General features: G+C 59.7%; 80 protein-coding genes and 1 pseudogene. 60 read left to right on the top strand and 21 right to left on the bottom strand.

Going from position 1 to position 81412, the window contains the following annotated elements:
- A partial coding sequence (locus tag VNZ65_RS13510; protein WP_325669798.1) for a helix-turn-helix domain-containing protein occupies positions 1-291 on the top strand: 291 nt, incomplete at its 5' end.
- Positions 292-915: 624 nt separating this feature from the next.
- On the opposite strand, the gene VNZ65_RS13505 is transcribed toward VNZ65_RS13510, so the two are convergent.
- Both VNZ65_RS13505 and VNZ65_RS13500 read right to left on the bottom strand, forming a co-directional pair.
- A complete protein-coding gene (locus VNZ65_RS13505) occupies positions 916-1581 on the bottom strand; it encodes a glutathione S-transferase family protein (protein ID WP_325669796.1) in 666 nt (221 codons plus the stop codon).
- A gap of 343 nt (positions 1582-1924) precedes the next feature.
- A complete protein-coding gene (locus VNZ65_RS13500) occupies positions 1925-2968 on the bottom strand; it encodes an AraC family transcriptional regulator (protein ID WP_325669794.1) in 1044 nt (347 codons plus the stop codon).
- Positions 2969-3177: 209 nt separating this feature from the next.
- Between VNZ65_RS13500 and VNZ65_RS13495 the strand changes: the two genes are divergently transcribed.
- From VNZ65_RS13495 to VNZ65_RS13440, 12 genes are all read left to right on the top strand, one after another.
- Positions 3178-4158, top strand: a complete 981-nt coding sequence (locus VNZ65_RS13495) for a quinone oxidoreductase (protein WP_325669792.1) — start codon at positions 3178-3180, stop codon at positions 4156-4158.
- Positions 4159-4168: 10 nt separating this feature from the next.
- The gene (locus VNZ65_RS13490) at positions 4169-5017 is read left to right on the top strand and encodes a TauD/TfdA dioxygenase family protein (protein WP_325669809.1); all 849 of its coding nucleotides are present in this window, start codon (positions 4169-4171) and stop codon (positions 5015-5017) included.
- A 47-nt stretch (positions 5018-5064) separates the two neighbouring features.
- Positions 5065-6129 (top strand): 3-keto-5-aminohexanoate cleavage protein, encoded by a 1065-nt coding sequence (locus VNZ65_RS13485; RefSeq protein ID WP_325669790.1) that lies wholly within the window; start codon positions 5065-5067, stop codon positions 6127-6129.
- A gap of 216 nt (positions 6130-6345) precedes the next feature.
- Positions 6346-7557, top strand: a complete 1212-nt coding sequence (locus tag VNZ65_RS13480) for an MFS transporter (protein WP_325669807.1) — start codon at positions 6346-6348, stop codon at positions 7555-7557.
- A 52-nt stretch (positions 7558-7609) separates the two neighbouring features.
- The gene (locus VNZ65_RS13475; protein ID WP_325669789.1) at positions 7610-7936 is read left to right on the top strand and encodes a Rieske (2Fe-2S) protein; all 327 of its coding nucleotides are present in this window, start codon (positions 7610-7612) and stop codon (positions 7934-7936) included.
- A 205-nt stretch (positions 7937-8141) separates the two neighbouring features.
- Entirely contained in the window at positions 8142-8714 is a 573-nt protein-coding gene (locus tag VNZ65_RS13470; protein WP_325669787.1) for an RBBP9/YdeN family alpha/beta hydrolase, read from the top strand.
- 196 nt (positions 8715-8910) lie between these two features.
- A complete protein-coding gene (locus VNZ65_RS13465) occupies positions 8911-10089 on the top strand; it encodes a porin (RefSeq protein ID WP_325669785.1) in 1179 nt (392 codons plus the stop codon).
- 165 nt (positions 10090-10254) lie between these two features.
- A complete protein-coding gene (locus VNZ65_RS13460) occupies positions 10255-10929 on the top strand; it encodes a TetR/AcrR family transcriptional regulator (protein ID WP_325669783.1) in 675 nt (224 codons plus the stop codon).
- Between the two features lie 12 nt (positions 10930-10941).
- The gene (locus tag VNZ65_RS13455; RefSeq protein ID WP_325669781.1) at positions 10942-11931 is read left to right on the top strand and encodes an HlyD family secretion protein; all 990 of its coding nucleotides are present in this window, start codon (positions 10942-10944) and stop codon (positions 11929-11931) included.
- Positions 11928-12935, top strand: coding sequence for an ABC transporter ATP-binding protein (locus VNZ65_RS13450; protein ID WP_325669779.1), 1008 nt, complete (start codon positions 11928-11930; stop codon positions 12933-12935). The genes VNZ65_RS13455 and VNZ65_RS13450 overlap by 4 nt, the downstream gene beginning before the upstream one ends.
- A 2-nt stretch (positions 12936-12937) precedes the next feature.
- The gene (locus VNZ65_RS13445) at positions 12938-14089 is read left to right on the top strand and encodes an ABC transporter permease (protein WP_325669777.1); all 1152 of its coding nucleotides are present in this window, start codon (positions 12938-12940) and stop codon (positions 14087-14089) included.
- Between the two features lie 37 nt (positions 14090-14126).
- Complete coding sequence (locus VNZ65_RS13440) at positions 14127-15608, top strand: efflux transporter outer membrane subunit (RefSeq protein WP_325669775.1); 1482 nt, start codon at positions 14127-14129, stop codon at positions 15606-15608.
- On the opposite strand, the gene VNZ65_RS13435 is transcribed toward VNZ65_RS13440, so the two are convergent.
- A complete protein-coding gene (locus tag VNZ65_RS13435) occupies positions 15605-16144 on the bottom strand; it encodes a hypothetical protein (RefSeq protein WP_325669773.1) in 540 nt (179 codons plus the stop codon). The genes VNZ65_RS13440 and VNZ65_RS13435 overlap by 4 nt on opposite strands.
- Positions 16145-16242: 98 nt before the next feature.
- Positions 16243-17163 (bottom strand): LysR substrate-binding domain-containing protein, encoded by a 921-nt coding sequence (locus tag VNZ65_RS13430; RefSeq protein WP_325669771.1) that lies wholly within the window; start codon positions 17161-17163, stop codon positions 16243-16245.
- A 154-nt stretch (positions 17164-17317) separates the two neighbouring features.
- On the opposite strand from VNZ65_RS13430, the gene VNZ65_RS13425 reads away from it, so the two are divergent.
- Complete coding sequence (locus VNZ65_RS13425) at positions 17318-18052, top strand: isochorismatase family protein (protein ID WP_325669769.1); 735 nt, start codon at positions 17318-17320, stop codon at positions 18050-18052.
- Positions 18053-18087: 35 nt separating this feature from the next.
- Positions 18088-18984 (top strand): pirin family protein, encoded by an 897-nt coding sequence (locus VNZ65_RS13420; protein ID WP_325669767.1) that lies wholly within the window; start codon positions 18088-18090, stop codon positions 18982-18984.
- Here the strand turns inward: VNZ65_RS13420 and VNZ65_RS13415 are convergent.
- Positions 18938-19861, bottom strand: coding sequence for a LysR family transcriptional regulator (locus VNZ65_RS13415; protein ID WP_325669765.1), 924 nt, complete (start codon positions 19859-19861; stop codon positions 18938-18940). The genes VNZ65_RS13420 and VNZ65_RS13415 overlap by 47 nt on opposite strands.
- A gap of 92 nt (positions 19862-19953) precedes the next feature.
- Between VNZ65_RS13415 and VNZ65_RS13410 the strand changes: the two genes are divergently transcribed.
- Genes VNZ65_RS13410 through VNZ65_RS13395 form a run of 4 tightly spaced genes read left to right on the top strand, consistent with a single transcriptional unit; the run spans position 19954 to position 23493 of the window.
- Positions 19954-20844: an alpha/beta hydrolase gene (locus VNZ65_RS13410; RefSeq protein ID WP_325669763.1), complete on the top strand. Its 891-nt coding sequence runs from the start codon at positions 19954-19956 to the stop codon at positions 20842-20844.
- Between the two features lie 17 nt (positions 20845-20861).
- Positions 20862-22286: a 3-isopropylmalate dehydratase large subunit gene (gene leuC, locus VNZ65_RS13405; protein ID WP_325669761.1), complete on the top strand. Its 1425-nt coding sequence runs from the start codon at positions 20862-20864 to the stop codon at positions 22284-22286.
- The gene (gene leuD, locus VNZ65_RS13400) at positions 22279-22920 is read left to right on the top strand and encodes a 3-isopropylmalate dehydratase small subunit (protein WP_325669759.1); all 642 of its coding nucleotides are present in this window, start codon (positions 22279-22281) and stop codon (positions 22918-22920) included. The genes leuC and leuD overlap by 8 nt, the downstream gene beginning before the upstream one ends.
- Positions 22921-22980: 60 nt before the next feature.
- Positions 22981-23493, top strand: coding sequence for a GNAT family N-acetyltransferase (locus VNZ65_RS13395; RefSeq protein WP_325669757.1), 513 nt, complete (start codon positions 22981-22983; stop codon positions 23491-23493).
- Positions 23494-23786: 293 nt separating this feature from the next.
- On the opposite strand, the gene VNZ65_RS13390 is transcribed toward VNZ65_RS13395, so the two are convergent.
- Positions 23787-24116 carry a hypothetical protein gene (locus VNZ65_RS13390; protein ID WP_325669755.1) on the bottom strand — a complete coding sequence of 110 codons (330 nt, stop codon included), beginning with the start codon at positions 24114-24116 and terminating at the stop codon, positions 23787-23789.
- A gap of 83 nt (positions 24117-24199) precedes the next feature.
- Positions 24200-25180 carry a hypothetical protein gene (locus VNZ65_RS13385; protein WP_325669753.1) on the bottom strand — a complete coding sequence of 327 codons (981 nt, stop codon included), beginning with the start codon at positions 25178-25180 and terminating at the stop codon, positions 24200-24202.
- Between the two features lie 394 nt (positions 25181-25574).
- On the opposite strand from VNZ65_RS13385, the gene VNZ65_RS13380 reads away from it, so the two are divergent.
- The 9 genes from VNZ65_RS13380 to VNZ65_RS13340 all read left to right on the top strand — a co-directional run bounded on the left by VNZ65_RS13380 (position 25575) and on the right by VNZ65_RS13340 (position 34352).
- Positions 25575-26600 carry an NADP-dependent oxidoreductase gene (locus VNZ65_RS13380; RefSeq protein ID WP_325669751.1) on the top strand — a complete coding sequence of 342 codons (1026 nt, stop codon included), beginning with the start codon at positions 25575-25577 and terminating at the stop codon, positions 26598-26600.
- 85 nt (positions 26601-26685) lie between these two features.
- Positions 26686-26979, top strand: coding sequence for an antibiotic biosynthesis monooxygenase (locus tag VNZ65_RS13375; RefSeq protein ID WP_325669749.1), 294 nt, complete (start codon positions 26686-26688; stop codon positions 26977-26979).
- Between the two features lie 406 nt (positions 26980-27385).
- Entirely contained in the window at positions 27386-29083 is a 1698-nt protein-coding gene (locus VNZ65_RS13370; RefSeq protein WP_414649128.1) for a S10 family serine carboxypeptidase-like protein, read from the top strand.
- Positions 29084-29174: 91 nt separating this feature from the next.
- Positions 29175-29546, top strand: a complete 372-nt coding sequence (locus tag VNZ65_RS13365) for an EF-hand domain-containing protein (protein ID WP_325669747.1) — start codon at positions 29175-29177, stop codon at positions 29544-29546.
- Between the two features lie 233 nt (positions 29547-29779).
- On the top strand, positions 29780-31324 hold the full coding sequence (locus VNZ65_RS13360) for a DUF1800 domain-containing protein (RefSeq protein WP_325669745.1): 1545 nt from the start codon (positions 29780-29782) through the stop codon (positions 31322-31324).
- 29 nt (positions 31325-31353) lie between these two features.
- Positions 31354-32595 carry a DUF1501 domain-containing protein gene (locus VNZ65_RS13355; protein WP_325669743.1) on the top strand — a complete coding sequence of 414 codons (1242 nt, stop codon included), beginning with the start codon at positions 31354-31356 and terminating at the stop codon, positions 32593-32595.
- Between the two features lie 116 nt (positions 32596-32711).
- Positions 32712-33038 carry a YbjQ family protein gene (locus VNZ65_RS13350; protein WP_325669741.1) on the top strand — a complete coding sequence of 109 codons (327 nt, stop codon included), beginning with the start codon at positions 32712-32714 and terminating at the stop codon, positions 33036-33038.
- Positions 33039-33040: 2 nt separating this feature from the next.
- The gene (locus VNZ65_RS13345) at positions 33041-33343 is read left to right on the top strand and encodes a hypothetical protein (protein WP_325669739.1); all 303 of its coding nucleotides are present in this window, start codon (positions 33041-33043) and stop codon (positions 33341-33343) included.
- A 55-nt stretch (positions 33344-33398) separates the two neighbouring features.
- On the top strand, positions 33399-34352 hold the full coding sequence (locus tag VNZ65_RS13340; protein ID WP_325669737.1) for a cupin-like domain-containing protein: 954 nt from the start codon (positions 33399-33401) through the stop codon (positions 34350-34352).
- A gap of 26 nt (positions 34353-34378) precedes the next feature.
- On the opposite strand, the gene VNZ65_RS13335 is transcribed toward VNZ65_RS13340, so the two are convergent.
- The 3 genes from VNZ65_RS13335 to VNZ65_RS13325 form a co-directional block, all read right to left on the bottom strand.
- Positions 34379-35302 carry a hypothetical protein gene (locus tag VNZ65_RS13335; protein WP_325669735.1) on the bottom strand — a complete coding sequence of 308 codons (924 nt, stop codon included), beginning with the start codon at positions 35300-35302 and terminating at the stop codon, positions 34379-34381.
- Between the two features lie 70 nt (positions 35303-35372).
- Positions 35373-36071 (bottom strand): aspartyl/asparaginyl beta-hydroxylase domain-containing protein, encoded by a 699-nt coding sequence (locus VNZ65_RS13330; RefSeq protein WP_325669733.1) that lies wholly within the window; start codon positions 36069-36071, stop codon positions 35373-35375.
- Positions 36072-36081: 10 nt separating this feature from the next.
- A complete protein-coding gene (locus VNZ65_RS13325) occupies positions 36082-36237 on the bottom strand; it encodes a hypothetical protein (RefSeq protein ID WP_325669731.1) in 156 nt (51 codons plus the stop codon).
- A gap of 29 nt (positions 36238-36266) precedes the next feature.
- Between VNZ65_RS13325 and VNZ65_RS13320 the strand changes: the two genes are divergently transcribed.
- Positions 36267-36776, top strand: coding sequence for a GNAT family N-acetyltransferase (locus tag VNZ65_RS13320; RefSeq protein WP_325669729.1), 510 nt, complete (start codon positions 36267-36269; stop codon positions 36774-36776).
- Positions 36777-36782: 6 nt separating this feature from the next.
- On the opposite strand, the gene VNZ65_RS13315 is transcribed toward VNZ65_RS13320, so the two are convergent.
- The 3 genes from VNZ65_RS13315 to VNZ65_RS13305 form a co-directional block, all read right to left on the bottom strand.
- The gene (locus tag VNZ65_RS13315) at positions 36783-37103 is read right to left on the bottom strand and encodes a DUF6916 family protein (RefSeq protein ID WP_325669727.1); all 321 of its coding nucleotides are present in this window, start codon (positions 37101-37103) and stop codon (positions 36783-36785) included.
- A 74-nt stretch (positions 37104-37177) separates the two neighbouring features.
- Positions 37178-37771, bottom strand: a complete 594-nt coding sequence (locus VNZ65_RS13310) for a phage tail protein (RefSeq protein ID WP_325669725.1) — start codon at positions 37769-37771, stop codon at positions 37178-37180.
- 81 nt (positions 37772-37852) lie between these two features.
- Positions 37853-38446, bottom strand: a complete 594-nt coding sequence (locus VNZ65_RS13305; protein WP_325669723.1) for a phage tail protein — start codon at positions 38444-38446, stop codon at positions 37853-37855.
- Between the two features lie 566 nt (positions 38447-39012).
- On the opposite strand from VNZ65_RS13305, the gene VNZ65_RS13300 reads away from it, so the two are divergent.
- Together VNZ65_RS13300 and VNZ65_RS13295 are read left to right on the top strand one after the other, a co-directional pair.
- Complete coding sequence (locus VNZ65_RS13300) at positions 39013-45291, top strand: YDG domain-containing protein (protein WP_325669721.1); 6279 nt, start codon at positions 39013-39015, stop codon at positions 45289-45291.
- A 40-nt stretch (positions 45292-45331) separates the two neighbouring features.
- Positions 45332-47002: a ShlB/FhaC/HecB family hemolysin secretion/activation protein gene (locus tag VNZ65_RS13295; RefSeq protein ID WP_325669719.1), complete on the top strand. Its 1671-nt coding sequence runs from the start codon at positions 45332-45334 to the stop codon at positions 47000-47002.
- Positions 47003-47021: 19 nt separating this feature from the next.
- Here VNZ65_RS13295 and VNZ65_RS13290 read toward each other — a convergent pair whose 3' ends face one another.
- Positions 47022-47843 carry a sulfotransferase gene (locus tag VNZ65_RS13290; RefSeq protein WP_325669717.1) on the bottom strand — a complete coding sequence of 274 codons (822 nt, stop codon included), beginning with the start codon at positions 47841-47843 and terminating at the stop codon, positions 47022-47024.
- Positions 47844-47883: 40 nt separating this feature from the next.
- Between VNZ65_RS13290 and VNZ65_RS13285 the strand changes: the two genes are divergently transcribed.
- The 11 genes from VNZ65_RS13285 to VNZ65_RS13235 all read left to right on the top strand — a co-directional run bounded on the left by VNZ65_RS13285 (position 47884) and on the right by VNZ65_RS13235 (position 59166).
- Positions 47884-48078: a hypothetical protein gene (locus VNZ65_RS13285; RefSeq protein ID WP_325669715.1), complete on the top strand. Its 195-nt coding sequence runs from the start codon at positions 47884-47886 to the stop codon at positions 48076-48078.
- Positions 48063-48704, top strand: a complete 642-nt coding sequence (gene cysC / locus VNZ65_RS13280) for an adenylyl-sulfate kinase (RefSeq protein ID WP_325669713.1) — start codon at positions 48063-48065, stop codon at positions 48702-48704. The genes VNZ65_RS13285 and cysC overlap by 16 nt, the downstream gene beginning before the upstream one ends.
- Before the next feature lie 798 nt (positions 48705-49502).
- Positions 49503-49874, top strand: coding sequence for a MerR family transcriptional regulator (locus tag VNZ65_RS13275; protein ID WP_325669711.1), 372 nt, complete (start codon positions 49503-49505; stop codon positions 49872-49874).
- Between the two features lie 174 nt (positions 49875-50048).
- Positions 50049-50339 (top strand): pilus assembly protein, encoded by a 291-nt coding sequence (locus tag VNZ65_RS13270; protein ID WP_325669710.1) that lies wholly within the window; start codon positions 50049-50051, stop codon positions 50337-50339.
- 198 nt (positions 50340-50537) lie between these two features.
- On the top strand, positions 50538-52946 hold the full coding sequence (locus VNZ65_RS13265) for a Tad domain-containing protein (RefSeq protein WP_325669708.1): 2409 nt from the start codon (positions 50538-50540) through the stop codon (positions 52944-52946).
- An 11-nt stretch (positions 52947-52957) separates the two neighbouring features.
- Positions 52958-54130 (top strand): hypothetical protein, encoded by a 1173-nt coding sequence (locus VNZ65_RS13260; RefSeq protein ID WP_150119680.1) that lies wholly within the window; start codon positions 52958-52960, stop codon positions 54128-54130.
- 24 nt (positions 54131-54154) lie between these two features.
- Entirely contained in the window at positions 54155-54868 is a 714-nt protein-coding gene (locus VNZ65_RS13255) for a hypothetical protein (RefSeq protein WP_325669704.1), read from the top strand.
- Between the two features lie 29 nt (positions 54869-54897).
- Complete coding sequence (locus tag VNZ65_RS13250; RefSeq protein ID WP_325669703.1) at positions 54898-55092, top strand: hypothetical protein; 195 nt, start codon at positions 54898-54900, stop codon at positions 55090-55092.
- A gap of 23 nt (positions 55093-55115) precedes the next feature.
- Positions 55116-56414, top strand: coding sequence for a TadE family protein (locus VNZ65_RS13245; RefSeq protein WP_325669702.1), 1299 nt, complete (start codon positions 55116-55118; stop codon positions 56412-56414).
- An 80-nt stretch (positions 56415-56494) separates the two neighbouring features.
- On the top strand, positions 56495-57478 hold the full coding sequence (cpaB, locus tag VNZ65_RS13240) for a Flp pilus assembly protein CpaB (protein WP_325669701.1): 984 nt from the start codon (positions 56495-56497) through the stop codon (positions 57476-57478).
- Positions 57479-57504: 26 nt separating this feature from the next.
- Positions 57505-59166 carry a type II and III secretion system protein family protein gene (locus tag VNZ65_RS13235; RefSeq protein ID WP_325669699.1) on the top strand — a complete coding sequence of 554 codons (1662 nt, stop codon included), beginning with the start codon at positions 57505-57507 and terminating at the stop codon, positions 59164-59166.
- A gap of 15 nt (positions 59167-59181) precedes the next feature.
- Here the strand turns inward: VNZ65_RS13235 and VNZ65_RS13230 are convergent, their stop codons facing one another.
- Positions 59182-59520 carry a DUF192 domain-containing protein gene (locus VNZ65_RS13230; RefSeq protein ID WP_325669698.1) on the bottom strand — a complete coding sequence of 113 codons (339 nt, stop codon included), beginning with the start codon at positions 59518-59520 and terminating at the stop codon, positions 59182-59184.
- Here VNZ65_RS13230 and VNZ65_RS13225 point away from each other — a divergent pair.
- From VNZ65_RS13225 to VNZ65_RS13210, 4 genes are read left to right on the top strand one after another with little or no spacing between them, the layout of a single operon-like run.
- A complete protein-coding gene (locus VNZ65_RS13225; protein WP_325669696.1) occupies positions 59519-61354 on the top strand; it encodes an ATPase, T2SS/T4P/T4SS family in 1836 nt (611 codons plus the stop codon). The genes VNZ65_RS13230 and VNZ65_RS13225 overlap by 2 nt on opposite strands.
- On the top strand, positions 61347-62204 hold the full coding sequence (locus VNZ65_RS13220; RefSeq protein ID WP_325669694.1) for a type II secretion system F family protein: 858 nt from the start codon (positions 61347-61349) through the stop codon (positions 62202-62204). The genes VNZ65_RS13225 and VNZ65_RS13220 overlap by 8 nt, the downstream gene beginning before the upstream one ends.
- 33 nt (positions 62205-62237) lie before the next feature.
- On the top strand, positions 62238-63131 hold the full coding sequence (locus tag VNZ65_RS13215) for a type II secretion system F family protein (RefSeq protein ID WP_325669692.1): 894 nt from the start codon (positions 62238-62240) through the stop codon (positions 63129-63131).
- An 8-nt stretch (positions 63132-63139) separates the two neighbouring features.
- On the top strand, positions 63140-63460 hold the full coding sequence (locus VNZ65_RS13210) for a hypothetical protein (RefSeq protein ID WP_325669690.1): 321 nt from the start codon (positions 63140-63142) through the stop codon (positions 63458-63460).
- Between the two features lie 7 nt (positions 63461-63467).
- Here VNZ65_RS13210 and VNZ65_RS13205 read toward each other — a convergent pair whose 3' ends face one another.
- Positions 63468-64367, bottom strand: coding sequence for an SDR family NAD(P)-dependent oxidoreductase (locus VNZ65_RS13205; protein WP_325669688.1), 900 nt, complete (start codon positions 64365-64367; stop codon positions 63468-63470).
- A gap of 49 nt (positions 64368-64416) precedes the next feature.
- Complete coding sequence (locus tag VNZ65_RS13200) at positions 64417-65157, bottom strand: SDR family oxidoreductase (protein WP_325669686.1); 741 nt, start codon at positions 65155-65157, stop codon at positions 64417-64419.
- 167 nt (positions 65158-65324) lie between these two features.
- Between VNZ65_RS13200 and VNZ65_RS13195 the strand changes: the two genes are divergently transcribed.
- A complete protein-coding gene (locus VNZ65_RS13195) occupies positions 65325-66221 on the top strand; it encodes a LysR family transcriptional regulator (RefSeq protein WP_325669684.1) in 897 nt (298 codons plus the stop codon).
- Between the two features lie 14 nt (positions 66222-66235).
- Here VNZ65_RS13195 and VNZ65_RS13190 read toward each other — a convergent pair whose 3' ends face one another.
- On the bottom strand, positions 66236-67537 hold the full coding sequence (locus VNZ65_RS13190; protein WP_325669803.1) for an LLM class flavin-dependent oxidoreductase: 1302 nt from the start codon (positions 67535-67537) through the stop codon (positions 66236-66238).
- Positions 67538-67553: 16 nt separating this feature from the next.
- On the bottom strand, positions 67554-68516 hold the full coding sequence (locus tag VNZ65_RS13185) for an aliphatic sulfonate ABC transporter substrate-binding protein (protein ID WP_325669682.1): 963 nt from the start codon (positions 68514-68516) through the stop codon (positions 67554-67556).
- A gap of 198 nt (positions 68517-68714) precedes the next feature.
- On the opposite strand from VNZ65_RS13185, the pseudogene VNZ65_RS13180 reads away from it, so the two are divergent.
- A pseudogene (locus VNZ65_RS13180) lies at positions 68715-69373 on the top strand (class I SAM-dependent methyltransferase).
- A gap of 29 nt (positions 69374-69402) precedes the next feature.
- Here VNZ65_RS13180 and VNZ65_RS13175 read toward each other — a convergent pair.
- On the bottom strand, positions 69403-69687 hold the full coding sequence (locus VNZ65_RS13175; protein WP_325669680.1) for a DUF4148 domain-containing protein: 285 nt from the start codon (positions 69685-69687) through the stop codon (positions 69403-69405).
- 351 nt (positions 69688-70038) lie between these two features.
- Between VNZ65_RS13175 and VNZ65_RS13170 the strand changes: the two genes are divergently transcribed.
- The 3 genes from VNZ65_RS13170 to VNZ65_RS13160 all read left to right on the top strand — a co-directional run bounded on the left by VNZ65_RS13170 (position 70039) and on the right by VNZ65_RS13160 (position 71347).
- Positions 70039-70437 carry a transposase gene (locus VNZ65_RS13170; RefSeq protein WP_325669678.1) on the top strand — a complete coding sequence of 133 codons (399 nt, stop codon included), beginning with the start codon at positions 70039-70041 and terminating at the stop codon, positions 70435-70437.
- A gap of 65 nt (positions 70438-70502) precedes the next feature.
- Entirely contained in the window at positions 70503-71120 is a 618-nt protein-coding gene (locus VNZ65_RS13165) for a TetR/AcrR family transcriptional regulator (protein ID WP_325669676.1), read from the top strand.
- Positions 71121-71179: 59 nt separating this feature from the next.
- Entirely contained in the window at positions 71180-71347 is a 168-nt protein-coding gene (locus tag VNZ65_RS13160) for a hypothetical protein (protein ID WP_325669674.1), read from the top strand.
- Between the two features lie 58 nt (positions 71348-71405).
- On the opposite strand, the gene VNZ65_RS13155 is transcribed toward VNZ65_RS13160, so the two are convergent.
- Positions 71406-72755: an MFS transporter gene (locus VNZ65_RS13155; protein ID WP_325669801.1), complete on the bottom strand. Its 1350-nt coding sequence runs from the start codon at positions 72753-72755 to the stop codon at positions 71406-71408.
- A gap of 233 nt (positions 72756-72988) precedes the next feature.
- Between VNZ65_RS13155 and cyoA the strand changes: the two genes are divergently transcribed.
- From cyoA to VNZ65_RS13110, 9 genes are all read left to right on the top strand, one after another.
- Positions 72989-73918 (top strand): ubiquinol oxidase subunit II, encoded by a 930-nt coding sequence (gene cyoA / locus VNZ65_RS13150; RefSeq protein ID WP_325669672.1) that lies wholly within the window; start codon positions 72989-72991, stop codon positions 73916-73918.
- 126 nt (positions 73919-74044) lie between these two features.
- Entirely contained in the window at positions 74045-76048 is a 2004-nt protein-coding gene (cyoB, locus tag VNZ65_RS13145) for a cytochrome o ubiquinol oxidase subunit I (protein ID WP_325669799.1), read from the top strand.
- The gene (gene cyoC, locus VNZ65_RS13140) at positions 76041-76679 is read left to right on the top strand and encodes a cytochrome o ubiquinol oxidase subunit III (RefSeq protein ID WP_325669670.1); all 639 of its coding nucleotides are present in this window, start codon (positions 76041-76043) and stop codon (positions 76677-76679) included. The genes cyoB and cyoC overlap by 8 nt, the downstream gene beginning before the upstream one ends.
- Complete coding sequence (gene cyoD, locus VNZ65_RS13135; protein WP_325669668.1) at positions 76676-77188, top strand: cytochrome o ubiquinol oxidase subunit IV; 513 nt, start codon at positions 76676-76678, stop codon at positions 77186-77188. Before cyoC ends, cyoD begins: the two co-directional genes overlap by 4 nt.
- A gap of 10 nt (positions 77189-77198) precedes the next feature.
- Entirely contained in the window at positions 77199-78047 is an 849-nt protein-coding gene (locus tag VNZ65_RS13130) for an SURF1 family protein (protein ID WP_325669666.1), read from the top strand.
- On the top strand, positions 78031-79383 hold the full coding sequence (locus VNZ65_RS13125; protein WP_325669664.1) for an ATP-binding protein: 1353 nt from the start codon (positions 78031-78033) through the stop codon (positions 79381-79383). The genes VNZ65_RS13130 and VNZ65_RS13125 overlap by 17 nt, the downstream gene beginning before the upstream one ends.
- Positions 79373-79909, top strand: a complete 537-nt coding sequence (locus tag VNZ65_RS13120; RefSeq protein ID WP_325669662.1) for a response regulator transcription factor — start codon at positions 79373-79375, stop codon at positions 79907-79909. The genes VNZ65_RS13125 and VNZ65_RS13120 overlap by 11 nt, the downstream gene beginning before the upstream one ends.
- A gap of 42 nt (positions 79910-79951) precedes the next feature.
- Positions 79952-80431, top strand: a complete 480-nt coding sequence (locus VNZ65_RS13115; RefSeq protein WP_325669660.1) for an RDD family protein — start codon at positions 79952-79954, stop codon at positions 80429-80431.
- A 92-nt stretch (positions 80432-80523) separates the two neighbouring features.
- Positions 80524-81321: a type IV pili methyl-accepting chemotaxis transducer N-terminal domain-containing protein gene (locus VNZ65_RS13110; protein ID WP_325669658.1), complete on the top strand. Its 798-nt coding sequence runs from the start codon at positions 80524-80526 to the stop codon at positions 81319-81321.
- Positions 81322-81412 lie beyond the last annotated feature (91 nt).

Raw genomic sequence — 81412 nt, 5'->3', positions numbered from 1 at the left:
ATATTGCTGCTTATCGTGCTGATGGGCGAAGTTCGACGTTTCAGCGAGCTGCGCAGAATGGTCGGCGGCGTGAGCGAAAAAATGTTGTCGCAAACGCTGAAGCGCCTGGAAGCACACGGGCTGGTTCATCGGAAGTCGTATGAGACTGTGCCGCCCCACGTGGAATATTCCTTGACTCCACTGGGAAGAACCGTGGGCGAGAGAGTTGAGGCGTTGGCCGACTGTATCGACACCATCCTTCCCGACAGTTTAGATGCACGGCGTTCGCCCCCTTCGCCCAAACACATCTAGGCGTAAAGTCAGCTTCTCTGTCGTTTGTAAAGGACGGCCATACAATACTCCGATTGCCAAAAAAATGGGTCTGACACAGGAGCGATTGAATAGCTTTGGAGAAATGATATCGCGTATGCCGCCTGGAAGACCCGGAGAGGCGGAGGAGATTGCGGCTGCAGCACTTGGACAATCTGAACGAGTCGGCGAAATCCGGACTTATTTCGCTCGAGGGCTTTTGGAGAGGGCAGACGCTCTGACTAAGAGATTTCAAAAAGCGATAACCGCAAGGCGGTTACCCACCCACTGCTAACCTCAAGAGAGCCGATTGTGCTGATTACCAACTTGCATCCACGCTGGGATTACTGACTGCGGTCGGCATGGTAATACTGGCCGTCAAAATTTGGCCATAGCCAAATATCTGCCAATCCAGCTAATCGGGTGTCAGAGCGAACGTCAGCGTCGGCTCTGGGCCATGCGCCTGTCACGACGGGCCGAATACGGCCGATACCAGGCGACGCGCAGGCAAAATCAGACACCTGAATTTCTGGCCTTGTCTTGCACGGATTTGCCAGAGACACGCTCGCTTCACATGCAGTCTTTCTTCTGTTCTAGGGGCTTGTGAAGGTAAGGCACGTCAGTTCTTCAGACGGTCGGCGGATTGCCAGTGAAAACCGCCAATTGAGCGTCGAAAGCACGCTTGTAGGCGGGCCGCGCTTCGCCCTGGGCGACGTAGGCGGCAAGGTTAGGATATTCGCCCAGCATACCCGATGCTTTCAACCGGAGCAGCACGGTCACCATCATCAGGTCACCCGCACTGAACGCGCCATCTAGCCAGTCGGCATCGCCAAGGCGATCGGAAAGTTGGCTCAGCCGGTCACGGATACGATTCTGGACGACGGGCAGGCGCTGTTCGTACCAGCTCTTGTCGCCCTCCAGGAACTTGGTGGTTTGGAGATCAAGAATCGGCGGTTCAACGGTGTTGAGCGCGGCAAACATCCACGTGATCGCGCGTGCGCGGGCATTCGCATTGTCCGGCAGCAGGCCTGCATGGCGCTCTGCGATATGGAACACGATCGCCCCCGATTCGAACAGGGCAAGATCGCCTTCTTCATAGGTCGGAATCTGTCCGAAAGGATGAAACACTCGATGCGCGGGCTCTTTCATCGCAGCGAACGAAACAAGACGAACCTCGTAAGCCTGGCCCACTTCTTCAAGCGCCCAGCGAACGCGCATGTCGCGCGCAAGTCCCTTGCCACCATCGGGCGACCGTTCAAAGGCGGTGATTATGGGGATTATTGGAAGGGACATGGTGATTTCTCCTTTGCTGGATGTCTCGTTGAGTGTCGGATACGCATTTTCTGCCGCTCACTTACTAGACGTTTGAGATTGGGCTAAATCGACATCCTCCGCACTATTTTTTTGCTGGTTCTCAAAGATCGGATAAATCGGTGTCCCGAACTCAACAATTCAAGCAAACGATCTGCCTCCACTCAGATCAGACTGGCCAATTGCGGACATTCGTAGCCGGCAGGCCAGGGCCGAATTGAGCCTGTCGCGACTGGCTCAAAACGTACATGAACAGAACTTGGGGATTGCAGCGCGAAGCGCCTCACAGCGATGCCGGCTCGCACACCTCCACGATGCCGCTTGCTCAGGGAAGCCCGCCGCCAGATCCGCCGGCATTGTGATGATGCTGTTTCATGTGCGCCTTGCGCCAGATCGCCGGCGATTCTCCGAACTCGGCTTTAAACCACCTCGTGAACGAACTCGGCATGGAATAACCCAAGAGCACTGCCACTCGTCCCAGAGAGAAATTGGGATTTTCCATATAACGCACGGCAAGATCGCGCCGCGCGTGATTGACCAGATCCGAGAAAATTTCTCCGGATTCCGACAATTGACGCTGCATGGACCTGACATTCATCCCCATGCTTTGCGAGATTTGTTCTATGGTTGCACGTCCGCTAGGCAAAGAAAGATAGATTGCCTTTTCGACATCGGATGCAAGCGACTGTTCTGTTTCCCTTAGCAGGGTATCCACATAATTTTGCGCATACTTGGCCATCTTTGAATCTGCGCGCGGGTTCGGTGAATTGAGGTCGGAAGCGAGGCAGACGATGCCGTTGAATTCGCTGCCAAATTCGATAGGTACGCCGAATATGCGGCGATATAGATTCAACTGCGGCGGCGCCTGGTGAGTAAAGTTCACGCTGAGCGGCAGCCAGCGTTCGCCGATCAATGCATTAATCGTGCGGAACAGTACGCCCAGGGCCAGTTCGATGGCTTGTCGCGACGATAGTCTTCTATCCGCCACGATTTCTTCTTTGATGATCACTTTCTGATCGGCTTCTTCGACGTGAATAGCCAGGGATTCATTCAGAAGGTGCTTGTATTGAATGAGCGTCGACAAGACGTCTTTGAGGGTTTCCTGATGAGCAATGAGCAAACTCATCACGCCAAAATCGGATAATTGCCGCGATTCCGCCATCAAGAGGCCAAAAGTAGGGCAACTGGTCTGCTGTGCTGATTCTTCTAACAACTGAATTGCCGCACTGACGGGAATTTTCTGATCCGGATCCGCCAGCAGGTTCTTGCTCAAGCCGACCTTCTGCAACAGACTTTGAGGATTCAGTCCGAGGCTGTGCGCCACCTCAAAATAATTGGTCAGCGCCGCCGCCCTTACAAGCGTATTCATAAGAATCATCCCGTCAATCGACTGTAGCGTGATTTGATGTGCGATTTATTCTGTCATGAAATGTGTATTGCCCGCCTTCATTATGCAAGGTTTGTCATGAAATGCAAAGTTTGAGCCGCCCAATGTGAAGCGGGCTAACTCTTCCTCCAGTATATTTTTCTTCATGCGAAGAGATCGCAAAAGAAAAAATCAAAAACTGGAGATAAAGAATGTCTAAATGCGTCCGTTTTTACGAAACTGGTGGACCGGCAGTCCTGCGCTATGAAAACGTGGAAGTCGGGCAGCCCGGTGCTGGACAGGTCAGACTGCGGCATGTTGCCGTCGGACTGAACTTTGCCGATACCTATTTCCGTAATGGCACGTATCCCGTGCCCTTGCCATCAGGAATCGGCGTCGAGGCCTCCGGCGTGGTGCAGGCGGTGGGCAGCGGGGTGGCGGATTTGGCGATCGGCGATCGCGTTACCTATACCGGTTTTCATACGGCACTGGGGGCTTACAGCACCGAGCGTCTGATCGATGCGTCCCTGCTGATCAAGTTACCGGAAACCATTGCTTTCGAGGCCGCAGCCGCCATGACCATGCGCGGCCTGACTTCCGCCTACCTGATGCGCCGCATCCATGCTTACCAGCCCGGCGACAGCATCTTGTTGCATGCAGCAGCGGGCGGTGTTGGCTTGATCGTCTCCCAGTGGGCAAAAATTCTCGGGCTGAGAGTGATCGGCACCGTATCTTCCGATGCCAAGGCGGCGCTTGCGCTGGCGAACGGATGCGACGCAGTCATCAACTACAGCCACGAAGACGTCGCCAAGCGCACCCGCGAGTTGACAGACGGACGCGGGGTCGATGTCGTGATCGACGGCGTCGGTAAAGATACCTTCATGTCTTCACTGAACTCGCTCAAGCGCCGCGGCTTGCTGGTCTGCGTCGGCACAGCATCGGGCGCCATTCCGCCATTTGATCCCGTGTTGCTGGCCATGAAGGGATCTGTCTTCATGACGCGCCCGGCGCTTGCCGATTACATCGCCGATCCGGCGGAAAAGGCGGCGCTGGCGAACGAGCTGTTTGCCCACGTCGCCAGCGGCAAAATCAATATTCAGATCAATCAGCGCTACAGCCTGGAAGACGCGGCGGCGGCCCACCACGATCTGGAGTCGCGCAGCACGACTGGTTCTTCCATCTTTATCATCTGAGGAGGCGGTCATGCGGATTGAGCAATTGACTTGCAGCATAGGTGCAGAGGTAATGGGCGTCAGTCTCGCCGATGCGGTCCACGATGAGGCGCTGTTTACCGAAATCAGATTGCAGCTGGTCAAGCATAGGGTGCTGTTTTTGCGCGATCAGGATATCAGCCGGGCCGAGCATGTTGCCTTTGCACGCCGCTTCGGCGAGCTGGAGGATCACCCGGTTGCCGGCAGCGACCCGGATTACCCGGGTCTGGTGCAGATTTACAAGACGCCTGAGCAGCCGAATGCGCGCTATGAAAATGCCTGGCATACCGATGCCACCTGGCGCGCGGCGCCGCCATTCGGCTGCGTATTGCGCTGCGTGGAAACGCCGGATGTCGGCGGCGATACGATTTGGGCAAATATGGTTCTGGCATACGAAAACTTGCCTGAAGACATCAAAAACAAGATTGCAGCATTGCGTGCGCGTCACAGCCTTGAAGCCAGTTTTGGCGCCGCCATGCCCATCGAAAAGCGTCTGGCGTTGAAAGCGCAATTTCCCGATGCGGAACATCCGGTGGTCAGGATACATCCCGATACCGGCGAAAAGATTCTGTTTGTGAATGCATTTACCACGCACTTCACCAATTTTCATACGCCAGCCAATGTCCGCTTCGGGCAGGATTGCGCGCCTGGTTCCAGCCTCTTGCTAAATTATCTGATCAGCCAGGCCAATATTCCTGAATACCAGGTGCGCTGGCGCTGGAAGAAAAACAGCGTTGCGATCTGGGATAACCGCAGCACCCAGCATTACGCGGTCATGGACTATCCGCCGTGCCATAGAAAGATGGAACGCGCCGGCATTGTCGGCGACCTGCCATTTTGAGTTCAAGCTAATTTTTAAATAAAACAGAATATTCCAAGGAGTCCACCATGCAATTTCTCGACGATTCATTGTTTCCGGAAAATCAACACAAGGTAGTCATCACAGTCGCGCCGTATGGTCCGGAATGGGAGCCGCGGGATTTTCCGGAAGATATTCCGCTCACCATGGAAGAACAGATTCAAAAAGCGGTGGATTGCTATAACGCCGGCGCCACGGTATTGCATCTGCATGTGCGCGAACTCGACGGCAAAGGCTCCAAGCGTCTGTCGAAATTCAATGAACTGATCGCCGGCGTCAAGGCTGCAGTGCCAGACATGATCATCCAGGTCGGCGGTTCGATTTCCTTCGCCCCGGAAAGCGACGGCGAAGCTGCCAAATGGCTGTCGGATGACGCACGCCATATGCTGGCTGAGCTTTCGCCGAAACCGGACCAGGTGACCGTGGCGATCAACACGACGCAGATGAATATTACAGAGTTGATGATCCGCTCAGAGCTGGCGGGGACTTCATTGATGGAACCTGGCTATTACGAGGCTTACCGAGAAATGACCGTGCCTGCCGGCCCAGGCTGGGTGGAAGAGCACTTGCGTCGCTTGCAGGCGGCCGGCATCCAGCCGCATTTCCAGCTGACAGGCATGCATGCGCTGGAAACGCTGGAACGGCTGGTGCGCCGGGGCGTCTACACAGGCCCCTTGAATGTAACCTGGATTGGCATCGGCGGCGGCTTTGACGGACCAAATCCGAATAATTTCATGCAGTTCATTAACCGTCTTCCTGATGGCGCATGCTTGACCGCGGAATCGCTGATGCGCTACGTATTGCCATTCAATATGATCGCGATGGCGATGGGCTTCCATCCACGCTGCGGTATCGAAGACTGCATCATGGACCAGCATGGAAAGCGCATGACGTCTGTGCAGCAGATCGAGCAGTGCGTACGCATTGCCCGTGAACTGGGGCGTGAAGTGGCAAGCGGCAAGGAAGCGCGGGAAATCTACAAGATTGGCGTCCAGTACAAGAGTGCGGAAGAGACGCTGGCAAAACTCGGCATGGCGCCCAACCGCGTGCAAGGCGAGCGAGGTTTTCCACTACGGGAAGCGCAAACACAGTAAGCCACAGCCATACATCATGATAAATGCAAACCGGAGCAGAGCTATCTGCCCGAGTTTGCAAGCTTAGAATCGCAAAAAAAGCGATCTACACCGGAGACAATCTTGGCTTATCACTACACATCATCTGGCGTGGACGCGAGTCCGGTCGTCAATGTCACGCGGCGTTACGCCTGGCTGGTTTTTGCACTGACCTTGGGATTGCTGATCTCTGACTACATGTCGCGTCAGGTGCTCAATGCGGTATTCCCGATGATCAAAGCCGAATGGAATCTATCCGATTCCCAGCTGGGCGCCTTGGGAGGCATCGTTGCCCTGATGGTCGGGTTGCTGACATTTCCTCTTTCCTTGTTCGCGGATCGCTGGGGGCGGGTTAAAAGCCTGGTGCTGATGGCGACGTTGTGGAGCCTGGCGACGCTTGCCTGCGGCTTGTCGCAATCGTATCACCAGATGTTTCTGGCGCGGTTTTTTGTCGGCGTCGGTGAAGCTGCATACGGCAGTGTAGGGGTAGCCTTGGTGCTATCCGTCTTTCCTGCCAATCTGCGTTCCACGCTGACGGCGGCATTCATGGCCGGCGGCTTGATAGGTTCCGTTCTTGGCGTCGGTTTGGGCGGCATGCTGGCCACGCACTTCGGCTGGCGCTGGTCGTTTGGATACATTGCCTTGTTCGGCCTGCTGCTCGCCATCCTCTTTCCACTGTGCCTGAGAAAGAACAGAGCGGCTCTGGATCATCCGAACGGTACTGGATTCCCGCAAGCCTCTGCCGCATTCAAAGGCCAGCGCGCGCCACTGATTGGCTTGTTCGCGACCAGGTCCGTGTTGTGCGCCTATGCCGGAAGCGGCCTGCAGCTGTTCATTATCAGCGCCCTGGTCGGCTGGATGCCGAGCTATCTGAACCGGTCTTACCAGATGATGCCGGACAAGGCCGGCATTCTCGCCGCTGCATTTTTAATCAGCGCCAGTCTGGGCATGGTTCTGTGCGGCATGGCGAGCGATCGTCTGGGACGCAATTCGCCGGTACGGAAAGTGAAGCTGGTCATCGGTTTTTGCATTGCCAGCGGCGCCTTGCTGATGTTTGCCTTTCAATTGCCCTTGGGCTCCAGCCAGCTCATTTTCATTGCCTTGGGCATGTTTTTTGCTGCCGGATCGGCGGGTCCGGCAGGCGCCATGGTCGCTAATCTGACCAGTCCTTCCATCCACGGCACCGCATTCGCGACGCTGACTTTGGCAAACAATTTACTAGGCTTCGCACCCGGTCCGATCGTGACCGGAATTCTGGCGGACCGGCTAGGCCTGCAAGCGACATTGCAGTTGATTCCTTTGATCAGCATAGCCTCAACTCTGGTGTTCGTGATTGGTAAGCATTATTACGAAAACGATCTGAGCAAAGTCGCATCGCTGGCCGTGGAAAAAAATATCGCGACATGCTAACCGAGACCGGCCGACATGCCGTTACGCAGATTCTGTTGAGAGGCAAAGCGCAATGACAGCGACATCGCAGGTGCTTCCAAAAATGGATATAGCCATCGGTCAAAGGAAGTTTGCCCGCATCGATGGAAAAGATATCGCAATTTTCAATGTCGACGGAGATATCTATGCGATTGACGATAGCTGCCCGCATTCGGGTGCCTCGCTGTTTCGCGGCAGGCTGGATGGCTACATGCTGAAGTGCCCCGCGCATGGCTTGAGTTTCGATATTCGTAGCGGATGCATGAAATATGGCCCAGGCATGGTTGTCCGCACTTATGCAAGCAAACAGATTGATGGAGAAATCGTGATCGATTGCTCAGAAGTAAAGAACGCTGAATAGCAATATGTGCTGCAAGAACCGATCGCCATGGGCGTAAAACCGGCTCTTTTGATGGGCACCGAAGCGCCAATTTTAGCCAGCTCCGTTTTGTTCAAATTGAACATGCAAGCGAGAGGCTGAATTTTCACTAAACGCTTGAATCAAGGCTGACGCAATCCGCGTGAACGCCAGGCACCGTTTCGTCTGCAGTATTTGGAGAGTCGCTATGTTAGATCAAAAGAACAGCACCATTTTAATCGTTCCCGGACTGCGGGATCACGTGCCGGATCATTGGCAGAGTCTACTTGAGGCGCGCTTGTCGGCATTCAGGTCGGTTCCGCCGCTGGAGACAAACAAGCTGGATCTTGGCGCAAGGATCGCCGCGATCGAGAAAGCCATCGATGACATCGACGGCCAGATCATCGTCGTTGCACATAGCGGCGGAACCATCATGTTCGCGCATTGGGCGCAGACACATTCGACTGAAAAAATCCAGGGTGCTTTGCTGGCCGTCCCGCCGGATTTTGAAAAGCCGCTGCCACCGGGCTATCCGGCTATCGAGGAGTTGAGGGAAAACGGATGGTTGCCGGTGCCGCGCACGCCGCTTCCGTTTCGCTCCATCGTTACCGTCAGCGAGAACGACCCCCTGGGCGACATCGCAGCTGTCAGCGCGTTGGCCGGCGACTGGAACAGCCAGATCGTCAACCTGGGCAAGGTCGGACACTTGAACCCGGCTTCAGGATACGGGAACTGGCCGGAAGCGGATGTACTGATTCAACGGCTCATCGATCAGTGTTGATTGCCTGGAATTTCAGTTTTTCTTACTCAAGGCTTGATTCATTTTAAAGATCGAAGAAGCCGCATTTCTGTTTAAGGAGAAAAAGTAAAAGCCATAGACCTCAAAAACCTGATTTGCCGAGAATCGTGACGATTCTGTCTGAATTTTCAAAAAAATAGTTTGCTTCATCATTTAAAAAATATATCCGGGGACAAAGATGAAATTGAAGTTAGCAAGCATTGCAGCACTATCCTTAGTTACTTGCGCAGCATCTGCGCAATCTTCGGTCACTATCTACGGCATGGTCGATTCCGGGATATTGTCGATATCGAACAATTCCAATCCGGCCTTGGGTTATCTGCCTAACGCGAGCAATGGCGGCGCAGTCGTCGGTGTCAAGGACGGCGGGATGGGCCTGAGTTTCTGGGGTATCCGCGGTTCCGAGGATATTGGCAACGGCATGAAAGCCAACTTCAATTTACGCGGCAATTTTTCTACCCAGACGGGGGCGGGCGGCGGTCCCAATTCATCGGGCGGAACTTCCATGTTCAATCAGGAAGCCAATGTCGGCCTTTCCGGCGATTTCGGTTCGATCAAGGCTGGCCGCGTCATCGCGCCAGTGTTTTACGCATTTGCCGCGACGGATGTGCGTGGCGGGGCATATTTTGGCAGTAGCTTGACCGGCCTGATCGGCATGAACAGTGCAACAGGGGCTTTTGCCGGCAGCAATTCAAATGCCGCCATCGCCACCATCTACAATGACAATGCGATCGTCTATGTTTCTCCTAAAATCTCCGGAATCACGGCCAGTTTTGAATATGCATTTGGTGAAGTTGCAGGAAATGCGGCGGCCGGCAGGCAAATCGTCGGGACCCTGGCTTACGATGGTCCTCGTTTGAAACTAGACGCCATTTATTACAGCGGCAATGACAATGGCATCGTTGCATCCCTCAATCCCCAGGGGCACACCACCAACCGCCTGATGCAGATCGGCGCGCTGTACACCTTCGAATCCTTATCGTTGAGCGTGGGATACTGGAAGGCTGAAAATCCGACCTTCCCAGGCGCTGGAGTCAATCCTGCCAAATTTGGTGGCGCGGCAACCACAGGCCGCCTCAGCATGATGAACTATGGGGCAGGGTATCGCATTTCTCCCCAGCTCAATCTGACCTCCGGCGTGTACAGCATCAAAGACGGCAATAACGCAGCGAACAAATCCGTCATGTATGTGGTCGGCGCCGATTACGCGCTGTCGAAGAGCACCAAGCTGTACCTGGAAGCAGCCGACGTCAATAACCACGGCAGCAATATGAACCAGTCTCCTGTCTATGCACAACCGGTAACGGCAGGCGTGAGTACGCATGCATGGATGGCAGGCATCAACCATAGGTTTTAATCTGAAGAGGGCCGCGCCGCTGTCTGGTGCGGCCTTTTTTAGCTAAATATCTTTTTAAATCATGTCATTGCAGAATTTTATTAATGTTTTTATTTAATTCCATGAGGCTTTGCCGTTACATCTGCATCCTTGTAATTAATTAATTCGTTGATTAATCTTTGATGCATGACCACCCCCGCGCCAGTACGCGGCCGACCGCTGGCATCCGACCAGGACAGCCGCGAAAAGCTGCTCGACACCGCCACCCTGCTGTTTTCGTCGCAGGGCATCGCGGCCACCACGGTCGCCGCTGTCGCGCGCCAGGCCGGGGTCACCGCCGCCATGGTGCACTACTACTTCAAGAACCGCGACCAGCTGATCGAAGCCGTGGTCGACGAACGGGTCAGCCTGTTCATCCGCAGCATCTGGGATCCGATCAGCGGCGATCAGCCGCCGGAGCAGATGATCATGGGGATTGTCGACAGGATGATCAGCACCACGGAAAAAATGCCCTGGATGCCGGCCCTGTGGATACGCGAAGTCCTGAGCGACGGCGGTCAGCTGCGCGAGCGCATGGTGCGGCGGGTGCCGCTGGCCAAGCTGGCGCTGTTTGCCGACAGCATCGCGCGCAGCCAGCAGGCGGGCCAGCTCAATCCGCAGCTGCGCCCTGACCTGATTTTCATTTCCGTCATCGGCCTGACCATGCTGCCGCTGGCGATGGCGCGTACCTTGAAGGACAGGCCGTCATTGCCGATTGCGCACAAGCTGGCGCTGATGGACAAGGCGGTTCTGGTGCGCCATATCAAAGCGCTGCTGTTGCACGGGTTGGCCATGCCTGGCGCGACCCTCTCTGACGACTAACCGGGGATTTCCATGCATACCAGCCTGGCCGATCATTGCAAGCAGCTTGCCCGTCCTGCCGGCATCGCGGGCGCGGTTTTCAGCTACCTGGCGCTGGCGGCGTGCACGCCGGCCAACGATAACGACTGGCAGGGCTATGTCGAAGGCGAATATGTGTATGTCGCGGCGTCGCAGGGCGGCCGCCTGGACCGGCTGTCGGTGCAGCGCGGCCAGCAGGCGGCGCTGGACGCGCCCTTGTTTGCGCTGGAAGCGGGCGATGAAAGCGCTGCCCACAACCAGGCGCAGCGTCAGCTGAAAGCCGCCGAAGCGCAGCTGGCCGACATCCAGAGCGGCAAGCGGCCGCAGGAACAGGAGGTGACGCGGGCGCAGCTGGCGCAAGCGCAGGCGACGGCGCTTAAAGCCACATTGCAGTTACACCGCGACGAATTGCAGTTCCAGGCCGGCGGCATCGCGCGCCAGCAGCTCGACGACTCGCGCGCGGCAGCCGAGACGGCGAACGCCCAGGTGCGGCAGTGGCAAAGCCAGTTGACGGTGGACCGCTTGCCTAGCCGCGAAGCCCAGGTGCGGGCGCAACAGGCTCAAGTCGCCGCCGCCCAGGCGGTGCTGGCGCAGGCCGACTGGAAGCTCGGCCAGAAAACGGTGACGGCAACCCGCGCCGGATTGGTGTTCGATACCATGTACCGAGAAGGCGAATGGGTGGCGGCCGGCAATCCGGTGCTGCGCATGCTGCCGCCGGAAAACGTCAAGATCCGCTTCTTCGTGCCGGAAACCACCCTCGGGCGCTTCAAGCTCAATCAGGCGCTGACGCTCAGCTGCGACGGCTGCCCGGCCAACGTGGCGGTGCACGTTTCCTATATTTCCACCGAATCCGAGTACAACCCGCCCATCATCTACAGCAACCAGTCGCGCGCCAAGCTGGTGTACATGATCGAAGCGCGGCCGGCGCCGGCCGATGCGCTCAAGCTGCATCCGGGCCAGCCGGTGGAAGTGAGGCTGCAATGACGGCCATCGCCAGCGAACCTGGCAACGGCGCTGGCAGCGATGCCGAAAAGACGGGCGGTGACCTGGTGGTCGATGTCGACCGCATCAACAAGCATTTTGGCAGCAAGCATGTGGTGAAAGATCTGTCGCTGCAGGTCCGGCGCGGCGAGATCTTCGGCTTCCTGGGGCCGAACGGCAGCGGCAAGACGACTTCGATCCGCATGATGTGCGGCTTGCTGACGCCGGATTCCGGCCATGGCACCTGCATGGGCTTCGATATCATCAAGCAGAGCGACCAGATCAAGCGCCGGGTCGGCTACATGACGCAGAAGTTCTCTTACTGGGATGACCTCAGCATCCGCGAAAACCTGGATTTCGTGGCGCGCATCTACGGCATGCAACGGCGCAAGGAAGTGGTCGACCAGAGCCTGGAGAAACTCGGCCTGAGCAGCCGCGCCAAACAGCTCGCCGGCTCGCTTTCGGGCGGCTGGAAGCAGCGGCTGGCGCTGGCGGCCAGCATGTTGCACCAGCCGGAACTGCTGTTGCTGGACGAGCCGACCGCCGGCGTCGATCCGGCCGCGCGCCGCGATTTCTGGGAGGAGCTGCACCGGCTGGCAGCGCAAGGCATCAGCGTGCTGGTCAGCACCCATTACATGGACGAGGCCGAACGCTGCCACAAGCTGGCTTACCTGGCTTACGGCAAGCTGCTGGTGCAAGGCACCGCCGCCGAAGTGGTGGCGGGCCAGGGGTTGAGCACCTGGGCGATTTATAACAGCCGCGACAGCGACATCCGCGACAACAAGCTGGTCGGCCTGTCGCAGCAACTGCATGGGCAGCCGGGAGTCGACCAGCTGGTGGTGTTCGGCACCTCGCTGCATGTCTGCGGCAAGGATGCCGCCTTGCTGGAGCAGACCCTGCGCCGCATTACCGCCGGTCACGGCCTGCGCATGGAAGCGATCGACACCAGCCTGGAAGACGTCTTCATCTACATGATGAACCGCTCCACCGACAATTTCGAGGAGTAGTCATGAGCGGCTTTTCGGGGTTTTCGGGTTTCTCATTCAACCGCTGGTGGAGCATCGTCCTCAAGGAATTCCTGCAGCTGATGCGCGACCGCGTCACGGTGCGCATGATCACCGTGATCCCGGTGATGCAGATGGTGCTGTTCGGCTTTGCCATCAACAGCGATCCCAAGCATATGCCGACCGCCGTCATCGCCGCCGATCACAGCGAGTTCACGCGCACCTTCATCGCTGCCATGAAGGCGTCCGACTATTTCGATATCGTCGCCGAACTGCCCAACGAAGCGGCGGCCCGCAGCGCGCTGGCGCAGGGCAAAGTGCTGTTCGTCCTCAACATTCCGGCCAGCTTCACGCGCGACCTGCTGCGCGGCCAGCGGCCTGCCTTGCTGGTCGAGGCTGACGCCACCGACCCTACCGCCACCGGCATGGCGCTGGCGGCCTTGCCGCAACTGGTGCAATCGGTCGCCGACAAGGACTTGAAAGGCGCGCTGGCGAAGTTCAGCGGCGGCGCGCCAGCCTTCGAGGTTCAGGTGCAGCGCCTGTATAACCCGGAAGGCGTGACCCAGTACAACGTCGTGCCTGGCTTGATGGGCGTGATCCTGTCGATGACCATGGTGATGATGACGGGCCTTTCCATGACCCGCGAACGCGAGCGCGGCACCATGGAAAACCTGCTGGCGACGCCGGTCTCGCCGATCGAAGTCATGAGCGGCAAGATCATGCCGTATATCGCGATCGGCCTGATCCAGGCCACCATCATCCTGCTCGGCGCCCGTTTCATGTTCCATGTGCCGTTTGCCGGCAGCGTGCTGGCGATCTACCTGGCGGCGCTGCTGTTCATCGCCGCCAGCCTGACGGTTGGCATCACCTTGTCCTCGATCGCGCAAAACCAGTTGCAGGCGATGCAGCTGACCATGTTCTATTTCTTGCCGAACATCCTGCTGTCCGGCTTCATGTTCCCGTTCCAGGGCATGCCGAGGTGGGCGCAGTTCATCGGCAACCTGCTGCCGCTGACCTATTTCAACCGCCTGATACGCGGCATTCTGCTGAAGGGCAACGGCTGGGTCGACCTGTGGCCGAGCGTCTGGCCGCTGATGCTGTTCACGGTGATCGTGATGGGCATTGCGCTGCGCTTTTATCGCCGTACCCTGGATTGAGGGAGTCATCATGCAGCCAGCAGCGATGCTAGTCCGAATGCGGTGTGCGGCAAGGCTGGCCTTGTGCCTGGCGATCAGCGCTGCGCTCAGCGCCTGCGCGGTCGGGCCGGATTTCCAGGCGCCGGCGGCGCCGGCCGTGGTGCAATACACGGCCGGCGTGCAGCCGCAGGCCACGGCAGCCAGCGGCGGCGCGGGCGGCGTGGCTCAGCAGTTTGACGCCGGCATGGATATTCCGGCGCAATGGTGGCAGCTGTTTCATTCGCCGCAGCTGGATACGCTGGTGCGCACGGCGTTAGACAACAGTCCGCAGATTGCGCAGGCAAAAGCGACTCTGCGCCAGGCCAGCGCAACGCTGCAGGCGGAAACCGGCGCCACCCGCTATCCGCGAGCCGATCTGCAGCTGGGCGGCGCGCGCCAGCAGATCGACACCACTGCGCTAGGGATTCCGAATGTGCCGCAGGCCGGGCCGTTCAACCTGTACAACGCCTCGCTCAATGTGTCCTACACCATCGACGCTTTCGGCGCCAACAGCCGCATGCTGGAAGGCTTGCAGGCACAGGCGCAGAACCAGGCAGAAGAATTGCGGGCAGCGCGTCTGGCATTGGCGGGCAATGTCGTCACGGCGGCCATCAGGCAGGCCGTGTTGCAGACTCAGATCGCCTGCACGTTGCAGATGCTGCAGCTGCAGCGCCAGCAGCTCGCCATTATGCAGCAGCAGCTGGCCGCCGGCGGCATTGCCGAGCGCGATCTGAAGAACCAGCGCGCCTTGGTGGCGCAAAACGAGGCAGCTTTGCCGGGGCTGCAGCAGCAAATGGCGCAGGTCAGCCATCAGCTGGCGGTCTATCTGGGGCAGGCGCCTGGCGCGGCAACGCTGGCGCCGCTAGATCTGGATGCGCTGACGCTGCCGCAGCGGCTGCCGCTCAGCCTACCTTCAGCGCTGGCGCGCCAGCGTCCCGACATCCGCGCCGCGCAAGCCACGCTGCACCAGGCCAGCGCCCAGGTCGGGGTGGCCACGGCCGGCCTTTATCCGCAGCTGACTTTGTCGGGCAGCGCCGGCGCGGAACAGACGCATATCGCCGATATCGCCAATAGCCTGAATGTCTGGAGCCTTGGCCTGAAGCTGATGCAGCCCTTGTTCCACGGCGGCGAACTGCGCGCCAAAAAACGTTCCGCGGTCGCCGCCTATGATGCGGCCGCGGCCGGCTATCAGCAAACGGTGCTGCAGGCCTTGCAGCAGGTGGCGGACAGCTTGCGCGCGCTGGAGCACGATGCGCTGGCGCTGCAGGCGAGGACGCAAGCGGCCGAAAATTCCCGCGACAGCCTGGCGATCGCCTTGAAACAGTATCAGACCGGCGGCGTCAGCCATCTGAGTTTGCTGGACGCTCAGCGTCAAAGCCTGCAGAACGAGCTTGACCGCAGCGTGGCGCAGGCGGCGCGCTATGCCGATACCGCGGCGTTATTGCAGGCGCTGGGCGGAGGCTGGTGGAATGAAGCAGGTGCGGCGCAGGATCCGCATTAGCGGCCTTTTGCGCCGATATAGGCAAGCACCGGTTCCAAGCCTTGAATGACAGGCGCGCCGCTGATCACGGCATCGGCCGAGCACCAGGGATAAGGCAGGACGGAGACCCATTCCATGACATCGTCGCGTACCTCCGGCGGCAGCGTTTGCATGGCTTCTATCGTGATCGACAGGCGTTGCGCCAGATGGGATTCTGCGGCGAAGAACCAGTCGTAGCGGCCGCAGCCGACGCGCACGGCGCGGCTTTCCTTTTCCGTCATGGCGACCAGCCAGTCGCAGGAAAAAACCGTTTCCTGATTCTTCGGCGGCACTGCCAGGCAAAAGGTATAGATATTCTCGTACATCTGGCCAAAGCGGCGCACCAGCAGGTCCGCGATATGCTCGCGTCCTGCCGTCGCCGGCGGAAACGTGATGGCGCCGCTGTTGACCGCCATGGCCAGGCTGGCGTCTTCAGTGAAGGCGCGCGCCATCAGGTGCGGCCGGTTGCCGTCCTTGGCCTGGATGTAGGCCAGGATGGAATTGGATGGTGTGCGCATGCAGGATACCTCTGGTGGCGGGGCTGGCAAAGACGACAGCGCCTATTATCGGTCAGGCAGTGTTTGTGTGCTGGCCGGCCATCGATGGCCGCGGATGGCTAAGCCAGCGCGGCCGGCAATTCGTTCTTCAGGAAATCGACAAAGGCCCTGACTGCCGGCGCCAGGCCGCGGCGCGACGGGAACAGCACCACCAGGTGGCCGGCCCTGGGGCGCCACTCCGGCAGCACCACTTGCAGCGTGCCTGCCGCCAGTTCAGCGGCACAGGCGTAGCGCGGCAGGGTAGCGACGCCCATGGCGGCCAGCGCCGCTTGCTTCAGCACGGACAAATTGTCGCTTTGCAGCCTGAGTTTGCCGATCGGCGCCTGGTGCCTGGCCTCATCCGGTCCTAGCAGGCGCCAGCTGGCTTCGCTGTCGCTCAGCGGCGCATAGTACAAGGCGTCGGCCTCGGCCAGCGCCGCCAGGTCGTCAATCGGCCCATGCTGCGCCAGGTATGGCGGACTGGCCGCCAGCGTCCAGTGCACCGAGCAGAGACTGCTTTGCACCAGGCTCGACGATTCCAGCTGGGCGCCGATGCCGCGCACCACGACATCGATGTTTTCTTCTATCAGATCGATCTGGCGGTTGCTGGCCTGGACCATCAGGCGCACCTTGGGGAACTGCTGCATGAAGCGCGGCAGCAGGTGCGGCAAGGCAATGTCCGCGACTGCCATCGGCAGGCTGACGCGCACCGTGCCGCTAGGCTCGCCCAGGCGCTTGCGCACCGCATCTTCGCCGGCATGCGCCTCGGCGACCATTGCGGCGCAATGGCGGTACAGTTCCTGGCCGGCCTCGGTCAGGCTCATGCGGCGCGAAGTGCGCTGCAGCAGGCGGGCGCCGAGGCGCGCTTCCAGCTGCGTAATGCGGCGTGAAATGCGCGACTTCGGGATCCCCAGCGCATCGCCGGCCGCGGTAAAACCGCGCCGCTCGACTACCTGGGCAAACAGATAAAGGTCATTCAGGTCGATCGCCAGAGGATTCATGGGGGCTTTGTTCGTTTTATCGTTCCACCAGCGAAACGATAGGTTGTCATTTTGCACCTTTTCCCATGATCGTTGCAAGCGCATCATGGATCCCAGGCAAAGAAAGCAATTGCCGCTCACCAGAAACTACCTACATTACCTACAGGAGAATCACATGAAACACAGCAAATTTATCCAGGCTGGCGCCATCGCCGCTCTGGCTTTCTCGCTTTTCGCCGCTAACCTTGCCGCAGCCGCCCCGGTTGCCGCGGCCGACGCACAGGTCCTGAGCGGGAACGCCTATCTCACCCCGCAATCGCGCGACGATACCGTGCTGCTGCTGGTCGATCATCAGGTCGGCCTGTTGACTGGCGTACGCGACATGCCCGTTGCCGAGCTCAAGCATAACGTGGTGGCGCTGGCCAAGGCGGCGCAGGCATTGGGCGTGCCCGTGATCATGACGGCTACCATGCCGGACGGCATGTGGGGGCCGACCATTCCGGAACTGCGCGCGGCCTTGCCAGGCGTGCCGGTAATCAGCCGCAAAGTGGTCAATGCCTGGCAAGATCCGCAGGTGCAAGCGGCGATCCGTAAAACCGGGCGCAAGCAAATCCTGATCGCCGGCGTTTCGCTGGAAGTCTGTGCTACTTTCCGGGCCCTGTCCGCCAAGGCCGCCGGCTACGATACGCGCGTGGTGCTGGATGCCTCAGGCACATTCAATGACGCCAAGCGCACGGTCGGCTTGCAACGGCTGGCCGGCGCCGGCGTGCCGGTGACCGACTATGCCACGGCGGCAGTCGAAATGCTGCGGGATAACACCGACCCGAAGGCACAGGATGTCTATGCCGCGCTGGACATGCCGTTCGCCAATCTGGTCTGGCAGCTGCACAGCGCGTTCAGCAAGCAATAAAGCAGGCATCTTTCATCGGCAACAGGAGAATCCACATGAACAAGAGAATAGTTGTCTCGCCGGTGGTCGCCGGCCATGAAATGCGCATCGGCCAGGGCTTCAACGCCATGCATTTTACGGAAAGCGATTTCCAGGGAATGATCGATCCGGTCGTCATGCTGGACCACTTCCACATGACAGCGCCGACCTTCGAGCCGCATCCGCACGCCGGCATCTCGGCCGTGACCTATGTGTTTGAAGATTCCGCCAGCCCGCACCACAACTACGATTCGCTCGGCAACCAGGGGCCGATCCATGCCGGCGACCTGCACTGGTTCGTCGCCGGCCGCGGCGCGGTGCATACCGAGCAGCCGGAAGGCGAGAATCCGCATGTGCATGCCTTGCAGATTTTCGTGAACCTGCCTGCCGCGCAGAAGATGATGGCGCCGCATGCGCTGCATGTGGATGCCGCCGACATGCCTGTGTTCCAGGCGCCGGGGGTGCGGGTGAGGGTGGCGGCAGGCGAGTCCCAGGGCTTGCGCTCGCCGGCGCAGCTGCCGCAGCCGTTCACGTTGCTGGATGGTTTTCTGGAAGCCGGCGGCACTTTTGAACATGCGGTTCCGGCAGGCTGGAACGCCATGATCTACGCGGTGCAGGGCACGCTTGGCGTGAGCATGGATGCTTTCGCCTGCACCCAGCAGGTGACGGCCGGCCAGGCGCTGGGGAGCAGCGAGGCGAGCGCCGTCAGGCTGACTGCGGCAGACTCTGCCCACTTCGTGATCTTGTCCGGCCCTGCGCTCAGGGAACCAATGGTCAAGCACGGACCGCTGGTGATGAATACCCTGGAGCAGATGAACGACCGGCTGCGGGCTTACCGGCGTGGCGAATTCGGCCGGCTGGAGCTGCCTACCAGCCCGGCTGGCCATCTTTCCGCGGCAACAGATGCGGCTTGAAGCGCGCCGCCAGGAAGTCGACGAAGGCGCTGACCTTGGCCGACAGGTTGAGGCGCTCCGGGTAGACCGCAAAGATGTCGGATGGGGGCAGTGTCCAGTCTTCCAATACCTGGCGCAAGCGCCCGGAGCGCAGGTAAGGAGCGACATCCCATTCGGAACGCATCAGGATGCCGTGGCCGGCCAGCGCCCACGCCAGCACGGTTTCGCCGTCGTTGCTGCTGAGGGCGCCGCGCACCTTGACCGTCTCCTGGCGCTTGCCGCGGCTTAAATGCCAGCTGCCGTAGGCGGCTTCGTTTTCCCGCAGCACGATGCAGGCATGGGTCTGCAGGTCGCGCGGCGTGGCCGGCGCCGGATGCTGTTTCAGATAAGCCGGCGCGGCGCACAGCAGGCGGCGGTTGGCAGCGATCTTGCGCGCGATGATGCGTGCATCCGGCAGCTCGCCGATGCGGATGCCGATATCGAAGGCCTGGTCGGTCAGGTTCACAGGCCGTTCGGACAGTAGCAGCTGTACTTCCACCTCCGGAAAGCGCTTGCTGAATTCCGAGACGGCGGGGCCGATGTGCTTGCGGCCGAAGCCGAAACTGGCGTTGACCCGCAGCAGCCCCTTGGGCAGCGCCCGGCTGCTGCCGATAGTACGTTCCAGCGCTTCGATATCGGCCAGGATGCGGGCGCCGTCCGCCAGGTAAATTTCGCCCTCGTGCGTGACGCTCATGGTGCGCGTGGTGCGGTTCAGCAGGCGCACGCCCAGCCGCCGTTCAAGGTTCGCCAGCCGTTTGGTGACGGCCGGCGGGGTAAGGCCAAGCTCGCGCGCCAGCGCCGCAAGGCTGCCGGTCTTCACCAGGGCGGCAAAAAATGCCAGGTCGGAGAGTGTATTCATTATTAACTTGAGGGAAATAATAGAATCAATATTAATGAATTATAAATCGAACCGCCGGTTATACAATCTCTTCATCAAAAGGAGAGCGAGCGATGTTTCCAGGATTCGAGCATGGCGTGGCCGAAGTCAACGGCACACAGATCAAGTACATTCGCGGCGGCAGCGGTCCTGCATTGCTGCTGTTGCACGGTCATCCGCAGACCCATGTGATCTGGCACAAGGTGGCGCAGCAACTTGCCGGCCGCTTTACTGTCATTGCCGCCGATTTGCGCGGCTACGGCGACAGCGGCAAGCCTGCCGGCCTGGCGGATCACAGCAACTATTCCAAGCGCACCATGGGACAGGACCAGATCGCGCTGATGGCGCAGCTGGGATTTCCACAATTCCTGTTGATGGGGCATGACCGCGGCGGCCGCGTGGCTTACCGCATGGCGCTTGATCATCCTGAGGCGGTACGCAAGCTGGTGCTGCTGGATATCGCGCCGACGCTGGCCATGTACGAGCAGACCAGCATGGCTTTCGCCACGGCCTATTACCACTGGTTCTTCCTGATCCGGCCGGCGCCGTTCCCGGAGCTGCTGATCGGTTCGCATCCTGAGCAATACCTGAAGCACACGATAGGCGGCCGCAGCGCCGGCCTGGCGCCGTTCACGCCGCAAGCCTATGCCGAGTACCTGCGCTGCCTGAGCGATCCGGCGACCATCCACGGCATCTGCGAGGACTACCGCGCCAGCGCCGGCATCGACCTCGAACACGAAAGGCTGGACCTGGCCCAAGGCCGCAAGATCGCATGCCCGACCAAGGTCTTGTGGGGCGCCGACGGCGTCATCGAGAAATGCTTCGATCCGCTGGCGGAATGGGAGAAGCTGGCGACAGACCTGAGCGGCAAGGCGCTGTCCTGCGGCCACTACATTCCGGAAGAAGCGCCGGACCAGCTGCTGACGGAAGTCCTGCCATTTCTTGCCGATGGTTTTATCGATTGATCGCCGGAGATCATGCCATGCCACCTCGCACACTGTATAAAAAGCTGGTCGATAGCCATACCGTTGCCGTATTGGATGAGCAGCACGTGCTGCTGTATGCCGATCTGCACATCATGAACGAATACACCAGCCCGCAGGCATTCAGCAGCCTGCGCGCCGCCAGGCGCAGCGTGCTGCGGCCGCGGCAGCAGCTGGCGGTGGTGTCGCACATCATTCCGACGCATCCGGTCGGCGTCGCGCAGCGCGTGATCCTCGATCCGGCTTCGGCGCTGCAGGCCAGCAACCTCAAACGCAACTGCCGCGAATTCGGCATCAAGCTGTTCGACACCAACCATGAACTGCAGGGCATAGAACACATCATCGCCCCCGAACACGGCTGGATCCGGCCCGGCATGGTGGTGCTGTGCGGCGACAGCCACACGACTACCTACGGCGCACTGGGTGCCCTCGGCTTCGGCGTCGGCACTTCTGAGGTGGAGCACATACTGGCGACCCAGACCCTGGTCTACCGCCTGGCGCAAGACATGCGCATCAAGGTCGACGGCGTGCTGCCGGTAGGCACATCGGTCAAGGACCTGATCCTGCTGATCATCGCCCGCATCGGCGCCCAGGGCGCGCGTGGTTATGCGGTCGAATTTGCCGGCAGCACGATAGCGGCGCTGTCTGCCGAGGCGCGCATGACCTTGTGCAATATGGCGGTGGAAGCCGGCGCCAGGGCGGCCTTGATCCGTCCTGACCAGACGACTTACGACTATATCCGCGAGAAAGCGCAGGATCTGAGTACGCAGGATTTCGAGCAGGCGCTTGGCGACTGGCGGCAGCTCTACAGCGATGAAGGCGCCGTCTTCGATGTCGAACATGTGTTCGCGGCGCAGGAAGTCGCGCCGTTTGTCACCTGGGGCACCAGCCCTGATCAGGCGATTGCGGTCAATGCCTTGATTCCCGATCCGCTGCAGGCAGGCGACGCCCATGCGGCGGCAGCGACCGCCCAAGCCTTGCAATACATGGGTCTGTCGGTCGGCGCCGCGATCGCCGGCTTGTCGGTGGACCGTGTCTTCATCGGCTCCTGCACCAACGGCCGCATCGAGGATCTGCGCATCGCCGCCGCCATCGTCAAAGGCCGGCAGGTGGCGCCGGCAGTGCGGGCGATGGTGGTGCCCGGCTCCGGCGCGGTGCGCCGCCAGGCTGAGCAGGAAGGCTTGGCCGCCATCTTCATCGCCGCCGGTTTTGAATGGCGCCAGCCAGGATGCTCGATGTGCCTGGCGATGAACGACGATGTGCTGGCGCCGGGCGAACGCTGCGCTTCCACCACCAACCGCAATTTCGAAGGGCGCCAGGGCAGGGGCGGGCGCACCCATCTGATGAGTCCGGCGATGGCCGCCGCCGCTGCGCTCAGCGGCTGTATCTGCGATGTCCGCATTTTGGAGAAGCAGCATGTCTGAACATAAACGCATCGAAGGCATCGCCGCGCCGCTGCTGATCGACAACCTCGATACCGACCAGATCATGCCCAAGCAGTTCCTGCGCACGATCACCAAGGAAGGATTGGACCGGGGCGTGCTGTTCGACCTGCGCTGCCATCCGGATGGCAGTCCCAAGCCGGATTTTGTGCTGAACCGCCCTGAATACAAGGACGCCAGGATCCTGGTCGGCGGCGCCAATTTCGGCTGCGGCTCCAGCCGCGAACACGCGGTGTGGGGCTTGCAGCAGCTGGGCGTGGAAGCCGTCATAGCACCAAGCTTTGGCGAGATTTTTTTCAGCAACGCTCTCAATAATCGCTTGCTGTTGATCGTCCTGGAACAAGAGCAGATTGCCTTGCTGCTGCAGGCGTCGGCCGCCAACGGGCACAGCCTTGCGATAGATCTGGAACAGATGCAGCTGTCGTGCGGATCGCTGGCATGCGCTTTTACGCTGGCAGAACGGCACAGGAAAATGATCGTCGAGGGCCTGGACATGGTGGGCGCGACCTTGCAACTGCTACCCGAGATCACCGCTTTCGAGAAACGCCATGCAGCAGCAAGTCCGTGGGCCAGGGTCTTGCCGGCAGGTGAGGACAATCATGGGCATATTGCATGATTTGCGCTAGCATCGGGTAGAAGGCGCCTTGGGGCGCCAATTGAATTCGAATGCCAGGTGATGAAAGAAACAAGGTTCAGTATCGCGCCGATCCGCGCCGAGCACGCCGCGCAATTCCACCAGGTGCTGGACGCGATCGCACGTGAACGTATTTATCTTGGCCAGACAGAAGCACGGTCGCCGGCCTGGGTCAGCGAATTCGTCGCCAATAATATCAAGCACGATCACGCACAGCTGGTTGCCCTGCACGGCGACCAGATGATCGGCTGGTGCGACATCCTGCCGCATCCCTTGCCGGGTTTCGGCCACGGCGGCACACTCGGCATGGGCGTGATCAAGCCGTGGCGCGGCCAAGGCGTCGGCCAGGCACTGCTGGCAGCCACCATCGACAGCGCCCTGAGCCGCGGCATCACGCGGGTCGAACTGGAGGTCTATGCCGGCAATGCCGCCGCGATCGGGCTCTACCGCAAACATGGCTTTGTCGTGGAGGGCGTGAAACGCAAGGTCCGGATCCTGGATGGGCGTCATGATGACGTGGTCATGATGGCGTTGCTAGTACCGGCGGATTTTTGAGATAGTCATTTCCGCCATTCGTTGCACTGAGTAATGATCTACACACTTTCACGCCATTGCATTTTGGCTGCGAGAGTTATGGCTCCTACAAAGCATTCTCGCAGGGAAATTGGAGCGACGAAATTGATCCCGTCTGGATAGGCGTTGCTTGTCAATTCTTTATTGCTTATGCTATGCGCCCCGCCAAGGCATCGATTGAATTATCTAGTACAAGCAAAGAATGAAAACAGGTGCCAGAATATTTCGCTAGGCACCTGTTTTTAAAAAAATCAAAAATTTATTTGTAATGTTGATTATGAAACTGACACATCACCAATTAGACAATATCCGGCACTATCTTTATTAGCATAGACGGAGATTGGACTTTTCGTTACTTTAGCGGACAGTATTGTGGCAACAATTGCATTATAATTCGTCGCATTGGAATCAATATAAGCCCAGCCGTTTCCATTGCATTTCGCAGTGCCAGAAACGTATACCCTAAAATCCATATTATGACTGGTACCACCTGAGGCTACAACTTCAATTCCGACTACGGTTCCAGTTAAGACGCCATCCCATGCACTGGCTGGCCCAGAAAATAGAACAATGGCTGCAACTGCTGCGGAGAAAATTTTACGCATTTTATTTCCTATAATTTAAATTAACTGAAGAGTTTTATTGGGTTTCAATAAATTCGATACTGCTTTTTGTTTCTATATTTGAATCAATCGCGCAACAACATGTTTAAAACAGGAATAATTTTTGGCCCATTAATGCTGGCTAAGTAAGGGTCGTAAATTTCAGTCGGAATAATATCTACCTTGCCATTCCCATCAGTGGTGATTGTCACGACTGACTGTTCAATATAAGCTGCCCGTCCTGACGTGCCAGAGTCACATCTGGCTAATCCAGGATAGGATGCCTCTATCCTGTAAGAGAGACTGCTGTTTGGTTGAAGATATAGTTCAGTAGGCAAGTCTATGCTGCTGCGTGCATAAAGATCACCTTGCCTTTTTAATCTGTAATAGACGCCAAGCGCCTGCCATACATCTTTTGCAAGGCCAGCTTGGGTATAGGAAAGATCCCACTGATCGCTGTATGGGTAATCTTTAGATGCCATGGAAGTTATCAGTTTTTCTGATCTATCCGCAGCAACTCTATAAACGGAAATCTGCGGGACCCTTACTGCATACCATCTTTCATAATGAGTTTTATTGGTGCCTACATATATTGATTGACCACAATAAGAATTTTTGCTCAAGATATTGTAATTAATTCTAGCGATACCGTAATCAAGTGAATATTTGTAGCTTGCGCTTAATGCGCCAATTGGCTGGCTCTCATATGGCAATATTGAGTTATCAACAGCAATGTTGATGGCATCGTTTTTCTGATTTGAGTCAAGACTGGAGTTGTTGATTATTTCGTTCAATTTACCAGAGACATTTTTAATTTGCTCCCATCCTAACTGAGTGACGCTAGCAGGATTGTTCTTGACGTAGAACGAGACTTTTTCACCAATTTGATTTGTGAATGTTCGGATATCACCGGTTAACAAAGAACCCGCAATATTATTGAATGAGACATCAATATCATACGGCTCGCCCAGGTCAGGGAGAGTAGTTTGAGCGTGTAAGAAAGTTGTTGAACATAAAAGCACGGGAATTAATGCTAAATTAATAGAAAGATTAAAATTTTTAATCACAGTAATAGACTCTTTATGTTTAATGGTTAAAGTTAAATCATCACTTCAAGGCAAGGTATTGTCGGAATCTATATATATCAATGCGGCATGCCATTTCCCAACAGCTGCTGACTGGCGGTGAAAGAGGGGATGGTTTGCGTCTGCAATTTCAATCGTCGCTAACGACTGAAAATTCACTTAAATTTGTTTCAATTAGTTTCAAATTGTAACAAATTGAAACGAAAAAAATAGTGCTTTGTAAAAATATTTCCACGGCCAAAGGAGTTTCAGTTGCGCGGGCAATATATGTGGGTGGTAAAGGGTAGTTACGCCACGGGCGCAACGTTTGGGGTTAGCCAACGCGATTTTTGCAATTTCGCTACACTGTCAGACCAATAGCAAACAGGCTTCAACCATGCAAAATACCTATCAGAACCGCCAGTGGTTTTACGTCAAGCGTCCGGATGGACGCGTCGGCAATGATCATTACGAGCTGCGCGAAAGCGAACTCGACGGCGAGCTGGCGACCAATGAAGTGATCCTGCGCGCCAAATACATTAGCGTCGATCCGTATATCCGCATCCAGCAGCACGAGCGCAATACCTACGATGTGCCGCATCCGCTCGGGATCGTGCAGCGCGCCGGCGTGGTCGGCGAAGTCGTGGCTTCGGCCAGCCCGCTGTACCAGGCCGGCGACTGGGTCTCGGCCTACAGCGGCTGGCAATTGTATGCGCGCTGCCATCACAGCGAACTGACCAAACTCGATCCGAGCGCGGCGCCAGTCTCCACGGCGCTGGGCGTGCTGGGCATGCCGGGCCGCACCGCCTGGTTCGGCCTGACCGAAGCCGGCCGTCCGCGTCCGGGCGATACCCTGCTGGTCTCTGGCGCCGCGGGTGCGGTCGGTTCGCTGGTGGCGCAATTCGGCAAGCGCGCCGGCTGCCGCGTGATCGGCATCGCCGGCGGCGCCGAGAAGTGCCGCTTCCTGACTGAGACGCTGAAGCTGGACGGCGCTATCGATTACCGTGCACATACCACGCCGGAAGCCTTGAGCGCTGCGATCCAGGCGGCTACCGGCGGCGTCGATATCTACTTCGACAATGTCGGCGGGCCGATTACCGATGCCGTCATTCCGCTCATCAAGCGGCGCGCCCGCATCATCATCTGCGGCGCCATCAGCCAGTATGACGGCGGCCTCGACACCCCTGACCTTGGCCCGCGCTTCCTGCAGCACATGCTGTTCCAGCGCGCCACCATCCAGGGCATCCTGGCGCGCGACTACACCAGCCGCATGGATGAGATGCTGGCGATTGTGGCGCCCTGGGTAAAAAGCGGCGAAATCGTTTTCCAGGAAACCTATGTCGACGGTTTCGAACAGTTGCCGGAGGCGCTCAACAGTCTTTTCGAGGGCAAGAATCTCGGCAAGCTGCTGGTGCGCGTCTGATATCTTGACTCGGGTGCATTGCAATGCACCCGGGGACGCCTAAACTTGAAGACCGGTCGTTCATGCATGCATAGGGAGAGCTGAAATGGTGAAGCTTGGTCTGTTCGTCAGGTTGGAAGCGCGGCCAGGAAAAGAGGCGGATGTCGAAGCATTTCTGCGCGACGGCTTGGCAGTTGTACAACAGGAGCTGGCGACGACCACCTGGTACGCCATCAGGCTGGGGCCGTCGACTTATGGCATCTTCGACACGTTTCCCGACGAGCCAGGGCGCCAGGCCCATCTCACCGGCCGCGTGGCAGCTGCGCTGATGGGCAGGGCGGACGAGTTGTTTTCGCAAGCGCCGTCAATCGAAAAGATCGATATCCTGGCGGCCAAATAAGCGCTCAACGGCTGCCCTGGCGGCCGTTGTTTTCATCCTGGCTTGCGCTAGCCATCTGTTCCTCAGCGGCGGCATTTTGCACCACATCTGAATTGCAACTTTCCTTGAAGAAATGTATTTTTGTAGTATACCTTTGAGGTGGCAGGATCGAATCCCGTTCGGTTTTTCACCGCAATGAGATTTCCCGGCCAGGTCGCAAGGTCTTGCGGCTGCCTATCCAATCTGTATCCATCGAAGAAGCACCGGACCGGTCGCTCGGACAGGACTCGCTTGTCCAATTGTAAAAAGGGAGAGTAGCAAACAGCTTGCAGACAGCGACCAGAAGCCGATCTGGCACAGCAAGCGATGGCGAAGTAACGGTAGCGTTTGTCAGTCAAATCACCCAGTCCACAAGAAAGGGCAAGAGATGAAAACAGATCGTCCCATGCAAGCCAGCATTCTTCCTCGAACCATCCGAAAGGCCATGCGCGCGGCGTTAGCGGTGCTGACGCTGGGCGCAGGCTGCGCTGCCATTCTTTCCATGCCGGCGGCGGCCGAAGTGTTCCCGCCCGACCAGCCTTACATGGACAACACGGCCTACGCATTCGGCGCCAGCGACGGCCTGGCAGCGTCCATCGTCAACGAAAAAGCCGCAGTGGCCTATCATCAGCTCACTTACCGCGAGAGCGGCAGGCGTGTCGATTACACCACCACCGCCGGCCACCTGACGGCAGCGGACGCCAACGGCAAGCCCGAGGCATCAATGTTCTACGTTGCCTATACGGCAAAAAACCGAGGCCCATGGCCGCGCCCGATTACCTTCTTCTACAACGGCGGACCGGGATCGTCGTCGATCTGGCTGCGCCTGGGTTCGTTCGCGCCAAGCCGGGTCGCCACACCCGATCCCTACACCACCGGCTGGCCTAATTTCCCGCTGGTGGATAACCAGGAAAGCCTGATCGATACCACCGACATGGTGTTCATCGATCCGCCGGGCACCGGTTTTTCCGAGGCAGTATTGCCCAACACTAACCAGACTTTCTGGGGCGTCGACCAGGATGCCGGCGTGATGCGCGATTTCATCCTGCGTTATCTCGCGGTCAATCCGCGCCCGCGTTCGCCGATCTACCTGTACGGCGAATCGTATGGCACGCCACGCACCGATGTGCTGGCGCCGTTGCTGGAACAGGCCGGCGTACGCTTGAGCGGGATCGTCCTGCAATCTTGCATTCTCGACTATAACGACCAGTATCCAAGCCTGTCGGACCTGCAACGGGCGACCGATTACACCGTATCGCTGCTGCCGGGTTACGCCGAAGTAGCCGCATTCTTCGGTCAGGTTACGCCGCCGCCGTTCGGCGTGCGCAGCTTTGCCTGGCGCATGCGCGATTTCTCGACCCGCCGTTATGCCGAGTTCCTGCCCTATGGCCCGACCTTCCTCGGCCTGGCCAACCCGCCGGTGTTTCCTACTCCTGCCGTGTATGCGCAAATGTCGCGCCAGAGCGATATCAACGTGAGCGCCCTGCAAGCCTACCTGGGGCCGAACCCGCTCAATACCACGCTGGTGCCGGGCTATACCATCGGCGGTTATGACGGCCGCGTATCGGCGCCGAACGACAGTCCGATGCTGGTGGGCGATTCCGATCCTTCCGATGCCTTGATCGCCAAGCCGTTCCCGGTGATCCTTAGCCAGCAGCTGCCGGATTACCTGAAATACACGGCGCCCAACACCACCTACGTGACCTTGAGCGATACCGCCAACATCAACTGGGATTTCAGTCACGGCGGGCTGGCGATGCCGGACACGATTCCCGACCTGCTGGCGGAAATCACGCTCAATCCGCATATCAAGGTGCTGGTGGAAAACGGCTACCACGACCTGGTCACGCCATTTTTCATGACCGAGAAGGATCTGGGCCGGCTCAAGAGCGTGAGCGGCATCCGGCCTGATATCCAGGTCACGCATTATTCCGGCGGCCACATGATCTACCTGGAAGATACTTCGCGGCCGCGCATGAAAGCGGATCTGGTCAACTATTACGAAGGCCGGCGCATAGGCGGCGCCATGACCTTCGCCGAGCTGCCGGCGCCGTGGTCGGACATGAATCCGGCAGGCACGCCCTGAGCCTGTGACGCAATCATATGACTCAATACAGAGAACCGGCGCCGCTGGCGCCCGGATCGACTATGATGAAGAAAGGCGTAGAGGAAATTCTATGAAAAATACACTTTATCTAATGGTGTTTGCCCTTTGTGCAACGGCAGGCGCGGCGCAAGCCAGCGATGCGGTAGCTACCCCGTCCGGGATGGCCAGGCATGGCGTGGATGGCCCGTTCTTCCCGGCGGCGCGACCGGCAGCGCCAGCCGCGCCGGCATCCACCGGGGACGCCCTGAAGACGCAGGCCATGAGCCGCCTGAAATCGAACTTCGACGCAGCCGATGTCGCCAAGACCGGGACGTTGACCCAGCAGCAGGCGCAAAAGAGCCGGCTGGGTTATGTGGCCAACAATTTCAGCCAGATCGACGTCAACAAAACCGGCAAGGTCAGCTTCGACGATGTGAAGCGCTACTTGCAGTCGCAACCATAAAAAAATCGCTTTCCGCAAGGGAAGCAAGCAGGAGCGCGGCCGTCGACGAGACGGCCGCGCTTTTTTTTCGCCAGCGTCCACCCTGGCATCGCGCCGCATCCCTGTTCTTTACAGGTCGTTACAACCGATACATATTGGCAGTGGCGGAGGCCAGTCTGAAATGCGTTAATGGTGTTAATACAAGGCACGCTTCAATATCGCCAGATTCTAATAATTCCAGCCGGGGACCGCACATGAAACTACCCATACGCTTCGCCATGCTTGCCCTGTTTTCAGTCAGCACCCTGGCGGCATCGGCAGCGCCTCTGACGACCGATCAGCAGGCCTTGCACGTACTGAACCGGCTCGGCTACGGCCCCAGGCCAGGCGATATCGAAAGCGTCAAACAGATGGGCATCGAGCGCTACATCGACAGCCAGCTGCAGCCGGAGAACATTCCTCTGCCGGCGGCGCTGAGCGCGCGCCTGAGCACGCTCGACGCCAGCAACGCCAGCGCCGGGGAAGTGCTGGCCGAATTCCTGGCAGTGCGCAAGGTCGCCAATGACGGCGACGAGGCCGCCAAGCAAAAGCGGCGCGAAGTGGTCGGCAAGATCGTCGAGCAGGATGCCGAAGCCAGGATCGCGCGCGCCATCGACAGCCCGCGCCAGCTGGAAGAAGTGATGGTGGATTTCTGGTTCAACCACTTCAACGTGTATGGCGGCAAAGGCCTGGACCGGGCCTTGATCGGCAGCTATGAACGCGACGCGATCCGGCCCTATGTCATGGGCAATTTCCGCGATCTGCTAGGCGCCACGGCGAAGCATCCGGCGATGCTGTTCTACCTCGACAACTGGCTCTCTACCGCCAATGATTATCAGCCGGTACCGGGCAGGCGCGGCGCCGCCCAGGGACAAAAAGGCAAGGCCACCGGCCTCAATGAAAACTATGCGCGCGAGCTTATGGAGTTGCATACGCTCGGCGTCGATGCCGGCTATACCCAGAAAGACGTGACCGAACTGGCGCGCATGCTGACCGGCTGGAGTTTCGAGCCGCGCGAGCTGGTGCGCAACAACCGGACTTTCCATTTCGATGCGCAACGGCATGACATGGGCGACAAGGAATGGCTCGGCCATCACGTCGGCGCCCAAGGCCAGGGCGAGGGAGAATTTGCGCTGGATGTGCTGGCCATGCATCCTGCCACCGCGCATCACCTGAGCTACCAGCTGGCGCAGTATTTTGTGCAGGACAATCCGCCGCCGGAGCTGGTCGAGCGCATGGCAAAACGCTACCTGGAAACCCGGGGCAATATCCGCGAAGTATTGCGGACCATGTTCCACAGTCCGCAGTTCATGGCCGCCAGCACTGTCGGCGCCAAGTTCAAGACACCTTACCAGTATGTGATTTCGGCGGCGCGCGCCAGCCAGGTGCCGATCACCAATGTGCGGCCTTTGCTGGGCGCCTTGAACCAGCTCGGCATGCCGCTGTATGGTGCGCAAACGCCGGACGGCTACAAGAATACGGAAGCTGCATGGCTCAATCCGGATGCCTTGACGCGGCGCATCACCTTTGCCACCGCGCTGGCAGCCGGACGCCTGCCCTTGAACAAGCCAGCGGGCCAGGACAACAATGCGGCGGCCCCGGCCGTTGCCAATGCCGCCGAGCCGCCGCTCGACGCTGACAGCTTGCTGAACACGCTGGGTCCGGCGATTTCGGCGAAGACGCGCGCCACCATCAGCAATAACCCGGCCGGCTTGCGCGCCGCCATGGCGCTCGGCAGCCCGGATTTCATGCAGCGTTGAGCCTTGATCAGATTGAATGCCAGGAGAACATGATGAATCGTAGAAATTTACTCAAACTGATGGCGCTGACAGGCAGCCTGGTGATTCCGGTAGGCCGTCAGGCCTGGGCCGCGGTCGGCGACGACAGTAGCGCCACCAAGCGCAAGCTGGTGGTGGTAATGCTGCGCGGCGCGGTCGACGGTCTCAACGTCGTCGCACCGTACGGCGACGCCAACTATGCGCGCCTGCGTCCCACCATCGGCCTGGCGCGGCCCGGGCAGGATGGCGGCGCGCTGGATCTGGACGGCTATTTCGGCCTGCATCCGGCGCTGGCTTCCTTGCAGCCGCTGTGGGAGCAAAAGAAACTGGCTTTCATTCACGCCTCGGGTTCGCCGGACGCCACCCGCTCGCATTTCGATGCGCAGGATTATCTTGAATCCGGTACACCCGGCAGGAAATCGACGCAGGACGGCTGGCTGAACCGTTTGCTGACGGTCTTGCCCGGCGCCGCATCGCCGACCCGGGCCATCAGCATCGGCCCCCTGATGCCGCGCATCCTGACAGGCAGGGCGCCGGCCACCAACCTGGCCGCGGGCGCCGCCGGCACCAGGCAATCGATACTCGACCGGCCGCAGATCGGCAGCGCCTTCGACCAGATGTACCAGAGCAGCGATAAATATGCCAGCGCCTACCAGGACGGCCGCGACGCCCACAAGGAGGTCATGACGGCGTCCATGAAAGATGAAATGCAGGCCGCCAATGGCGGCGCGCCTTTGCCGAACGGCTTTCCCAACGATGCCGCCCACCTGGCCAAGCTGATGCGCAACGATGCCAAGATCCAGATCGCTTTCGTGGCGCTGGGCGGGTGGGACACGCATGCTTACCAGGGCAACGCCAAAGGCCAGCTGGCCAACCGGCTGGCGCCTTTAGGGCAGGGCCTGGCGACGCTGGCGCAAGGGCTGGGGCCGATGTTCGACGACACCACCATCGTCGTGATGTCGGAATTCGGCCGCACCGCGCGCCAGAATGGCAACGGCGGCACCGATCACGGCCATGGCAATGTGATGTGGGTGCTGGGCGGCAGCGTTGCCGGCGGCAAGGTCTACGGCGACTGGCAGGGAGTGGGCGATGCCCAGCTGCATGAAGGCCGGGATCTGCCGGTCACCACGGATTTCCGCTCGGTGCTGGCGCAGCTAGGCGAGCGCCATCTGCGCCTGAGCAACCTCCAGCTGGCGCAAGTGTTTCCGGCCATGCCAGCCGCCAATCCCGGACTGAATTTCTTGCGCAGCTGAATCTCTTCACGATCGCATTTACCTTTTTCGACCTGGCCCTGGCGGCCCGGCCGAAATTGTTGCCGCCTGCTAGTGTCGATTACAATTGAAATCCGGCAACATGAAAAGAGGGAAATATGCTCGTCGTTACTACAGAAAACATCTCAGGCTACCGCGTCAAGGAAGTCAAAGGCCAGGTCTTCGGACTGGTAGTGCGCAGCCGCGGGCTGGCCGGCAACATCATGGCAGGGCTGCGTTCCATCATCGGCGGCGAAATCACGGAATATACCCAGCTGCTGGAGGAAGCGCGCCGCCATGCGGTCGACCGCATGGTCAAGAACGCGCACCGGATGGGCGCCAACGCCGTAGTCATGATGCGCTTCGATTCGTCCGAAATGGGGCAGACCATGAGTGAAATCGTGGCCTACGGCACGGCGGTGATCGTCGAACCGGTGGCGCCGTAATCATGTTGCGCCTGGCCTTGCTTGGATTTGCCGCGCTGCTGACCGGCGCCGGCATTTTCTGCTACCTGCGCGGCGAGCCGGCCGCCTTCCCCTTGACTAGCTGGGGCTTGATACTGCTGATTGCGGTGCTGGCGGAGCGCTGGCGTTATATCCGCAAGCACAGGGCTGACGACGGCCCGTGGCAGGAAACCGGGGAGCGCTTCGTCGATCCGGAATCAGGCCGCCTGATGAGCGTCCAATATAGCCCGAACAGCGGCGAGCGGCGCTATGTTGCCGTCGGCGAAGATTCCGGGATCGCGCCATAATAGGGGTAAAGGCGCTGGCAAACAGCGCTGCCGCAACGTTAACTTGCAATCAGACATGACACAAATACTAGGCCCCTCATTCAAGCTGGTCGAACAAATCGATGTATCGGAGCTGGCGCAAGCCGGCGGTTTTGGCAGCCGAACCCGGCCCTTGCTGGTCAAAGGCGCTTTGCGCGGCTGGCCAGCGCAAGAGAACTGGTCGTTTGAAAAGATGGCGCAGTTGCGCAACAAGGACGGCTCCGAGCCGGTCCGCAAGTTCCAGAACGGCCTGGTGGAGCAGGGCGAAACCCAGGAACGGCCGGCGCTGCCGATTGCGCCTTATCTGCGCGAGCTGGCAGAGCTTGCCAAGGAGCCGGTGAGCGAACAGGCGGGGCTGTTGCCGAACCAGCGGCGGCGCCTGCTGCAGCCGGACGAAGAGTTCCATCTCAACTGGGCGCACATGCAATCGTTTGCGCCGCACCGTAATTACCTGGCGCAGTGGAGCATCCTCGAAGATTTCCCGCAGCTGCGCAGCGATTTCGACATCCGCAGTCTGTGGCCGGGCTGGCGCTGGACCTGGGAGTCGGTCTTCATGGGGCCGGCCAACACTCACACCGGGCTGCATCGCGACGTCCCCAACAACTGGTTTTGCCAGGCGCGCGGGGTCAAGGAATTCGTCATGTTCCCGCCTTCGGAAGAAGCGTTCATGAGCCCGTCCAACAAGTACGACTGGGGCGCCACGCTGAGCACCATCAATATCGCTCGCTTCAACGAATTTCCGGAACAGCTGCGCGCACTGGAACAAGCCAAGGGACTGTACGCGCGGGTGGAACAGGGCGACGCCTTGTTCATCCCCAAGCGGACCTGGCACGCGGTGGTGTCGCTGGCGCCATCGATCAGCCTGGCGGTGTTCGGCCTGACGGCAAAAGAGATCCTGCTCAGCGGTGTACCGACGGCGACCAAGGACCTGCTGCACAATATGCACTTGTACCGCTGGGGACATTGCATCTGCCACAAGCATATTGCCTAGACACGGCTTGAAGTGGCGGTCGCGTATCAGCTGGAGAGTTTTGCCCGCAGTTGCTCAAGGCGGCCGTACATCGCCATTGCTGGCTGAAGATCTGCCGGCGCGGATGACGCTTTCTTTTCTTCTGCAAATCCCTGTTCCGGATATTTTGCATGAAAGCGCGAACGGACTGCCATTTCCGCGATTTCTGCCTCATCCAAAGCTATGCCCGCAAATCCGGCCAGGCGGCGTGCGATTTCAATACCGCCTTGCCGGTAGTCCAGCAGGAGTGAGCGATCGTCTTTTTCGGCGATAAGCAAGAATTGCGTGTAATAATATTCCAGCACCTTGGCGATATAGCGGTCGCCGTCGCAGCTTGCCGATTCCGCCTGCGACATGCCGAACAGTTCCGGCTCAAGCAGCCCCGGCACTGCCTGCATGCCACGTCGCTTCTGATGTGAAAGAAGCACCTCATCCGGGCTGCGGTACAACAGTACGAATGGAACCTTCGGGTAGAGTCTTCTCAGCGTGCCGGCAAAAAAGACATGCCAGCTGTCAAGCTTGATAATCAAATGCTTTTCCTGCCCAAGCCGACGTTGTCCGAGCAAAGCAATGCTGGCTTTCAGTGCGGCTTCCGCTTCGGAAGCATCCGCCTGCTGGCGCGACATGCGCAGCAGTTCGTCGATCAAGGGTACTTCGGACAGGGCGATATTCTTTTCACTCAATCCAAACAGTTGCGAGACCAGAGTCGAGCCGCAGCGCGAAACATGGAAAATAAAGGCGCTTGGCGCGACCACATCGACCGCCGTTGTGGCGCATGCCGTCAGATATTCCAGCGAGCTGATGCTGGGATAGCGCCGGTTGATGGGGGCGCTGGCTTTGCAGCGTAAAATCGTGTCGGAGAAAAACGGCTCGGAAATGCGCTTGCCCGCCAGGTCGAGCCAAAGACAACGCCATTGCTGTTCTTGCCGCACCAGCTTGTAGGGTATCCATTCCCCGGCCGGGACTGCCGCATCATCTTGCGCTATCTCTTGCGGAGCAATGCTATTCATCGATATCCGCCTCAGCTTCCAGCTGTTTGATCAATCGGTCTGCAGTCTCGCTTTTCATCTCGGCCAGGCGGGCGATCACCAAGGCGCGCGTTGCGTCGTCAAGCCTGCGATTGCGCGCCTCCGCAGCGAAATCGTAGCCAGCCTGGCGGAACAGCGTGTCTGACCAGTCATTTCTTTTGCAGTCCAGGATCAGGTTGGTGCGTGCCGTGGTTCCGCAATTCTCGACACTGTGAGGCTGGCTGAAATCGGCATACCAGCATTCGCCTGCGCGCATGTCCAAAGCATGTCCGCCAACCAGGAATCGCACTTGCGTGCTGGTCTCGATCGGGATGTGTACGCGAAATACATCGAACTGATAGCTGGTATGCACATCCCGATGTTCCTTGATATGCGCGCCGGGCCCCAGGCACAACAGCCTGGCCGACTCTATCTCGCAGTCGAAAGCGCCGAGGATACTGGCGAAGTAGGGGCAATGGCCTAGCACAGACGTATCGCTATGGACGGCGCTGCCGGGGTGGGAATAGATATCGTCCGATTTGCCGGATGCAGAGCGCAGCGCTAGGCCCGACCATAGGCCGGAATAGTCGTCGGTATGGAAATGCCGCGACCAGTCCATGCTTTCACACACCCGCAAATCCTCCAGCAGTGCGTGCGGATCGAAGAGCAGCGGCAATTTGAGAAAACTGTTCATTCGACTACCTTCAATCCGGTTGCTGCGTCGATTGCAGCGCTTCTCGGCAGCTCAGTTTGACCGCGGTTCCGGCAAAAATATTACGACGAGGCACTTTATTTGAGGCAACCCGATCCGCCAAGAGCGCTTCTGTTATAAGCTGCTCCACCATTGTGATGTCAGCCATATTTACGCCCATTTCTGAGAAACGTCAGCATGCTCACTTCATCCTTTGCCATGCCGGCCGGCATTTCCCTACGGCCCGCTACCGCCGGCGACCAGCCTTTCCTGGCAACCCTGTATCGTTCCGCCCGGCCGGACCTGCAACTCATCGACGGCGAACCCGAATTCGTCGAAACCGTGATCGCCCAGCAATACGCCGCGCATGCCCAGGGCACCGGTGAAGAATATCCGAACGCCATGCATTTCGTCATCGAGAAAACCCAGGCCGCCGTCGGTGCGCTGGTGGTGGATTTCGGCCACAACGAAGTGCGCGTGATTTACATCGCTTTCATTGCCGCCGCCCGCGGCTTCGGCTACGGCAAGGCAGTCCTGCGCGGCGTGCAGCAAGCCGCAAGCCAGGTGCAGTGTCCGGTCGCGGTGGTGGTCTGGCACAACAACCCCGGCGCCAAGCGGATCTACCTGGAATTGGGATTCCAGGTGGAAGAATCGGAATTGATGGCCGATCGCATGGTGTGGTATCCGGGAAAGCAACGCCAGCCTTGACTTCCTTTAGCTGAACACCACTTGAAAATACGCGCCCGCCGGATCGCGTCCGAGCGGCGCCAGGCGCGATATGTAAACGCCTTCCAGGCGCTCGCGCTGCGGCAGGTCGATCGCACACGGACCTTCGATAAAATCGGTGGCTTGCTGCGCGGTCAGCGTGACGATGAACGGCAGGCGCTCCTGTTCCGGCGCATACGGGTTGCGGTATTGCGCTTTCACATTCACGCTGTCGACCAGCACTGGCAAGGCGCTGCCGTCAGGCAGCTGCAGCGTGCAAAGCTGCCCTGTCGAGGGAGTGAAATAAGCGGCATCAACAAGTTCTAGCATCGGATTTGATCTGTCGGCAATGAAAAGACGGAAGCAAACTGGCCGCTGATCGGCCAGTTTGCGGTTGCGGTGCGCTAGTTGCGGGACGGAAAAATGCCCACCAGCGCGATGCTGAAGTTCAGCGCCAGAAACGGGTTCATGCTGCCCACGGGCAGGTTGTTGCCGGTGAGGGCATTGGTCACGCTGCCGCCGCTGCTGCCGCCACCGCCGCCCAGCGGAATGGTGCCGGCCGTTGAACCCCAGATCGCCGCGCCTTGCGGGCCGCCCGGCGATCCGGACAAGATGTTGTTGGTCGCGCTTGGCGCCAGCTGATTGCCGACCGTATTGGGCGATACCATGTAGCCGCTGCCGCCGCCCGCCGGCGTAAAGGTGGCGACGTGGGTATGGGACGGCATGTTGTTGATGGTGATCGAAATGTTTTCAGTGCCGGACGCTTCGCCGATCACGCGCGGCGTCAAGCCGATGCCGCTGCCTTGGCCAATCGGCACCCGTCCTTGCAGATTCGGCAGCTGGAAGTTTGTCGTGCCGTTGCCGCCGTAGGTGGTGCCCAGCAGCGAGAACAAGGCCGCATATTGCTGAATGGCGAGCGTCTGGCCGTTGCAGAGCTGCCAGCCGTTAGGATTAAATTGAAAACCGAAAGTCATTATGCTGCCGAGAAATACTTCCATGGAAATCTCCCTTGTCATTGCTGCGGTTTAAGGCCGGTGTTTTTGCTGTTCGAGGCCGGCTGATTTTTACTGTGGTAATGCTTAATTGCGCGAAGGAAAAATGCCCGTCAAAGCGATGCTGAAGTTCAGCGCCAGGTAGGGATTCATGCTTCCCACGACTTGACTGTTGCCGGTGAGGGCGTTGGTCACCGTGGCGCCGCCACTGCCGCCGCCACCGCCCAAGGGGATGGTCGGCGCCGTCGAACCCCAGATCGCCGCCTCCGAGGTGCCGGCCGGCGATCCTGACAGGATGTTGTTGGTCGCGGTGGGCGCCAGCAGGTTGCCGCTGGTGTTGCCTGATACGGTGTAGCTGCTGCCGCTGCCTGAAGGCGTGAAGGTGGCGGTATGCGTGTGCGACGGCAGGTTGCCGATGCCGACCGAGATGTTTTCGCTACCGGAAAACTGGCCGATCACACGCGGGCTCAGCGCCGCGCCGTTACCTTGGCAAAGCGGCATTCGCCCCTGTAAATTCGGCAACTGGAAGGTTTGCACGCCATCGCCGCCAAAATTGGTGCCGAGCAAGGCGAACAGGGCGGAATACTGATCGATGCTGATGGCTTGGCCGTTGCATGGCTGCCAGCCGCTGGGATTGAACTGAAAACCGAAAGTCATGATGCTACCGAGAAATATGTTCATCGCATTTCCTTCATTGAGTAGCCTGTTTTGATACGGATCAGGGTTGCTGAATGTTAATTCGCAGCAAGGCGCAGTTGAACAGGAAAAATGCGATTCGGCAATAGCATTCGGCCATGCAAGCTTGAAAAAAAATGCGGCGAGAGGCTTAACTGACGCCAGAATCCAACGGAAACATTAATATACAATTCAGTTTAACAATTAGCTTGCGTGTAACACATTCACTTGAGTAATATTTTGCTTAAAAGAAAGCTGGATAGGGAAACCAGCTATGCCCCCCAGGCTGACATTGTGTGTATGTCAGCTTTCATTTTGGCGCGCCTTGCGCCAGTCGTAGTCCCTTGAATCCGTTGCCTTTGTAATACGATTTATTTAAAAATTAGCCCAGCCGCATCGCTGTTTTTCGGCGTTGGGGAGCTAAAGCACAGTTTCTGCGTGACGAATGCGCGGCATCGCTGTCGATGCCGTACGGTTTGTTGAAGCGAGGAGCAGGCGGGCGGCCGACCAGGTCCGGAACAGCTACGCGCATTGTTTGGTTGAGTACTGCAGGTTCAATGAGGAAACAAGCCATGAAACGCCACGGATCTATGAATCACATCTATCGTCTGGTCTGGAGCACGGTAAGCAATGGCTGGATCGCAGTAGCGGAAACCACGCGCGGACGCGGCAAGGGCGGGCGCCGCAAGCTGGTGGCGGCGGCCTTGTCGCTGACGGCGATTGCGGCCCAGGCGGCGCCGACCGGCGGCCAGATTGTCGCCGGCAGCGGCAGCATCCGCCAATCCGGCGCGACCACCACGATCAGCCAGACCAGCCAGAACGCCACCCTGAACTGGAGCGGCTTCAACATCGCCCCGCAAGAAACGGTGAATTTCGTGCAGCCGTCCGTCAGCGCGATTGCCGTCAACCGCATATTCGACACCAACGGCACGCAGATCCTCGGCCATCTGAATGCCAACGGCCAGGTATTCCTGATCAACCCGAACGGCGTCCTGTTCGGCGCCGGCGCACAAGTGAATGTGGGCGGCCTGGTTGCCTCCACCCTGGATTTGCATGACGCCAGCTTGAGCGGAAACAATCGCACTTTCAGCGGCAACGGCTCCGGCAGCGTGGTCAACCAGGGAACTATCACCGCGGCGAATGGCGGCTACGTCTCCTTGCTCGGCAACCATGTCAGCAACCAGGGCACGATCAGCGCGCCGCAGGGCGCGGTGGCGCTCGGCGCCGGCAACGCCGTCACCCTCACGTTCAGCGGCAACAGCCTGCTGCAGCTGCAGGTCGACCAGAGCGTCTTGAACAGCGCGGCAGAAAACGGCGGCTTGATCCGGGCCGACGGCGGCCGCGTGATCATGAACGCCGGCGCAAAAGATGCATTGCTGGCCAGCGTCGTCAACAATAGCGGCGTGATTGAAGCGCACACCGTGGAAAACCAGGGCGGCAAGATCACCTTGCTGGGCGGCATGGCGGCGGGAACCGTCAACGTCGGCGGCACGCTGGATGCCAGTGCGCCAGCCGGCGGCAACGGCGGTTTCATCGAGACCAGCGCGGCCAACGTCAAGGTGGCGAACAGCGCCAAGATCACCACGGCTGCTGCGCTAGGCCTGGCCGGCACCTGGCTGATCGATCCCACCGATTTCACGATTGCGCCCAGCAACGGCGACCTGACCGGCGCTGCGCTTAACGCCTCATTAAGTGCGGGCAATGTAACGATTTCTTCGGCCAGCGGCGCCAGCGGCACCAGCGGCAACGTCAACGTCGACGATACCGTCAGCTGGAGCGGACACAAGCTGACCCTGAACGCCAGCAACGATGTGAACATCAACGCCACCATGACGGCCAGCGGCTCTGCCAGCCTGGACCTGGAGCCTGGCAGCGGCAATGTCAATGTCGCCTTGGGCAGCACCGGGTTCAACGGCCGCGTCAATTTCAGCGGCAGCGGCGTGCTGACCATGAACAATCACGTCTATACGGTGATCAACTCCCTGGGTACGGCCGCCAGCAGCGGCGACGGCAGCTTGCAGGGGACGATAGGCAACCTGGCCGGCTATTATGCGCTGGGCAGCGATATCAATGCTGCTGTCACTTCGGCCTGGAACAGCGGCGCAGGTTTTACACCGATAGGCGGTAAAGGAAATACGGTATTGACCTCGGCGGAGGAATTCTCCGGTGTCTTTGATGGCCTCGGCCATACCGTCAGCAGCCTGACGATCAATCAAGGTTCGGTTGTCGGCGTCGGCATGCTCGGCGCGGTGGGTGCGGCCGGCGTGGTGCGCAACGTGGGCCTGCTCGGCGGCAGCGTGGCCGTCACCTCGTCCAACTACACCGGCGCGCTGGTGGGACAGAATTTCGGGAAAATCAACAACAGCTTTTCAACCGCTACGGTGAGCGCCAGCGCCAATGCAATTTTTATCGGTGGGCTGGTAGGCGAAAACAGCGGCGGCACGATCACCAGAAGTCATGCCGGCGGCGCGGTCATAGGCGGGGCTGCGGCAAGTGACGTCGGTGGCCTGGTCGGCGGCTTGCAAGGGGGAACCGTCGATTACAGCTATGCGACCGGGAATGTCACAGGAACCAGCCTTTATGTCGGTGGATTGATCGGATACGCCTATGGCGGAGGCGGCGCCGTCAGCGTGATCAGCAACAGCTATGCTACCGGCTCTGTGAGCGGCTCATCCTATGTGGGCGGCTTGCTTGGAGCCAATTATGGTTTTGCCGGCCCATCCACGATCAGCAACAGCTATGCAACAGGCGCCGTTTCCGGCATCAGCGCTGTCGGTGGCCTGGTTGGTCACAATTACGGCGGTGCGGGCGGCAGTCCTGCGATCAGCAACAGCTATGCGACCGGCAATGTCACCGGTGCTGCCGGTGCTTCTTTTGTCGGCGGACTGGTAGGCAACAATGCCGGCGCAGGAGCCTTGGGCGGCACCGTCACCAACAGCTTTTCGACAGGCAGCGTCAGCGCCGGAGCCGGCTCGACCTTGGTTGGCGGCTTGGTAGGCAACAACGCCGGCACCGTCACCGGCAGCTTTTGGGACAAGACAAGTTCCGGCCAGGCTACGTCCGCCGCCGGCACCGGCATGACCACTGCCAACATGCAGAACCAGGCCAATTTCACCTCCAGCACAGCCGCCAACGGCAATCTGAACCCAGCCTGGGATTTCAGCGGCACCTGGGTAATGTCCGGCGGCTATCCGCTCCTACTCTCCGGCATGACGGCGCTGACTGTCACCGCCAACAATGCCACCAGCACTTTCAATGGCGCCGCCTATGCCAGCAACAACGGCGTTACCTACACTGGCCTGAATGGCTACAGATACAGCGCGACGCCAGTCGGCGTGCTGGGCAGCATAACTTATGGCGGAACATCGCAAGCCGCGGTCAACGCCGGCACTTACACGATCACGGCGTCCGGCCTTTCTTCCAGCGGTCAGCAAGGTTACGTCGTTACCTATGTCAATGGCGCATTGACGATCAATCCGCTGGCGCTCAGCGGCACGCTCGGCGCCGGCAGCTCTGTCTATGGTTCAACCCTGCTGCCGGGCACGGTAACTTTCACCAACATGGTCGCCGGCCATGTCGTCACGGCCGCGCCGGTCAGCGTAAATACGACTGGCCTGACCAGCAGCAGCGGCCACCTGACGGCCGGCACGCACAACGGCATCGAATCGGTGGGCACTGTCCTGAGCGGGGCGGACGCGGGCAATTACACCTTTGCCGGCGCTACCGGCAATTACACCGTTACGCCTCTGGCCCTGACCGGATCGATAGCGACCGGCAGCTCGACCTACGGTGCGGCCCTGGTCCCGGGCGCGGCGAACTTCACCAATGGAGTGTCGGGCGATGCGTTGGGTACGGCCACGGTTGGCGTCAATACCACCGGCCTGACCAGCAGCAGCGGGCACCTGACTGCGGGCACGCATACCGGCATTGAAACGGTCAGCGCCTTGAGCGGGGCCGATGCCGGCAACTACACATTTACCGGGATCACGGGCAACTACACCGTTAACCAGCTGGCCTTGAACGGCACACTGGCGGCGGGCAGCTCGACTTACGGTTCGACCCTGGCGCCGGGCGCGGTGAATTTCACCAACGCCGTAGGCGGCGATTTTGTCACCCCCGGTGCAGTCACTGTGAATACGACTGGCTTGACCAGCAGCAGCGGCCACTTGACTGCCGGCAGCCATACCGGCATCGAATCGGTGGGTACTGTCTTGAGCGGGGCGGATGCTGGCAACTATAGCTTTGCCGGCGCCACTGGCGACTATACCGTCGGCCAGCTGGCACTGACTGGTACGGTTGCGGCGGGCAGCTCGACCTACGGTGCGATCCTGGTTCCTGGCGCGGCGAACTTCACCAATGGAGTGTCGGGCGACGTGCTGGGCACAGCCACGGTTGGCGTCAATACCACCGGCCTGACCAGCAGCAGCGGCCACCTGATTGCGGGCACGCATACCGGCATTGAAACGGTCAGCGCCTTGAGCGGCCCCGATGCCGGCAACTACACTTTTAGCGGTGTCACGGGCAACTACACCGTCAACCAGCTGGCCTTGAACGGCACGCTGGCGGCGGGCAGCTCGACCTACGGTGCGACCCTGGCGCCTGGGGCGGTGAATTTCACTAACGCCGTGAGCGGCGACCTGGTCACGCCGGGCGCCGTCACGGTGAATACTGCCGGCCTGACCAGCAGCAGCGGCCACCTGATTGCCGGCACCCACACCGGCATCGAATCGGTGGGAACGGTACTGGGCGGGACGGACGCGGGCAACTACACCTTTGCCGGCGCCACTGGCGACTATACCGTCAGCCAACTGGCCTTGAACGGCACGGTTGCGGCGGGCAGTTCGGTCTACGGTGCGGCTTTGATCCCTGGCGCAGCGAATTTCACGAATGCCGTAAGCGGCGACCTGGTCACGCCGGGCGCCGTCACGGTGAATACGAGCGGCCTGACCAGCAGCAGCGGCCACCTGATTGCCGGTACGCATAACGGCATCGAATCGGTGGGTACGGTCCTGGGCGGGACGGATGCGGGCAACTACACCTTTGCCGGCGCCACTGGCAACTATACCGTGAGTCCATTGGCCTTGAGCGGCACCATCGGTGCTGGCAGTTCAACCTACGGCTCGGCCCTGGTCCCGGGCGCGGCGAACTTTACCAATGGAGTGTCGGGCGACGTGCTGGGTACAGCGACGGTTGGCGTCAATACCACCGGCCTGACCAGCAGCAGCGGCCACCTGATCGCCGGTACTCACACCGGCATTGAATCGGTCAGTGCGTTGAGCGGGGTGGATGCCGGCAATTACACGTTTGCAGCACCAACGGGCGACTATACAGTCAACCAGTTGGCGTTGACCGGCTCGATCGGCACTGGCAGTTCGACCTACGGTGCGGTGCTGGCGCCGGGTGCCGTGAATTTCACTAATGCTGTCACGGGCGATGTGCTTGGCACTGCGACGGTTGGCGTCAACACGACTGGCCTGACCAGCAGCAGCGGTCACTTGATCGCAGGTACCCACACCGGGATTGAATCGGTCAGCGCGCTGAGCGGCGCCGACGCCGGCAACTATACGTTTGCCGGACCAACGGGCGACTATAGCGTCAGCCAGCTGGCATTGAACGGTTCGATTGCGGCCGGCAGCTCAACCTACGGCGCGGCGTTGACGCCGGGCGCAATCAGCATATCGAATGTCATCTCGGGAGACCTTGTCAATGCCCCTGGCGTTTCCGTGAACACGAGCGGGCTGACCAGCAGCAGCGGCCACCTGATCGCCGGTACCCACATCGGCATCGAATCGGCGAGCGGCGCCCTGGGCGGCGCCGATGCAGGCAACTACATATTAGGCAACATCAGCGGCGACTATACCGTCAGCCGGCAAGCGGTAACGGTCACCGCCAGCGGCGTCAACAAGGTCTATGACGCCACGACTTCCGGTTCGGCGATATTGGCCGGCAGCGGCCTGATAGGCGGCGACAAGGTGACATTCAGCGATACCTCGGCAAGTTTTGGCGACAAGAATGCAGGCAATGGCAAGACGGTCAGCGTTGCCGGCATCAGCGCCAGCGGGGCGGATGCCGGCAACTACCTGGTCAGCAATACCACCGCAACGACCACGGCCGACATCACGCCGCTGGCCATCACCGTTGCCGCCATCGGCGCCAATAAAACCTATGACGGCAATACCACGGCGGCGGTGACGCTCAGCGGCGGACTGGCCGGCGATGCGGTGACGTTCAGCGATACCTCTGCCAACTTCGCCGACAAGAATGCCGGCGCCGGCAAGACCGTGACGGTAGCGGGCATCAGCGCAAGCGGCGCCGATGCCGGCAACTATACGGTGAGCAGCACGAGCACAACCAGCGCCAGCATTACGCCGGCGACGCTGACCTATACGGCGACCCCGGCCAGCAGCATTGCAGGGCAAATGCCGAGCGGCTTGACCGGTGCCCTGACGGGTCTGGTGGGAGGCGATACCTTGGGCAGCGCTACGACTGGCAACCTGAGCTGGACCACCAATGCCCAGCCGACCAGCCTGCCAGGACTGTATGCGATTGACGGCGGCGGCCTGAGCGCGATGAACTATGTGTTCGTGCAAGCGGCAGGCAACGCTACCGCGCTGACCCTGAAACCGGGGGCTGCACCGGTCTCGGTGCAGAACATCATCACTGCGCTGGATTCGGTATTTACTACCCCGCACGCGGGCATCAACCTGGCGGCGCTCGACCTGGTGCAGTTCAATGTCCAGCCGCCGAACAAACCATCCGGTCTCAACGGTGACGGCATGAATGGAGTGGAAGTGAAGATCACGGGTAGCGGAGTCAGGCTGCCGGACAATATTGTGAGCACGGATGAATAAGCGAGCCTCAATGAACAATAACGGTAGATTCCTATATCCAATGAAGCCGATCATCGCAGCCATGCTGCTCAGCTATCCAGCCTTCGCTGCGCTTGCAGCCGAGCCGGTGACGCCGCCCGGCGCCGGTTCCATACTGCAGCAGATCCAGCCGCTCAAGCCGGCGCTGCCCTCGTCAACCGGAACCGGCTTGACCATAGAGCAGGGCGGCGGCGCCCAGCAGCCGGCGGGGACGGCTTTCAGCGTCACCAGCATACAGCTGTCCGGCAATACCGCTTTCGATACGGCCACTCTGCACGCGCTGGTGGCCGACGCCGAGGGCAAGAACCTCACCCTGGCCCAGCTCGGCGCAGTGGTTGCACGCATCACCGACTACTATCATAGCCATGGCTATCCGCTGGCGCGCGCCATCATCCCGGCCCAGACCGTGCAAGGCGGCGTGGTGAAGGTGATGGTGATCGAGGCCCGTTACGGCCAGGTCAAACTGGATAACCGCAGCCGGGTGAGCGATGGCTTGCTGCAGCAAACCTTGTCGCCTTTGCAGGCCGGACAAGCAGTCACCCAGGCCGGGCTTGACCGCACGCTGCTGCTGGCCTCGGACATTCCGGGCGTCACCGTCAGCGCGCTGCTGAAACCGGGGGACGCGGTCGGCACTTCCGACCTGCAGGTGCAAGCTGACCCGGCGGCGCAGGTCGCCGGCAATGTGACGCTGGACAATTTCGGCAACCGCTATACCGGCCGGGCCCGCCTCGGCGCCGCCGTGAATATCTTTAATCCGCTGCATCATGGCGATATCCTCAGCATCGGCGCGCTGACCAGCGGCAGAGACATGAATTACGGCAGCATTGCCTATGAAACCCTGCTCAACGGCCTGGGTACGCGCATGGGCGGTTCCTATTCGGCGCTGCATTACATCCTCGGCGATAGCCTGGGGGCGCTGGACGCGCGCGGCACCGCGCAGGTGGCGAGCATCTGGGTCAAGCACCCCTTCATGCGCACGCGGGAAGCCAATCTGTACGGCCAGATCCAGTACGACCACAAGCAACTGAACGACCGCATCGGCGTCAGCAACATCAAGACTGACCGCCATCTGGATAACTGGAGCGCGAGCCTGAACGGCGACTGGCGCAACGGCGTGCTGGCCGGCGGCATCGGCACCTGGAATCTCGGCATTACCGCGGGACGTGTCGGCTTCGATGACCGGGCAGCGGAACTGTCGGATTCCGTCACCGCCAAAACGCAGGGCAGCTACACCAAATGGAACGGCAATCTCGCGCAGCTGCAAAATCTGAGCCAGAACGATTCCTTGTATTTCGCACTGGCCGGTCAATGGACAAACAGCAACCTGGATCCAGCGGAAAAGATGGTCGCAGGCGGTCCCTACACGGTGCGCGCCTATGACATCGGCGCGCTGTCAGGCGATACCGGGGTCTTCGGCTCGATCGAACTGCGGCACGAGCTCGGCCAGTTTGCCAGCGGACGCTGGCAAGTGCTGGCCTTCGTCGACAGAGAACACGTGACAGTCAACAAGAATCCCTGGCTGCCGGGCGACAATGGCGCAACACTGAGCGGAGCCGGGGTCGGCATGAACTGGAACGGACCGGACCAGTGGCATGCAAAGCTCTATATCGCCGCGCCGTTCGGCTCGACGCCGCAACTGATAGGCGACAATAAGTCGGTGCGCGCCTGGGCCGAGATCGGCAAGGCGTTTTAGGAAACCTTGATCGAGGGCCTTACATTTTCGGGGGATAGTAAAGCTGGTAGAACCAGGAGCAGGCAGTTTCGATTTGCGCCTGTATGCGCGGCGGGATATCGTGCCGCTTCGGCTTGCTGATCTGGCGGGCCTGCTTGTGGCTGTATTTCATGTGGTAGTGGCTGTCGCTTTCCTGCAGTCCCATCGCCAGATGATCAGGATCGATCTCGAACGGCGCCAGTCCCAGCCAGGAATACAGGTGCGTCATGCAGGCCGCGGGGCGCTCCATCAAATCTTCGAAACGGATGAAATACAGGCGTTCCTGCACGTGCTTAGGGAGGTCGGCAACCGCATGCAGGGAGATCAGCGGCGCGCCGATGGCCTTGTCTTTGGCGAACAGCATGTCGGCTCGCCCGAAGCGGTCGAAATCGGCCAGGTGGTCGATGAAATCGACCAGGATGGTACGCTGGTGCTGCGCTTCGATAGAGCCGTAGATTTGTCCGAGTTCGCGCAGGCACACGATCAGCTTGGCGTTCGGCTCGATATGCAGCAGCAGCTCTATCGCATGCAGCCATGCGCGGTTCTTGTCCACCACCGCCTTCTTGTTGCAATCATGATGCCAGCCGCGCAAGAATCCCTGCATTGCCGAGGTCAGGTGGGCATAGCTTTGCTCGAACTGGGTATCGAGCTGCGACAGGAAAAAACTGTCTTCGCTGATCATGCGGCGGATCCCCAGCAAGGTGTTGCACAGGGGAGAACTATGTCCTTCGCAATGAATCTCGGGATGTTGGGCCAGCAGCTGGCACAGCAGCGTGGAACCCGCTCTGGGTAAACCCGTTACACCGACGAATGCTGGAATCATCAGAATGGCCTTTTATTCTTAAATTGAATGGCTGCCCGAGATGTTTTCCGCACCGGGCGGCGCTGGAAAACAGTCCAGCAAATATTACCGCATCCTGCACCTGCGTGGCACGGTTAAGGCAGGAATCGCGGTGATGAACCGCTCCGGCCGCTGCGTTTTGAGGCATCATGTATGCTGCCGCCTGGCTGCTACAGAACATCGCATTTTGTGGAGTGTTGAATGGAAAAAAATTTGACCGCGGTGCCCCATGCCTTGCATCCATCACAGCGTGCCGCGCACTACGGCCATCGCGGCGCCGTCATGTGGCTGACCGGATTGTCAGCATCCGGCAAATCCTCGCTAGCCATGGCCCTGGAGCATGCGCTGACGACGCTGGGATATTCCTGCTACGTGCTGGACGGCGACAACGTACGCAAAGGCCTGAATGCAAATCTCGGCTTCAGTCCGGCGGACAGAAGCGAGAATATCCGGCGCGTAGGCGAGGTCGCGGCATTGTTTGCCGACGCCGGCCTGATCTGCATCACGGCTTTCATTTCTCCTTACCGGGCCGACCGCGCACGGGCCCGGCAATCCTGCGGCGAGGCGTTCCACGAAATCCATGTCGCCGCCGATCTGGCGACCTGTGAAGCGCGCGACCCCAAGGGCTTGTACAAGAAAGCGCGTTCGGGCGAATTGCAAGAGTTTACCGGCATCAGCGCGCCATACGAAATACCGGAGCATCCGCAGCTTGCCATCGATACCGGCCATGAAAGCATCGAAGCCAGCGTGCAGAAGCTGGTGGCGTATGTGGAGCGCAATTTGCCGCTGGACGTAAATTGTGATTCTCATCGAATGCGGCCTTCGATCCCTTCCGGAGTCTGAGTAGAAAAAATAACAACAGAATCCGATTTCCGGCAAGCCGCTCGCAAACGCCAATCCCGATTCCTATCGCCGCCCAGCCGGCAGGCGTCGAGGGCCACTGAAAACGTCCGTTGCATGCATGCCAAGCGCGCATTGGACCTGGAAGACCGTACTGACGTGTTTTGTACAGACAGGTTGGTATAGTGCGGAATGTGCCAGATAATGTCAGGTTGCCGCTGCCGACCCCGCGCACATGGCCGAGACAATCTTTGCGTATGACTAACAAAGCGCGCTCGCTGAATAAAATTCCCGCGTAAAAAACAACAGCCATGCAAATGCTTGCAGGCTGCCGCTCGTCTTTTATACAACGTCGATTAGCTCCGTCTCGTACGCCAAAGAGAACTTGCGCCAACTAAACAGATCAGTCTATTAACTAAACACGAGATTGCTGCACACTGGTATCGATTGCGCATATTTTCCGCTTGACGTTCTCATTAGTGTCAATGTTCTATAGTTACTCCAGCCCAACAAGTAACAATCGTTAACGTCGGTTGACAATTGCAATCAATGGCATGGGTCTTGCGTTAGAACAGGCAACAGCCCCCCGATGCGGCGCGGCGTTAGCTGTTTTCCAAGTACTTCCGTTGTGTAACTTCACCCGTGTAAGACCGCAGTTAGTAGAACGTTTTATTAATCGGATCAAGCAATTCGGACGGATCGCAATACGTTATGAAAAGCTGGCACAAAGATATCTGTCATCTCTTTACCCTGTTTGCGCTGCGCCCCGGATCGCTTATTTGTTAACAAGGCAAAGGCGAAATGCGAATAGGAGAAATAGCAAATCGAGCAAAAGTGAGCGCGCGCATCTTGCGCTACTACGAATCGCAGGGATTGATTCTGTCGCAGCGTCTGGCTAACGGTTACCGCGATTATCCAGTGCAAACGGTGGATATCGTCAAGCAGATCAAGGACTTGATTGAGTGTGGTTTCAGTACGCGACAGATAGGTGCTTTTTTAAAATCTTCCGGAAGCGAAAATTCCGATCCAAGAAAAGGCGCCGCTGATCTGGCGCCGCATATAGAAAAACTTCACGAGCTGGATGGCCTGATCGACGTGCTGACAGAACGCCGACGCCGGCTCTCCGAACGGATTGCATTATTCGGCCATCGCGCCGTGACGTCAGTCAAATAAAACAAGAAAAATCATCCTGAATGATACAGGTACGCCGCCGTCATTAACCACGGTGCGGGCCAGGCTGCGCCGGTGTTTTGCTAATGGCCGAAAAACACGCAGCTGATAGGCCGGAGCATGTTCAGTTTTAGCAACCGGGAATTGTCCCACAACCACCAGCCTCAGGAGACTCACATGGCAACACTTTCAAACTTGTCGTCTGACCACAGCAAAACCGCATTGCGTCAACGTGGTCAAGGCATGTCCGAGTACATCATCATCGTGGCGCTGATCGCGGTCGTCAGCATCGGCGTGTTCGCGGCATTCGGCAGCACCATCCGCCATCAGGTGGCCGGCATGGCGCAAGAAATGTCCGGTAACGACAGCAAGGCAGAGATCGCTAACGCCAAGACTTCAGCGGATCTGGCCACCACCAAGGCAGCTACTCAACGCACCATGAAAGATTACGGCAGCGACAACCGCTGATCCGCAGCGGCTCCAGTCCGCAGCTTTGCGGACTGGAGCCAATCAATGAGTTTCAGTCAGCACGCCTGGTATGGCGGGGCTGGTTGCAGCCTTGCGTTGCGGCTGCAGGTAACAATGCTTTCCTCGGCAATGCAAGAAGCGGCTCAGGCCGGAGGCCGCCGGCAGATCATCAATGCTTGTTCTAATACGGAGCGCAGAGTGAAACAGGCATCTTCAAGCGAGCAGGGCAAAGCCGGCTTTACAGCCTGCCATGGAGCGCGTCAACGCGGCGCGGTGCTGCCTATTGCCATCTTCTTTTTTGCTGTCCTGTGCGTCGGCCTGTTTGCCGTCTACAACATGGCGCAGGTGACCAGCGAGAAACGGCAGCTGGTAAATGCCGCCGACGCCATTGCCTTCAGCACCGCCAACATTGCTGCCGAAGGGTTGAACTACACTGCGTATACCAACCGCGCCATGATTTCCAATTACCAGTCGGTGGGGCAACTAACCGCCATGTGGTCGACGGTAGGCATGTCGGACCAATACTGGCAAAACAACAGCAAGGTGATGAAAGGCATCGCCGCGCTGACCAAATTCATTCCTTATATCGGCAGCAGCCTGTCAGGCATCTCCAACGCGTTGTCCAAGTTTGGCGAGTTCTGGGAAAAGGTCCTCAGCGGCGTACGCGTCGGCAGCCAGGTGCTGGCGAATGCCGGCACCGCCACGGTCTCCTTGGCCAACTATGCAATCTTCGCTTCCCAGCAAGTTCATCTGGTGACCACTGTCTCAGCCATGACTAGCATGCAACACGACTTGCTGACTGCCAATGCGCCGCAAGCCGAGTATATCCCGCAAACCATTGTTTACCAGATCGGCAAGAGCATGGTCGATTTCGGCAGCATGATCAAGCTGCACCAGCCGCCACGCAAATTCCTCGGCTTGACCAAGATGAAAGAGGCTGGAGAAAAGGATAATCCAGACAAGATTGAATTCAACCTGGTGCATCATTTGATGATGAAGGAAATGTTCAACTTCGCCAGCGGCAGCGGCGGCAGACGCTTGTTTCCCAATGCGGTCGGCCTGTGGGCGATCGACGGCTGCAACCTGTCTGCCATCAATGGCATGTTGAGCGGCCTCGGAACCAATGGCCTGGAACAGATCGTGCCGGCGCTGAAGGGCAATGTGGCGGTCGACGTCATCGGTCCAGTCATCGAAGCCTTCATGAATACCGTAGGCACTATCACCAGTCCTATCATGTGCCTGTATGAGCGCACCGGTGGTACCCGCATGATGCAGATGCAGGACGGTACTTATGCCTGGAGCAATATCGACATCATGGAAATCAATCCGCACCTGTTCGATATCCACATTCCGATTGCCGGCGCGACCACCTTGTCGAAGGTCGGGATGCAGGGATTGAACAAGAACCAGGAAATCCCGGAAGACCTGGATAAATTCGTCGATGCGGTGAAAGCCGACGACGCCGCCAAACGGGCTTACTGGGGCGAAGCCACCGGCCTCGACGACTGCATGTATTTCACTCTCCCCAGCGGCGAGATCTACGCTCCGCGCCTTGGCGGAAAAAGTGGCGCTTGCGCATCGCTGGCGGCCGGCTCGGCCAAAAAATACTACGACCGCGGGATCATGAATATGGCTGAAACCTCTGCTTATCACGCCATGGGCGGGCAAGCGAAGATCGCCTCGGCAACCGACGAACTCAACAACATGATCATGTCTTCCATGCTGCCTACGCTGGAAGCGGCCGGCGGCAGCATCGGTTCCAGCAATTCTTCGTCGGCGGCGATAAATTTGCCGAACAATAGCACCTCGACGGTTTTGGGTGGTGCTCCAGCCGGTACCCCGGCGTCAGGTTCGGCGCTGAATCCACCGAGCCCCGGCAGCGGCAATCCCGAGGTGGAACTGGCTTCTGCCTTGGCGCAACAGGCAGCCAATGTCCAGAGCCTGAGCGGGCTTGGCGCCAATGTCGGAGGTTCGATAGCGAGCATGCTGGGCAAGGGGTTTACCGGCTTCACGCAAGTTTTTGACGATCCTCTGGACAGCGCCAGCGCTGTTCTTAAAATATTCCTCGATTTGCTGGGCCTGGGCGATCTGGTGGATGTAATCAACATGCGCACCTCGCGCGGAACGGAGACCCTGTTCCAAAGGCCTGGCTTAAGGGGAACGATCGCAGCGGACATGGGCTTGCCGGCGGAACGGCTTGGTTTCTGGGAAATGCGCGACGCCAATATCGGCAACTACCAGATAGGCGACCGCGCGGCCAGCAATATGTTTGTCGCTTCCAGGGAAATACAGGACAACGCTTTGAAGGATCTGGGTCCATCCTTCATCGTGGGATTGCAGGAAACGGTAGGCGCCATGAAGTCGCCGCTGAAACCGGAAGGCCAGTTCAATCTGGGGCGCGTGCCGATCAAGGATTACGACACCGAAATCAAGCAAGACTACCTGCAGGCAATGGGCAAGGCACGGGTGTATTACCGGGCGCCGGTGGAACGCTGGACCGGCCGCATGCAAGTGGTGACGCACGCCAACCTGATGCTGCCTTACTGGAACGCACGGCTGGAAGGCTTGAATTATCCGGAAAAATTATTGTTCTTCACCATTAACTGAACCGGGACTCCATGCCTAATCCACCTAGAGTTTCCAGCTTGCGCAAGTCCGGAGCAAGGCAACGGGGCCAGGCCCTGTTCGAGTCGGTGCTGGCGTGCAGCGTGCTCATGCTGTTCCTGTTCGGCTTGCAGTGGGTCTGGCGTTTCGGCGAGCTGAAGCAGCTTAATACCGAGGCGGCGCGCTTTGCAGTATGGGAACGCACTGCCTACAAGGCGACCGGCGATGCCGATTACAAATCGCTGTACAGCGGCGATGCCGACCTGGCCCCCAAGGTGTTCCGCGGCGTCTACCTGACGCCACGCGGCGCGCGCCAGAGCCAGGCCGAAGGCAGCACCGCGCTGCTGCAGGACCATGCTGACTGGATGAGCACCGCGGCGCGGTTTTTTACCGATAAATTCGAGAGCGCTACATTCGGCTCAATAAGTAATGGCGCCCTGAATGTTTCCACCAGCTCCAGCAAATCGCCGGGCTGGTCGATGGGATTCGATCCGACCGGCAATACCTTAACCAATCTAACGCTGGACCGCGAGCCCTACGAGCGGGTCCAGGTCAATGGCTCGATCGGCCTGAGCGATTTCATCAAGACCTATATGGAACAAACCTTCGGCATCGCCAAAGGCGAGACCGGCCTGCCTGCTGGCGGCCCCAGTGCGCGCAGCCTGGGCAGCCTGACCATGGTCACCAACTCCTGGTCGGCGCCGGTGCCTGTGGCAAACCATCGCATTACCGAACAGCTCAATCCGTTCTATGACGGCGCCGCCAGCTCCGGCTCTTCCGGCAATCCGGTTGGCAAGATACTCAATAGTAATTATTTCAACCTGCCAGGATTGATCGGCGGGGCTTCGGGCTTTGGCGGCAATTACCGGGTTGACCTGGCTGGCATCAATCCGGCTCAGGTGTCGACCCTGGTCTCGCAAGGCATGGGGCTGGATTTCGACAGCCTGAAAAACCCTGGCGGCTTGATCAAGGCATACAAGTCAACCGACGACTACAAGGAGAGTCTGAATCTGGCGGGCGGCATGGGCGAAGCGGACTATATGGCAGTGAAGTGCACTGCCAATCCCGGGCGCGAGATCCGGCTGACCCAATACACCCAGGACGAGCTGTGCCCGGCCGGCATCATGCGTGCACGCACGATCTCCATGTTCGACAACCCGGCCTGGCGCTTTTCTCCGGCGCCGTAGCAGACAAGGTAGAAGGGGATTTATTTGAAAGTGTTGATCGTGGTTTGCTGGTGCCTGTTCCTGAGCGCCAGCGCATATGCAGCGGACAAATGGAAAGCGGTGGAAGGCTTGATGCTGGACGGCGTACCGGACAACTGGCAACAGACTCGCCTGGCCGATGAAATCGAAGTGAACGGCTTGCCGATGCTGATCTATGAAATCGAAGGACCGCAGCCGCTGCGCGAAGCCGCGGTCATCCTGGCGGGGAGCTGGGCCAAGGCCAGATGGAAAGTCACCACCAAGGCTGCCGGGCATGAAGTGCAGATCGTGGCGGTCAAGGACGGCTGGCTGAAGCAGGCCAACCTGAGCAGCAACAACCGCAAGCAGACCCAGGGCTACCTCAGCATGTCAGACCTGCCGGCACGCATGGAGCAGGATATCGGCACCAAGGCGCCGGTGCTGGCCAAGCATCTGCGCAAGCCCTCGGGTACGGTGATATTGAACGAAGTACGCACAGTGGACATGGCGGGCGAATCGATCCTGACTACCATGACCAACAATTTTGACATGGAACAGAACATTGCCTTTTACCAGGAAGACCGTGCCGCCGAGGCATGGAAGCTGAGCTTCAAGAAAACCGCCGAGGACAACAGCGGCACGGTGATGCGCTATGTCTCGCCCAGGCAGCAGGAGGCGACCTATACCTTTACCAGGAATGCCGGCCAGACCTTTGTCGTGGTCAATTGGATTACACGATGAAACCGCGTCTGATACAGCAGGGAAAACCTATGAAAGCGGTTCGCGCCAGGAGCGCAGCACAAGGGCAGGCCACGGTCGAATATTCGATCCTGCTGGTGTGCGTGGCGCTGGTGCTGTTCGTGCAGGTGGACGGCGTGTCTTTGCTTAGCCTGCTGCTGGATGCGATACGTCATCTGAATTTCAGTTACATCAACGGCTTAGGTGTCAGCGCCACGCCAATTTAGCAAACAAGCCGAGAGCGCATTATATGTTGATCAAAGTCGGAAGAAATCTGAAACTGGGGCGTGGCGCCAGCATGGCCGAATTCATTGTGGCGATCCCCATCGTGCTGATCTTTGCCTTGCTGTGCTTGCAAATGGTCTTGATGTACAGAGCCAAGCTGGCGCACAACTATGCGGTGCAGGAAGCGGTGCGCATCGGCGCCATGAGCAACGGCCGGGTGGTGCCGCGTTTCGTCACCGATCCGCTGACGGCGCAGCTGGGTAATCTTGGTTATGCGGCGGTCGGCAAGATCGTCCATAGCAAGGATTCTTCCGGGCGCGATGTGACCTCGACTGTCACCACGCCCGGCAGTGAACTGGCCGGCTCCGGCCAAGCCGAAGCCGCCAGCAACGGCGTGCCGGTCAATAATGCCGCAGGTTCCTCCGGCGGCGACCCGGGCGAAGCGGAAAACCGCGCCGGTCCTATTTCGGGCTACCTTGGCAAAGCCAAGCAGAAAATCGGCCCGGCCGTGTGGGCCTTCGTCAAGGGCCTGATGCGCTATGGCGACAGCTCGGTCCTGCAAGGCTACATCAACGGCATCACGCCGATGTACATGGGCAGCGACACCGGCAAGCTGGCGGTGGTCGAAGCCCAGGTCGAAGCCTACAAGGATGCCATGTTCAATTCCTGCATCCTGTATCACAACCCGACCCAGGCCGCCTTCCTCGAATCCGGCGTGATCGAATTGCAGGGGCTCGACTACGGCATCCTCAAGCTGCCAGCCGACTATATGCGCTTCCGCACGCCGCTCGGCACGGATGCTCCGGGCGGCGGCGAAGATCTTTCCGACAGCAAGCTGAAAGGCGATATCACCAACAAGAGCATCCAGGAAAACACTGTGCTGTCGATCGAAATCTGGTGGAGCTATCCGCTCAAGGTGCCGATCGCCAACAGCATCATCATCGGCATTACCCGGCTGTTCGGCAACAGCAGCGAAAGTTCCGGTATCGCGGCGTCGTTTCAGGCCAAGGCGCTGGAGCGCGGCCGCTATCCGTTCAGCTCATCGGCCAGTTACCGGGCGCAAAACGCCTTGCACTGGCATCCCTTCTATCCCTTGGGAACCAAATCGCCGCCTATCGGCGGTAGCGGCGGCTACCAGGCCTTCGACGTGGTCAGGCTGATCTGGAACAGCATCCTGAGCCGGCTGGAGGGCAAATTCGATCCGGCCGAGCCGCAGATCGGCTTCTGCCTGGGCGCAATGGACATGGGCGCCTGGGCTACCGGCGAAAAGAACGATGTGCCGGAACACTGGTGGGGCGAGGACTATGACAAAGCAAGCCACTAGGGCCGCAACGCCTTCCGATTTTCCAAGACCAGCAGCGACTCTCAGCAGTTCGCAACGACGATCACTTTTACTCTCATATCATGAACATAAAACGTTTCATCAATTTTCAAAAAATTAAGAAAGCACTGCCGCTGCTCATCATCGTCCTGATCGCCGCATTCGCCGTCTTCCTCGCCAACAACTACCTGAAAACCCGTTCCAGCGAAATTGAAAAAAGCCTGAGCGACGAAGCCAGCAAGGTACGCACCACGGTGACGGTGCCGCGCATCGACCTCAATCCCGGCGACGTGCTGACCATGGAACAGCTGGCTTCGCGCACGGTGCCCAAGGAATACATGAACTTCGACGTCATCTCGCCGGAACAGATCGATGCCTATATCGGCAAGAAGATCATCCGCCCGGTGCGCAAGGGTACGCCTTTGCTGGAATCGTACTTCCTGATGTACGAATCGGTGCCGTTTTCCAAGTCGATCGATGCCGGCAGCCGCGCCATCACCATTCCGGTGGACGAGATCAATTCCTTCTCCGGCCTGCTGCGCGCAGGCGATCACATCGACCTGTTCTACATGATGAAGCGGCCGCAGGAAGGACCGCCCAGCGCCGGGCCGCAGCCGGAAGATACCGTGCTGGCGCCCTTGCTGAAGAATATCGAAGTGCGCGCTACCGGCCAGACCACGGTGCGCGAAGTGCTGGCGGCCGACCGCGCGCGTGAAGCCGGTCTTGGCGAACGCCAGGGCCAGGCCGGCCGCGCCACCTACAGCACAGTGACGATTTCAGTGCCGGCGGCGGATGCCCAGAAAGTGATCCTGGTGCAGACCGGCGCCCGCATCGTCGCCGTGCTGCGCAGTCCGGACGACCAGGGCGATGCCGAGAAACGACTGTTCCTGTCCGATGTCATCGATCCGGACGCCAAGCGCCGCCTGCAGATGCCGGGGCCGCAGGTCGACTACATCATCGGCGGCCGCTTCAAGACCGGCGAATATGCCGACGGCGGCGGCGACCAGGCCAGCAAACTCGAAGCCTTCAAGCGCCTTCTGGGCAGCGCAGCCGGCAATCCACAATGATATCCAACAAAAAGCCACGCAATAACATGACTAATCCAAGAAATTTCCGCTCCTGCCTGCTGTTGTCCGCCCTGATTGGCAGCCGCGCTTTTGCCGCCGCACCTTTGCCGGAGACTTTGCAAAACCAGAACAAGGCACAAAAAACCAGCCAAAAACAGGTCCAAAACGAGCCCCGCGGCAGCCGCGACGGCGGCGTCGAATACCTGGACGGCAATGCGATTGAACAAAGAAACCAGATGAACGGGCCCGAAGGGATTCCTGTCCGCAATGCCGGCGACCTCGCCGTCCTGAGGCCTGCGGCCGGCCATGGCGGCGCCGCAAAGGTGCAGCAAGCGGTCGACGACGAACTGCTCATGTACGCCGGCGAGGCGCGCGTGATCGAAGTCGGTGCGGTCAACCGCATCGCTATCGGCAACGGCAAGATCGCGTCCACCGCGGTGATCGAAAAGACCAAGCTGCTGATCATTGCGCAAGAAGTCGGCCTGACCAATATCCTGCTCTGGAACAAGCCGAACTTCTCGCGCGAAATCCGTCTGCGGGTGACCGCGCTCAACGTCATCAAGCAGCAGCGCGATGTCAAGGCGGCCTTGGCTGACCTGACGGGTGTCGATGTGGTGCGCCGCGGCGACCGCCTGTACGTGGAAGGCAATATCCATTCGCGCGAAGATCTTTCCAAAATCACCGCATTGACCGATCAGTACGCCAATCTGGTCAACAGCACCAAGCTCGATATCGACACCGTGCCGGCCTACAAGCAGGACTCGCAGATGCTGGTGTTCGACCTGTACTTTGTCGAATTCAAGAAAGGCTACCTGGAGAACCTGGGCGTCAACTGGGCCAAGAGTTTCAACGGCTTCAACATCGGTATCTTCGGCGAAGCTTCGCGCGGCGCCGTCAACCTGCGGCCCTTGCCGCAAGACACCGGCACCGGCGGCAAGTTTGACCTGCCTGACCAGAAACTGCGCGGCGTCAGCGCCAGCGTCAATGCCTCGATTGCGATTCCCTCGGTCATCCAGCTGGCGGTCGACAGCGGCGACGCCTTTGTCCTGGCTTCGCCCAGCATCGCCACCCGCAACGGCGGCCAGGCCAGATTCGTCGCCGGCGGCGAAGTGCCGATTCCGACGGTCAGCCAGAACGGCACCAACGTCACCTTCAAGCCTTACGGCATCCTGATCGAGATCGCGCCGAAGCTGGATGCTTTCAGCAACATCACCGGCATCCTCAAGGCCGAGGTGAGCAAGATCGATCCGACCGTCAGCGTCGGCGGCATCCCGGGTTTCACCACGCGCCGCACCGAGACTGACTTCTCGGTAAAGACCGGCGACGCCATCATCTTGTCCGGCTTGTACAGCCAGGACGGCAGCACCGATATCCAGAAGGTGCCAGGGCTGGGCGATGTACCGCTGCTGGGCAATCTGTTCAAGAGCACCGGCACCACCCGCAACCAGACTGAGGTCTACCTGGTGGCGATTCCGCACACGCAGGAAGGGGAGTCAGGGGAGAGCTCGAATGCCTTGCGCAATATCAGCAACCGCATCAACCAGGCGCGCAAAGCGGTGGGTATGCCGGAGGAGGCAGAGCTGCCGACCCTGCGCAACCTGCAGAAGGAAATTCCAGTCAAGTCGCCGTTCCAGGCAGCGCCGCTGCGGCCTGAACCGGCATTGCCGCCTGAGTACGGCAATCATTGATGCGGCGGCGGCCGGCTAGAAGCGCAGCTGGTCGCCTACGCCCAGGGACAGTGCGGCAAGCTTGGCAGGATGAAGTTCCAGGGTGTGGCGCGCGGAACGGTCGGAGGACAGGCTTCTGCGCGCCATGACCGGGACGATCTTGGTGATGACGAAGTCTGGCGACAGATACACCACGCCGATGGTGAAATGCATGAAAAAAGTATGGACCGAATTGCAGTCCTTGAGCAGGTAGGCGCTGTCGGGAGCCAGCGTCTTGGTAAACATCAGGCCGCGGGCGCGGCTGAAAAACGAGTCGCCGATGGTGACATTGGCGATGATGATCTGATCATTTTTATATGCGGGAATAATTTTCATGGCAGAGAGCCAAAGTGGATTTGTGTTGATGGTGGTCGCGGACGATTATGACATACTCGATGAAGTCTACGTCGACAAGGAACGCTTCGTTCTCGGCAAGGGGGAGAGCTGCGACCTGCGTCTCAAGGGCTGGAACGTCAGCAAGCTGCACGCGACTTTTTTATTGAACGAGGGCAGCGTCTTCATTGAAGACAGCGGCAGCATCTTCGGCACCTGGGTCGACGGCGAGCGCGTCAACCGGCTCGGGCCGCTGAGCAGCAACACCGTGATCAAGATCGGCAACTACAGCCTGACCTTGCATACCAACCAGCAGGGGCACGAGGCCAGCGTTGGCCGCGAGCGGCAGAACCGGGCCGTCAACCATGCGATCAGCACCATCGAACATGATTTCGAAGAAGTGCTGGTGGCGGAACGGCCGTTGAAGCAGGCCAGCCAACCCCTTCCTGCCGCCGCGCCGCGCCAGCAATTTGCCGCGCCGGCGCAGGCGGCGCCGTCGCGCCCGGCCCCGGCAGCCGTTGCGGCGGCCGCGGCCCCGTTGCCACAGGGATCGCGACCAGGCGCCGGCGGCAAGCAGGTTGCGAATATCCCGGCGCGCGTGATCGATCTTGAATTTTCGCGCTGGCGCAAGACCTTGCACGAAGCGGTGCTGCATGAAATCGACTTGCGCCGCATCGACGCCAACAAGATGTCCGAGGACGATCTCAAGGCCAACGTCAAAAGCCTGATCAAGGAGTTGTTGAGCACCACCTTCAGCTTGCCGGACAATATAGACACCGAGCTGCTGACCAAGGAAGTGCTGGACGAAGCGGTCGGACTGGGGCCGCTGGAACCGATGATCGCTGACGACAGCGTGACCGAAATCATGGTCAACCGCCACGATGAAATCTGGGTCGAGCGCGGCGGCCGGCTGGAACTGTCCAGCGCCACCTTCACCAGCGACCTGGCAGTGCTGGGAGCGATCGAGCGGATTGTCACCCCGCTGGGAAGACGTATCGACGAAAGCTCGCCCATGGTCGATGCGCGTTTGCGCGACGGCTCGCGCGTGAATGCGATCATTTCTCCGCTGTCGCTGCGCGGGCCAACCCTGACTATCCGGAAATTCTCGCGCCGCAAGATGGTGGCCGAAGACTTGATCAAGTATGGCTCGATGACGGAAGACATGCTGAATATCCTGCGCAGCGCGGTCGAACAGCGCTTGAACATCGTGGTGTCGGGCGGCACCGGTTCCGGTAAAACCACCTTTCTCAACATGATGTCTGCCTTTGTGCCGAACGACGAGCGCATCGTCACCATCGAGGATGCCGCCGAACTGCAGCTGTCGCAGCCGAACCTGGTATCGCTGGAGAGCCGGCCGCCCAATGTCGAAGGCAAAGGCCATGTGGCGATCCGTGACCTGGTGCGCAATTCTCTGCGGATGCGGCCGGACCGCATCATCGTCGGCGAGTGCCGCGGCGGTGAAGCGCTGGACATGCTGCAAGCCATGAATACCGGCCATGACGGCTCGATGACGACTTTGCATGCGAATTCGCCGCGCGACGCGCTGGCGCGCATGGAGGTGCTGGTGCTGATGGCCGGCATGAACCTGCCGGTGCGGGCGATCCGCGAACAGATTTCTTCGGCGGTACACCTGATCATCCAGCTCACTCGTTATTCCTGCGGTGCGCGCAAGGTGACAGCGATCACCGAAGTGGTTGGCATCGAATCGGAAACCATCCAGCTGCAGGATATCTTCAAGTTTCATCGCGAAGGCCTGGACCAGAACGGCAAGACCTTTGGCGAATTCCGTTATTCGGGCATGAAACCGGTCTTCATGGAGCGATTGGAAAATGAATAACCAGATACTGCTGTTTTCGGGAATCCTGTTTGCGCTGGTGCTGTTCATCGCCTGGTCGCTGCTGAACTCGAAGAGTTACTTCCTCAAGCTGCTGTTCGACATGCACGTGCGCTATATCGGCCACATCAAGGAATGGACCGGGCTGCGCGACGGCCGCGTCTACATGGTGCTGTTTGCTCAGATAGCGGCGGCGCTGATGCTGGTGGTGGTGATTTATTTTGTTTTGCGCAACATCTTCCTGGTGCTGCTGATCGGTTATTTCATCTTCAAGGCGCCGCTGTGGGTCAGCAATTACAAGCGCAAGCGCCGCCTCAACAGCATCGAATACGAATTGCCGACGGCGCTCACCGTGATCGCTTCCAGCCTGACGGCGGGCGTGTCCCTGAGCATTGCCTTGCAATCGTATTCCAAGGAGAGCAATTCAGCCCTGGCCAGTGAATTTGCGCACGTGATCCGGCTGCAGAAAGTCGGCGTCGATTTCGAAACGGCGATCGAAGAAGTCGGCAAGCGCATCGACCTGGTCGATTTCCAGCTGCTGGTGATGACCTTCCGGATTTCGAAATCGGTGGGCGGCAATCTCTCGGAAACGCTGATGAGCCTGTCCAACACCATCCAGCAGAAACTGACGATCGAGGGCAAGATCAGGTCGCTGACGGCGCAGGGCAAGATGCAAGGCTGGGTCATGATCTGCCTGCCGGCGCTGGTCGGGATTGCACTGTTCTTCATCCAGCCGGCCGAAATGGGCCTGCTGCTGACCACCTTTTACGGCAAGATCGTGCTCTTCATCTGTCTCACCATGGCCTATATCGGGCACAAGGTGATCCAGAAAATCCTGGCCATCGATGTCTGACGGCCGCGGACATTCTATTATCGGATACATGCCATGAGCAGTTCAATCTATCTTTACGGCGCAATCATACTGGCCTTCGGCAGCCTCAGCGTCTTCATGTTTTACCTGTTCCGTCTGGTGGCCAATGTCAAGGTCACCAAGTTCCGGCCGAACATGGATCCGCTGCCGCCGCTGCTGAAAAGAATCTGGAACGGAGTGATGTTCTTCGACTTCTATTTTGGCGCGACAGTGTCGGAGGCGCGGCTGCTGAAACGCAAGCAGATGCTTAACTCGGCCGGCCTGGAATATTTCATGACGCCCGCCGAGACTTACGCCCTGCAGTTCTTCTCGCTGGCTGTGGCGCTGTTTTGCGCGGTGCTGGTGGGCCTGGCGGCATTCGGCATCGACTACACGGTGCTGATCATCATGCTGGTGCTGGGACTGATAGGCTGGTTTTATCCGCTGATGTGGATCCGCGACCAGAAGAAGAAACGCAACATTGAAATCTCGCGCTATTTTCCCTCTTTTGTCGATATCGTCACTCTGTGCTGCGAATGCGGCCTGACCTTGAACACCGCCATCGTCAATTTCTGCGAACGCGGTCCGGAATGCATCTTGCGCCATGAGATCGAGCGAGTAGTGCGCGACATGAAGACCGGCGCCGGCCGCGCCGATGCCTTGGGAAAATTTGCGCGCCGCACCGGCAATGTCGACATCTCGCGTTTTGTCGGCATTGTCCTGCAATGCGATAAACTGGGCGTGCCGCTGGGGCCGACCTTGCGCAAGTTCGCCGAGCAAAAGCGCACCGAACGTTTCCAGCGCGCCGAAAAGCTGGCGATGGAAGCGCCGATGAAAATGATTGCGCCCCTGATCATGTTCATCTTCCCGATCACCTTTATCATCATCGCTTTCCCGATAGTGATGACCATCCTGATGAATTTCAAATAAGAGAGCAGATGAAAAAAATCCTCGCCGCGATTACTGCATTTTCCCTGGTCGCCGCCAGCCAGCTGGCATGGGGCGCCAAGGTCATGCCCGAGCTAAAGAAAGCCAATACCGATATCTGCCTGAAGATGGGCGCTTCAGCCCGCGGCGCGCCCAAGGCGCCGGAGAAGATGCCGGCCTTTTGCGGCTGCGTGTCCGATGCCTACTGGGACAGCGTGCCGCAAAGCGAATACAACCTGCTGCTGCAGACCGGCAAATCGCCGTCGCTGGAAGCCAACCTGGAAAAGCGCCTTGACGTCGCCAAGGCGGCTTGCCTGAAGAAGACCGGATAAAACCGCGTCAGCCGATCACCTTCGGGTGCAACAGGTCTTGCAGGCCGATGCGGCGCAACATCTCGCTGCGCACGCGGTCGGCGACGCCGTTGACGATCTCGCAGCCGTCCTGCGAGGGATCGATATGAGTGCGGAATGGGCGGCTGCCGAACGGCATGCCGACCACTTCGACGATCGCCGTGGCCACCGAGCCGGCGTCGGCATCGGCCGGTTCCAGCGCCGCCAGTCCTTGCAGCGCCTGCTGCGGCACGCCGGCATACGGGCCGTTGTCATATTCCGCGGCGCGCGCCTGGTCGACCGGCGCGCCGGAATGGGCGAAATGGTTGGTGCCCTTGGTGAAGGCGCCAGGCACGATGATGGCAGTCTCTATGCCCCAGCGCGCCAGTTCGCCGGCATACGACACTGCCAGCGAATCCATGGCGGCCTTGGCCGCGAAATACGGCGACAGGTAGGGCGGGGTGCCGCCGCGCGCGCTGCTGGAGGAAATCCACATCACCAGTCCCTTGCCTTGCTTGCGCAGTTGCGGCAGGGCGGCACGGTTGACGCGTTGCGTGCTGAGCACGTTGATATCGTAAAGCTGGGCGAACTGTTCCGGCGTGAACGCTTCGGCCGGGCCGAAAGACATGTGGCCGGCGTTATGGATCACCACATCGAGCCGGCCGCAGTCGGCGACGATGCTGGCGATGCCTGCCTCGACCGAAGCGCTGGCGGCGACGTCGAGCTCGACGCTGCGCAGGTCTACGCCGTGCTCGGCGGCATAACGCGCCACTTCAGCCGCCTGGGGCGCATTGCGTCCCTTGGTCTCGCGCATGCTGGCATACACGATGTGGCCGGCATGGGCCAGGGCGCGCGCGGCGAGGGCGCCGAAGCCGCTGGAGGCGCCGGTAATGACGATGACTTGTTGCATGATATTTCCTCTCATAGATACAAGAAAGTGCGGGTAAGAAAAGCGCGGCTCAGATGACGCCGCCGTTGGCGCGCAGCACCTGGCCGTTGATCCAGCCGCCGTCGGCGCCGGCCAGGAAGGACACGGTGCCGGCGATATCCCGCGGCTGGCCCAGGCGTTCCAGCGGCGCCAGCTTGGCCAGGCGATCCACCAGCTCTTGCGGTTTACCGTTGAGGAATAGCTCGGTGGCGGTCGGGCCAGGAGCGACGGCGTTGACGGTGATGTTCTTGCCGCGCAGTTCCTTGGCCAGCACGCTGGTCATCGCTTCCACGCCGGCCTTGGTGGCGGCATATACGCCGTACGAAGGCTGCAGCAAACCGACTACGCTGGAGGAGAAATTGATGATGCGGCCGCCATGGCGCAGCCGCCTGGCGGCTTCGCGCAGGGTGTTGAAGCTGCCCTTGAGATTGATGGCGATCTGGCGGTCGAAAGCGGCATCGTCGGTTTCGGCGATGCTGGCGTTGAGCATGATGCCGGCATTGTTGACCAGCACATCGACCCCGCCGAATGTCTGTTCCGCTGCATCGAACATGGCGCGCACGGCTGCGACGTCGCTGACGTCGGCCTGCACCGCCAATGCCTGGCCGCCTTGCTCGACCAGCTGCTGCACCAAGGCCTGGGCGGCCGCGGCGCTGCCGGCGTAATTGACGATCACGGCAAAGCCGTCGCCGGCCAGGCGTTGCGCCACCGCGGCGCCGATGCCGCGCGAGGACCCGGTGACGATGGCTACTTGCTTGTCTGCTTTGTTCATTTGAAGCTCCTTGAAGTTGGTTTAAGCGTTGCGTAAGCCGCCCGCGGCTTGCCGGATATCGGTTGGCAGGGCAGTGAGTACATCATGGCAGTTAATTTTGATTGGATAAACTGGCTTAAATTGCCTACACTGTTCCATATGAACTAACAATTGAGTCAGGCAGCCCTATGGATAAATTTGAATCCATGCGCATCTTTACGCGCATTGTCGAATTGAAAAGTTTTACCCGCGCCGCCGAAGACCTCGGCTATCCGAAAGCCACCGTGACCAACGCCATCAAGCAGCTGGAAGCGCGCCTGCGCGTGCGGCTGCTGCACCGGACCACGCGCCAGGTCAGCCCGACCCTGGACGGCGACGCCTATTACACGCGCTGCATACAGCTGCTGGCCGATCTGGAGGAAACCGAAAATGTGTTTTCACAAGCCGCCGCCAACCCCTCGGGCAAGCTGAGGATAGACATGCACGGCACGCTGGGGCGCCATTTCGTGCTGCCGCTGCTGGACCAGTTCTGCACCCGCTATCCGAATATCGAACTGCAGATCGGCATGGGCGATCGCCTGGTGGATCTGGTCAGGGAAAGCATCGATTGCGTGCTGCGCGTGGGCGAGCTGCAGGATTCGTCGATGGTGGCGCGGCGCCTTGCCAGTCTGGAGCAGGTGACCTGCGCCAGCCCCGCCTATCTGGAACAGCATGGAGAGCCACGCCATGTAGAAGATCTTGCCGCGCACCGCGCCGTCAATTTCTTTTCAGCGCAGACCGGAAAAATCTACCCTTTCACATTCACGGTGGATGGTGAAAGGCGCGAGCTTGCCATCCCGGGCACGATCTCTGTCAATAATGCGGATGCCTACAAGCAGTGCTGCGCATCGGGCTTCGGCTTGATCCAGGTGCCGCGTTACGGCGCCGCAAGCTTGCTCGCCAGCGGCGCCTTGCGTGAAGTGCTGCCGGAATACCGGCCGCCGCCGTCGACCGTATCGGTGCTGTATCCGCATCATCGGCAGTTGTCGCCCCGGGTGCGCGTGTTTGTCGACTGGCTGGCGACGGTGTTTGCCGCAGCCGTGTAGGCCCGCGGCGCTTGTCACGCCTGCAGATAGCTGCGCAGCGTGTCGCCCTGGTAGTCCTGGCGGAACTGTCCGCGCTGTTGCAGCTGCGGCACCACCAGCTCGACGAAGTCGTCGAAGCCGTGCGGCAGATGGACCGGCGTAATGACAAAGCCGTCCGCTCCCTGCTGCGCCACGATGTGGGTCATCCAGTCGGCGATGTCGCCGGCAGTGCCGGCCACCTGCGGCACCAGCACGCCGCTGGCGTACATGCGGCCGATGTCGGCCAGCGTCAGCTGGCGCTCGCTCGACAGTTCGCGGATCAGGCTGAACAGGCCCTGCATGCCAGCCACTTCGAGATCGGCGATCGGCGCATCCAGCGCATAGCCTGAGAAATCCACGTTCATATGGCTGGAGAGCGTCGACAGGCCGACGATCGGATCGACCAAGGCATTGTGGCGCGCACGCTTTTCTTCAGCTTCGGCGCGGCTGCCGCCGACGAAAGGCATCACGGCCGTGAGCACCTTGATGTCATGCGGCTGGCGGCCGAACTTGGCGGCGCGGCCTTTCAGGTCCTGGTAAAAGCGCTGCATGCGCGGCAGGTCGGGCTGGATGCCGAACACTACTTCCGACCAGCGCGCCGCAAAATCCTGGCCGCGCTGGGATGAGCCGGCCTGGATGATGACCGGTCCGGACTGCGGCGAAGCAGGGATGTTGAGCGGGCCGCGCACATTGAAATAAGGGCCGCTGTGAGCGATGGCCGACACCAGCTCGGCATTGGCATAGCGGCCGCTGCCGGCTTCCAGCAGCAGCGCTTCCGGCGCCCAGCTGCCCCATAGCTGATGGGCGACGTCGAGGAACTCGTCGGCGCGGTCATAGCGGGCGTCGTGGCTCAGGCTCTGGCGCAAGCCGAAATTGTCGGCTTCGCCCTGGTTCACCGAAGTCACCACATTCCATGCCGCGCGTCCGGCCGATAGATGGTCCAGCGTGGCGAACTCGCGCGCCAGGCTGTAGGGCTGAGAATAGGTGGTGGAACGGGTCGCTCCCAGGCTGATCCTGCTGGTGAACGCAGCCAGCGCTCCCAGTATCGGCAAGGGGTCGAGCCGGGTGGCATCCTGGTCGCCGTGGCCGACGCCGTAGCGGTGATCGCCGCCGTAGCGGGTCGACACCGCCAGACGGTCGGCAAAGAACAGCAGATCGAATTTGCCGCGTTCCAGCGTCTGCGCAATGCGCGCGTAATAGTCCAGCTTGAGGAAGCCGCCGGGACTGCTGTCGGGATGGCGCCATAGCACCTGGCTGTGGGCGGCGTTGCCGGCGATCAGGAAGGCGGCGAGATGCATCATTCTGCGCTCCCGCTCACAGCAAGACTTCAGGGTAGACCTTGTCCTTGACCTGCACCTGGGTCTTGATCAGGTTTAGCTTGTAGAAGGCGGCGACGATCTGCTGCTGTTCGGCGACGATGGCGGCGTCGACCGCCACCGTGGTGTAGTTGCGGCGCGCGCTGGCCAGCCGCAATACCTTGGGATCGACGCCCAGCTGCGGCGCCAGCAGTTCAGCGGTTTCTAGCGGATGGGACTGGGCCCAGGCATTGGTCTTCTTGAGTTCGGCAAACAGGATGCGGATGATGTCCTTGTTGCGGTCGACAAATGCCGGATTGGCCAGGTGGAAGGTACGGTTGTTGGACAGGCCGGTGCCGTCGCGCAGGATGCGCGGATTGCTGGCGATCTGCTGCCCCGCCAGATAGGGATCCCAGAGCGTCGCCGCATCGACATTGCCGGACTGGAAAGCCGCGCGCACATCGGCGGCATTGGTGACGTAGACCGGAATGATGTCGCTATACGTCAGGCCAGCTTCCTCCAGCGCCCGCACCAGCAGGTATTGCACATTCCAGCCGCGGCCGAGGGCGATTTTCTTGCCCTTCAGGTCTTTCACGGAGCGGATGGCGGATTCCTGCGCGACGAAAATCGCTATCCCTTGCGGATAGGGCTGCTCAGCAGCGAGGTACACCGCATTGACGCCGGCGGCGTTGGCGAACACGGCCGGCGTATCGGCGGCATGGCCGAAGTCGATGGCCTCGCCATGCAAGGCTTCGGTCAGTTGCGGGCCGGCGGCGAACTCGAACCACTTCACCTGCCATCCCAGCGGCTGCAAGGCTTTTTCCAGGCTGCCGCTGCCTTTCAGGATGTTCAGCGTATTGAATTTCTGGTAGCCGATACGCAGCGTCCGTTGTTCCGCCGCCAAGGCCGGCAGGCTTGCCGCCGCTGCGCTGGCGCTCAGGCCCTGCAGCAGCAGGCGCCGCTTGTTCGATATCGTCGTCATCTTTTCCTCGATTGATTTGCTGGACGCCAGCCTGGGCCGCGTAACTCTGCATCCTAATCAATCCGGCGCCGGCGGAGAACGAAGGCTTTCGGCCATGCTAAATCGGTTTCAGCATAAGGATGGCTGCGAGCCTGCCGTTGCTCTGAAACGAGATGAAGGACGTGGTAAATTGATCTCCCAAACAGAGGAAGCCCCACCATGTCCAGCCGCACGCTTAATCTTGACGATACGCTTTATGACTATCTGCTCAGCCATTCTCTGCGCGAACATCCGGCGCAGACCGCATTGCGCGCGGCGACCCGCAGCCACGCCCGCGGCGGCATGCAGATCTCGCCCGAACAAGGGCAGTTCATGGCGCTGCTGGTGCGCCTGATGGGTGCGCGCAAGACCATAGAGATAGGGGTTTTCACAGGCTACAGCGCGCTGACGGTGGCGCTGGCCCTGCCGGAGGACGGCCAGATCCTGGCCTGCGACATCAGCGACGAATACACGCGCATCGCCCGTCCGTACTGGGAACAGGCCAAGGTCGAGCACAAGATCGACCTGCAGCTGGCGCCGGCGCTGACGACGCTCGACGCCAGGCTGGCTGCCGGCGCAGCGGGGCAATACGATTTTGCTTTTATCGATGCCGACAAGAGCGCCTATGACGGCTACTACGAACGCTGCCTGCAGCTGCTGCGGCGCGGCGGCCTGATCGCCATCGACAACGTGTTATGGGACGGCAGCGTAGCGCGCCCGCGGAAGATGCCGATACGGCTGCCTTGCAGGCGCTTAACCTGAAACTGCACAGCGACCAGCGCATCGACTTGTCGATGCTGCCGGTCGGCGACGGCCTGACGCTGGCGCGCAAGCGCTGAGCTCGCGGCCGGCGCGAAAGCCGTCAATGTCATGCGCCGGCATAGATCGAGGCGCCAGCATCGTGCTGTTGATGTTCGTGCATTTGCGCCATCATCGGCTTCTGTCCTTGTGCAGCCGGCGTTACGATGAGCGGATAGCTGGCGTCGCTTTGCAGCAGCGTTCCCTGCGCCTCGGCCTTGGCGACATCCTGTTCTACTTGCGCCCGGGTCAGGGTCGAGACGAAAGCCTGTTCAGGCGGATAGGGTGCTTCGGCGAAAGCTGAAGCGGCGGCGCCGAAGGCCAGGACGGTAAAAATCGTTTTTACGGTACGCATGATGGTTTCCTGAAAAGTTGAGGGGGCGACAGCGTTTTCTGCCATCGCTGAACAACAGTCTAGGCGCCGGCCTCAAACGATCTGATGACACAGGGATGACAAGTTTGTCATGCCTGTGTCGGGTCGACAGCTGATCATTACAAATTAACAATCATTAACAATATATTATCAAGCAACTATGTAAAATTTGCCTCCATGGACGACCGCACAAACTGCAGTGATCCTGTGAGTTCGCCTGTTTTTAAGCAGCAAGGCAGCCAATCTGGCGATGCCGGCTGTGCCCGCCGCTTTTCAGTACGGTCCGCATCGTCTGGGTCACACTCTTCCGGGCGATAAACCAATGAGGACATCATGATTCTTCAGGACGACCAATGGCGACGACTGGAGCAGCTGCTGTCAGCAAAGAGCGGATACTCGGACACGCGCGCGAAAAACAACCGTCAATTCATCGAAGCACTGCTTTGGCTGATCGGCAGCGAGCGCACATGGCACGAGCTACCGGCCAGATTCGGCAAATGGAACACGGTGTATGTGCATTTCAGGCGCTGGAACGCCGCGAATCTATGGGGCGAGCTGCTGGAGGATTTGCATGCAGATGACGAATTACGTGAGGTAATAGAAAAAATCTGCGCCTATGGCAAGCAGCGCAAGCTGAGAAGCAAATACCGTTCAGCCATGTCGGCAGCGGTTGCCGCCGATGGCGATAGCGGCCAGCACTGGCTGCGGCTGGTCGATGGCAGCTTGCCTTAGCGCTAAGCGGAATGCAGCGATAAGTCTATTTTAATTTCGCATGAGTGTGCTAATATGCAGGCACCATGAGCCAAACCAGCAAAAGCGAACTTACCTACGCCGCGATCGTCAATGCCGCCCTAGCCATAGCCGCGGCGGAGGGGATAGGCAAGCTGTCGCTGGGAGAGGTGGCGAAACAGCTGGACATCAGCAAAAGCGGGGTGTTTTCGCGGGTCGGCTCGCTGGAGGCGCTGCAAGAAGCGACGCTGGAAGAGTTTGACCGCCGCTTCAGCGCAGAAGTGTTCCTGCCGTCCATGGCCTTGCCGCGCGGTTTGCCGCGCCTGAGCTCCCAGGTGAAGGCCTGGATAGTCCGCGCCAGCGATCCGCGCGAGCTCGCCGGCTGTCTGTATATCGCCGGCGCCTTTGAATACGACGACATCGATGGTCCGCTGCGGGACCGCATCCAGCGCGGCGTGATGCGCTGGCGTGCAACCATGCGGCGTACCATCATCCAGGCGATCGAAGTAGGGCATCTGCGGCCGGACAGCGATCCGGAGCAGCTGATTTTTGAAATCTACAGCCTGATCGTCGGCCTTACCCACGACATCCGTTTCATGCGCGATAACGGTGCGGTGCAGCGGGTGCATAACGCCTATAGCCGCCTGATTTCCACTTACCGTAGCTTTAACTACCAGGGCGCGTAGCGGGACGGCGCGCTTTTTTTTAATCTAAATTCGCACTGTCGTGCGAAAATGAGGCTGTGATGATGATTTTTCTACTGGTCGGCGCCGGTGTCGGCGTGTTTGTGGGCAGCAGTTATCTGAGGCGAACGCTGGGTTCGGTCCCGAACTGCAATGATGACTTTGATTTTTCCGATGTCGGACTGGAAGAAGGATACCTCGGCCGCAGCGGCTGGCGGACCGAGGATTAGTTTTCAGGCGTCCGGCAAGGCTTGCTAAAAGCGGCCGGTAACGCCGGAGCTGGCAGGCTTAGTCGCGTATCTCCAGCGCGCGGTTCAGGCTCAGTGCCGCCAGCGAGCAGGCTGCACCCGACAGCAGGTAGAAACTGACATACGCCAGCCCGAAGTGGGCGGACAGGCCGAGCGCCACCAGCGGCGCGAAACCTGCGCCGACCAGCCATGACAGATCGGAAGTCAGTGCGGCGCCGGTATAGCGATACTTGGACGGGAAGTTGGCGGTCACCGCGCCGGCAGCCTGGCCGTAAGACAGGCCCAGCAAGCTGAAGCCGAGCAGGATGAAGATATTCTGGCCAAGCTCGCCGCCGTTCATCAGCGTCGGCACGAAGGCGCTGAGTATCGCAATCAGGATCGCGCAGCTGCCGAGGGTGGTGCGGCGGCCCAGGCGGTCGGCAATCAGGCCCGAAGCAACCACGCCGACGGCCATCAGGGCGGCGCCGATGACCTGGATGATCAGGAAGTCATGCACCGAGCGCATCGAATACAGGCTGATCCATGACAGCGGGAATACCGTCACCAGGTGGAACAGCGCATAGCTGGCGAGGGCGGCCAGGGCGCCGATCAGCAGGTTGCGGCCTTGCGAGCGGGTCATTTCGATGACTTTGGTCGGCTCCAGCTCGCGTTCATCCAGCAGGCGGGCGTATTCCGGCGTCGACACCAGGCGCAGGCGGGCAAACAGCGCCACCACGTTGATGGCGAAGGCGACATAGAACGGATAGCGCCAGCCCCAGTCGAGGAAGTCTTCGGTGGTCAGGTTGCCCAGCAGGTAGGCGAACAGGGCGCCGGCGATCATGAAGCCCATCGGCGCGCCCAGCTGGCCCAGCATGGCGTACCAGCCGCGCTTGTTTTGCGGCGCATTCAGCGCCAGCAGCGACGGCAAGCCGTCCCAGGAACCGCCGAGGGCGACGCCCTGGCCGATGCGCAGCAGCGACAGCAGGATGATCGAATAGAAGCCAAGATGTTCGTAGGTCGGCAGGAAGGCCATGCCGGCGGTGGAAATGCCCAGGATGAAGAGGGCGGCGGTCAGCTTGACCTCGCGGCCGAAGCGGCGCTGGATGGCCATGAAGGCCACGGTGCCGAAGGGGCGGGCGAGGAAGGCGAAGGAAAAGATCACGAATGCGTACAATGTCCCTTCCAATTGTTGCTCAAAAGGAAAGAAAACTGCCGGAAACACCAGGACCGAGGCCATCGCATACACAAAAAAGTCGAAATACTCCGAGGCGCGCCCGATCACCACGCCGATGGCTATTTCGCCCGGGGCAACTTCAGGGTGGTCGGATTTGGCACTGCGGACGTCTTGGGCAGACGCATGCGACGAGAGATTAGCGGAAAGATCGCCATTATGGCTATGGGTGCTGGTCATCATAATTTTGTCTCTAGTAGGTTTAGGTCTTTACTAATTATGGCCTTGCCTGCTGGCATGGCGACCCTACCCGACGCTTAGTGTGGCGTTTCGCACATAATCTGACGCTTCATTACATACGATTACATGCAAAATACTACACTGGCAAGGGTAGGACAAAACGTCCAATCGCCAACGCGCACCAGTCAGTGTACAGTACCACGATCTGATAGCTTCGACTGGACTTTTACTCCATGGTTTCCCTAATTTCTCGTCGCGGATTGCTTCTGCTGCCCGTCCTGTCCGTCGCCCTCCTGGCTGGCTGCAACACAGTGGTCATGAATCCCTCCGGCGATATCGCCTCTCAGCAGGGACGCCTGATCGTCGTTTCCACCCTCCTGATGCTGCTGGTCATCGTTCCGGTGATCGCCTTGACCATCTGGTTTGCCTGGCGCTACCGGAAAAACAATACTGCCGCGCGCTACGAGCCGGACTGGGACCATTCCACACAACTTGAACTGGTGATCTGGGGCGCGCCCCTGCTGATCATCATCGCCCTCGGCCTGCTGACCTGGATCAGCACCCACACCCTGGACCCGTACCGGCCGCTGTCGCGCCTGGACGCCGACCGTCCGATTCCGGCCGACACCAAGACCCTGACGGTCGAAGTGGTGGCGCTCGACTGGAAGTGGCTGTTCATCTATCCGGAGCAAGGCATCGCCACCGTCAATGAACTGGCGGCGCCGGTCGACGTGCCGATCCGCTTCAAGATCACCTCGTCGGCGATCATGAACTCCTTCTTCATCCCGGCGCTGGCCGGCCAGATCTACGCCATGCCCGGCATGCAGACCTCGCTCAACGCGGTCATCAACCGTCCAGGCGAGTTCGAGGGCTTCTCGGCCAATTACAGCGGCGCCGGCTTCTCCGACATGCGCTTCAAGTTCCACGGCATGACCCAGGAAAACTTCGATCAATGGGTAGCGGCGCGCAAGACAGCCAGCGGCCATCTGAACCGTCCGGACTACCTGCAGCTGGAAAAGCCTAGCGAAAAAGAGCCGGTGCGCTATTACGGCTCGGTCGACAAGGATCTGTACCACGCCATCCTCAACCGTTGCATCGAACCTGGCCAGATGTGCATGGACCAGATGATGAGCGGTCACAAGATGGAACAGGCGCATGAATAAGGGCCTGCACATGCTGCCAGCCCTGCATGCAACGCAAGTAATACAACACCGGCAAGCAGCGCTCCGCTCTGCCAGCAGCGGCGCGCAGCCAGGCGCCGCGTTTCACCTCTTCACCGGAAAGCAATGATGCTAGACCATATCGATCTGACGAAGCTGATCTTCGGCCGTCTCACCTGGGAAGCGATTCCCTATCACGAACCGATCCTCATCGCGACCTTCATCATGGTCGCCCTCGGCGGCGCCGCGGTACTTGGCGCGCTGACCTATTACAAGGTCTGGGGCACTTTGTGGCGCGACTGGTTCACCAGCATCGACCACAAGAAAATCGGCATCATGTACGTGGTGCTCGGCCTGGTCATGCTGCTGCGCGGCTTCGCCGACGCCCTGATGATGCGTGCCCAGCAGGCGTTTGCATTCGGCGGTTCGGAAGGCTTCCTGCCGCCGCACCACTACGACCAGATCTTCACGGCGCACGGCGTCATCATGATTTTCTTCGTGGCCATGCCGCTGGTGACCGGCCTGATGAACTACGTGGTGCCGCTGCAGATCGGCGCGCGCGACGTGGCTTTTCCTTTCCTCAACAACTTCAGCTTCTGGATGACCACCTTCGGCGGCATGCTGGTGATGGCGTCGCTGTTCGTCGGCGAATTCGCGCGTACCGGCTGGCTGGCGTATCCGCCGCTGTCGGGCATCCTGGCCAGTCCGGATGTGGGGGTCGACTACTATATATGGGCGCTGCAGATTGCCGGGGTAGGGACGCTGCTATCGGGGATCAACCTGATCGCCACCATCGTCAAGATGCGCGCCCCTGGCATGAACATGATGAAGATGCCGGTGTTTACCTGGACCGCCTTGTGCACCAACGTCCTGATCGTCGCTGCCTTCCCGGTCTTGACCGCGGTGCTGGGCATGCTGTCGCTGGACCGTATCTTCGGCACCAATTTCTTCACCAACGACATGGGCGGCAACGCCATGATGTATGTCAACCTGATCTGGATCTGGGGCCACCCTGAAGTCTACATCCTGATCTTGCCGGCTTTCGGCATCTTCTCTGAAGTGGTTTCCACTTTCAGCAGCAAGCGCCTGTTCGGCTATACATCGATGGTGTACGCCACCGTGGTGATCACCATCCTGTCTTACCTGGTGTGGCTGCATCACTTCTTCACCATGGGTTCCGGGGCCAGCGTCAACTCGTTCTTCGGCATTACGACCATGATCATCTCGATCCCGACCGGCGCCAAGATTTTCAACTGGCTGTTCACCATGTACCGCGGCCGCATCCGCTTCGAGCTGCCTATGCTGTGGACCATCGGCTTCATGGTCACCTTCACTATCGGCGGCATGACTGGCGTGCTGCTGGCAGTGCCGCCGGCCGACTTCGTGCTGCATAACAGCCTGTTCCTGATCGCCCACTTCCATAACGTGATCATCGGCGGCGTCCTGTTCGGCATGTTCGCCGGCATCAACTTCTGGTTCCCGAAAGCCTTCGGCTTCAAGCTGGACGACTTCTGGGGCAAGTGCTGCTTCTGGTTCTGGACCATCGGCTTCTATTTCGCCTTCATGCCGCTGTACGTGCTGGGCCTGATGGGCGTGACCCGCCGCATGGGCCACTTTGCAGATCCGTCGCTGCAGATCTGGTTCCAGATCGCCGCTTTCGGCGCGGTCCTGATCGCACTCGGCATCGCTTCCTTCATCGTGCAGCTGGTGGTCAGCTTCCGCCGCCGCGAAGCGCTGCGCGACACCACCGGCGATCCATGGGATGCACGTACGCTGGAATGGTCGACTTCGTCGCCGCCGCCAGACTACAACTTCGCCTTCACGCCGAAGGTGCATGACAACGATGCCTGGACCGACATGAAGGCCAACGGTTATACCCGTCCGCTGAAAGACTTCGTTGCCATCCACATGCCGAAGAACACGGCAGCCGGCTTCATCATCGCCGCGCTCAGCGCAGCCATCGGCTTTGCCCTGATCTGGCACATGTGGCTGGTGGCAGGCCTCGGCTTTGCCGCGATGATGGCTGCCATCATCGTCCACACTTTCAACTACAACCGCGATTACTACATCTCGGCGGACGAAGTCGTCCGCACCGAGGGTGAACGCACTAGATTGCTGGCTAGCCATGTCTGATCTCACTATGAATACCAACAGCGCCAACAGCCCGGCTGACCCGAGCGCGCGCTTCTACGTCCGCGAGCATCACCCGGAAAACGGCACCTTGCTGGGTTTCTGGCTGTACCTGATGAGCGATTGCCTGATCTTCGCCTGCCTGTTCGCGACCTACGCTGTATTGGGCCGCAACTATGCAGGCGGCCCGACCGGCGCCGAGTTGTTCGACCTGCCGCTGGTGGCGATCAATACCTCGCTGCTGCTGCTGTCCTCGATCACCTACGGTTTCGCGATGCTGGAAATGCAGCGCAAGCGCAAGGGTGCGACCCTGGCATGGCTGGCGGTCACCGGCATCCTCGGCGCCTGCTTCATCGGCTTCGAACTGTATGAGTTCGCTCACCTGATCCACGAAGGCTACGGTCCGCAACGCAGCGGCTTCCTGACTTCCTTCTTCGCCCTGGTGGCGACCCACGGCTTGCACGTCAGCTTCGGCATCGTCTGGCTGATCACATTGATGTTCCAGGTCAAGCGCCATGGCCTGACTCCGGAAAACGGCCGTCGCCTGATGTGCCTGTCGATGTTCTGGCATTTCCTGGACGTGGTCTGGATCGGCGTCTTCACCTTTGTCTATCTGATGGGAGTTTTGCCATGAGCGGCGGACATCAACAACACCCGGCCCGCGTTGTCGGCCATGGCCATGATCACGACGATCATCACGGCCACACCCACGCCGACCACGGCAGCCTGAAAAGCTACACCACCGGTTTCATCCTGGCGGTGATCCTGACCGCGATTCCATTCTGGCTGGTGATGGGCAAGGTCATCGACAAGTCCAGCACCCTCGGACTGGTGCTGCTGGCCTTCGCCGCCGTGCAGATCGTGGTGCACATGGTGTACTTCCTGCACATGAACACCAAGTCCGAAGGCGGCTGGTCGATGCTGGCGCTGATCTTCACGATCATGCTGGTGTTCATCATGCTGAGCGGCTCCTTGTGGGTCATGTATCACCTGAACCACAACATGATGCCGGGCATGATGACGGATTCGTCGATGCACGAAACCGTGCCTGAATCGATGCAGAACATGCCGGGCATGGATATGTCGACCATGCCGAAATCCCACGATATGCACGACATGCCCAACATGCAGCAGACGCCATAAATCCGCTGCGATGAAAGCAGAACCGCAGGAGCCGCAAACCGCGGCACACCAGAACGCGGCGCCGGCAACGGCGCCGCGTTCGCGCTCCAGCGCTACGAAAATGGCGCTGGCGGCTTGCGCCGTGCTGCTGTTTGCGGCATTCTTTGCCCTCGGCAGCTGGCAGCTCAAGCGCCTGCAGTGGAAGCTGGACCTGATCCAGCGCGTCGACGCCCGTGTCCATGCGCCCGCGGTTGCCGCCCCGGGCCCGCAGCAGTGGCCGCGCATCAATGCCGAGTCCGACGAATACCGCCATGTGCGTGTGAGCGGCAGTTATCTGTACGCACTGACCACCCGGGTCCAGGCTGCGACCGAGCTGGGCGGCGGTTACTGGCTGCTGACACCGTTGCGCAGCGCCGACGGCAGCACGGTGCTGGTCAACCGCGGCTTCGTGCCGACTGCGACGCCCGAATCTGTGGTGGTGGTCGCCGAATCCGCACCGGTCGTCGTCAACGGCCTGCTGCGCATCAGCGAGCCGGGCGGCGGCTTCCTGCGGCATAACGACCCTGCCGGCAACCGCTGGTATTCACGCGATGTGCAGGCGATTGCGGCGGCGCGCGGCCTGGACCGGGTTGCGCCTTACTTTGTCGACGCCGAAGCCGTGCGTCAGCCGGCCGCACAGGAAATCGGCGACGGGCTGCGTCCGGTTGCCGGTTTGACAGTAATTGCCTTTCACAACAGCCACTTGGTTTATGCTCTCACTTGGTATGCGCTCGCCTTGATGGTGGCGGGCGCCTGCTACTGGGTCGTGCGCGAAGAACGAAAATTGCCGCACAATGCCGGAAAAGACCAAAGTGAAAGTGAAGATGGCAAGCAAAATTAATATTCTTGCAAATACAGAAGACTTGAAACAGCGCTGGACGGTGGCGGCGGGCGTGGAAAACGGCGCCGGCCACAAGAACATGCTGCAGCTGATCCAGCTGCGCTGGATCGCCGTGATCGGCCAGATCACCACCATCGCCGTGGTCATCCTCGGCTTCGGCATCCAGCTGCCCTTGCCGCACATGCTGAAGGTGCTGGCCTGCCTGGTCGCCTTCAATATCGCCAGCCACCTGCGCTGGCACGAGCGCCGGGTCGCCACCAACGGCGAACTGTTCCTGGCGCTGCTGGTCGATGTCGGCATCCTGACCGCCCAGCTCTACCTGAGCGGCGGCACCACCAATCCCTTTGCCTTCCTGTTCCTGCTGCAGGTGATTCTCAGCGCGGTGCTGCTGGAAGCCTGGTCGACCTGGACCATGGTCGCCATCACCAGCCTGTGCCTGGCCGGCCTGTCGCTGTTTTCCGAGCCGCTGGCGTTTCCGCCCGATCATGTCAACGGCCTGTCCAGCCTGTATGTCGAGGGCATGCTGATGTGCTTTGTGATGAATGCCGCGCTGCTGGTGTTTTTCATTACCCGCATCAACCGCAATCTGCGCGCCGGCGACGCCCAGCTGGCGGAATTGCGCCAGCGCGCGGCCGAAGAAGATCACATCGTGCGCATGGGCTTGCTGGCCTCCGGTGCGGCGCATGAGCTGGGTACGCCGCTGGCGACGCTGTCGGTGATCCTGGGCGACTGGCGACGCATGCCGGAATTCAGCCAGAACCGCGAGCTGCTGGAAGAAATCGGCGACATGCAAACCCAGCTGCAGCGCTGCAAGAGCATCGTCAGCGGCATCTTGCTGTCGGCCGGCGAAGCGCGCGGCGAGTCGTCGGTTAAGACCACTATCAATACTTTCCTGAACGACCTGGCGAAAGAGTGGGGCGCGACCCGCCCGGTGATCTCGTTCGCCTACGAAAACCGCATCGAACAGGATATTCCGGTGGCCTTCGATTCGGCGCTCAAGCAGATGATCTGCAACGTCCTCGACAATGCGCTGGAAGCGTCGCCGCAATGGGTCAGCCTGGAAGCTTCGCGCGAGGGTGACGCCCTGATCCTGGAAGTCACCGATAGCGGTCCGGGCTTCCTGCCGGCGATACTGGCCCAGGTCGGCAAGCCTTACCAGTCCAGCAAAGGACGGCCCGGCAGCGGCCTCGGGCTGTTTTTTGTAGTTAACGTCGCCCGCAAGCTGGGCGGCACTTTCAGCGCCAGCAACCGGCCGCAGGGCGGGGCGCAGGTGCAGCTGACGCTGCCGCTGGCGGCCATCAGCCTGGAACAAGAGGAAACAGAACATGCCGGCTGATCGTCTGCTGCTGATCATCGAAGACGATGCCACTTTCGCGCGCACGCTCGGCCGTTCGTTCGAACGGCGCGACTATACAGTGCTGCTGGCTGCCAACCTGGACGAGGCTGCGCAGCTGTTGCAGCAGCATTCGCCGGGATATGCCGTGGTCGACCTCAAGCTGAGCGACAATACCTCCGGGCTGGCTTGCGTGCAGATGCTGCACAAGCACGATCCGGCCATGCTGATCGTGGTGCTGACCGGTTTCGCCAGCATCACCACCGCGGTGGAAGCGATCAAGCTGGGCGCCTGCCAATATCTGGCCAAGCCTTCCAACACCGACGATATCGAGGCCGCTTTCGGCCACGTCGCCGGAGTGGCCGAGCTTGAGCTGAGCACCCGTTCGACCTCGATCAAGACGCTGGAATGGGAACGCATCCACGAAGTGCTGGTGGAAACCGGCTTCAATATTTCCGAGACCGCGCGCCGCCTGGGCATGCATCGCCGTACACTGGCGCGCAAGCTGGAAAAACAGCGTATCAAATAAGCCGTTCAATCTGAATCGTAGCGCTCACTGAAAAGGCGTCATATGGAGCAAGCGCAATCTGAACAAGAGTTGGAGTACGTTGGATTCTGGGCCCGCACGCTGGCCAGCCTGGTCGACACGGTATTGCTGTTGGTGGTGATCATCCCGATCATGCTGGCGATCTACGGCAGCGCCTACTGGGAAGATGATCGTCTTTTCAAGGGCTTTGGCGGCGTCATTTTTGAGTGGCTACTACCCATAGTCGCGGTCCTGGCATTCTGGCTGGTGAAGCAAAGCACGCCAGGAAAAATGATGATAGGCGCGAAGATCGTCGACGCCAAGACCGGCGAGAATCCGCAGCCGGCCCAGCTGGTGGTGCGCTATATCGGCTATTACGTTTCTACTTTCGGGCTGTGCCTGGGCTTCATATGGGTCGCCTTCGACAAGAGGAAGCAAGGCTGGCACGACAAGATGGCCGGCACCGTCGTGGTGCGCAGAAAAGACCATGGCAAGAAGGAAGGCGTCAGCTTCAAGCAGGGGTAGCCAGCGGGATCGCAGCGATTCGGCCATTTCGGTGATTTTAATTGGGTATAAAGCTTGCTTGTCTTCGTTCACATTCAACAACGGAGAAAAGCATGGTGCATAGAAGAGGTTTTCTGGGCAGATCGATGGTCCTGGCGGGAAGCTGGGGTCTGTTTTCGAATACCTGGGCGCAGGTGCTGAACATCAATGACGCCATCAACAAGTCGGGCCGGCAGAGAATGCTGTCGCAGCGGCTGGCCAAGGCGTACATGCAGTTGGGACAGGCCATCGATGTCGAGCGCTCAAAAAAAATCCTGGACCTGTCGCTCAGCCTGTTTGAAAGGCAGCTGGCCGAGTTGCGCGCTTTCGCGCCGAACGCCGACAACAAGCTGGTGCTGGCAGAAATGGAGAAGGCCTGGCAAGGCTACAAGCAGGTATTGCTGGGAAAATTGCCTAACCAGCAGGATGCCCGCAACATCATGGCGCTGAGCGAAGAGATCCTGGCGCTGGCGCAGACTTCTACCGTACAGTTGGAAAAATACTCCGGCAGCGCCGCTGGCCAGCTGGTTAATCTCTCGGGACGGCAGCGCATGCTGTCGCAACGCATGGCCAAGTTCTACCAGGCCCAGCAATGGGGTGTGGCGCCAGCCGATGCGGCCGGCAAGCTGGAGCAGGCGCGCAAGGAATTCGTCACCGCCATGCAAACCCTCAGCGATGCTCCCGGCGACACTGCAAGAATCCACGATGAACTGACCTTGGCACAACAGCAATGGCTGTTCTTCGACGCCGCGCTGCATCAGAGCGGCGACAGCATGAACCGCCAACGCAACGCCACCAATGTGGCTACCACCAGCGAACGCATACTGGAAGTGATGGATGGCGTCACCGGCCTCTACCAGCAACTGGCTTGATCCCGGCGTCAGCTGAAAATCGATAAGAATGAAAGCTGTTTGTAAGCTTTGTAAGAGTATTGTCGCTGGAAAATAATGACAAGAGGGGGAG

The sequence above is a fragment of the Collimonas sp. genome, assembly GCF_035566555.1.
Taxonomy (GTDB): Bacteria; Pseudomonadota; Gammaproteobacteria; order Burkholderiales; family Burkholderiaceae_D; genus Collimonas.
This window is presented reverse-complemented; position numbering and strand designations above follow the sequence as displayed.

Excerpts from the sequence above, each read along its gene's own strand:
- VNZ65_RS13310 (WP_325669725.1), bottom strand. The coding sequence starts at position 37,771 with ATGGAAGTATTTCTCGGCAGCATAATGACTTTCGGTTTTCAATTTAAT.
- VNZ65_RS13480 (WP_325669807.1), top strand. The coding sequence starts at position 6,346 with ATGTCGCGTCAGGTGCTCAATGCGGTATTCCCGATGATCAAAGCCGAA.
- VNZ65_RS13470 (WP_325669787.1), top strand. The coding sequence starts at position 8,142 with ATGTTAGATCAAAAGAACAGCACCATTTTAATCGTTCCCGGACTGCGG.
- VNZ65_RS13315 (WP_325669727.1), bottom strand. The coding sequence starts at position 37,103 with ATGCTAGAACTTGTTGATGCCGCTTATTTCACTCCCTCGACAGGGCAG.
- VNZ65_RS13490 (WP_325669809.1), top strand. The coding sequence starts at position 4,169 with ATGCGGATTGAGCAATTGACTTGCAGCATAGGTGCAGAGGTAATGGGC.
- VNZ65_RS13380 (WP_325669751.1), top strand. The coding sequence starts at position 25,575 with ATGCAAAATACCTATCAGAACCGCCAGTGGTTTTACGTCAAGCGTCCG.
- VNZ65_RS13185 (WP_325669682.1), bottom strand. The coding sequence starts at position 68,516 with ATGACGACGATATCGAACAAGCGGCGCCTGCTGCTGCAGGGCCTGAGC.
- cyoC (WP_325669670.1), top strand. The coding sequence starts at position 76,041 with ATGTCTGATCTCACTATGAATACCAACAGCGCCAACAGCCCGGCTGAC.
- VNZ65_RS13295 (WP_325669719.1), top strand. The coding sequence starts at position 45,332 with ATGAAGCCGATCATCGCAGCCATGCTGCTCAGCTATCCAGCCTTCGCT.
- VNZ65_RS13320 (WP_325669729.1), top strand. The coding sequence starts at position 36,267 with ATGCTCACTTCATCCTTTGCCATGCCGGCCGGCATTTCCCTACGGCCC.
- cyoA (WP_325669672.1), top strand. The coding sequence starts at position 72,989 with ATGGTTTCCCTAATTTCTCGTCGCGGATTGCTTCTGCTGCCCGTCCTG.
- VNZ65_RS13190 (WP_325669803.1), bottom strand. The coding sequence starts at position 67,537 with ATGCATCTCGCCGCCTTCCTGATCGCCGGCAACGCCGCCCACAGCCAG.
- VNZ65_RS13165 (WP_325669676.1), top strand. The coding sequence starts at position 70,503 with ATGAGCCAAACCAGCAAAAGCGAACTTACCTACGCCGCGATCGTCAAT.
- VNZ65_RS13365 (WP_325669747.1), top strand. The coding sequence starts at position 29,175 with ATGAAAAATACACTTTATCTAATGGTGTTTGCCCTTTGTGCAACGGCA.
- VNZ65_RS13450 (WP_325669779.1), top strand. The coding sequence starts at position 11,928 with ATGACGGCCATCGCCAGCGAACCTGGCAACGGCGCTGGCAGCGATGCC.
- VNZ65_RS13375 (WP_325669749.1), top strand. The coding sequence starts at position 26,686 with ATGGTGAAGCTTGGTCTGTTCGTCAGGTTGGAAGCGCGGCCAGGAAAA.
- VNZ65_RS13435 (WP_325669773.1), bottom strand. The coding sequence starts at position 16,144 with ATGCGCACACCATCCAATTCCATCCTGGCCTACATCCAGGCCAAGGAC.
- cyoD (WP_325669668.1), top strand. The coding sequence starts at position 76,676 with ATGAGCGGCGGACATCAACAACACCCGGCCCGCGTTGTCGGCCATGGC.
- VNZ65_RS13455 (WP_325669781.1), top strand. The coding sequence starts at position 10,942 with ATGCATACCAGCCTGGCCGATCATTGCAAGCAGCTTGCCCGTCCTGCC.
- VNZ65_RS13245 (WP_325669702.1), top strand. The coding sequence starts at position 55,116 with ATGTTGATCAAAGTCGGAAGAAATCTGAAACTGGGGCGTGGCGCCAGC.
- VNZ65_RS13425 (WP_325669769.1), top strand. The coding sequence starts at position 17,318 with ATGAAACACAGCAAATTTATCCAGGCTGGCGCCATCGCCGCTCTGGCT.
- VNZ65_RS13390 (WP_325669755.1), bottom strand. The coding sequence starts at position 24,116 with ATGCGTAAAATTTTCTCCGCAGCAGTTGCAGCCATTGTTCTATTTTCT.
- VNZ65_RS13305 (WP_325669723.1), bottom strand. The coding sequence starts at position 38,446 with ATGAACATATTTCTCGGTAGCATCATGACTTTCGGTTTTCAGTTCAAT.
- VNZ65_RS13355 (WP_325669743.1), top strand. The coding sequence starts at position 31,354 with ATGATGAATCGTAGAAATTTACTCAAACTGATGGCGCTGACAGGCAGC.
- VNZ65_RS13415 (WP_325669765.1), bottom strand. The coding sequence starts at position 19,861 with ATGAATACACTCTCCGACCTGGCATTTTTTGCCGCCCTGGTGAAGACC.
- VNZ65_RS13230 (WP_325669698.1), bottom strand. The coding sequence starts at position 59,520 with ATGAAAATTATTCCCGCATATAAAAATGATCAGATCATCATCGCCAAT.
- VNZ65_RS13200 (WP_325669686.1), bottom strand. The coding sequence starts at position 65,157 with ATGAACAAAGCAGACAAGCAAGTAGCCATCGTCACCGGGTCCTCGCGC.
- VNZ65_RS13225 (WP_325669696.1), top strand. The coding sequence starts at position 59,519 with ATGGCAGAGAGCCAAAGTGGATTTGTGTTGATGGTGGTCGCGGACGAT.
- VNZ65_RS13440 (WP_325669775.1), top strand. The coding sequence starts at position 14,127 with ATGCGGTGTGCGGCAAGGCTGGCCTTGTGCCTGGCGATCAGCGCTGCG.
- VNZ65_RS13325 (WP_325669731.1), bottom strand. The coding sequence starts at position 36,237 with ATGGCTGACATCACAATGGTGGAGCAGCTTATAACAGAAGCGCTCTTG.
- VNZ65_RS13205 (WP_325669688.1), bottom strand. The coding sequence starts at position 64,367 with ATGCAACAAGTCATCGTCATTACCGGCGCCTCCAGCGGCTTCGGCGCC.
- VNZ65_RS13460 (WP_325669783.1), top strand. The coding sequence starts at position 10,255 with ATGACCACCCCCGCGCCAGTACGCGGCCGACCGCTGGCATCCGACCAG.
- VNZ65_RS13445 (WP_325669777.1), top strand. The coding sequence starts at position 12,938 with ATGAGCGGCTTTTCGGGGTTTTCGGGTTTCTCATTCAACCGCTGGTGG.
- VNZ65_RS13260 (WP_150119680.1), top strand. The coding sequence starts at position 52,958 with ATGCCTAATCCACCTAGAGTTTCCAGCTTGCGCAAGTCCGGAGCAAGG.
- VNZ65_RS13130 (WP_325669666.1), top strand. The coding sequence starts at position 77,199 with ATGAAAGCAGAACCGCAGGAGCCGCAAACCGCGGCACACCAGAACGCG.
- cyoB (WP_325669799.1), top strand. The coding sequence starts at position 74,045 with ATGCTAGACCATATCGATCTGACGAAGCTGATCTTCGGCCGTCTCACC.
- cysC (WP_325669713.1), top strand. The coding sequence starts at position 48,063 with ATGGAAAAAAATTTGACCGCGGTGCCCCATGCCTTGCATCCATCACAG.
- VNZ65_RS13360 (WP_325669745.1), top strand. The coding sequence starts at position 29,780 with ATGAAACTACCCATACGCTTCGCCATGCTTGCCCTGTTTTCAGTCAGC.
- VNZ65_RS13495 (WP_325669792.1), top strand. The coding sequence starts at position 3,178 with ATGTCTAAATGCGTCCGTTTTTACGAAACTGGTGGACCGGCAGTCCTG.
- VNZ65_RS13430 (WP_325669771.1), bottom strand. The coding sequence starts at position 17,163 with ATGAATCCTCTGGCGATCGACCTGAATGACCTTTATCTGTTTGCCCAG.
- VNZ65_RS13465 (WP_325669785.1), top strand. The coding sequence starts at position 8,911 with ATGAAATTGAAGTTAGCAAGCATTGCAGCACTATCCTTAGTTACTTGC.
- VNZ65_RS13210 (WP_325669690.1), top strand. The coding sequence starts at position 63,140 with ATGAAAAAAATCCTCGCCGCGATTACTGCATTTTCCCTGGTCGCCGCC.
- VNZ65_RS13170 (WP_325669678.1), top strand. The coding sequence starts at position 70,039 with ATGATTCTTCAGGACGACCAATGGCGACGACTGGAGCAGCTGCTGTCA.
- leuD (WP_325669759.1), top strand. The coding sequence starts at position 22,279 with ATGTCTGAACATAAACGCATCGAAGGCATCGCCGCGCCGCTGCTGATC.
- VNZ65_RS13350 (WP_325669741.1), top strand. The coding sequence starts at position 32,712 with ATGCTCGTCGTTACTACAGAAAACATCTCAGGCTACCGCGTCAAGGAA.
- VNZ65_RS13275 (WP_325669711.1), top strand. The coding sequence starts at position 49,503 with ATGCGAATAGGAGAAATAGCAAATCGAGCAAAAGTGAGCGCGCGCATC.
- VNZ65_RS13250 (WP_325669703.1), top strand. The coding sequence starts at position 54,898 with ATGAAAGCGGTTCGCGCCAGGAGCGCAGCACAAGGGCAGGCCACGGTC.
- cpaB (WP_325669701.1), top strand. The coding sequence starts at position 56,495 with ATGAACATAAAACGTTTCATCAATTTTCAAAAAATTAAGAAAGCACTG.
- VNZ65_RS13110 (WP_325669658.1), top strand. The coding sequence starts at position 80,524 with ATGGTGCATAGAAGAGGTTTTCTGGGCAGATCGATGGTCCTGGCGGGA.
- VNZ65_RS13220 (WP_325669694.1), top strand. The coding sequence starts at position 61,347 with ATGAATAACCAGATACTGCTGTTTTCGGGAATCCTGTTTGCGCTGGTG.
- VNZ65_RS13485 (WP_325669790.1), top strand. The coding sequence starts at position 5,065 with ATGCAATTTCTCGACGATTCATTGTTTCCGGAAAATCAACACAAGGTA.
- VNZ65_RS13395 (WP_325669757.1), top strand. The coding sequence starts at position 22,981 with ATGAAAGAAACAAGGTTCAGTATCGCGCCGATCCGCGCCGAGCACGCC.
- VNZ65_RS13330 (WP_325669733.1), bottom strand. The coding sequence starts at position 36,071 with ATGAACAGTTTTCTCAAATTGCCGCTGCTCTTCGATCCGCACGCACTG.
- VNZ65_RS13500 (WP_325669794.1), bottom strand. The coding sequence starts at position 2,968 with ATGAATACGCTTGTAAGGGCGGCGGCGCTGACCAATTATTTTGAGGTG.
- VNZ65_RS13290 (WP_325669717.1), bottom strand. The coding sequence starts at position 47,843 with ATGATTCCAGCATTCGTCGGTGTAACGGGTTTACCCAGAGCGGGTTCC.
- VNZ65_RS13270 (WP_325669710.1), top strand. The coding sequence starts at position 50,049 with ATGGCAACACTTTCAAACTTGTCGTCTGACCACAGCAAAACCGCATTG.
- VNZ65_RS13345 (WP_325669739.1), top strand. The coding sequence starts at position 33,041 with ATGTTGCGCCTGGCCTTGCTTGGATTTGCCGCGCTGCTGACCGGCGCC.
- VNZ65_RS13285 (WP_325669715.1), top strand. The coding sequence starts at position 47,884 with ATGTTTTCCGCACCGGGCGGCGCTGGAAAACAGTCCAGCAAATATTAC.
- VNZ65_RS13235 (WP_325669699.1), top strand. The coding sequence starts at position 57,505 with ATGACTAATCCAAGAAATTTCCGCTCCTGCCTGCTGTTGTCCGCCCTG.
- leuC (WP_325669761.1), top strand. The coding sequence starts at position 20,862 with ATGCCACCTCGCACACTGTATAAAAAGCTGGTCGATAGCCATACCGTT.
- VNZ65_RS13215 (WP_325669692.1), top strand. The coding sequence starts at position 62,238 with ATGAGCAGTTCAATCTATCTTTACGGCGCAATCATACTGGCCTTCGGC.
- VNZ65_RS13370 (WP_414649128.1), top strand. The coding sequence starts at position 27,386 with ATGAAAACAGATCGTCCCATGCAAGCCAGCATTCTTCCTCGAACCATC.
- VNZ65_RS13155 (WP_325669801.1), bottom strand. The coding sequence starts at position 72,755 with ATGACCAGCACCCATAGCCATAATGGCGATCTTTCCGCTAATCTCTCG.
- VNZ65_RS13195 (WP_325669684.1), top strand. The coding sequence starts at position 65,325 with ATGGATAAATTTGAATCCATGCGCATCTTTACGCGCATTGTCGAATTG.
- VNZ65_RS13125 (WP_325669664.1), top strand. The coding sequence starts at position 78,031 with ATGGCAAGCAAAATTAATATTCTTGCAAATACAGAAGACTTGAAACAG.
- VNZ65_RS13175 (WP_325669680.1), bottom strand. The coding sequence starts at position 69,687 with ATGCGTACCGTAAAAACGATTTTTACCGTCCTGGCCTTCGGCGCCGCC.
- VNZ65_RS13340 (WP_325669737.1), top strand. The coding sequence starts at position 33,399 with ATGACACAAATACTAGGCCCCTCATTCAAGCTGGTCGAACAAATCGAT.
- VNZ65_RS13420 (WP_325669767.1), top strand. The coding sequence starts at position 18,088 with ATGAACAAGAGAATAGTTGTCTCGCCGGTGGTCGCCGGCCATGAAATG.
- VNZ65_RS13120 (WP_325669662.1), top strand. The coding sequence starts at position 79,373 with ATGCCGGCTGATCGTCTGCTGCTGATCATCGAAGACGATGCCACTTTC.
- VNZ65_RS13115 (WP_325669660.1), top strand. The coding sequence starts at position 79,952 with ATGGAGCAAGCGCAATCTGAACAAGAGTTGGAGTACGTTGGATTCTGG.
- VNZ65_RS13300 (WP_325669721.1), top strand. The coding sequence starts at position 39,013 with ATGAAACGCCACGGATCTATGAATCACATCTATCGTCTGGTCTGGAGC.
- VNZ65_RS13160 (WP_325669674.1), top strand. The coding sequence starts at position 71,180 with ATGATGATTTTTCTACTGGTCGGCGCCGGTGTCGGCGTGTTTGTGGGC.
- VNZ65_RS13475 (WP_325669789.1), top strand. The coding sequence starts at position 7,610 with ATGACAGCGACATCGCAGGTGCTTCCAAAAATGGATATAGCCATCGGT.
- VNZ65_RS13410 (WP_325669763.1), top strand. The coding sequence starts at position 19,954 with ATGTTTCCAGGATTCGAGCATGGCGTGGCCGAAGTCAACGGCACACAG.
- VNZ65_RS13505 (WP_325669796.1), bottom strand. The coding sequence starts at position 1,581 with ATGTCCCTTCCAATAATCCCCATAATCACCGCCTTTGAACGGTCGCCC.